The sequence below is a fragment of the Streptomyces sp. NBC_00028 genome, from assembly GCF_045041065.1.
Lineage (GTDB): Bacteria > Actinomycetota > Actinomycetes > Streptomycetales > Streptomycetaceae > Streptomyces.
Window position 1 is genome coordinate 4,409,741 of the sequence record NZ_CP108293.1, and the last position, 111,483, is coordinate 4,521,223.

Sequence of the window (111,483 nt, forward strand, 5' to 3'; positions counted from 1 at the left end):
ACGGTGTCCTCCGGGGTGAGTCTGAGCCGTAGCTCGAAGTCCCGGCCCGGGACTCTGCCGTGGGTGACGGCGTTGGCGGCGAGTTCGGCGACGACCTGTTGAGCGGTGTGGTTGACCTCGCAGTCGTAGGGATGCCCCCAGTCGTGGAGTTGCTGGGCGGTGAGACGTCGGGCAAGACGCGCACCGCGCGGGGTGGCGCTGAGGCGGGTGGAGATTTCGGCGTTCACGTGACTGAGCGTGGTGGGTTGTCCTTACGCTGGCCAGGTGCGACTCGGCGACTCTGGGTAGTTGTACGGGTGCGGTGCGTTCGGTGTACGAGGTGTCGGGTGGGAGGGGTGAGGTGGGTGAGTGAGCAGAGGGCGGAGACGCCCGCGGAGGCCGAGGGGGCGACGGGGTTGTTCGTCGCGCTCGGCAAGATGCTGAAGTTTCTGCGCGAGCGGAAAGGGCTGACGCAGACCGAGTTCGGGGAACTGGCGGGGTACGGCCCTGACGCGATCTCCGCGATGGAGCGGGGTGTGCGCAGGGTCCGGCCCGAGGTGCTGCTCAAGGCGGAGGAACTGCTGGATGCCGGGGGTCTGTTCAGGGAGGTCGTCCCCGAGGTCGAGGCGGCGCTGACGAAGGCGCGGACTCGGCATCCGGAGTGGTACCGGGATTATGCGGGGTTGGAGGCGGAGGCGGTTGAGCTGCACTTCTACGCCAACCAGGGGGTGCCCGGCCTACTCCAGACCGACACCTACGCGCGCGCGGTGTTCACGAAGCGGCGGCCGTTCCTGGACGAGGAGACGATCGAGAGGCGTGTTGCGGACCGACTCTCACGGCAGCAGGTCTTCGAGCGTCGGCCCGCGCCGATCGTGAGTTACGTGCTCGAAGAGATCGTGCTGGACCGGCCGATCGGTGGACGGCGCGTGCAGGCGGATCAGCTTCGCCGCCTGCTGGGCGTGGGGCAGATGCAGAACCTGGAGATCCAGGTGATGCCGAGCCAAGTAGAGGAACACCCCAACATGGACGGCGCGTTCAACCTACTGACGCCCAAGGGGCATGGGCAGGTGGCCTACACCGAGGTACAGGGGTACCCACGGCTGATCACCGACTCCGAAGAAGTCCGCAGGATCGTAGACCGCTATGGGATCATGCGGGCAATGGCACTCTCCCCTGCGGAGTCCCGGAAGTTGATCGAGCAGAAGCTGGAGGAGCTATGAACAACGAGCAGCTCACCTGGTTCAAGTCCAGCTACAGCGGCGGTGAGGGCGGCGAATGCCTGGAGGTCGCCATCACCCCCGCCACCATTCACCTCCGCGACTCCAAGCACCCCTCCGGCCCGCGCCTCACCCTCACCCCCGCCACCTGGTCGGCCTTCCTCTCAGGGGAGTTGGTCGGCGAGCGGCGCTAGCGCCTCCGCCGCTGCCAGCATGCGTGCGGCCTCCGTGCGTACGTCCTCGTCCTCGTCCGCCTCGGCCCGTTCCCGGAGCAGTGGGATCGTCGCCGGGTGGGCGGGCCAGCCGAAGGCCAGGGACTGAAGGGCGGCGATGCGCGGCCAGGGGTGGGGGTCGGCGGCGGTCCGGTCCCGGAGGAACGCGGCGCCGCTCTCGTCCGTTCGGTGCACGGCCCACCATTGCAGGACGACGCCCCGGATCCTGGGATCGAGATCATCCACGGCCCGAGCCCCGAGGGTCTCGCCAGTCGTCTCCTCGTCTCCGCCTGTCGTGACCAGCAGTGCGAGTGCCACTTCTCGCACCACCGGGCTGGGGTCCTCGGCCATACAGATACGGATCACGGTCCGAAGGTCGATGTCGCCTCGGTAGTACCTCGTCGCACGCAGTGCCTCCGCCCGGACACCCTCTTCCGGGTCGTTCACCAGCCGGTCGAACGCCAGCTGCCATGTAGTGGCCTCGTGGCTCCGATATCTGCACAAGTCAGCCAGGGCGGACTCGCGAACCTCGCGATCGGGGTCGTCGACAAGATGCTTGCGGACGCTCTGCCAGGTCTCCTCCCTGTCCTTCCCTGTCGTCACCAACCCGCCGAGCGCGGCGTCCCGTACTTGGCCACTGGCATCCTGGGCAAGGCGCTCACGCAGGAACTCCCAGGTGCCGGGGTGGGATTCCATCGTCTGCGCCATCACCGTGCACGCCACGCTGCGGACCCGTGGATACAGGTCCCTCAGGGCCCGCTGACGGAGGAAGCTCGACATGTCGGCGTCGACGCGGCGGAGGGTGCGCAACGCGAACAAGGCGTCCGTGCGGACGAACCAGTGGTTGTCCTCAAGTGCGGCTTTGCGGGCAAGTTCCCAGTCGCCCACCTGCTCAACCATCATCTGCATGGCCCTGTTGCGGACCATGTCGCTCGGATCATCGGTTGCCCGGCCTCGTACCAACGTCTGAATGCCCTCGTCGTCGAGCAGGCTCTCCAGACCCGCTACCGCACGCTGGCGGACATCTTCCTGGGAATCCTCGACGGCCAGCCGACACAGCAGAGCCCTGACCGCCGGATCCTGAATCCGGTACTCGACGAGCAGATCCACCGCTTCGGCACGCGCCCCCGTATCGTCCTCGGAGGCGACAAATTCGAGGATGGGCTCCCACAGGTCCTCAGCGTCGCCCCGCACCGACAGCGCGAATGCACGCACGACCAGCGAGCGGTCCCCAGTGGAGCGCTGCCTGATGAGCTCTCTGACGTCGGCCCCGTCGAGTTCGGACAGAGCCTCCAACGCCGCTTTGCGTACGTACTCGTCCGGTTCGGCCACCGCCCCCTCCCGGAGCAGCGCACGAACGTCCGGCTCCGCGCCCCAGCGCGCCGCCAACATCTCCAGCAAAGCCTTCCGCGCGTGCGTCACATCGGCCAGCACAGCCATGACCTGCGAACATGCCCGCGCTTGGTAGAGCGCGGCCGCGATCCTCCCGGGCTGAGGCCGATTCCGGAACTGGCCACGTAGATGGAACCAGCGCAGAAGCCTGGACCTCCCGCTCCAGTGCGGTGGAAACGTCCTGAGCGCGGAGGCGATGTCCTCGTCCCCCCTCAACAGGCCGAATCTCGAATCCGCCGCCTCCAAGGCCACGATGATCGCGTCCACGACGGCCCTGCTCTGCGTCGCCAGCGCCCCGGTCCTGCGGACCTCGGCCAGAGCCCTCACAGCCAGAGCCAGCAGCCCACCATCCCAGGTTGCACCCACCCGCCGCCGATGCAACTCCAGCAACCGATCAACCGCCGCCCCCGCCTCCCGCTCCCCCAACTGCCCGACCACCAGCAGCAACACCTCATGCCACGCCGGATCCTCCGCATGCCCCGCGAAGATCTCCTCGATAAACTCCTCCGGTGTCCACTCCCGTTCACGCGTGTAGCGATGGTCGATGTCCACGGCCGCCAGATACTCCAGGAAGGCCCGGTGGACGAAGCCGTACACCCCGCCCCCGTAGTGGCTGAGGATGAAGTTCCGGTCCCGGAACTGCCGCACCATCACCCGGGCCGCCGACACCGCCTGAGCCAGCGGGAGTTCGTACTGCTCACGCAGGTAGTCCCGGAACGTCTCCAGCAGTACGTCCTGATGGATGTGGTTGCCGGCGATGCCGCCCTCACCCTCCTGCATCCGCCGCGCGACGAGCCGCAGCAGCTCATGGCGGTCCTCGTCGCCCAGGTACGACAGGGCCTCGACGTCGTCCGGTGCGCGCAGGTGCTTGGCGTGTTCGTCCCAGTGGGCCACCAGGACCGCGACGGCGTGCCGGTAGACGCCGAGGCGGTCACGAGGGAGTTCCCGGCGTCGGCCGACGATGGCGAGGATCGTCAAAAGGAGGGGGTTTCCGGCGAGTTCGGCGACGGGGCGGGAGTGATCGACCGCATCGCTCAGGCGTCGGCAGAGACGGGCGGCGCGTTCCTCGTCGTGGGGATACGCGGTGGCGTACCACTGGCGGGCGAAGCGTTCGATCTGCCGGGTGCTCAGGTCCTGGACCATGTGGTGGGAGAACCCGGAGTGTTCGAGCACGCCTCGCCGGTAGCCGATGACGCGCGAGGTCACGACCACACGGACGCCGCCGGGACCGCCGTACCGGCCCGCGAAGTCCGCGACGCGGTGGCTCACCTGTTCCCGGGCGGCGGGGTCGAAGAGTTCGTCCAGGCCGTCGAAGACGACCACGGCTCGCCCCTCCGCCAGCAGCTGTTCCATGACCGCCGGTGGCGGTGCCATGCCCTTCGTACCGTGCAGGTAGGCGAGGAAGTCCTCGAACGTCCGCTCCCGCCACTCGCCCACCGCGTACTCACGGAGTTCCACGACCAGGGGTACCCGGCCGGCGAGCGGTGCCAGCGGGTCTGCCGCCTCAAGTGCTTCGCGCGTGAGGGTGAGCGCGAGATGCCGGGCGAGCGTCGACTTGCCCGCGCCGGGGTCGCCGAGCAGGACGAGGCGGGTCTCGCCAGGGTCGGCGAGCACGTCCAGGGCGTCGCGTGGCGGTCGTTCCGCGTAGGCCTTCCGGGCACGATTCAAGGCATCCCGCTCCAGGGCGGCCGGCAGATTCGTCGGCCACTCGCCCGCGTCCACCAACCGCTGCCGGATATCCCGCGGCAACTCCACCGGCGGCGGATCCGCCCGCACCGTAGGCGCCACGAACACCTCGTCCAGCCCGACCGGTGGATGCTCCCCCTCCTCGGTGGGGATCAGCACCTCCAGGTCCAGCCGCCCGTACGTCTCCCGGACGCGGCCCGCGTAGCGCCGTAACGCCTCGTCGGTCTCCGCTTCCGAGAGGACGGCCGGCTTCGGCGCCTGCTGCACGTACTGGTTCTCGATGATCGTCACGCTGTTGCCGTCACCGGTCACCGCGGCTTTGATGTCGCCCCCGGCCCCAACCGACCGCGCTCCACCCGCCGTGACCTGCTCCTCGTCCCGCCCCATGACAGGACGGTAGCGGTCGGGCGCCGAGGGCGAGCACCTCTCCGGCGAAGAAGCGAACAACGACGTATACGTCGACGTATACTCGCCTCATGTCCGATGCCATGATCCGGGTGCCCTCAGAGGTCCGGGACCGTCTCGCGGTGATCGCCGAGTCCCGCGGTACGTCGATCCGTTCTCTCGTTCAGGAATTCGCCGAGACCACCCTCACGGCCGAGGAGCGCCATGAACGTGCCGAGCGCACCCGCGCCTACCTCGCCGAGCACTTCGGTGTCGAGGTGACGGACGAGGAGAGCGCGGCCATGAGGCGGAAGCTTCGGGACGCCTTCGACAACCGGGCGGACGCCGCCGCGTGATCCAGCACCATCTCGTACTCGACACGCCCACGCTCCTCGCCCTGTCGGGCAACCGGCAGGTGTCCGCGCTCATCCACGGGGCGCACTACGAGCCCGAGATCCGGCTGTGGGCTCCCACGCTGTCAGTACTTGAGGCCGACGCGGAGCGCATGGGTCTCGCCGAGCACATCGGGCAGCTCGAAGTGCTCCACACACTCGACCTCGACTATCCGGCCGCGCTCGCTGTCACCCAGTTGCGCCGGGACGGGGTGCCGCCCGGCGTCGGGGCCGCCATCCACGCCGTACGGCAGCTGCCCGACTGGGGAGCGGACGCGCTGGTCGCGACCGTCGACGCCAAGGCGTACGAGGGACGCGGCGTCCCTGTCCTGGACCTCACCCGATAGCCGCCCTCGGCATCGTGCCCCTCCCCAGCCTCCTCGCCGTCTTCGCCCACCCCGATGACGAGTCCCTCTCCGCCGGTGGTGTCCTCGCCCAACACGCGGCCTCCGGTGCGCGGACCGCCGTGGTCACCGCTACCTGGGGTGAAGGGACGCAGCGGGCCGTGGAGTTGGCGGAGGCGTTGCGGATCCTCGGGGCCGGGAAGCCGCGGATGCTGGGTTACGCCGATGCGCGGGTGCCGGAGTCGGCGCCCGGTCGGCCTCGCCTCTGCGACGCGCCTCTCGACGACGTCGTACGGGAACTCGTTACCCATGTGCGGGAGTTCCGGCCCGATGTCGTCGTCACGCATGACGCCTACGGCGGGCTCACCGGGCATCCCGATCACCTCCACACTCATCGGGTGACCGCCCTCGCCGTCCAGGCCGCCGGCTGGCGGCACCTCTACCCCGAAGCCGGTGACCCCTGGCAGCCCGGCGCGCTGTATCTCGCCACCCATCCCGACTCCGCCGCACATGCGTTGGGCGGGCAACTGGTCCGGCCCGGGCGGGCGTTGTACAGCGTTCCTGACGACTGGGTCTCCGCCGTCATCGACGTACGTCCCTGGCTCGGCCAGAAGCTGCGCGCCATCGCCGCCCACCGAAGCGAGGTCGCACGCGGTGCCCTGCCCGGGCGGCTCGCCGCGCTGCCGGACGCCGAGCGGACGCGGCTCGTCGCCACGGAGTGGTACGTCCGGTACGGCGCCGTAAGCCCCACCGCGCCACGGACGACGCTGTGAGCCCTGGCCCCCAGCCCCCTCAGCGCTCGTACAACCCCTCGATCTCCCGCGCGAACTCCTTCATCACCGTCTCCCTCCGCAGCTTCATCGACGGAGTCAGATGTCCCTCCGCCTCCGTGAAGTCACGTGGCAGGACCTCGAAGCGGCGGATGGACTCGGGGCGGGAGACGAGTTTGTTCGCCTCGTCGATCGCGCGCTGCATGATGGCGTGCAACTCGGCGTCTCCGGCCAGGAGTTCGGCGGGTACCGGGTGTTTGCCGTTCATCTGGCGCCAGTGGGTGATGCCCTCCATGTCGAGGGTGATCAGGGCGGCGACGTAGGGGCGGCGGTCACCTACCACCATGCACTGGGAGATCAGGGGGTGCTGGCGGAGCCAGTTCTCCAGCGGGGCGGGGGCGACCGTCTTGCCGCCCGCCGTGATCAGGAGCTCCTTCTTTCTGCCGGTGATCGTCAGATAGCCCTCGTCGTCCAGGCTGCCGATGTCGCCCGTGGCGAACCAGCCGTCCGTTGAGGCCGGGGTGACGCCGCCCGCGTTCGGGTCCCAGTAGCCGCGGAACACCGGGCCGCCGGACAGGAGGATCTCGCCGTCCGCCGCTATGCGGACCTTCATGCCGGGGAGGGGCCAACCCACCGTGCCCAGGCGGGACTTCAGGGGCGGCGTCACCGTCGCCGCGCCCGTCGACTCCGTCAGGCCGTAGCCCTCGTAGATCTCCATGCCCGCCCCGGCGAAGAACGCGGCGATGTTGCGGCCGAGCGGTGAGCCGCCGGAGATGATGTGGCGGACCCGGCCGCCCATGGCGTTGCGGATGCGGCGGTAGACCAGGGGGTCGTAGAAGGTGCGGGCGGCCTTCAACGCCGTACTCGGGCCTCCGCCGGTGCCCGCCGCCTTCGCCTCCAGCGCCTCGCCGTAGCGGATCGCCACGTTCGCCGCGCGGTCGAAGGCGGAGACCCGGCCACCGGTCTCCGCCTTGGCGCGGGCGTTGTTGAAGACCTTCTCCAGCATGTAGGGGATGACGAGGAGGAAGGTGGGCCGGAAGCTGGCCAGGTCGCCGAGCAGGTCGTCCGACTTCAGGCTCGGCGCGTGGCCCAGGCGGACCCGGGCGCGGACGCACGCCACCGCCACCATGCGGCCGAACACATGGGACATGGGGAGGAAGAGGAGCGTCGCCAGCTCCTCGTCCGAGCGGGATCTGAAGACGGGGTGGAGGATCTCGATCGCGTTGTCGACCTCGGCGAGGAAGTTTCCGTGCGAGATCGCGCAGCCCTTGGGGCGGCCGGTGGTGCCGGAGGTGTAGATGACGGTGGCGAGGGTGTCGGGGACCAACATGCCCCGGCGTACGTCGACTTCGGCGTCGGGGACGTGCGTGCCGAGCTCCGCCAGGCGGTCGACGTGGCCCTTCTCCATGACCCACAGGTGGCGCAGGTCGGGCAGACGGTTCAACTCCGGTCCGAGAGCGGAGGCTTGGGAGACGGTCTCCGTCACCAGGGCCACCGCACCGGAGTCCTGGAGGATCCAGCGGGTCTGGAAGACGGAGGACGTGGGGTAGATGGGGACCGTGACCAGGCCGGCCGCCCAAGCGGCGAAGTCGAGGAGGGTCCACTCGTAGACGGTGCGGGCCATGACGGCGATCCGGTCGCCGGGAACGAGCCCCTCCGATATCAGGCCTTTCGCCAGCGCCAGCACCTGTGCGGCGAAGTCGGCCGCCGTCACATCGGACCAGCCCCCGTCCGCCGTACGACGGCTGAGCACCCGGTCCCCGGGCGCCGCCTCCGCGTTCTCGAACGGCAGGTCGGCCAGGGAGCCGTGCGTCACCGGCGGTACGACCGGCGGGACCGCGACCTCCCGGACCTCGCCGTCCAGCCGGCGTATCTCCGGTGCCACGAGCACGGGCGCGCCGTCGTAGTCGGTGGCAGCGGCATAGGGGAGGGACGACGACATGGGCAGCTCCTGGGGCGCGCAGCTGGATACCGCTCTGCTGCATAGGTACGCACCGGGCGTACCTGGACGTTCACCGGCGAGTGCGACTTGTGGGGTTACCGGCGGTCAGGGGGTCGTGGGGACCCGGCGATCCTAGGAGGCGCAGGTGGCGAGCTTGTGAGGGTTCAGGGAGCCTCTCGGGCCGGGTCTGTGCAACATCTGGCGCAAAGTGAGCCTTTGTCAGCTATGTGTGAACCAATGACCGGGTGCTCTCGGATCACGGCCGCTCCAGCACCGCCGTCACCCCCTGCCCGCCCGCCGCGCACACCGAGATCAGCCCGCGCCCCGAACCGCCGCGCTCCGCCAGCAGCTTGGCCAGCGTCGCCACGATCCGGGCGCCGGTCGCGGCGAAGGGATGCCCGGTGGCGAGGGACGAACCGGCCACGTTCAGGCGGGCCCGGTCCACCGGGGCCAGCCCCGCCTTCTCCCAGGCCGCCAGCGTCGCCAGCACCTGGGACGCGAACGCCTCGTGCACCTCGACGAGGTCGAAGTCGTCCATCCCGAGCCCGGCCCGCTCCAGCATGCGCGGCACGGCCCGCGCCGGGGCCATCAGCAGACCCTCCTCGGCGGGGTCGCCGGCGACGAAGTCCACGGCCGCCGTCTCGTACGCCGTCAGATACGCCAGCGGTTCCAGACCGCGCGCCGCCGCCCACTCCTCCGAGGCCAGCAGGACGACCGCCGCGCCGTCGGTGAGCGGCGTCGAATTGCCCGCTGTCATGGTCGGGTTGGGGCCGCCGGTGCCGAACACCGGTTTCAGGGTGGCCAGTTTCTCCACCGTCGAGCCCGGGCGCAGGTTCTGGTCCCGGTCGAGGCCCCGGAACGGCACCACCAGGTCCTGGAAGAAGTCCCGTTCGTACGCCGCCGCCAGCCGCTGGTGGCTCGTCGCCGCCAGCTCGTCCTGCGCCTCGCGCGAGACACCCCAGGCGTGTGCGGTGAGCGCCGCGTGCTCGCCCATCGACAGACCGGTGCGGGGCTCGGCGTTGCGCGGGATGTCGGGGACGAGGTGGCCGGGGCGGACCCGGGCGAGCGCCTTGAGGCGACCGCCGAGGGACTTCGCCCTGCGGGCCGCCAGCAGAATGCGCCGCAGGTCGTCGTTGACGCCGAGGGGTGCGTCGCTCGTGGTGTCCGCGCCGCCCGCGATCGCGGAGTCGGTCTGGCCGAGGGCGATCTTGTTGGCGGCGGCGATGACGGCCTGGAGCCCGGTGCCGCAGGCCTGCTGGATGTCGTACGCCGGGGTCGTCGGCGCCAGCTTCGAGCCGAGGACCGTCTCGCGGGCCAGGTTGAAGTCACGCGCGTGCTTGAGGACCGCACCGGCGACGAACTCGCCGACCGCGCCCGGCTGTCCGAGGTCGAAGCGGGTCACGAGGCCGTCCACCACCGCCGTCAGCATCTCCTGGTTGGAGGCGGTGGCGTAGGGGCCGTCGGAGCGGGCGAAGGGGACGCGGGTGCCGCCGACGATCGCGACCCGGCGTGCCGCCGGTGCCCGAAGAAGGCTCATCTCGACCTGCTCCTCATGCGTGACATGGGCGTGTGTGACATAGGCTTACCTCCGGTAACCTTACTCCAGAGTCAGCAAGAGAGCACCGAGTGGGGAGACGGCCATGGCCGACCGCTATCTGCGCTTCACCGGCACCGCGCCCGGCCGTTTCCTGACCCGCCGACTGGGGCTGCCGCAGCCGGCGGAACTCATCCGCTGGTCACCCGAGCGGACCTCCCTCGAAGGCGAGGTCCTCCACCTCACCGCGGGCGAGCCGGCGCCCACAGCTGTGGACCGCCCTTCCGCCGTCGTCCTCGACGCCACCGGCGTACAGGACGTCGAAGGCCTCGCCGGCGTCCACGCGGCCCTGCACCCCGTCGTCCGGTCCGTCGCCGCGAGCGGCCGGATCGTCGTCCTCGGCGCACCCCTCGACGCCGCCGACCATCACCAGGCGGCGGCCCAGCAGGCCCTGGAGGGCTTCACGCGCTCGCTCGGCAAGGAGATCGGCCGGGGCAGGACCGTCAATCTCGTACGGCTCACCGACCGGGCCGCCGCCGAGTCCACCCTGCGCTTCCTGCTCTCGCCCAAGTCGGCCTATGTGAGCGGGCAGGTGATCGAGGTGACGGAGGGGACCGGCCCCACCGACCTCGACGGGGAGCGGCCCCTCGCCGGTCGCACCGCCCTCGTCACCGGCGCCGCGCGCGGGATCGGCGCGGCCGTCGCCGAGACGCTGGCCAGGGACGGCGCCCATGTCGTCGTACTGGACGTGCCGCAGGCCGAGGCGGAGGCGCGGGAGCTCGCGCGTCGACTCGGCGGCAGCGCCCTCGCGCTCGACATCACCGCAGCGGACGCGGGCGAGCGGATCGCCGCGCAACTCCCCGACGGCATCGACGTGTTGGTCCACAACGCGGGGATCACCCGCGACCGGCGTCTGGTCAACATGTCCGCCGACCGATGGAGTTCGGTGCTGGATGTGAACCTGGCGAGCGTGCTGCGCACCACGGACGCGCTGTTCGCCGCCAAGGCGATCAACGAGAACGGCCGGATCATCGCCACCGCCTCCATCGCGGGGCTCGCGGGCAATGCCGGGCAGACCAACTACGGGGCCAGCAAGGCGGGTGTGGCCGGTCTGGTGCGCTCCCTCGCGCCGCGCGCCCTCGCCGAGCACGGGGTGACGGTCAACGCCGTGGCACCCGGGTTCATCGAGACGAAGATGACGGCCGCGGTGCCCCTCTTCATCCGGGAGGCGGGACGCCGGATGAACTCCCTCGCCCAGGGCGGCCTTCCGATCGACGTCGCCGAGACGACGGCGTGGCTCGCGCACCCGGCGTCGGGCGCGGTCAACGGGCAGGTCGTACGGGTCTGCGGCCAGAGCCTGCTGGGGGCGTGATGACGGACGTCACCCTGCGCCGCTCCCCCGCGCTCGCGCCGCTGCTCGCCCGGGGCGCGCTGCTGTCCCCCTTCAAACGCCCTCGGCCGGACGCCGACTTCCCCCGCACCCGCCTGGTCCTGCCCGGCCTCCGCGTCGACCTGGCACGGCTGGCGGCGTACGAGAGGGTGTGCGGGTTCGCCACGGGCGACGACGCGCTGCCGGTGACGTATCCGCATGTGCTCGGCTTCCCGCTGGCGATGCGACTCATGAGCGCCCGGGACTTCCCGCTGCCGCTCCTCGGCCTGGTCCACACGTCGATCGGGATCACCCGGCACCGGCCGCTGCCCGCGACCGGGGCGTACGAACTCACGGTGTACGTCGCCGGGTTGGCCCCGCACCGGCGGGGCACGGAGGCGACGGTCGTCACCGAGGTTCGGGTCGGCTCGGACGTCGTATGGGAGTCGAGCAGCACCTACCTGGCACGGCACCGCACCTCGGCCGCGCCCGAGCCGGCGGCCGAGCGCGCCGCCCAGACGCCCCTCCCCCCGCTCGCCGAGTGGCGGCTGGCCGGTGACATCGGCCGCCGGTACGCCGCCGCGTCCGGCGACCGCAACCCCATCCATCTGAGCCCGCTCACCGCCCGCCTCTTCGGTTTCCCACGCGCCATCGCCCACGGCATGTGGACGGTCGCCCGCTGCGTCGCCGCACACGGCAGCCCGCAGGTGGGTGAGGTGCGGGCGGAGTTCAGGGCGCCGGTACTACTGCCGGGGACGGTGACGTACGGGGCGGAGAGTGATCGCTTCGAACTGCGCGGCGGGGACCGTCTGCACGTCACGGGTGTGGTGAACGGCCGGGTCAGCGACGCACGTTGACCCCGCCGATGAGCCCCCAGGCGTCGATGCGGACGGTCGGCCCGCCGGGCGCGGCGGGACCGTCGTCCCGTACCCCGCCCAGCCGGACGCCGTGCACCTCGACCCGCACGTCCGGCCGCACCCTGAGGCTCACGCCCCCGATCAGGCTCAGCTTGGTGATGCGCAGTTCGGCGCCGTCCGGGATGTCGACGTCCGTGAGGTCGATGTCGGCGCCGCCGATGAGGGAGGCGGTGAGGGTGCGCTCGTGGAGGGTGGCGCCTTCGAGGCGGTGACCGCCGATGAGGCTCACCTTGATGTCGGTCTTTCGCGACTGCCGTTCCCCGCTGCTCTTCGTCATGGGAACGAAGGTACGGCCGGAGGATGACGCTCCCCCAGTGTCCCGTGTCCGCCTTACCGCATGACAGGTGTCATGCCGCCGGCGGAGCCCACGGCCGCCCCTCCATGAGTTCCCCCAGCCCGGCCCAGGCGAAGTTCATCAGCGTCGCCGCCGCCTGCCGCGCCGTGACACCCGGCGTGGCGTTGGCCCACGCGGCGAGTGACTCGGCGGCCCCCACCAGCGCCTCCGCCAGCCCGGCGACCTCCCGCTCGGGCAGATCGGGATCCCGGTGGGCCTCCCGCGCCGCGACGACGATCAGCTGCGTCACGAACGCGACGATCTCCTCCCGCATCGCCGTGACCTCCGCGGCGAACGCCTCACCGTGGATCCGGGCCTGCAGATGCAGCACCGACCAGCCGTCGGGGTTGCCCCCGGTGTGGGTGAAGAACGCCAGCAGCCCGTCCCAGAGCTGACGGTCGGCGGGCAGGTCGGTACGGACGCCGGAGCGCACGGCGTTGGTGAGCGCGAGCGCTTCACGGCGGATGCATGCCGTGAAGAGGTCGTCCTTCGAGTTCAGGTACAGATAGACCAACGGCTTGGAGACACCGGCGAGTTCGGCGATCTCGTCCATGGAGGCGGCCATGTACCCCCGGCGGCCGAAGGTCTGCACGGCGGCGTCCAGCATCTGCTGCTCACGGACCGCCCGCGGCATCCGCTTGGTCTTCACGGCACCCATGAGCCCAAGACTAAGACGTCCGCCGGGGCGAGAGGACTCCGTGAGCGACTAGGACGCCTGCCCCTGCGCCCGTGCCGCGTCGTCCGCGCCGTCCTCCTGGTTGCGGTTGGCCTCCAGGTTGGACTTCATACGGTCCACGCGCTCGGCGACCTGGATGGAGGCGCGGTCGCGCTCCTTGCGCAGGACGACGAAGCTGATCGGGGCCGAGATCACCAGGGAGAGAAGGACGACCCACATGCCGTTGGAGTCGCCGAGGCCGCGCGGGGCGACGCCGGAGTAGACGAGGCCCCAGACGACCCCGAGGCAGCCCACGAAGATCCCGAGGCGCATCAGTGTGTAGCGGAGCATCTCAATCCACTCTTCCGTTCCGGCTGAAAGTTCCCCTGAACATTCCCAAAGGGCACCTTCCAGTGAAGCACGCCCCCTCCCCGATCTTGCAGGGGGTCCGCTCACCCCAGGGCCCGGGCCGCCACCTTCAGATCAGAGACCAGGCCCTGGTACGCCGCCTCCCGGTCGTCCGACCTCAGCACGGAGGACGGATGCACGGTCGGCACCAGCCGCTCGGACCTCCCGTGGATCTCCTCCTCCAGCACGGTCCCCCGCACCTCCGTCACCCGGAACGACGACCCGAGCAACGCCTTCCCGGCGGTGGCCCCCAGCACGACGATCAACTCCGGCTCCACGACCGCCAGTTCCGCCGCCAGCCACGGCCCGCAGGCCGTCATCTCCCGCAGACTGGGCGCCTTGTGAATCCGCCGCTTACGGGGCTCGGCCTGCGTGAACTTGAAATGCTTCACGGCGTTGGTGACATACGCCTCGGCAGGGTTGATGCCGGCCTCGTCGAGCGCCCGGTCAAGCAGCTTCCCGGCGGGCCCGACAAAGGGTTTCCCTTGCCGATCCTCCTGATCCCCGGGCTGCTCACCCACGAGCATCACGCGCGCGTGAGCGTCTCCGGCCCCGAAGACGGTCTGAGTGGCGGCAAGGTGAAGCGGACAGCCCCGGCACCCGGCAGCGGCCCGCCGAAGGGCGGGAAGCCCACCCCGGTCAGGCAGAAAGGGCTCTGCGGTGTAGCCACCTTCGGGCGCCTCATCAGGCATACGCCCCGAGTACCCACCCAGGGGCGCGGGGAACTGCGCGACCAGCCCCCACACACCCGCACCCGAAGTCAGATACGCATCGGCTGAGGCGACTCCCGACGCCCCGCGTCAGGCCCGTCGTACTCCCGAATCACCTCGTACCGAGTGTTCCGCTCCACCGGCCGGAACCCCGCGTCCCGGATCAGGTCCAGCAGATCGTCCCGCGTCAGCTTGTTCGGCGTACCGAAGTTGTCCGCGTCGTGGGTGATCTTGTACTCGACGACCGACCCGTCCATGTCATCCGCGCCGTGCAGCAGCGCCAGCTGCGCGGTCTGCACACCGTGCATGACCCAGAAGACCTTGACGTGCGGAACGTTGTCGAAGAGCAGCCGCGACACCGCGAAGGTCTTCAGCGCCTCCGCGCCGGTCGCCATCTGGGTACGGGCCTGGAGCCGGTTGCGTACCTTCCCGTCCTTCATGTCGACGAAGTCGTGCTGGTAGCGCAGCGGGATGAAGACCTGGAAGCCGCCCGTCTCGTCCTGGAGCTCACGCAGCCGCAGCACGTGGTCGACCCGGTGGCGGTGCTCCTCGATGTGGCCGTAGAGCATGGTGGCCGGGGTCTTCAGCCCCTTCTCGTGCGCGAGCCGGTGGATGCGGGACCAGTCCTCCCAGTGGGTCTTGTGGTCCACGATGTGCTGCCGGACCTCCCAGTCGAAGATCTCCGCGCCACCACCGGTCAACGACTCCAGCCCGGCGTCGATCAGCTCATCGAGGATCTCGCTCGCGCTCAGCCCGGAGATCGTCTCGAAGTGATGGATCTCGGTCGCGGTGAACGCCTTCAGCGAGACATCCGGCAGCGCGGCCTTCAGCTCGCGCAGCGACCGCGGGTAGTAGCGCCACGGCAGGTTCGGGTGCAGGCCGTTGACGATGTGCAGCTCGGTGAGGTTCTCGCCCTCCATCGCCTTGGCGAGCTTCACCGCCTCCTCGATGCGCATCGTGTACGCGTCCTTCTCCCCCGGCTTGCGCTGGAAGGAGCAGTAGGCGCAGGAGGCGGTGCACACGTTGGTCATGTTGAGGTGCCGGTTGACGTTGAAGTGGACCACGTCACCGTTCTTGCGCGTGCGCACCTCGTGCGCGAGACCGCCCAGCCAGGCCAGGTCGTCCGACTCGTACAGCGCGATGCCGTCCTCGCGGGTCAGCCGCTCACCGGCCCTGACCTTCTGCTCCAGCTCACGCTTGAGCCCGACGTCCATGGGGGTCACACCCTTCTCCGACAACTCCGACGACTTCGACAACCGTACGGCTACGCCTCTTCGGGAAGCTCTCCGACCCGGTTCTCCCACTTCGTGGAGAGCACGATCGTGGTACGGGTCCGGGAGACACCCTTCGTCCCGCTGAGCCGCCGGATGATCTTCTCCAGGCCGTCGACGTCGCTCGCCCGCACCTTGAGCATGAACGAGTCGTCGCCCGCGATGAACCAGCAGTCCTCGATCTCCGGCAGGTCCTTCATCCGGCGGGCCACGTCCTCATGGTCGGCGGCGTCGGAGAGGGAGATGCCGATGAGGGCGGTGACACCGAGGCCGAGCGAGGCGGCGTCGACGGTGGCGCGGTAGCCGGTGATGACACCGGCCGCCTCAAGACGGTTGATGCGGTCGGTGACGCTGGGTCCCGACAGACCGACGAGGCGGCCCAGCTCCGCGTAGGAGGCCCGGCCGTTCTCCCTCAGGGCCTGGATGAGCTGCCTGTCCACCGCGTCCATGCGATCGAAGCCTTCCGCTGAAGAGGATCCCGAAAGTTCCCGAAGTGATGAGAGGTACTGCGACTTGCTCAGATGGCGCCTACGTCGTGCGGGTTCCGGACCCGCCGCCGAGTTCGCCCTTCCACCGCCGGTACAGCCGGTGCTCGACCCCGGCCGCGTCGAGGACCCGTCCGGCGACGAAGTCGACGAGGTCCTGGATGTGGGTGGCCCCGGCGTAGAAGGCGGGCGACGCCGGTACGACGGTCGCGCCGTGGTCGTCGAGGGCGACGAGGTGCCGCAGCGTCTGGCCGTTCAAGGGGGTCTCCCGTACGGCGACGACGAGCGTGCGGCGCTCCTTGAGGGTCACGCTCGCGGCGCGCTGGAGCAGGTCCTTGGAGAGCCCGAGGGCGACGCCCGCGACGCAGGCGGTGGACGCCGGCACGATCAGCATGCCCTTGCTGGGATACGACCCCGAGGACGGCCCGGCCGCGAGGTCACCGGCGTTCCAGTACCGCACACGGGCGATGTCGACGTCGAAGCTCCCCGGCTTCCCGTCGGCCCCCCTGGCCAGCCATTCCCGCAGGTCGTCCTGCCAGTGCGCGTCCCGGAAGGCGATCTGGGTCTCGTCGAGCAGCGTCAGCCGCGAGGCCCTGCTGACGACCAGGTCGACGTCCTCCCCCGCCTCCAGCAGCGCCCGCAGCACCGCAGCCGCGTACGGCGTCCCGGAAGCTCCGGACACCCCCACGATCCAAGGCACGCGCTGCGTTTCTCCTGCGTTCACCCTCCCGAGCCTACCGGTGGAGCGGATCCTCAGACGGTCAGGCCCCTGACCAGGAGATCCAGCAGCGCGCACACGAACAGGGCGATCCCGATGAAGCCGTTGACGCTGAAGAACGCCCTGTTCAGGCGGGTCAGGTCATGCGGGCGGACGATGTTGTGCTCGTAGACGAAGGCCGCCGCGACGATCATCAGACCGACCCAGAAGAACCCGCCCGCGTCGGTGGCGACGGCGTACCAGATGAGGAGGGTCATGGTCAGGGCATGGCAGACCCGGGCTCCCCAGATCGCCGCCGGGATGCCGAAGCGGGCCGGGACCGACAGGACGCCGATCTCGCGGTCGGTCTCGACGTCCTGGCAGGCGTAGATCAGGTCGAAGCCGCCGATCCAGATGCCGACGGCGAGCCCGAGGATCACCGCGTCCCAGGACCACTCTCCGGTGATGGCGAGCCAGCCGCCGACCGGGCCCATCGCCTGGGCGAGGCCGAGGATGGCCTGGGGGTAGTTCGTGAAGCGTTTGCCGTAGGGGTAGACGACCATCGGGATGACGGCGACCGGGGCGAGCGCCAGGCACAGCGGGTTGAGCAGGGCCGCCGAGCCCAGGAAGACCACCACCGCGACCAGCGCGCCCGTCCACGCGTGCTTGACCGACATCGCGCCGGTCACCAGCTCGCGGTGGGCGGTCCGGGGGTTCCGGGCGTCGATCTCGCGGTCGATGATCCGGTTGACCGCCATGGCGAAGGTGCGCAGGCCGACCATGCAGATGGTGACCAGCAGCAGCCGGCCCCAGTGGATGTTCTTGTCCCACTCGAACATCGCGGTGAGCGCCGCGATGTACGCGAAGGGCAGCGCGAACACCGAGTGCTCGATCATGACCAGGCGGAGGAATGCCTTGGTGCGTCCCGGCTGGGGGATCGCGGCAGACGCTGAACTCACAGTCCGTATTCCTTCCACCGGCGGTCCACCTTCGCCGCCGTCTCCGGGTCCGACACCACCATGTCGGGCCAGCCACCGTCGCGTGTGTAGCCCTCCTCGGGCCACTTCCGCGTCGCGTCGATCCCCGCCTTGCCGCCCCAGAACTGCTGGTAGGAGGCGTGGTCGAGATGGTCGACCGGTCCTTCGACGACCGACAGGTCACGCGCGTAGTCCGTGTTGCCCAGGGCCCGCCACGCCACCTCGTGGAGGTCGTGGACGTCGCAGTCCGAGTCGACGACCACGATCAGTTTCGTCAGGGACATCATGTGGGCGCCCCACACAGCGTGCATCACCTTTTGGGCGTGCTTGGGGTATTTCTTGTCGATCGAGATGATCGCGCAGTTGTGGAAGCCGCCCGCTTCGGGCAGGTGGTAGTCCACGATGTCCGGCACGATGATCTTCAGCAGGGGGAGGAAGAAGCGTTCGGTCGCCCGGCCCAGGGGTCCGTCCTCCGTCGGGGGGCGGCCTACGACGATCGACTGAAGCAGCGGCCGCTTCCGCATCGTCACGCAGTCGATCTTCAGCGCGGGGAAGGGTTCCTGCGGGGTGTAGAAGCCCGTGTGGTCGCCGAAGGGCCCTTCCGGCAGCATCTCGCCCGGCTCCAGCCAGCCCTCGATGACGACCTCGGCCTGCGCCGGCACCTGGAGCGGCACCGTCTTGCAGTCGACCATCTCGATCCGCTTGCCGGCGATGAACCCGGCGAACAGGTACTCGTCGATGTCACCGGGAAGCGGCGCGGTCGACGCGTACGTCACGGCCGGCGGGCAGCCGAAGGCGATCGCGACCGGCAGGCGCTCACCGCGCCGGGCCGCCACCTGGTAGTGGTTCCGGCTGTCCTTGTGGATCTGCCAGTGCATACCGATCGTGCGCTTGTCGTGGCGCTGGAGGCGGTACAGACCGAGGTTGCGGATGCCGCTCTCGGGGTCCTTGGTGTGGGTCAGGCCCAGGTTGAAGAAGGAGCCGCCGTCCTGCGGCCAGGTGAACAGCGCGGGCAGGTCGTCGAGATCGACGTCGTCGCCGGTGAGGACGACCTCCTGCACGGGCGCGTCCCCCGACTTCACCTTCTTCGGCGGTACGTGCGTCATCGCACCGAGCTTGCCGAACGCCTCCCGCACACCCACGAAGCCGTGCGGCAGCTCGGGCCGCAGCAGCCCGCCGATCTTGTCGGAGATGTCCTCGTACGACTTCAGTCCCAGCGACTTCAGCAGCCGCCGGTCGGTCCCGAAGACGTTCATCGCGAGGGGCATCGAGGAGCCCTTCACGTTCTCGAAGAGAAGCGCGGGGCCGCCTGCCTTGTTGACCCGGTCGACGATCTCCCCGACCTCCAGATACGGGTCGACCTCGGCCTTGACGCGCTTGAGGTCGCCCTCGCGTTCCAGGGCCCTGAGCAGCGAGCGAAGATCGTCGTAAGCCATGCGTTCCAGTATCCGGTACCGGCTACCCTGGCCCCGTCACCGGGGCCGTCCCACGCCCTGCCACCGTCTCCTGGGGGAACGCACCACTCATGCTCAGGTATCTGCCCTTCCTGCTGGTCCTGGCGCTGTGGATCTACGCCTTCATCGACTGCCTCAACACCCCCGAGGAGCAGGTCAAGGGGCTGCCGAAGGTGGTCTGGGTGATCATCGTGCTGCTCTTCGGCGAGGTCCTCGTCGGCCCGGTCGCCTGGCTGGTGGCCGGCAAGCAGCGCGGGCCCGCCACGGCGGGCGGCGCCCCGATGGGCGGCGGACGGTTCGTCGCCCCGGACGACAACCCCGAGTTCCTCAAGTCCCTCGCGGAAGACGCCGCGCCTTCCAAAAAGGACGAGGCCCTGCTCAAGGACTGGGAGGCCGACCTCCGTCGCCGCGAGGAAGAGCTCCGCAGGAAGGAACAGGGCGAGGACCCCAAGGACGCCTGATGGAGCTGCGGCTGCTGGTCACCTTCGAGAAGGTCGCGACCGTGCTCAGCTTCACCCGGGCCGCCGCCGAGCTGAGCTACGCCCAGTCCAGTGTCACCAGCCAGGTCCGCGCCCTGGAGGACTCCCTCGACGCCCAGCTCTTCGACCGGCTCGGCAGCCGGATCCGGCTGACGGAGGCCGGGGAGCGGCTGCTGCCGTACGCCCGCCGGATCATCGAGCTGAACGAGGAGGCGCGGGCGGCCGTCGCAGGGACCGAGGAGCCCTCGGGCACGCTCGCCGTCGGCACCATGGAGTCGCTGACCTCCTACCGGCTGCCCCCGCTCCTGGAGTTCTTCCACCACCGCTATCCGAAGGTACGGCTGTCGCTGCGCACGACCCTCGGTGACGAGACCCGGCAGGCGCTGCGGCAGGGCACGTACGACGTGGGCTTCCTGATGGAGGCCGAGACCGCGCACCCGGGCCTGGAGAGCGAGGTGCTCGCGGTGGAGCCGCTGGCACTGGTGGCGTCACCGGAACACCCGCTCAACGGAGGGGAGTTGGCGACCGCCGACCTCCTGGGCCAGTCGCTCCTCGCGACCGAACCCGGCTGCGCCTACCGGGACTTGTTCGAGCGGGAGCTCGTCTCCCTGGGCGGCCCGGCCGAGTTCATGGAGTTCGGGACGATCGAGGCCACCAAACGGGCGACGGCGGCCGGTCTCGGCATCGCGCTGCTGCCGGAGATCACGGTCGCCGCCGAACTCGCGGAGGGCACTCTCGTACGACTGGACTGGGAGCCGCCGTTCACGCTCCGGACGCAGCTCGCGTGGCGGTCCGGGAAGCGGCTGCCGGCGCATGCCCGGCTGTTTCTGGAGCAGGCGCGGAAGCTGGTGTCCGAGCAAGGGTGACCTTGAGGCTCGCCAGCACGATCAGCGGGACGCCCAGCGCCTGGACGAGGCCGATGTGGTGGCCGTACACCGCCCAGTCCATGCCCATCGCGACGGCCGGGTAGACGAAGGCCAGGACGGCGATCTTGGAGAGCGGCAGCTGGGCGTAGGCGGCGTACATCAGGACGTACATCAGGCCGGTGTGGATGAACCCGAGCCCGGCCAGCCAGCCCCAGTCGCCCGCGCTCGCGCCGCTCATCGCGCCGAAGTCGGCGAAGGGGAGCAACAGCGGGATGCCGACCAGGACTTGGACGAGTGCGATGAGGTGCGGGCGGACGCCGGTGATGCGCTTGGTGACCAGGGTGGACAGACCGTAGAGGAGCGCGGCGAGCAACGCCTGTCCGACGCCCAGGAGATAGGAGCCGCCGCCGGTGAAGTCCCCCGGCGTGACCCCGGAGACCAGGATCAGTCCCGCGAAGGCCAGGCCGATCCAGCCCGCCTTGGCGGCGGTGAGCCGCTCCCGGAAGAGGAGGGCGCCCAGCAGCACGACGTAGAACGGCTGGGTGTGGTAGACGACCGTGGCGACGGAGATCGAGGTGTTCTCGTACGACTCGAAGAGGAACACCCAGTTGAAGACGATGAACACACCTCCCAGGACGGCGAGTCCGAGGGTGCGCGGGGTGAAGCCGTGGTCGCGGAGCCAGCCGCGGGCCAGCACGTAGCCGCCCAGCGCCAGGGCGCCGAAGACGACGCGGAAGAAGACGACGTCGAAGGGGGAGGCGCCGGACTCGACGACGAAGACGCCGAGGGTGCCGGAGAGGATCATGGCGGTCGTGAGCTGGGCGATGCCCTTGCGGTCGGAGGTCATGTCCCTGACCGTAGGAGCGGGCATCCGTGCTGGTCCACGCGCCAGTGGGGCGTCCTGCCGATGGCCCCATCGGCAGCGCCGATGCGTGCAGGTTGTACGCCGGTGAGGCTTCCGATGCGGACATTGCGCCCCTGTGCCCGGACCGGCCGGAACCGGACACTTACCTCGCATGACGACTGCTCCCGCCGACTCCGCCGGCACTCTCGCCCCCGCGTACGGTGACAAGGTCATCGCCGTCGAGACGGCGGGCTCCGAGCCCATCCCGGACGCCGAACGCCATGGCTCGCCGCTCCAGCTGCTGTGGACCTGGGCCTCCCCGAACATCGAGTTCGCGACCGTCTTCATCGGCGTGATCTCAGTGCTGTTCTTCGGCCTGAGTTTCTGGGAGGCCACCGCGGCCATCGTCCTCGGCACCGCCCTCGGCGCGATCACCCAGGGCTTCCTCTCCCTGGACGGTCCGCGCTTCGGCGTCCCGCAGATGGTGATCGGCCGGTTCTCCTTCGGCTACTTCGGCAACATCCTGCCGTCCGCGGCCAACGGCCTGATCGCGGGCGTGGGCTGGTTCGCGGTGAACAGCGTGAGCGCGGCCTTCGCCCTGAACACGCTGACCGGGCTGCGTCCGCTGCCTTCCCTGCTGCTCGTGGTCGTGGCCGAAATCGTGATCGGCTTCATCGGCCACAACTTCGTCCACACCTTCGAGAAGTACGCGTTCCCCGCGCTCGCCGTGATCTTCCTTCTCGCCGGCGTGTGGACCTTCAAGGACGCGAACCTCGGCGGAGGCGGCACGGGCGGCGGCATCGGGGGGTTCCTGCTCGCGTTCAGCGCGGCCTGGGGCTACGCGGCCGGCTGGAACCCGTACGCCTCGGACTACTCGCGCTACCTGCCGCGCACCGCGAACAAGCTGAAGACGATCGTCTACCCGGCGGTCGGCCTGTTCGTGTCCGTCGCCCTCGTGGCGGTCATCGGCGCGGCCTCGGCGACCATCGTGGCTCCGAAGGACGCCACCCCGACGGCGGCCTTCACCGGTCATCTCCCGGGCTGGCTTGGTGACTTGGTGCTCGTCGCCATCATCCTCGGCGCCATCTCGGCGAACGCCCTCAACATCTACTCGGGCGCGATCTCCATCGCCTCCTTCGGCCTGAAGCTCCCGACGTGGCTGAGCCGTAGCGTGCTGGTCGTGGTGTCCGGTGTGGCCGGTACAGCGGCGGCGTGGGCCTCGCTCGACGACGCGGGGTCGGCGTACGAGGCGTTCCTGCTGGTGATCGCGTACTGGGTGGCACCGTGGCTGGGCGTCGTCCTGGTGGAGCGGTGGCTCCAGTCCCGCACGGCCACGGACGAGGAGCTGACCGCCCGCCTGAGCGACCGTTCCCTCACCAACTGGCCGGGGCTGACGGCCCTGTTGATCGGTGTCGCGGTGTCCGTGCCGCTCTTCTCCAACCAGGAGGACTTCGTCGGCTACGTCCCGAAGCACTGGCCCTCCTTCGGCGACATCACGCCGGTGATCGGGTTCGTGGTGAGCGCGGGGCTGTACGCCGTCCTGCGGAAGGCCGCCGGGCCGGCTCAGTCCTCGGCCGCGTAGGCCTGGTCGACGTACTCCACCCTGATGTACCGGGCGCCGAACGCCTTCTCGATGAGGGGGGTGGCCGTCCCGGGGTCGTCCACGCCCACATGCACGAACCCCCGCTCGTCGACGCCGACTTCTCGCATCTGGAAGGTGCCGTCCCAGCGGGTCATGTCCTCGCCGATCCGCTCGGCGAGGGCGTCGAGGGTCCTGCGGTCGACGTCGGCGGGGTGCAGCCGCAGCTTCACGCCCTTCTCGGCGGCGTCGCAGGCGGCCGTGTCGAAGTCGTGGTCGGGGATGCGCCAGACGTCGGCCGCGTGGGCGTCCTCGTCGACGCCCATGCCGGTGTAGACGTCGGCGTAATCGCCCGCGGCCAGCTTGTCGATGCGGTCGAGGGTCCGGTAGAGCGGGGTGTCCTCGGGGGCGTCGCCGTCCTCGGGGCTCGGCAGGGTGCCGACGCACCAGTCCTCGGCGGGCGGCGAGGGCGAGACGGTCGCCTCGACGTCGATGTACGCGTGCCCGGTGTCCAACTCGTCGATGTACAGGGCCGCCCCCACCACCACACCGGCGGTGGCCACGGCCGCCACGATCCAGCTGCGGTTCCTCATACGACTGTGACGCCGAAGGGGGCGAGCCGGTTCAGTCGCCCCTGAGGACCAGCTCCAGCAGCCCCGGGAAGCGGGCGTCGAACTCCTCCCGCCGCAGCCGGTTGACCCGCTTGGGCCCCTCGTCGCGCTGCTCGACGAGTCCGGCGGCGCGCAGGACCGCGAAGTGGTGGCTCTTGGCCGCCTTGCCGACGGGCACGTCGAAGGTGCCACAGCTGCGCGACCAGTCGGCGGAGGCGGCCAACTCCCGTACCAACTGGACCCGTACGGGGTCGGCGAGGGCGGCGAGCGCGGTGAGGACGGGGACGTCGTCGGGGTGGGTGTGCTCGGGGGCGGCACGGTGACTCGCCATGGTGTCCTCTCGACCCGCTTGCGGAGTGTTCGATGAAAACCATACAGTCATGAGTGTTCGCTTCTCATTGAACAGTCTGAGCGGTCCAGAACGGGGTGTGCGGCATGCGCGCGATCGAGTTCCAGGAGTACGGCGGTCCCGAGGTCCTCAAGACCGTCGAGGCGCAGGTCCCCGAGCCGGGCCCCGGGCAGGTGAGCGTCGACGTGGCGTACGCCGGGATCAACTTCGCCGACCTCAAGGCACGCGACTCGGGCTACCGGGTGCCGCGGCTGCCGTTCGTGCCCGGCCTGGAGGTCTCCGGGAGGGTCCGGGCGCTGGGCGAGGGGGTGACCGGCCTGACCGTCGGCCAGGAGGTCACCGCGCTGACCGAGGGCGGCGCCTACGCGGACGTGACCGTGGCGGACACGGCGACCGTCTTCCCCCTCCCGTCCGGCGTCGACCTGCGCACGGCCGCGACCTTGCCGACGGTGCTGCCGACGGCGTACGCGCTGGTCCACTCCGTGGGCCGGCTCCAGCCCGGCGAGACCGTGCTCGTGCAGGGCGCGGCGGGCGGCATCGGCACGGTCGTCGGACAGCTGGCCAAGGCGGCCGGCGGCACGGTGTACGGCGTGGTCTCCAGCGCCGCGAAGGCCGCGTACGCGCGCGAGTACGGGTACGACGAGGTCTTCGTCGGTGACTTCGAGGCGCCGGTGCGGGCGGCGACGGGCGGACGCGGGGTCGACCTCGTCCTCGACCCGGTCGGCGGCGACACCCTGCGCGCCGGCCTCGCCTCCCTCGCCGTCTTCGGCCGCCTGGTCTCCTTCGGCAACGCGAGCGGGGCGGAGGCGTGGAGCGTGGGCCAGCCGGAGCTGTATCCGTACGGCGTCACGGTCGGCGGCTTCTCCATCCTCACCCTGGCCCGGACCGCCCCGGCCGAGCTGCGGGCCCTGGCCGAGCGGGCGTTCGCGAAGGTCGCCGACGGGACCGTGACCCTGCCGGTCACCGCCGAGTTCGCCCTGGAGGAGGCCACGGAGGCACACCGCCTGATGGGGGCACGGACGAGCACGGGCAAGCTGCTGCTGCGGGTGGCCGGCTAGTACGCCACCGTGTCGCACCAGGTCTCCGCCCAGGCGGAGGCGCCGTACTTGTTGGCCGCGCGCACCGTCACGCAGACCTCGTCGCCCGAGTACGGGCCGGTGATCGTGTAGCTGGTGTTGCCGGTGGAGTAGACGGTGTCGACGTTCTTCTTGGTGAAGTTGCTGCCCTTGTTGGTGTAGTGGATGTCGTAGCGGGTCGCCCGGGAGACCGTCGACCAGCTCACCTTGATCGGCATGTCGCAGGCTCCGACGCAGGAGTTGACGTAGTCGAGCCGGTAGCTGGTCAGATTCGGCGGCGGGGAGCCGGTGGACGAACCGGACGACGACGAACCGGAGGAGGATGAACCGGACGACGACGAACCGGAGGAGGTCGAGGACGAGTCGTCCGAGCCGCTCCCGGTGTGGGAACTGCCGGAACCACTCCCCGTGTTGGAGTCTCCCGAGCCACCGTTCTCCCCGCGGTCCGACGCCTTCGACTTGCTGGGTGATGGCGACGGCTTGCCCTTGGGGCTCGTCGCAGACGCCGACGGGGACGGAGACGGAGACGGGGTGGCCGAGGATGACGCGGTGACCGAGGGGTTCGCCTGAGCCTCGTTCTGCGGTGCGGCGGACGTGTACGGCAGGTTCTGGAGGGCGAGCGTCGTGCCGGTCACCACCACGACCACCGGTACGACGGCGAGCGCGATGCGGGTACGCCGGCTGCGCTCGCGCCGCTCCGCAACACCCGGAGTGGCTGGAGTGGCTGGAGTGGCTGGAGTGGCGTCCGGCAGGGTCGGGGTGCGTACGGGCGGCAAGGCGATCTCCGGCACGTCCGCGGCGAACGCCGCCCGCTCGGCCAGCCGCTCGGCGACGGCCGCCGGCCACGACGACGCCACGGGCACCCCCTCGAACTGCCGCAGCAGTTCCGCGGCCGTCGGCCGTCCCTCCGGGTCCTTGTCGAGGCAGAGGGCGACGACCTCGGCGAGCTCCGGGTCCAGTGCGCGCAGCGGAGCCAGGTCCGGCTGCTCGTGCACGATCCGGTACAGCACCCCGTGCCCGGACTCCTCCCCGAAGGGCGGTCGCCCGCACGCCGCGTACGCGACGACCGAGCCGAGGGCGAAGATGTCGACCGCGCCGGTCAGCCTCCTTGCCCCGGAGGCCTGTTCGGGCGACATGTAGGCGGGGGTGCCGACGACGAGGCCGGTGCTGGTGAGCTGGCTCTGCTCGGCCGCGCGGGCCACGCCGAAGTCGATGAGGGTGAGGCCGTCGAGGGTCACCATGACGTTGGACGGCTTGAGGTCCCGGTGGACCATGTCCAGCGCGTGCACGGCCGCCAGCCCCTTCACCGCCTCCCGCAGCAGCAGCCACAGGGACTCGGCGGGCAGGGGACCGCCGTTCGCGTCGAGGGCCTCGCCGAGGGTGAGACCGGGGACGTACGCGGTGGCGAACCAGGGCGGCTGGGCGGTGGCGTCGCTCGCGAGCAGCGGGGTGGTGGCGCCGGCCGGCAGGGACGCCAGGTTGTCCAGCTCCTGGCCGAAGCGGCGCAGGAACTTCTTGTCCTCGCCGACGATCGAGGGCAGGACCTGTTTGACGGCGGCGTACCGGCCCTCGTGGACGCCGAGATAGACCCGGCCCATGCCACCGGCGCCGAGCCGCCCGACGAGCGGGATCGGCCCGATGACCCGCGGGTCGTCGTCGGTGAGCGGCTCCACGATGTCGTCGCTCTCGCCGGCCCCGTTGCTCTCTTCGCTCACCGGGCGTACGCCCCCAGGCCGACGAGGCAGTACACGTACTCGTTGATGGCCGTTCCGTTCATCGTGTAGCGGTACGAGAAGGCGTACTGCGTGCGGGGGTTGGCGTTGCACTGGCTCATGTCGGAGCTGAAGGGGATCGTCTGGATCACCTTGTAGTGCGCGTCCGACGCCGAGCAGTCGACCTCCTCGACGTCGTCGACCTCCTGCGCGGTGGTGGAGTCGGGGAGGGTGCCGTTGAGGCAGGTCCCGGAGGTGTAGGGGTCGGGGGCCTCGGTCTCCTCCGCGTACGGGTCGTCCGTGTAGGGGTCGTCCGTGTAGGGGTCGGCCGACGCGTACGGGTCCTCGGAGTACGGGGCGTCCGTGTACGGCTCGTACGTCCCCGAGTACGAGTACGACGGCGAGCTGTAGGACGAGCTGTACGGCGAGGCGTCGTCCGCGCTGTCGTCGTCTCCCCCGTTGGCGACGACAGCCACGAACACCACCAGGGCCGCGACCGCGAGGGCCCCCACCCACTTCGCCGCGCCGGTCCCGCCCGACGCGCCCGCGGTGACCCGGACGCGCAGCAGCACCTCCTGCTGCCCGACCCACAGCCGTACGAGGTCGCCGTCCCGGGTGGGAGGCACCCGGACGCGGACCGCGCCCGTCGGCAGCTGCACGGTGACGACGGCGCCGACAGCGGCCTGCTGCGGCGTCAGCGAAATGGAGGTCTCCTGTTGCGACACAGGGACGAGTGTGGAGCACCGGGCAGCCTGATTGGAGATCTTTTCTAGAAATTCACTTCAGAAAGCACGTGTTCTACTCTGGCCGCGATGAGCCCCAAGCAACAACGCGGCGAGGCCACGGTCGAGCAGCTCCTCGACGCCGCTCTGCGGGTGTACGCGGAGTCGGGCGAGCAGGGCCTGACCGTCACCGCGATCACCAAGGCCAGTGGCGTCAGCCTCGGCAGCCTCTACCACCACTTCGGCAGCATCAACGGACTGACGGACGCGTTGATGCACCGCTGGCTGGGCCGGCTGCTGGGCGAGCTGGCGACAGCCTTGCAGCAGACCCGCACCGCCCGCTCGGGCATCCGGGCGATCGTGCGGACGTATCTGGAGTTCGTCCGGGAGCACCATGACGCGGCCCTGCTGCTGCACTCCCCGCTCGCCGACCGGCGCGGCATGGCGCACGGCAAGGAGCTGCGCGACGCCCAGGAGGCGCGCCTCTCGCCGTTCGCGCTGTGGATCGAGCCGCGGGTGGCGTCGGGGGAGCTGGCCCCGCTGCCGCTCGGACTGATCGAGTCGCTGGTGCTCGGCCCGGTGATCGGGGTGGCGAGGCGCTGGCTGTCGGGCGTGGACGACGTGGACCTGGACGAGGCGACGCGGATCTTGCCGGAACGTATCTGGAGGTCGGTCGCGGGAGAGTGACCGGGGCGTGGCGGGGGCGCGATGGGGGCGCGACGGAGACGTGACGGGGACGTGACGGGGACCACTCCAGCACGGGGTTTGCATGACCATGCATCGCGATGCATAATCTTCCTATGTCCAAGGTCCTCACCTCCCTCCCCGTCGGCGAGCGCGTCGGCATCGCCTTCTCGGGCGGCCTCGACACCTCCGTCGCGGTCGCGTGGATGCGCGACAAGGGCAGCGTCCCCTGCACCTACACCGCCGACATCGGTCAGTACGACGAGCCCGACATCGCCTCGGTGCCCGGCCGCGCCAAGGCGTACGGCGCCGAGGTCGCGCGCCTGGTCGACTGCCGCGCGGCGCTGGTCGAGGAGGGCCTGGCCGCGCTGACGTGCGGCGCGTTCCACATCCGCTCCGGCGGGCGCGCGTACTTCAACACCACGCCGCTGGGCCGTGCCGTCACCGGCACGCTGCTGGTGCGGGCGATGCTGGAGGACGACGTCCAGATCTGGGGCGACGGCTCGACCTTCAAGGGCAACGACATCGAGCGGTTCTACCGCTACGGCCTGCTCGCCAACCCGCACCTCAGGATTTACAAGCCCTGGCTGGACGCGGACTTCGTCACGGAGCTCGGCGGCCGCAAGGAGATGTCGGAGTGGCTGGTCGCCCACGGCCTGCCCTACCGGGACTCGACCGAGAAGGCGTACTCCACCGACGCCAACATCTGGGGCGCCACGCACGAGGCGAAGACCCTGGAGCACCTGAACACCGGCCTGGAGACCGTCGACCCGATCATGGGCGTCAGGTTCTGGGACCCGTCGGTCGAGATCCCCACCGAGGACGTGACGATCGGCTTCGAGCAGGGCCGCCCGGTCACGATCAACGGCAAGGAGTTCGCCACGGCGGTCGACCTCGTCATGGAGGCCAACGCCATCGGCGGCCGCCACGGCCTGGGCATGTCCGACCAGATCGAGAACCGGATCATCGAGGCCAAGAGCCGCGGCATCTACGAGGCCCCGGGCATGGCCCTCCTCCACGCCGCGTACGAGCGTCTCGTCAACGCCGTCCACAACGAGGACACCCTCGCCCAGTACCACATCGAGGGCCGCCGCCTCGGCCGGCTGATGTACGAGGGCCGCTGGCTGGACCCGCAGGCGCTGATGATCCGCGAGTCGCTCCAGCGCTGGGTCGGCGCGGCGATCACCGGCGAGGTCACCCTGCGGCTGCGGCGCGGCGAGGACTACTCGATCCTCGACACGACCGGCCCGGCGTTCTCGTACCACCCGGACAAGCTCTCCATGGAGCGCACCGAGGACTCGGCCTTCGGCCCCGTCGACCGCATCGGCCAGCTGACCATGCGCAACCTCGACATCGCCGACTCCCGCGCCAAGCTGGAGCAGTACGTCGGCCTCGGCCTGATCGGCACCGGCAGCCCCACCATCGGCGCCTCCCAGGCCGCCGCGACGGGCCTCATCGGCACCATGCCGGAGCTGCCCGAGGGCGGCGCCGAGGCGATCGCCTCCCGCGGCGAGGTCTCCGAGGACGAGGCCCTGCTGGACCGCGCGGCGATGGAGTCCGGCACGGACTGACGGTCGTACGCGACACGGCCGTACGCGACAAGGCCGTACGCGGCAAGCACAAGGAAGGCCGGCCCCGGGATTCGGGGCCGGCCTTCCGGCGTCCGGGGAGCAGACCCGCGCTACAGACCCGCCCCGGCCCGGGAGCGGTCCCGCGGGCTGACGGTCATCCGCAGGGCGCGCGGTCGTACGGTGAGCCGGGCGACCTGGCGGACGACCTGGCCCTCGGCGAGTTCCAGTCGTACCGAGCGCAGCATCGTGGCGAGCGCCACGACCATCTCGGTGAGGGCCAGCCGGTCCCCCATGCACTTGTGCTTGCCGTCCCCGAAGGGCAGGAACGCGCCCGGCGGCAGCGTCTGCGCGCCGTCGAGCCAGCGGTCCGGGTGGAAGGCGAGCGGGTCGGAGAAGCGCGCCGGGTCACGGTGCAGGGCGTGCTGGCAGTAGGCCAGTTCGGTGCCCGCGGGCAGCGTCCACGCGCCGAGCCGGGTCTCCTCCATGGTGCGCCGGGTGACCAGCCAGCCGGGGTGGTGCAGCCGCAGGGTCTCGGTGATCACCCGGTTCAGATACGGCAGCCGCAGCACGTCGTCGAAGGTGACCGGCCGTTCGCCGAGGACCTCGTCCAGTTCGGCCAGGACCCGGGCCTCGACGCCGGGGTTGCGGGCGAGTTCGTACAGCAGCCAGGACAGCACCGACGCGGTGGTCTCGGTGCCCGCGACGGCCAGGGTGAAGATCTCTGAGCTGATCTGGTGCCCGGTCAGCGGCCGTCCGGTCTCCTCGTCGACGGCGCGCAGCAGCATGGAGAGCATGTCCCCGGTGTCGTGCCCGGAGGCCTGCAGTTCGTCGACGGCGGTGTTGATCGTGGCGCGCACTCCGGCGCGGGCCCGGTCGAAGCGGCGGTTGAAGGGCAGCGGCAGGCGTTCGGCCCAGTCGGGCAGCATCATGCGCACGCCGACGCCGTTCATCACCACCGACAGGTCGCTGCGCAGCCGCTGGAAGACGGCCTCGTCGAGGCTGCCGGCGAACACCGTCTTGGCCAGCATGTCGAGGCTGAGCCCGACCATCGCCTCACGCACGTCGAGGGGCCGCCCGCGTTCCCAGGCGGCGACGGTGGCCGTCACCTCGGCGCGCATGAGATCGACGTACCGGCTGATCTCGGTGTGGGCGAAGGCCGGTTGGAGCTGGCGGCGTTTGCGTACGTGGTTGCGGCCGGTGGCGGTGACGACGCTGTCGCCGAGCAGCTGGCCGAGCTTGTCGTAGAGCCGGCCCTTGTCGAGGCTGGGGCCGAGTGCCTTGAGCATCTGGTGGATCAGGGCCGGGTCCTGGACGACGATGGTGCGCGTCCCTGGCTGGAGGACGATCTCGACGAGGGGTTCCCGTGTCTCGCGCAGGGAGTCGATGAAGCCGAGGTTGTCGCGCATCTTCAGCGCGTGGCCGATGAGCGGAAACGATCCTGCGGCCCGGGGTATGGGGGGAGGCGCAGTGGACGTCACGGGTCATCCCTTCACGGCAGTCGTGGGCGCCCTATGACTTCCCTGACCTTTCCCCAATGCAATCCTGTCATGAACGTGTCCTGCGCCACGTGCAAGGGTCCGGCCGGCCTCAGGCCACCGTCCGCAGCCCGCCCCGCGCCTCGCCTCCGTTGCCCCGCACCACCCGGTGCGCACAGGCCGCCGCCAGCAACTCCCCCAGCAGATCCGGGTCGCCGATCTCCAGGCCCAGCAACGACTCGATCCGCTCCAGCCGTTGGTAGAGGGACTGGCGGCCGATGTGGAGCAGGGCCGCCGTGCGGGTCGGCGAGCAGCCGTTGCGCAGATGGATCTCCAACGTCCGTACCAGGTCGCTCGGATGGGCCGCCTCCCACTCCAACAGCGGGCCCAGCGCGTGCTGGACGAGTCCGGCGAGGCGCTCACGGTTGGCGTCCACACCGCCCCGGGTCAGCTCCCGTTCCAGGGCGAGGGCCCGCGAGGAGGTCACCAACGGGCCGTCGGGAGAGCCGGGTTCGGCGGCCGGCACGGTCAACGCCAGTTCCAGGGTCGTACGGGCCGCACGCAGCGTGTCGCTCCAGCGCAGCCAGCCGCTCCCCGCGGCGACGGCGTGCCCGACCGCCACGGTCAGACCTGGTGCGGCGGTGGCGCGGAAGGCGTCCTGCACCGACCGCACCGGGTCACCGCCGCGGGCCGCGGGCAGCGCCAGCAAGGCCAGGACATCCCCCGGGAACGCGGCCCGCAGCCCGCTCGCCCCGCCCAGCACCCGTACCGCCCGGTCGACCACCCCCGTCTCCCGCGTCCCGTGCACGGACACCCCGAGCAGCCGCACCCCCGGCCCCGGATGGAACCCGGCGAGCGCCGCCCGCGCCTCCACCTCGGGCTGGTTCAGCGCCGCCCGGTCGGCGAGGTCGGCGAGCAGGGCCGCCGTATGGTCGTCACCCCAGGGCCGTACGACACCACGCCCCGACAGCCCCCGCGCCACGATCGCCCGGTTGGCGGCCTCCGTGATCCGTACGAAGGGCACGACCCGGTGCAGCGCCAGCAGCGGCAGGGCGAGGCGGCGGGCCTCGTCGGTCACCTCGGCGGGCATGGCGGGCAACGACCGCCCGACCTCGACCGCGAGCCCGGCGGCGCCCCGGGCGGCCAGCTCCCGGACATACCGGCGGCGCACCTCCTCCTCGGCGTCCGTGAGCCCGAACCCGTTGGTGAGCAGCAGTTCGCCGCCGTCGAGGAAGTTGGCGCCCTCGTACACCTCACTCGAATGCACCCAGCGCACGGGCCGGTCCAGGCCCTCGGCGCCCGCGAGCAGCTCGGGCTCGGTGGCCCGGACGGGGTCGAGGGCCAGGATCTCGCGGAGGGTGAGTGCGGGCATGCGCGCCTCCCGACAGGTGTCCGGCTGTGGGCCGCCCGACAGTTCGTCCGGCTGTGGGCTGCCCGGAGAGTACTTTCCGCACGTTGCCCTGGTGTTTCGGTCACCGCAGAGTGGACGCATGGATCAGGTTCAGGCACATACCTGGCTGGCGACCGCCGTCGCCGAGGCCCGCGCGGGGCTCGCCGAGGGGGGCATCCCGATCGGCGCCGCGCTCTACGGCGCCGACGGCACGCTCCTCGGCCGCGGCCACAACCGGCGCGTCCAGGACGACGACCCGTCGACGCACGCGGAGACGGCCGCGTTCCGCGCGGCGGGCAGACAGCGCTCCTACCGGGGCACGACGATGGTCACGACCCTCTCCCCCTGCTGGTACTGCTCCGGCCTGGTCCGCCAGTTCGGTATCTCGCGGGTGGTGGTCGGCGAGGCGGCCACCTTCCACGGCGGGCACGACTGGCTGGCGGAGCACGGCGTGGAGATCGTGCTCCTGGACGACCCCGCCTGCGTGTCGATGATGCGCGACTTCATCGAGAAGAACCCGGCTCTGTGGAATGAGGACATCGGTGAGTGAGCCCCGTATCCCGACGATCGATCTGAAGCCCTGGACGCACGGCGACCCCGAGGCCCGGGCCGCCATCGCCCGTACCGTCGACGAGGCGCTCCAGACCGCCGGGTTCCTGCTGGTCACCGGCCATGGCGTGGACCCGGCCCTGCGCGCGGCCATCCGCGAGGCCGCCCGCACGTTCTTCCGGCTCCCCGCCGACGTCAAGCAGCCCTACGCCGTGAAGGTCGGCGGGCGGGGCTGGCTCGGCCCGGGCGCGGAGGCGAACGGCTACTCGGAGGGCACGGAGACTCCGCCCGACCTGAAGGAGTCCCTGTCCTTCGCGACGCACGAGCCGTTCGACGACCCGGTCGTCAACGCGGAGTGGTACGCGCCCAACGTCTGGCCCGGCGAAGTCCCGGAGCTGCGGGCGCTGGTGGAGGAGTACCTGGGGAGGATGGCCGACCTGGAGAAGGAGCTCCTGTCCCTCCTGGGCGAGGCGCTCGGCCTTGAACCCGACTTCTTCTCCCGCCACATGGACCATCCGACCTACGGCTTCAACATCAACTGGTACCCGGGCACCGAGGTCGTCGGCGAGCCGGAACCCGGCCAGTTCCGCATCGGCCCGCACACCGACTTCGGCACGGTGACGATCCTCGACCGGCAGGCGGGGAAGGGCGGGTTGCAGGTGTGGACGGACGCGGGCGGCTGGGAGGACGCGCCCTTCGATCCGGCCGCCTTCACCATCAACATCGGTGACCTGATGGCCCGTTGGACGGGAGACCGCTGGCGCTCCGGCCGCCACCGCGTCCTCCCGCCTCCCGCGGACGCCCCCGCCGAGGAGCTGATGTCCCTCGTCTACTTCGGCGAGTGCACGCCGGGGACACGGGTGGAATCCGTCCCGGCGCCGATCGGACGCGTGGCGTACGAGCCGGTCGACTCGCATGTGTACCTGCGCGGCCAGCTGGACTCGATCACCGTCACCTGAGGACGCGGACGAGCCGCTCGAAGCGCGCCCGCCACAGCGGCTCGATCACGCCCTCCCCGTGGAACTCATGGGTGAACCGCAGCGCGCTGCCGTCATCCCCGTCCCGCTCCAGAAGGAACCGGAGCCGCCCGCCCGCCACCGTGTACTCGGCGACCCGGTCCACGTCCCACGCGGTGATCTGCCCGTCCCCCAGCTCCCCGAGGCGGACGGCCCCGCCGAGCCGCGGTTCGAGGATCCCGGCATCGGTGAACCAGCCGCCGAGCCCCTCCCGCGTCGCCACCGCCGTCCAGACCTGCTCCATGGGCCGGGGCAACCGCACCAGGAAGTGGAGTATGCGCGTGTTCCCGTGCGTCTGGCCGGCGCCTTGTTCGACGGATCCACTCATGCCACCAGCGTGACGCGTGGCGCGACGATCTGCACGCCGTCCGCCACGCGTCCGCTTACGGGATCTAGACGCCCGCGTACGAGTGCTTGCCGGAGACGAAGATGTTGACTCCGTAGTAGTTGAACAGCCAGCAGCCGAAGGCGAGGAGGGCCAGGTAGGCGGCCTTGCGGCCCTTCCAGCCGGCCGTGGCGCGGGCGTGCAGGTAGCAGGCGTAGGCGACCCAGGTGATGAACGCCCAGGTCTCCTTGGGGTCCCAGCCCCAGTAGCGGCCCCACGCGTCGCCGGCCCAGATCGCGCCCGCGATGATCGTGAAGGTCCACAGCGGGAAGACCGCCGCGTTGACCCGGTAGGAGAACTTGTCGAGGGAGGAGGAGGCCGGCAGGCGCTCCAGGAAGGACGTGGCGAACTTGCCCGGCTTGCCGCCGCCCGCGAGCTTGCTCTCGTAGGAGTCCTTGAACAGGTACAGGATCGTGCTGACCGCGCCCACGTAGAAGACCGCACCGCACAGGATCGCCGTGGAGACGTGGATGTACAGCCAGTACGAGTGCAGGGCGGGAACCAACTGGTCACTGGCGGTGTACAAGACAGTGACGGCGATACCGAGATCGAGGAGGACCGAGGTGATGAGGAACAGGCCCATCCAGCGCACGTTCTTCTTCAGCGCCAGCAGCGAGAGGTACACGCCGACGGCCACCGTGGAGAAGGTGATGTTGAACTCGTACATGTTGCCCCAGGGCGCCCGCTCCACCGAGGCCGCGCGGGCGATGACGCCGGCGAGTTCGATGAGGAAGGCGAGCACCGTGAGGGACACGGCGATACGGCCGTAGAGGTCACCCTGCTCGTCCCCGCCGTGCGCCCCGGGCCCGTCCGGCACGTCGCGCTGCCCGGCGGCAGCCCGTACGACGACCTGCGGCCGTTCCAGTACGGCGGTGGAGCCGCCCTTCTTCACCGTGACCGCGGGCGCCTTGCGCTCCGCCGGGTCGGCTGTCAGCGCGGCGGCCGTGCGGCCGATCTTGCTGCGGCTGCCGAAGATCCATTCGGTGATGTAGGCGAAGAAGGCCAGCGTGTAGACGGCCATCGCGGAGTAGATCAGCGTGTTGCTGAGGTTCGCGAGATGTTCGTTGGTGGCGGCGGCCAGATCCGTCGCGGCGGCGAGAGTCACTTCCCGGGCCTTTCGGCAGGTACGACTTGGGGGTTGGGGGTTTCGGTGGAGTCTTCGTCGGGGTCAGGTGCCCCGGGAGCTTGGTCGTAGAGGGTGTCGGCGAGCGCCCCGAGCTCCTCGGGCACCTTCGCGGACTCGCTGCGGCCGAGCCCGGCCATCTCGACGACCGTGACGCCGTCGTCGCCCCGGACCGCCCGCACCCACACGCGGCGGCGCTGGATGAACAGGGAGCCGGCGAGCCCGAAGATCGCGGCGACGGCACCGGCCAGTGCCCAGCCGCTGCCGGGCTGGCGGGTCACCTGGAAGTTGGCCCACTCCTTGGTGGACTCATAGGTGATCGAGCCGGCGCCGTTGGGGAGCGTCATGGTCTGGCCGGGCCGCAGGTTCTTGCGCTGCTGCTCGCCCTTGGAGTCCTTGAACGCCTTCAGATGCGACTTGTCGAGCTGGTACACGCTCTGCGGGACACCGGCGTCGACGCCCAGGTCGCCGTAGTAGCCGGCCAGGTTCAGTACCGGGTTGCCCAGCGCGGGGAAGGTGGAGGACACCTCGTTGCCCGGGGTGTACGTCGGCAGGAAGAAGGCCTCGAAGCCCAGCTGCTGCCGCTCGCCCTTGGCGTCGCGGTAGCCGTCCATGACCTTGACGACACCGGAGGAGGTGATGTTGCTGTCCAGCGGCAGCAGTGGCACGGCGTCGCGGTAGACGACATCGCCCTTGCCGTCGCGGACCGTGATGACGGGCGCGTAGCCGTGGGCGGTCAGATAGACCTTCGAGTCGCCGATCTCCAGCGGCTCGTTGACCTTGACGATCGTCTTCCTGGCCTTGCCGTACGCGCCCACGCTGTAGGAGATGTCGGCCTGGAAGGTGCGCGCGGTGCCGCGGTTGGGGCCGGACTTCTCGTAGGTGCCCTGGAAGTCGTTCAGGTGGAAGCTGAACGGGTCCAGCTCGTCCTGGTCGAAGAGGCTGCCGGACTTGAAGTCGTCGTACTGGGTGAGGGTGTTGGAGAACCCGCCGCCCTCGACGATCAGCTTGTTGCCCTCCATCTTGAACAGCTGGCCCCAGGCGAAGGCGATCAGCATCACGATGAGGGCGATGTGGAAGGCGAGGTTGCCGACCTCGCGCAGATAGCCCTTCTCGGCGGCGACGGCGTCCCCGGTGAGGTGGGCGCGGAAGCGGCGCTTCTTGAGGAGGGCGAGGGCGGCCTCGCGGACCCGCTCGGGCTCGGTCTCGGTGCGCCAGGTGGTGTACGCGGGCAGCCGGTCCAGGCGCTTCGGGGCGCCCGGCGGACGGCCGCGCAGCTGGCCGACGAACTGCCAGGTGCGCGGGATGATGCAGCCGATGAGGGAGACGAACAGCAGGATGTAGATCGCGGAGAACCACACCGAGCTGTAGACGTGGAAGAGGCCGAGCTTGTCGTAGACGTCACCGAGGGTGGGGTTGTCCTTGCGGAACTGGGCCACCTTCGTCTCGTCGGTCCCGGACTGCGGGATCAGCGAGCCGGGGATCGCGCCGAGCGACAGCAGCAGGAGCAGCAGGAGCGCGACCCGCATCGAGGTGAGCTGCCGCCAGAACCAGCGGGCCCAGCCGATCACGCCGAGGGAGGGCACGTTCAGGGTGTCCTCGGGCGCGGTGGACAGCTGGGAGGCGGCGGCGCCGAGGTCCTCGTCGCCGGCGGGCGGGGTCGGGTCGGTTGTCGTCTTGCTCATCGATCAGATCCCCACAGTGAAGCCGTTGGACCAGGCCTGCATCTCCTGCACGATGCTGTCCCAGGCGCCGGTCAGCAGCAGGACACCGGTCAGGATCATCATGGTGCCGCCGATGCGCATCACCCAGACGTAGTGCCGCTTGACCCAGGCGAAGGCGCCGAGCGCCTTGCGGAAGGCTACGGCAGCGAGCACGAAGGGGACACCGAGGCCGAGGCAGTAGGCGACGGTCAGTATGGCGCCGCGCAGGGCGCTGCCGTCCTGCATGGCGAGCGTCTGCACCGAGGACAGCGTGGGTCCGATGCAGGGCGTCCAGCCGATGCCGAACAGGGCGCCCAGCAGCGGGGCGCCGGCCAGCCCGGTGGCGGGCCGGGTGTGGAAGCGGAACTCGCGCTGGGTGAGCCAGGGCATCATGCCCATGAAGAAGACGCCCATGAGGATCATGAGGACGCCGAGCACCTTGGACAGGACGTCCCGCTCCTCCTGGAGGGTCTGTCCGAAGTAGCCGAACAGCGCCCCGCCGGAGACGAAGACGACGGTGAAGCCGAGGACGAACAGGGACGCACCGGCGGCCATCCGGCCCCGCCGGGCCTCGGCGAGATCGGTGCCGCTGACGCCGGTGACGTACGACAGATAGCCGGGCACCAGCGGCAGGACGCAGGGGGAGAAGAAGGAGACGAGTCCGCCGAGCAGGGCGATCGGCAGGGCGAGCAGCAGGGCGCCGCTCATCACGGTGTCGTTCTGCCCCACCCCGGCGGCGAGCGTGGTCACTCCGGTGACGGCCGCGCTCACGTCACTTCTCCGCGAGGACGGGCTTGATCATGCCGAGCAGCGTGTCCTCGCTGAGCGCCTGGAGCGCGCGGGCGGCGAGCTTGCCGTCGCGGTCGATGACGAGCGTGGAGGGGATCAGCTGCGGGTTGAGGGTGCCCTTCTTGAACCGGAGCATCTGCTTGCCCGTCGGGTCGTAGATGCTCGGGTAGGTGATCCCGAACTCCTTCTCGAAGGACCTCGCGAGGGTGGTGCTGGCGTCCCGCGTGTTGAGGCCGACGAACTCGACGCCCTGGCCCTTGACCTTCTCGTAGACGCTCTGGAGGTTCTTCGCCTCGGCCCGGCAGGGCGAGCACCAGGAGCCCCACACATTGACGACGAGGACCTTGCCCTTGTAGTCGGCGGTGGACAGCTGCTTGCCGTCGATGGTCTCGCCGGACAGCTCGGGCGCCGCGGACCGCTTGCCCTCGGCGACGGTGTCGACGCCGTTGTTGCCGGTGATGAAGTTGGTGTCGCCACCGCCTCCCGACACTCCGCCGGAACTGCACGCGGTGAGGGTCAGCGCGGCGGCCGCGGCGGCTCCGGTGAGGAGAAGGGCCCGACGGCGGGTGCGCGTGGTGCGGTTCGGGCGCTGGGGGGCGCTGCTGGCGGCACTCATGTGAAAAGTTTCGCATGCCCGTTCTGGGGATCTTGCGCACCCCCCTTGCGGGCCGAAACCCGCATATCAGGCAGCGTTTACAGAGCTCTTGTTCGTGTCCTTCGTGTACGCGGCCCAGCCCCCGTCAGGCGCCTGCCCGACATCCAGCCCGCGCAGCTTCTCCAGCACCTCGGGCTGCTGTACGTCCATCCAGTCGACAAACTGCCGGAAGGAGACGAGGCGTACGTCCTCGCCCTTCTCCTTCTCGGCGGCGATGTGCTTCAGCGCCTGCTCCACGGCGTCCATGTAGATGCCGCCGTTCCAGTGCTCGAAGTGGTTACCGATGAAGAAGGGGGCGCGATTTGTCTCGTATGCCCGCTGGAAGCCGGAGATGTACGCGTCCGCGGACTGCTTGCGCCAGGCCGGGTAATTGTGGCTGGGCGCGTTGGTGGAGTTGATCGACTGGTTGGCGAGCATGTTGTAGTCCATCGAGAGGACCTCGAAGCTGCGCCCGGGGAACGGGATCTGCTGGAGCGGCAGATCCCACAGCCCGCCCTTCTTCTGCGGCCACACCTGCCGCCCGCCGGGCGAGGAGGCGTCGTACCGCCAGCCCAGGTCCTTGGCGGTGGGCAGCAGGTTGTCCTGCCCGAGCAGACAGGGCGTACGCCCGCCGACGAGCTCCTTGTCGTAGTCGAAGGGCAGGGCCGGCTCATCGGTCCAGCCGGTGTTGGTCCGCCACTCCTTCACGAAGGCCTTGGCCTGGTCGATCTCGCTGCGCCACTGCTGGGGCGTCCAGTTGCCGACGCTGCCGTAGCCGCCGCAGAAGTGGCCGTTGAAGTGGGTGCCGATCTCGTGCCCCTCCAGCCAGGCGCGGCGCACGTTGGTGAGGGTGGCCTTGACGTGCTCGTCGGTGAGATAGCCGATGTCGGAGGCGCCGACGGGGTTGTTGGGCGGGTCGTAGAGCCGCTTCTTCGACTCGGGAAGCAGATACAGCCCGGAGAGGAAGAAGGTCATGTGGACGCCGTGCTCCTTGGCGAGGTCCAGGAAGCGCGGAAAGAGTCCGTTGCCGACCTCGCCCGCCCCGTCCCAGGAGAAGACGACGAACTGCGGCGGGGTCTGGCCCGGCTCCAGGGGCTCGGGCTTGGCCGGCTGGCCGGGCTGCTTGCCGGTGTACGAGGTGGAGCCGTCGCCGATGGGGCGGGCGCTCGGGGTCTTCTTGCCGGGTTTTTCGCCGCCGGTGGTGGAACCCGAGGCCGGGCTCGGCCCGTCTGACGACGTGAGCGTGCCGCACCCCGCGAGTCCGACGGCGGCGGCACCCCCGACGCCGAGTCCTATCGCTCCCCTGCGGGTGAGAGTGCGCATGGCATCCCCGTTCGTCACGTTCTCTGGTGGTCACCCATTCAGAGGACGTGACGAACGGAGGCGTTCCGTCTGTATTTTCGCGATTGCGTAACAGAAGCCCCCAAGGGGAACTTACGCCCCGAAGGCCTTGTCCTTGCCCTTCACCGGCTTCGCACCCGCACGCAGATGGGCCGGTACGAGGTCGATCGCCGGCTCGGAGTAGCCCACGGACACGATCTTGTCGCCCTGGTACGTGAACGTCGTCAGCGAGGCGAGCGTGCACTGCCGCTTGCGCGGGTCGTGCCACAGCCGGCGCCGCTCGACGTACGACCGCACGATCCAGATCGGCAGCTGATGGCTGACCAGCACCGCCTCGTGCCCCCGCGCCGCGTCCTTCGCCGCGTCCAGCGCCCCCATCATGCGCACGACCTGGTCGACGTACGGCTCACCCCAGGACGGCTTGAAGGGGTTGACGAGGTGCTTCCAGTTGTCGGGGTTCTTCAGCGCCCCGTCGCCGACGCCGAAGGTCTTGCCCTGGAAGACGTTGTCGGCCTCGATGAGCCGCGCGTCGGTCGCGAGGTCGAGGCCGTGCGCCTTGGCGATCGGCGTGGCGGTCTCCTGCGCCCGCTCCAGCGGGGAGGCGCAGACGTAGGTCACGTCCCGCGAGGAGAGGTGCTCGGCGACCCGGTCGGCCATCTGCCGGCCCAGTTCGGAGAGGTGGTACCCGGCGAGGCGGCCGTAGAGGATGCCGTCCGGGTTGGCGACCTCGCCGTGCCGCATGACGTGGACGACGGTGATGTCAGTGTTGCCGGTCATGCTGCCGTGGCCTCCGCTGCCGCACGGGCCGCCGCCGGAAGGGCGTCGGCGATCTTCTGAACCGCCTGCTCGTCATGGGCGGTGGAGACGAACCACGACTCGAAGGAGGAGGGCGGAAGGTAGACGCCCTGCGCCAGCATCGAGTGGAAGAACGCGGTGAAGCGGAAGGACTCCTGCTTCTTGGCGTCCTCGTAGTCGCGCACCTCGCGGTCCGTGAAGAAGACGGAGAACATGTTGGAGGCGGTCTGCAACCGATGTGCGACGCCTTCCTTGGAGAGCGCCTCGGTGACGAGCGACTGGATGGTCGCCGACACGGAGTCGACCTTGTCGTACGCCGCCTCGTCGAGCAGGCGCAGCTGGGCGAGACCGGCGGCGGTGGCGACGGGGTTCCCGGACAGGGTGCCGGCCTGGTAGACGGGCCCGGCGGGCGCGAGGTGGGCCATGACGTCCGCGCGGCCACCGAAGGCGGCGGCCGGGAAGCCACCGCCCATGACCTTGCCGAACGTCATCAGGTCGGGGACAACCCCGTCGATCCCGTACCACCCGGCACGACTCGTCCGGAAGCCGGTCATGACCTCGTCGGAGATGTAGAGGGCGCCGTTCTTGGAGCAGGTGTCCTTGAGGCCCTGGTTGAAGCCGGGCCGCGGCGGGACCACGCCCATGTTGCCGGGCGAGGCCTCCGTGATGACACAGGCGATCTCGCCGGGGTGCCGGTGGAAGGCCTCCTGCACGGCTTCGAGGTCGTTGTACGGCAGCACGATGGTGTCGCCGGCCTGGGCACCGGTGACGCCGGGGGTGTCGGGCAGCGCGAACGTGGCCACCCCGCTGCCCGCGGCGGCGAGAAGCGAGTCCACGTGGCCGTGGTAGCAGCCGGCGAACTTGATGACCTTGGTACGCCGGGTGAAGCCGCGGGCGAGGCGGATGGCGGACATGGTCGCCTCGGTGCCGCTGGAGACGAGCCGCACCTGCTGGAGCGGCGCGATCCGCTCGACCATCTCCTCGGCGAGCGCGACCTCGCCCTCACCGGGCGTGCCGAAGGAGGTGCCGCGCGAGACGGCGTCCTGCACGGCGGCGATCACGTCCGGGTGGGAGTGCCCGAGGATCATGGGCCCCCAGGAGCAGACGAGGTCGACGTACTCACGCCCGTCGGCGTCGGTGAGATACGGACCACGCCCCGACACCATGAACCGGGGCGTGCCGCCCACGGCGCGGAAGGCGCGCACCGGGGAGTTCACGCCGCCCGGTGTGACAGTGGCCGCACGGTCGAACAGGGCCTGTGAGGCAGGCGCATCGTATGAATAGGGCGTTTCACTCATGACCTGCGACGTCTCCGACCTCTCGGACTCCGGTTGGCGGCTTTCCCACTCAGGGTAGGGCAGGGCCTGAAGCCACCCCGGCCGACCGCGGGCTGAGGTGCGGTGGCATCTGCGAAACTGGGACCTGATACACACAGCTCGTACGGCCCGTGGTGTTCGACAGGCCGCGAAGATCCTTGTGAGCGTCCTGCGGACAGGTGTTTCAACGCACGTTTCGGCGGGCGGCCGTGGGGGAGGTCACTGACACGATGATCGGGTTGCGCGGCGGGGGCCACGCGTCCTAGAAAAGCAGTCGGGTGGAGATATGCATCGCGGTGGCGGACTGGGCGAGGGGACCGATGACCTGGGTCCTCGACGTGCCCGGCGGGGAAAGCACCGACGCGACGCGGAGGAAGCCGCAGAGGCAGCACGTGTACCGGGTGAGTCAGAGGCGGACGATCGACGTATCGAACGTCGGATCGATCGGCTGAGGTCGGGGAGCAGGAATGGTGGTCGGGTGGGGGTGACGTACAAGTACTTCGGCGCGCCCGACGGCGCGACCGCGGCCCGCGTCCCGATCTCGATGCGCCCCGAGGAACTCGGCGGCGACGAGCTCGGGATGAACGGCATGTTCACCAAGATCAAGCCGGAGACGATGGCCGCGATGGTCCTCACCGGCATAGAAGGCGTCCCGCTGCACAAAGTCCCCCCGCTGGAACTGGTCGTCCTCCACCCCGACTACGCGGTGGTCAAGCTCCCCATGACGGTCGTGGACCCGCTGCGCGGGATAGGCGAGGAGGCGGTGGGCGCCGCGGCGTTCATCTGGTCGACGGTGCCGGACCGGGGTGGTCCGCGGGACGCGTTCAACGTGTACCAGCTGCTGCACGAGTGGCAGGACTTCAGCCATCGGTTGCATGAGGCGGGGCATCAGCCGTACTGTCTGGTGTGGCCCTGACCGGCTCTGAGCTGGGGTTTCTTGCGGATCGGGCGGGGTCTTCGGGCCTCGCCCTTTTTGGTGCCGGGAGGGGCCGTCAGGCGGCCAGGGCACATTGAGGGCACATTGGTTTTGCTGGGGGTGCTGATGTGCCCTGGGTGGCGGGTGGGTCGCCGTCGGCTTCCGCTTCCGCTTCCGCTTCCGCCTCGGCTTCCGTTTCCGTGAAGGCGTCGTCGATCGCCTTGCGGGTGCGGGTCTCGCTGGACGGCAGTAGGTGGGTGTACGTCCGCAGCGTGAAACCCGGGTCCGAGTGCCCGAGGTACTCGGAGAGCGCCTTGATGCTCTCCCCTGCGTCCAGGAGCACGGAGGCGTAGGCGTGCCGGAGGGCGTGCATACCGTCCTCGGGGGCCGCCTGGAGGTAGCGCGCGCCCCGCTCTCGGGGAGGGATCACGCCGGCGGCGGCGAGGGCGCGCTTCCAGTCGCCCATGTTGAAGACGCTGCGGTTGTACGCCCGCTCCTTCGCGTCGACGAAGAGGAGGCGGAAGGTCTTCGGCTCACCGTCCGGTTTGGTCCAGGGCAAGGTGACCGCGACCGGAAGGAACTCCTTCATGTGGGCCTTGAGGGCGGCGGCAAGCTGGGCCGGTAGGGGCACCGACCGGATCTTGTTGCCCTTGGGGAGGGCGAAGACGGGCTTCGTACCGACCAGCCGCACCTGGCGGTTTACGTGGATCCAGCCGCCCTTGAAGTCGATGTCCTCGACCGCGAAACCGAACACCTCGCCCTGGCGCAAGCCGCAGCCGAAGGCGAGCTTGCCGCCGGCCTGGAAGCGTTTCGGGAGTCCGGCGATGACCGCGCGGACCCGCTCCAGCGACCAAGGAATGATCTTCTTCTTGGTCGCCGTCGGCAACTTGACCGACTTCGCCTTGCAGGGGTTCTTCGGCAGCAGCCCATCCTCCACGGCCGCGCCGAGAATGCTGGAGAGGATGTCGAAGATGCCCTCGATCGTGGACACCTCCAGGCCGCCGTCCTGAAGCGTGCGGATCCAACCCTGAATGACCGAAGGCTGATTGAGGGACCGCAGCTCACGTCGGCCGAGGTGCTCGACGATGTGGTTGCGGACGGTCGCCTCGTAGCGGAGGGCGGTCGTCGGGCCCACGGAGTTCGCGTCGAGCCACTTCTGCGCGTAGGTGCCGAGCGTCTGCTTCGTCTCGGCGGGGACGACGTAGGAGCCGCGCCGAATCTCGACGTCGACTTCGGCGGCGCGGTTGTCGGCCGCGGCCTTCGTGTCGAAGTTCTCCTTGCGCTGTTGCCCGTCCAGGTCGCGGTAGCGGACCTGCCAGCGCTTGCCGATGCTGTGATCAGCGGTGGGGACCATCCGCTTCGTACGGCTCTTGTGGTCGCCGCACTCGGCTTCGGTGGGCTTGGGGTGGGACTTGTGCCAGCGGTCGTACACGTCAGCCAAGGAGGCCCCCCTGGAGGTAGTCGAGGGACCCGCCGGAGCGGGACACGGGACCGTGAGTGACCCACAGCGGCAGCAAGGCCGCCGGCGCGATGCCAAGAGCCGCGGCGATCGTGACGAGGTCGTCGATGTCGCAGCGGCGACGGGCGCGCTCGGTGCGGCTGAGGGCGGTGTTGGTCATCGGGCGGCCCATTGCGGTGCAGCGGGCGGCGAGCTGGTGCTGGGTCAGGCCGCGTGTGAGGCGTATGCACTCGATAGCGCGGGCGGAGTGGAGGCCGGCGGGGCCTATTTCGACAGGTCGGGATGCCATGACAGATATCTGTAACTTGCAGCCGGGCGTTATGGCAAGAGTTAGTTCTTAAACTCTCCAAAAGTCGTTCCGGCGCGAAGTGGTGTTCGTCTCATCGAATTCCGGTACATCGTCACCCCTCCCATTGGGAGAGCCGTGCTACTTTCCCTCCGCGTCCCAGAGATGGGCGATTTGGGCGGGTACCGGGCGTGATGCCTGGCGGATTGGCCGAGTCGCTTACGACGGCCACGAGGCGGCTCTGAGCTGCCGAGGTGCCGGATTCCGACACCTCCGCCGGTCGCTTCTCCGCAGAAAAATCGGCTTCCGTGAGAGCGATTTCGGCAACCGGGGATCCGCCCTTACTGTTTTGGAATCTTCGGTCACACAGAGAAGTGCTGGAGAGTTTTAGAACCAACTCTGGACTTTTCTCGCCGCGGTGTGGCTGTGTTGTCCAGGCCCAATGACCAAGACCGAAAAGGAGCCCTGTGCCGAATACCTCTCCCCGTAACACCAACGCCCCTGCCACCGCCGAGGCTGCCAGGCGCGGCCCGCTCGCCGGCCCACAGGAGGTCGCCGCCTACCTCGGCGTGCCGGTGAAGACCCTCTACCAGTGGAAGTACCGGGGCATCGGCCCCAATGTGCACAAGGTCGGCCGCCACCTGCGCTACCGCTGGTCCGAGGTGGACGCCTGGGTGAACGCCCAGTCCGCGTACGACCTCGCGGTCTGACGGCGCCATCGCGGGACAACGAAACGGCCCTCGGCGAGCCACCGCCGAGAGCCGCGGAGTCCCTGCCCCATCGCCCTTGAATGATCGATCCGGTGGGTCGGGCCTTGCCCGTCCGGCCCATCAAGGAGGAACGCCTGTGGACGAACCTACGTCTTCCACCACCCCATCCACGACGCCCGACTTGACACCCGTCGTCGCCGTCCCCGGCCAGCTGGCCATCCCCGCCGCACCTTCCGCAGACCGGGACCGGGACGACGCGTCCTCAGCAGGGCCGCGTCCCGAGGGCGCGCAGATCCTGGCGGACCTGCGGGCGCAGATCAAGCGGTACGTGGTGATGCCGAGCGAGGAGGCCCTGACCGCAGTCACGCTGTGGATCGCGGCGACGCACCTGCAGCGCGCGTGGCAGCACGCTCCGCGTCTGGCGATCGTGGCTCCGGAGAAGCGGTGCGGCAAGTCGCGGCTGCTGGACGTGGTGACCGAGACCGTGCGCAACCCGTTGATCACGGTCAACGCCAGCCCGGCGGCTATCTTCCGCTCAATCGACGACGAGGACCCACCGGCTCTCCTGGTCGACGAGGCCGACACCCTCTTCAGCACCGTCAAGGCGGCGGAGAAGAACGAGGAGGTGCGCGGCCTCATCAACGCCGGTCACCAGCGCAACCGGCCCACGCTCCGGGTGACCGGGCCCGAGCACAAGCCCACCGCGTTCCCCACGTTCGCCATGGCGGCGCTCGCCGGGATCGGTGACCTGCCCGACACGGTGATGGACCGGTCGGTGGTCATCCGGATGCGGCGCCGGGCGGGAGGCGAGAAGGTGGCGTACTTCCGCACCCACCGCGACACCCCCGCCCTGCACGCGATCCGCGACCGGCTCTCCGCCTGGCTCCAGCCGCTGTACCAGCGGGCGCTGGAGATGGAGCCGCCCATGCCGGTCGAGGACCGCGCGGCCGACACCTGGGAACCCCTGGTGGTCATCGCTGACCTCGCCGGAGGCGAATGGCCCGCACTCGCCCGCACCGCGTGCCGCGTCATGACCGACTACGAGGCCGGGCAGGACGAGGAAGGCGGCCTGCGCACCCGCCTCCTGGTCGGCATCCGCCGCGCCTTCGCCGCCGAGAACGACCCGGCCGTACGGGGCACGAAGCGCCTGCTGGAGGCCCTCAACGCGGACAAGGAAGCACCGTGGGCGGAGTACGGCGCCAACGGGCTGACCCCGCGCGGCCTGCAACTGCTGCTGCAGCCCTACGGCATCAGCTCGGCCAACCGTCGCTTCCCCGACGGCACCCAGGCCAAGGGCTTCGCCCGCAACCAATTCCTCGACACCTGGGCCCGCTACTGCCCCGAACCGACGCGGGCAGCCGAGCCCGCCCAACCGGCGGCCGAGCCCCTTCCCGGTACCGCGGCCTGACCCGCGCCGACTCGTCGCACTCGTCCCCGCCCAGGTCAGCGCGGGGACGAGTGAACGCCCCGCAACGAGTCGACTCGACATCACCAATCCACTCGTACCTGCTCTGACCAGGCATGCGACGAGTGGTACGAGACAGACACCTCTCACGGCGGCCACGCCTCGCTCTCCCCTGCTCCGAGGCCGCCGCCCCCGAGCCCGCCTGGAGTACCCCGCTTGCCTACCCGCAGCACCGCCACCGACGCGATTCGCGTCGGCATCGCCCTACTCGCCGTCTTCGCCTTCGCCCTCTCCTATGACGCCCTGCGGCAGACGGCCGTCGCCATCCACATCCGCGGGCTTCTCACCTACGTCTTCCCGCTCGTGATCGACGGGTTCATCGCCATCGGCGTAGGCACCCTCGTAATGCTGCGCACCGCCTCGGCATGGTCCCGCGCCTACGTATGGATACTCGTCGGCGCCGCAACGGTGACGAGCATCTGGGCCAACGCTCTGCACGCCGTCCGCCTCAACCAGCAGACCCGCCAAGGCGATGGCCTCCGCCTCGACGACTTCGCCGTCGGCGCCCTGTCCGCCATCGCCCCACTCGCCCTGGCCGGCGCGGTCCACCTCTATATCGTCGTCCACCGCCATCCCACGGCTCACGGTCCCGCCGATGTGGCGCGGGATGCTGCCGACGTGGCTCCTAGCACCACCGAAGTGGCTGAGGACCCACAGTCCTTCGCCGAATCACAGGATCACGAGGCCAGCGAAATCCCTCCCGTACGGCTCGCCCTCGCACGTACTGCGCCACTGGGACGCAATGGGCGTGCCTCACGCCGCCACATTGAAGCCACCTTCCGCAACAGGGACTTGACCATCGGCCGGACGGAGGCGGACAGGCTCAAGGACATCCTTCAGGCCGAACTCGACGAAGCCGCCTCCCAGCAGCAGAGGGACCTCGACGCGGCCCCCGGCGACGCCGCCTGACCCCTGCGTTCGCACCGCTGCCCTCCCGGGCTCATCCCGTGTCCCCAGCTCCCAGCACCAGCACCCCACGGAGAACGACCCATGCACGACCCGCATCACGAACTCCCCATCCCTCAGCAGGAGATGGACACCGGCCTGAACAGCGCAGCAAGTTGTACCGGGAGCAATGCTCCCGGAGTTCCCGCCCCAGGGGTGGCGGGAGCAGCCCGGTGCCAGGGGGCACCGGGTGGTCAGGCTGCGACCGAGGGCGGACCGCAGCAGGGAAGGGAACGGCAGGCGGAGTCCCTTGCGAAGAGACGTCAGCGCCCGCGTCAGCCGAAATCCCGCAAGCGCCTGTACCAGCCCAGCTGCCGCATGAACGACGCCGAGTTCCAGCGATTCACCGACGCCGCCGCCCACTGCCAGATGTCCAAGGCCGCCTTCCTCGCCTACGCCGTCGACAAAGCCGCCCGCGACCTGACCCGTACCGCCGCCGAGATCGCCACCGAACGGCAGGTTATCGACGAGCTGTTCGCCGCCCGTCGGCACCTGGGCCGCATTCACGGCCTGTTCAACCAGGTCGCCAAGGCCCTCAACTCCGGCGCTGACGCACCCCATCTGGACGCCATGGCCACGGCCGTCGGTAGCGCGGCCCGCCGCATGGAGGACGCCGCCGATGCCCTGCTCGCCCACCGCGACGGCGGTGCCGCTGAGTGATCCCCAGCATCCACGACCGCGGCAGCGAGACGATCGGCCTGATCCGCTACCTCTACGGCCCCGGTACCAAAGAGGAGCACATCGACCCGCACCTGGTGGCCGCCTTCGACCCACTCACCCCCGACCCCGGCCGCGACCCGAAGGCCACCTACGAACAGCTCCAGCACCTGCTCGACCAGCCCGTCACCGCGCTACCCGCCAGCAAGCGCCCCGAGAAGCACGTATGGCACCTGTCCGTGCGGGCCGCGCCGGAGGACCCGATCCTGTCCGACGAGGACTGGGCGGCCATCGCCCGCCGCACGGTCGCCGCCACCGGCATCGCTCCCGACGGCGACGAAGCCGCCTGCCGGTGGGCCGCCGTCCGCCACGCCGACGACCACATCCACATCATCGCCACCCTCGTACGCGACGACGGCCGCCGACCCCGCCTGCACAACGAGGCCCGCCGCGCCCAGGCCGAATGCCGCCGCATCGAAGCCGACTACAACCTGCGCCGCGTCCCGGCCGGGGACGGGACCGCCGCGAAGCGGCCGACCAGCGCCGAGCGTCACAAGGCCGAGCGTGAGGGGCGCGAGCAGTCGGCGCGCGAGAAGCTGCGGGAGACCGTACGGCGGGCGGTGGCGGGAGCCATGAGCGAGGAGGAGTTCTTCGACCGGATGGCCTCCGCCGGCCTGCTGATCCGTAAGCGCGTCGCGCCCTCCGGCGACCTCCTCGGCTACACGGTGGCCCTCCCCGACGACCGCAACGGCGACAAGGAGCCCGTGTTCTACGCGGGCTCCACCCTCTCCCCCGATCTCTCCCTGCCTCGTATCCGCAAGCGCTTCTCCAGCGGCTCCCCTGACCAGGACTCGGACACGCCTTCCGTCGAAGCCCCCAGCGGACCAGCGACGGCACGGCGGCAGGCAGCCTCGGCTACGTGGCAGGCGGTGCTGGTCATCGACCACGGTGAGGACGCTCAGGTGGCCGCGCACATCGCGGCGGCCGGGGAGGTGTTGGACGCGCTCGCCAAGACCTCCGCCGCCCATACCCGCAAACAACTGCGCGGGGCGGCCTTCGTGTTCGAGCGAGCCACCCGCTCCCACGTCCAGGCCGAACGCGGGCACGACCGCGCTCTTCGCCAGGCCGCCCGCGACCTCGTCCACAGCGGGCCCGCCCTCGGTCGTGGGGAAGACGGCGCCACCACCGCCATGGCCATCGACATGCTGTTCTTCCTCGTCACCGCCGCCGCCCACTGGCACGCCAAGAAGAACCACGCCCAGCAAGCGGCTGCCGCCCAAGAGGCCGCCGAGCATCTGCGCGCCGCCTACCGGGCCGCCGCCGACATCCCGTTGGGCGCGCTGTACCAACGGGGCCGACACCTGCCCCAACCGCTGCGCCAGAGACAGACTGCCTACCTCCGCCAGGCAGTGCCGGAGCTGGCGGAACGGGCTCTGGCCGAGCCGGGCTGGTTTGCGCTGGCCGCCACGCTCGCCGATGTCGAGGCCGCCGGTCACGACCCGGCCGGGCTCCTGGCCGAAGCGGCTGGACGGCGGGAGCTTACGACCGCGGACTCGGTCACCGACGTGCTGGTGTGGCGGCTGCGCCGCATGGCCAACCTGCCCGCCGACGCCACCGCGGTGCCCGAACGCGCCACCACCGCGGTCCCGGGCAACGGCCGCACTGCCCGGCCTTCAACGGGCCGAGGCGATCAACCTCGCAGGGCGCGATGATTCCGGACACACGCCGAGTCCCTCTGCCAAGGCCAAGGCCGGGGGGCAAGCGTTCGGTGGGCGATCACCGGAACCACTGGGCACGAGCGCGCAGCCCGTTCCGAAGGTGAGCTTCTCGTTGGGCAGCCACTTGGTTCGCGAGCTCATCGGGACCAATCGCGCTCAGAGCCCAAAGACTGCTGACACGACGGGCCCACTGCCAGAGCAGGTCATCCACAGGGGTGTGGAAGGGCAGCACGGGAATGCCCTGCGCGTCGAAGGGATCGGCGTCGAGGTACCGCAGGCCGCCGGTGCCGCACAGATAGTGGGTGCTGCCGGTGGCTGCGGCGAGATCCGCCAGGCGCTGGGAGCGACCTTGGCGGGTCGGGATCTCACTGCTGTCCCGCACGTCCCCTGACCAGCCGAGGACCGTGAGCAGGGCAATCGTCGATGTTCTCGCGAGGTCGGCCACGCGGTCCGAGGTGTCGAGCGTGTCCAAGACCGCGTCGAGAACGTCGAACACGGCTTTCCGGTGGGGGCTTCGGCCGTAGTACTGACGCACGAGCAGCTGGACCGTCCGGCGCGAGCGCTGGGGGTCAACGAGCCGTGCCTGACGGATCAACGTCGAACGCCCCTGGGGGAGATGCGTGGGGAGCGTGAGCCACTGCTGGCGTATGGGCTCGTCCAGATCGGCGAGACGGGCGCGATGCTGGTAGTCGCGCCGGGCGAACTGGACGTCGTCCAAGACGATCCACCGGTCGGCGGCATACAGCTTGGCCAGCGTGGCAAGTCTCGGGAAGAGGTTTGGCTGATGGATCGCGCACACCCCGCCGCGTGGCGGGTCAGGTGCCGATGAGGCGGCTGTCGAAGCCGGCCCGCAGAAGGCGCTCGTAGGCGTCATGCACATCCCCCGGTACGTCCTGCTCGACGGCGAAGCCGAGCTTCGGGTACTCGATCACCCGTTGCAGGTCGCCGACGAGCATGTCGACGACGAGCTTCTCGTCGCCGATGGACTTGATGTAGTCGTCCAGCTCCAGTGGCTCGGAGGCGCAGACAACCTCGGCCTCGGGCCACAACTTGCGGCACGTCGCGTACGAGCGGCGCTCCATGTACGGCTTGGAGATCAGCAGCAGCGAGTCGACTGCGACGCCGGCCTCGGCCAGCAGCTCCCGCGAGAGCGTGATGTTCTGACCGGTGTTGGCGGCCTTCGGCTCGACCAGGATCGCTTCGTCCGGCACGCCCAGGCCCAGGGCGTGCTCGCGGTAATGCACGGCCTCGCCTCGCGGGAAGCGGGCCCGAGTGGTGGGGCTGTTGCCGCCGCTGAACACCACGACTGGGAACAGCCCGGCGCGGTAGAGGTCGGCGGCTGCGGTCGCGACGCCCAGGTCGTGGCTGCCCAGGCCGATCGCCGCCGAACAGGGCCGCAGCTCGTGGCCCATCTGGTGGTAGTTCCAGATCAGCGTCGCGTCGTGGAACTGCTCGTCGGTGATCTGGCGCTGCTGGTGCTGCGGCACTGGCACTCCCTGGCTCATCCTTGCTGGCCCTTTCGGATGCCCTCGATGCTGCGCAGCTGATGGCTCAGCCCGAACTGCTGGGCCACCTGTGCCGCCTGGTCGAGGACGGACAGCCCATCATTGCGGGTCGCCGCATCCGACAGAAGGATGTGTCCGTAGGCGGTGTCCAACCGCACTCGCTGCATCGGGGAGTCGACCGTGCCGGTGGTGCGCGCGATATCGATGTAGTGCAGTGCCTGGTCCAGGTGGCCGGCGCCGCGGTGGGCCAGGGCCATCTTCTGGTGAGCCACGGACCAGTCCTCCGGCTCGCCGAGTTCCTCGAACTCGCAGGTTGCCGCCGCCATGACCTCGGTGGCGTAGTCGTTGTCGCCCTCCTTGCTCAGCGCCGTCCCCACCCACAAGCGGGCACGGGCCCGGTCCCGTCGGCTCAGGCGCTCGTCCCGGGCGAGCTGCTCATAGCGGCGGGCGGACACCTCCAGCTGGCCGGACATCTCCTGCACCACGGCGAGGGACAGCTCGATCTGGGCCACCCTGCGCGGGATGTCGAGCTCGCAGAACATGCCGCGGGCGGTCAGGTAGGACTGGCGGGCGGAGAGCGGGCCGAGGATCGCCCCTTGGTCGCGTTGCACATCGCCCAGTAGCACCAGTGAACGCCCGTACAGGTAAAGGCCCTTGTCATCGAGATCGTGCGGGTCGTGGCGCCCTAGCCAGCGGTTGAGCAGCGCCGAGGCAAAGGGGAAGTTCTGGCGGCTCACGCAGATCACAGCCCGCTCGATGTCCTCGGTCCACGTCTCGTAGTCCGCCGGTCGTGCACTCTTCCGCTCGGGAAACAGCAGCGCTTCGAAGCGGGCGTGGGCAGCGGAGTCGGCGCGGGCGAGCGCGGTGTCGAGGATGGCTTGGGTATCGGGCCGGGGCTGTGTTTCGGCGCCCAGGCTCTCCCACTTGGCCACTGTGCGCAGGGCCACGCCGAGGTGGTCGGCGAAGGTGCGGGTGCTCATGCGCAGCGCGGCACGCAGGGCGCTCGCCTCCCGACCGCTCCAGTGCTGCACGTTGATCACGGCTGACCTCCCTCCGTCACGTATGGAAGCACTCTCGGTGACGATGTGGGGCTCGAAGTGCAACGGAAGTACAACAGCAGGTCATTTCGAGGCCGTTCGCGACGACCGACGCTCTTGGTCATGGACGACGAAATCATCACCGAACTCCGGCCGGTCACCGGCCCGCTCGTCTTCGGCTACCTGCGCCAGATCACCGGCGGCGCGGCCCGGCATGCCGCGCTGACCGGCTGCCTCAGCGAGTACTGCCGCCGCCATGAACTGACCTTGTGCGGTGTCTTCACCGACCGCGAGCCGGCCGTCGCCCTCCGCTCCCCCGCCTTCGTCGGCCTACTCGACGCCCTCGGCCTCCCCGACACCTATGGCGTCGTGATCCCCGCACTCGGCCATCTCGGCCCCAAGCCCGTGGCCGCCGAGCGCAAGCGGCGGATAACGACAACCGGCGCCCGCCTGATCACGGTCCGCTCCACCAGGCAGGCGGCAGGCGGCGCGCCTCCCTTCCACCCCACCCAGCAGGGAGCCACCTGATGTCCGTACGAGACGCGCTGCGCCGGGCCCCCATGATCGGCGACATTTCCGGGCTGCGCATTCTGCGAGTCGGCGACGGCTGGGATCTCGTACGCACGCCCGCAGAGATCGGATTCCTGGCCCTCGCCCACCTCCGCGCCACCGACGCCCTCATCGGTCCAGTCCTCTACGACGGCCCCAACGAACGCCTCTACTACGCCATCCAGACCGGCACCTCCGACAGCGGCTGGGACGACCTGCCTGTCCGGCACCTCTCCAGCAATTCCTGGCTCGTGGCACCTGGCCTGGAGTTGATGGACGACTGGTTCGGCGGCTGGTGCGAGCTCCCCGACGACGACACCCTCACCGACCCCGGTGCTCTGCGTGCCGCGCTCCAGCACTCCTACGTCACGGCCGTCTGCCACGAAGCCTCATCCGACGCCCGCGTCTAGACCGCCCTCCGACCCGACCGCAAGGGGACACCCGTGACACCCAAACCCATCTCACCCAACACCGTCCTCGCCAACGCCCTCCTGCGCGCCGAAGACGTCCTGACCCCACGCATCCTGGCCACGCCGCCGGCGCGCATCGTGCTGGTCGTCGGCACCCAAATAAACGGCGCCCCGCACCTCGGCACCTCCCTCGTGCAGTCCCTGGCCTTCGCCATGGCCGCCCGCCTGTGCGACCGCTTCGGCATCCGCACCGAAGTCCTCTTCAGCGCCCTCGACAACGCCCCCTACCAACAGGCCACCGACCCGGTCAGCGGCCACCGCTACCAACGCGCCTACGCCCAGGCCGCCGACGAACAGGCCCTGACCGACCTCATCGGCGCCCTCTACCAGCCCCTGTTCACCGCCCTCTCCCGACGCCTGGGCATCCCGTACCACGTCGAGACCTACACCCAGCAGCAAGCCGGCGAGCACTTCCGCCGCACCTGGCTGCGGCTCCTGCCCCGCCTCGACGCCGCCCGCTGGTGGCTCGCCCCCTCCACCGGCACCCCGCACCTCCGGGTCCCCTGCCCCCAGCCCGGCTGCGGCTGGGCCGAGAAGCACGCCGAACGCACGCGTGTACACCTCACCGACCGCGACACCGCCACCGTCGCCGCCGTCTGTCTCCACCACGGCCCCTACCAGGCCACCATCACGCCCACCGCCGGCGCCTACCTCGACCTGGCCACTCTGTACCGCAACCTCGTCAAGGAACTCGCCCTGACCAACCCTCGCGAGGGCGGCACCCTGCACGTCATGGTCAAGGGCGGCGACTGGGTCTTCGGCTCACTCCTCATCGACGAAGCCCTTCAGGCCGTCGGCCTCAGCCGCGCCCAGCTCCCCGCGCGACTGTTCTGCCCCCAAGTCGTCACCGACACCGGCGCGAAACTCTCCAAGTCCCTCATCCGTGAAGGCCGCGCCACCTTGCCGACGGGCGCGGCGGACTGGATGCTCGACACCCGGAAATGGCCCGGCAGCGTCACCGAGTACGCCGACCAGCTGCTGGCCATGACCGAGACGATGCTTTCCGACCCGCGCCATTTCTTCCGCTCGTACTCCGCAGCCGAGATCGGCCGCCTGATCACCGCACCAGCACCCAGGAGCGTTCCCGCCCCATGACCGACACCACCGCCCGCGTTCGCGAACTCAACCTCTACCGCCAGTACTTCGACCTCGTCGCCTCCGGCACCAAGACCATCGAGGTACGGGTGAAGTACCCACATCTTGCCGACCTCGCCGCGGGCGAGACCATCCGCTTCCGGATCAAGGGCACCGACGAGACCTGCGAGGTCAAGGTCGTTCGCGTCACCGAGTACACCGACTTCGAGGCCCTGCTCCACGGCGAGGGACCGACCAACGTCAACCCGACCGCCACTCACGACCAGCAACTGGCCAACATCCGCGCCATCTACCCACCCGAGAAGGAAGCCCTGGGCGCCCTCGCCATCGAGATCGCTCTGCCCTAGCCCTCAGTTCTTGGGCATGACGCAGATGACGCGCGCCAGCTCCTCCGGTGACAGCGGCTGTCAACTACCCAGCGCGAGAAGGGCCGCCACGGCCGAGACCAGCGCGAGTACGGCGAACAGACCGGGATATCCGCCGAGCGGCCCGGCCAGCACGGCTCCCGCAAAGGGTGCCAGCGCGGAGGCGATGGTGGCCGGCGCAGCCAGGAGTCCGGAGAGGCGGCCGTAGTGGGTGGTGCCCCATCGGTCGGTGACGGCGGTGGCTTGGAGGAGGGTGAGGTTACCCCGCACCATGCCGGCCCCGATCGCGATGCCCACGAGGAGAGGGACAGGGCCGGAGACGATCGCGAAAGCGCCTGTCGTGGCCCCTCCGAGAGCGATCAGGGCGACGGTGCGGGTGATGACGCCGGTGCGGCGGGCAAGGTTCGCGTAGAGAGTCCGACCGAGGGTCTGTCCGGCGCCGCCCAACCCGAGAACCCAAGCGGCGGTGGTAGGGCTGGCTCCGCGTGCCATCAGCAGGGGAACGAGGGCGATGACGACGGCGTACATCGCAAAGCTGTTCAGTGTCAGCGCGGCGGCGAGCATCAGCAACGGTCGGCTGCGGGCCACCGCGCCGGAGTTGGTGTCCCGTTGGGGCGTTGGCGCCGAGGCCGGTGGCCACGGTCCTCGTAGCGCGAGAGCATGCGCGGGGATGGTCACGAGGGCCAGGATCGCCGCGAGGACGGCGTACGTCTCGCGCCAGCTCAGATGCTCGGCGAGCGTGGCGGTCAGCGGCGCGAAGGCGGTGGAGGCCAAGCCGCCGGCCAGGGTGACGATCGTGAGGGCTCGGACACGCTGTCCGCCCCACCAGCGGGTGAGGGCGGCGAAGGCGGGCTGATAGAAGGTGGTGGCCATGGCCACCCCGGCCAGCAGCCAACCGGCGGTGAAGGCCGCAACGCTTGGCGAGTACGTGATGGCCAGCACCGCGGCGACGCCCAGGACGGAGCCGGTGGTCATCACGGCGCGTGGGCCTCGGCGGTCGAGGATGCGGCCGACCGGGATGCCGACGACGGCGGAGACCAGCAGGGCCCCGGAGAAGGCGGCAGTGGTGGCGGTCGTCGACCAGCCGGTGTCGGCGGTGATCTGCGGGTTGAGGACGGGGAAGGCGTAGTAGACGATTCCCCAGCTGGTGATTTGAGTAGCGCACAGTGCGGGCAGGGCGGCGCGGGGCCGCGACCGGTCCCCCGTGCCGGTCGCGGCCCCGCTGGTGTGGAGGTGGGTCATCGGCGGATCAGCAGCAGCCGCCCGCGGCTGCGGGTTCCTTGGTCTCGGCGGCGGTCGTAGTCGTGTCGGTGCAGCAGGTGCTGCCCGACTGCTTGGCGAGGGTGTCGGCGTCGGCTTTGACGACGTACACCTCCCAGGGCTCCTGGCCGGGGCCGTGGACCCAGACCTTGTCCTGGAGGGCGTAGCAACAGGTGGTGTCGTTCTCCTCGGTGGTGGCCAGGCCGGCCTCGCTGAGGCGGGCGGTGGCGGCCTGCACGGTCTCTGTCGATTCGACCTCGACGCCGAGGTGGTCCAGGCGGGTTGTCTCTTCCGCCGTGCCTTCGATCAGGACGAGCTTGAGCGGGGGCTCGGCGATGGCGAAGTTGGCGTAGCCGTCGCGGAGTTTGGCGGGCTCGGTGCCGAACAGCTTGCTGTAGAAGGCGATGGAGGCGTTCAGGTCGGGGACACGGAGAGCGAGTTGTACACGGGACATGGTGAACCTCCTTGTGTGGGTACGGGGATCAGCAGCCGCCGGTCGTGGTTGCGGGGGCGGCGACACCGATCTGGAGCGTGTCCGGAGCGGCGCAGCAACCGCCGCCGTCACTGGCCTGAGAGGCATCGGGGTCGCCGTACAGGCCGGCGCCGCCGCATACTCCGGTCTCGGGCAGGGTCAGTTCGACGCGTTCGGCAGCTTCCTGGTCGCCGGCGAGGGCGGCGGTGATGGAGCGGACCTGCTCGTAGCCGGTCATCGCCAGGAACGTCGGGGCACGGCCGTAGGACTTCATGCCAACCAGGTAGACGCCCTGCTCCGGGTGGGAGAGCTCGCCCACGCCGTGCGGGTAGACGGTGCCGCAGGAGTGGACGTTCGGGTCAATGAGCGGGGCGAGCGCGGTCGGCGCCTGCAGGCGCTCGTCGAGGCCGAGCCGGACTTCAGAGAGGAAGGACAGGTCGGGGCGGAAGCCGGTCAGCACGATCACCTCGTCGACCGGATCCAGACGGCGGCCGTCCTCGGCGATGAGGACGAGCCGGTCACCGTCACGCTCCACAGCCTGTGTACGGAAGCCCGTGACGGCGCTGGCGTGGCCGTCCTCGACGGCGGCCTTGGCCCGCAGGCCCAAGGCGCCGCGAGCGGGAAGCTGGTCGGCCTCGCCGCCGCCGAAGGTACTCGTCCCGATCCCGCGGCGAAGAACCCAGGCCGCGTGCGTGCCCGGCTCCTCCTTTGCCAGGTCGGCGAGGTAGGCGAGGGCGGTGAAGGCGGAGGCGCCGGAGCCGATGACGGCGGTGCGCTTGCCCGCGTACCGGGCGCGGACGGCCGGGTCCTTGAGGTCAGGGACACGGTAGGAGATGCGGTCGCCCCCCGCCTTCTCGCCCAGGGCGGGCAGGCCGTCGGCACCGATGGGGCTCGGGATGGACCAGGTGCCCGAGGCGTCGATGACGGCGCGGGCGCTGATCCGCTCCTCGCGGCCGTCGGCCAGCTCGATGTGCACGGTGAAGGGCTGCTCGTCACGGTCGGCGTCGACGATCCGGTCGCGGCCGGCGCGGGCGACGCCGGTGACCGTGGCGCCGTAGCGGACCTTGTCGGCGAGGACGTCGGCGAGCGGCTGGAGGTAGTGCTCGGCCCAGTCGCCGCCGGTGGGGTAGGTGGCGCCGTCGGGGCGGGCCCAGCCGGTGGGGGCGAGGAGCTTCTCGGCGGCCGGGTCGGTGACCTCGGCCCACGGGGAGAAGAGGCGGACGTGCGCCCAGTCGCGTACCGCTGTGCCGGCGGACGGGCCGGCTTCCAGGACCAGCGGGTCGAGGCCGCGCTCGACCAGGTGGGCAGCGGCAGCCAGGCCGATGGGGCCGGCGCCGATGACTACGACGGGCAGCTGGTCGGTGGTGGGCGCGTTCACGAGATTCCCCTTTGTTTCGACGTTTGTCGATGTCCTTCGCCGCCAGGATGACACCTGTATCGACAAGCGTCAACATAGACATTCATCGAATCTGCGGCGGTCCCGCTTCCTGATTCGACATGTGTCAACATAGATGCATGTCGAACACCAAGGTGCTGCCGCTGATCGAGGCTGAGTCCGACGCCGTGGCGCCATGCTGCCCGCCGCTCACCGAGCGGCCGTTCTCCGCGGAGGAGGCCGAGACGGCCGCGCGGATGTTCAAGGCGCTCGGCGATCCGGTGCGGTTGCGGCTGTTCACGTCGGTCGCCTCGCACGAGGGTGGCGAGGCGTGCGTGTGCGACATCTCCGACGTCGGCGTATCCCAGCCGACCGTCTCCCACCACCTGAAGAAGCTCAAGGAGGCCGGCCTGCTCACCTCCGAGCGGCGCGGCACCTGGGTCTACTACCGCGTCGAGCCGTCCGTGCTGGCCGCGATGGGCAAGCTGCTGACGATCGCTCCGACCGCAGTCTGACCTCGGCCGGGAACTCAGGGGGTACGCCAGCGTGTCCAAGCCGACCAGCGTGACGATCGTGCCAATGGCCGCGTCGCATGCCGAAGAGGTCCTGGCGATCTACCAAGCAGGTATCGACGAGGGCAACGCCACCTTCGAGACGACAGCCCCGACCTGGGAGATCTTCGATTCCTCGAAGTTGCCGGAGCACCGCTTCGTCGCCCTCGACGAGAGGGATGCAGTGCTCGGTTGGGTCGCCGCCACCAGGGTCTCCGACCGCTGTGCGTACGCCGGGGTCGTCGAGCACTCCGTCTACGTCCATCCCGGCGCCCGGGGCCGCGGCGTGGCCGCCGCCTTGCTGAAGGCCCTGATCGACTCCACTGAGGCGGCCGGGATCTGGACCATCCAGTCCGGCATCTTCCCCGAGAACACCGCCAGCCTCGCCCTGCACCAACGAGCTGGCTTCCGGCCCATCGGCACCCGCGAACGCATCGGCCGTCACCACGGAATGTGGCGCGACGTCGTCCTGATCGAGCGCCGCAGCCCTGAGATCGACTGAGCACCGACTCAGAGCGAGGGCGTTGTCAGTGCGGTGCGGCACGATTGACGCCATGGGCATAGACATCACCTGGGCGCGCGACGAGTTGGCCCAGTTCCTCAAGCTCACCGAGCTGTACCGCCCCGCGGACCCGCCCGGCGTGATGACTGTCAGCTCGCACCTCTCCAATCGAGGATCCCCAGCCGAGATCGTGGCCAGTGCCCATGTGGTGGAGCAGATCCTCGACCGGGTCCTCCCGCGTTGGCGCACCGAAGTTCCCGGTGACAGGAACAAGACCGTCAACCGCTGGTGTCAGCACCGCGAAGCGGCTCAGCGAGCGGATGCGGCCATGCAGCGAGACGCCGAGGTGCGTGCCCGCCTCGGCGATGACGCTCCACAGCTGAGCGCAGGGTTCATGCACCCGTGGGCATGGGACGGAGCGAAGGCACTCTGGCGGAGTGGGCATTTCCGCGAGGCGGTCACCGCGGCGGCCCGCAAGGTGAACGCAGAGACCCAGAACAAGGTCGGGCGCCGGGACCTGAGCGAAACGAAGCTCTTCCAGAGCGTCTTCTCGCAGAACTCGCCCAAGGCCGGCGAGCCCCGTCTGCGACTGATGGTCGACGACGGCGGAGACACCTTCCGAAGCGTCCACCGTGGCGCGATGGCCTTCGCGGAGGGCTGCTACGCCGGGATACGCAACCCCAACAGCCATGAGGACGGTCTCCCCGAGCTGCCCGAGCACGAGGCGTTGGAGCAGTTGGCGGCTTTCAGCGTCCTTGCGCGCTGGGTGGAGAGCGCGGCGGTGGAGACGGCGTAAGCCCGTGGTCGACGACGTTCAGCCGACCTGCGCCGCTATCTCCCGACGCAGGTGGTAACCGGCGGCGCGCCCCGACAGGTCGCCGCCGAGGACCTCCACCTGGGCGGTGTGCCTCACTCGCTGGCTTCCCGGCCGGGCATGAAGATGAGGGCCACCAACGCCAATCCGACCACCGCGCCGACGAGCTGCATGCCGATGAACCCCGCCACCGACCCCGGCGCGATGCCGGCGAAGGTGTCGGTGAAGGCGCGGCCGATGGTCACCGCCGGGTTGGCGAAGGACGTCGACGAGGTGAACCAGTAGGCGGCGCCGATGTAGGAGGCGACGGCCACGGGGGCGAAACGGAGCCGGTCGGTGCGGGCCAGGCCGAAGATCAGCAGGATCAGCCCGGCCGTCGCGACGACCTCGCCGAGCAACAGGTGCCCGGCTGACCGGTCGTGCGTGGACCACTTGACCAGCGGCTCGCCGAACATCGCGTCGGCCAGGACGGCGCCCAGGATCGCACCGACGATCTGTGCGGGGACGTAGGCGGCCGCTTCCCGTACGGTGACGCCGACGCCGCTTCGGCGAGCGGTCCACCACTCAGCGAGCGTGACGGCGGGGTTGAAGTGCGCGCCGGAGACCGGCCCGAGCAGGAGGATCAGGACGCCGAGGCCGAAGACGGTGGCCGTGGAGTTGGCCAGGAGCTGGAGGCCGACGTCCTTGGTTAGTTCGGTGGCCTGGATGCCGGAGCCGACCACGACCGCGACGAGCGCCGCGGTGCCGACCAGTTCGGCGGCGGCCTTGGCGAGCAGCGGAGGTGCCTGGGGCGGGGTGGCGCCCGGGGCGGGCTGAGGCTCAGCGGCCGGGGCTATGGCGGACTGCCCGGTTCCGTCGTGCTCGGTGGCCTCGGTGGCGGTCAAGTGGACTCCTCGGTGCGGGTCGCCGTCAGGCGGGGTGATCAGGGGCAGGACCGCTTGACGTTGTTCTCGGCGGTGGCGCGCGCGGTCTCCGCGAGGTCGGCGAACTGGCCGGCGAGCGAGGCGATGACGTCGGGCCTGAGTCGGTAGTAGGTGAACCGGCCGCATGGCTCCGTCTCCACGACCCCTGCCTCGCGCAGCACCTTCAGATGGTTGGAGAGGTTGGTCTGCTTGGCCCCCGTCTCCTCGATCAGGTGCGTGGTGCAGAGTGTCTCCTTGGCCAGCAAGGTGACGATCTGGAGGCGGAGCGGGTCGGAGAGAACCCGCATCAGATCAGTGTCGACTGACGTCAGCATGGGCTGATACTTTCACATCACTCCAGGCTGATACCAGCTTGGGCTGATCTCACCGAACGCCGGCCTCCCCGCCGAGAGCTGGAACCCGACTCCCGCGCAGCCCTCTTGATCCACTCCCGAAGGAAGAACCGATGTCCTCCAGCCCGCTCGCCTCCGTCCTGTTCATCTGCGTCCACAACGCCGGGCGTTCGCAGATGGCCGCCGGATTCCTCAGCCACCTCGCGGGCGACCGGATCGAGGTCCGCTCCGCCGGCTCCATCCCGGGCGACCAGGTCAACCCCTCCGCGGTCGAGGCCATGAAGGAGGTCGGCATCGACATCGCCGACCAGAAGCCCAAGATCCTCACCACCGAGGCCGTCCAAGCGTCCGACTACGTCATCACCATGGGCTGCGGCGACGCCTGCCCGATCTTCCCCGGCAAGAAGTACCTCGACTGGGCCCTGGAGGACCCGGCGGGCAAGGGCGTCGAGGCCGTCCGCCCCATCCGGGACGAGATCAAGACGCGCATCGAGGCCCTGATCGCCGAGATCGACGCCAAGCAGGAGGCGTGACCCCCGTGACCGACGGAACCGACAGACCCGATAGCGACGGCATACGCGACGTCATCGTCATCGGCTCCGGCCCCGCCGGATACACCGCCGCCCTCTACACCGCCCGCGCCGAGCTCAAGCCTCTCGTGTTCGGCGGCGCGATCTTCGTCGGCGGTGCGCTGACCACGACCCCCGAGGTCGAGAACTTCCCCGGCTTCCCCGAGGGCGTCGACGGCCCGGTTCTGATGGAGAACATGCGGGCCCAGGCGATGCGCTTCGGTGCCGAGATGGTCGACGACGACATCGTCGAGGTCGACCTGACCGGCGACATCAACACCGTCACGGACACGTCGGGCACCGTGCACCGCGCGAAGACGGTGATCGTGGCGACCGGCTCCGGCTACCGCAAGCTCGGCCTGCCGCGCGAGGACGAGCTGTCCGGCCGCGGTGTGTCCTGGTGCGCCACCTGCGACGGCTTCTTCTTCTTCCGCGACCGCGACATCGTGGTCGTCGGGGGCGGCGACACAGCCATGGAGGAGGCCACCTTCCTCACCCGCTTCGCCCGCTCCGTCACCGTTGTCCACCGCCGCTCCACCCTGCGCGCCTCCCAGGTCATGCAGAACCGCGCCTTCGCCGACGACAAGATCTCCTTCGCCTTCGACAGCGAGATCGCGGAGATCAAGGAAGCGGGCGGCAAGCTCGCCGGAGTCGTCCTGCGCGACGTCTTCACCGGCACGACCCGCGACCTCGACGTGACCGGCCTGTTCATCGCCATCGGCCACAACCCGCGCACCGAACTCTTCACAGGACAGCTGGAGTTGGACAGCACCGGCTACCTGAAGGTGCAGTCGCCGTCGACCCGTACGAACATCCCGGGCGTTTTCGGCGCCGGAGACGTCGTCGACCACACCTACCGGCAGGCCATCACCGCTGCGGCCAGCGGCTGCGCGGCCGCGCTTGACGCCGAGCGGTACCTCGCCGCCCTCGCGGACGGCGAAGACCTGGCTGTACGCGAAGAGTCGCTCGCTGGCTGATCACCCACGAGATCGTTCACAGCAGGTTCCAGAACAGCTTCGAGAGGTGTTCGCACAGGTCAGGAAGCTAGCCGAGTAGTTGGGCCTGCCGAGCCTGTCCCTAAGGGCCCGGCAGTACGACGACGTCGAGCAAGCATCCGCTCCTTGCGTTGCCCCAATGTTGGCGCCTCCCACTTATGCCACCCAACCGGCAGCTTCCAGCGTTGCATGTGCTCACGCTCATCCACTCCACACCAGCGGCATCCGCTGGGGGAAGGAAAGAGCAGGTCAGAGCCCTCGCCTGGTATGGACATCGTCCCTCCCTCGCTTACCCCCCATTCTTCCCCCACCCACTGACATCAGCCCTCGTTCGACGGCCAAATCGGGCGCCCCGCACTCCCGGCCTCTGCATACTGCCTGCCCTGGTCAGCCCCCGCGGCAGCATGCGATCCCTGGACCTGCTGGCCGGACTATCTCTCGGCCTCATCAGCTCGCCGGTCGGATCCGTCGAGATGGGACTGGTAGAGGGGCAGCGCGCTCTCCCTCTTCACCAACGGCCCAGTCGAGGCGGCTGGGCCACGGCTCGGACGGCCTCACTCTGTACACGAGGCGCTCAGCTGCCCGCCCGAAGCGATGCTCTGCGTATGAACTGGGCGGCAACGCCGCGTGCAGTGTCAGCCACGTCATCTGGGACGAACCCGTACCAGCGCAGCACCCCGGATGGGATCCTCTGACTTCTTAGGGATCAACCCCAGGAGGCTCCCAGTGGCAACAGCAGTTCTGGCTCCCAGCTTGCAGGCCAGCGTTGACCGATTCGCTCGGTCGTTGATTGTCCCGTCGCGGCTCCTGGCGCTTCATCCACGAAAGCGCGGTGGGGCAGGGAACGCTGCGGCGCTTGCCCCGGCTATCACCCTGGGGATCCTGTCTGCTTTTGAGGGCTTTGCGGAGGATTTCTTCGCAACGGTTCTCTATGGCCAGGGTCAGAGCTTCGCCCAGATCGTCAGAAAGATGAACCTGACAAATCCTGATATCGAGGAGTTCGAGAAGCTCATCGTCAAGGAGTTTCCGACCTTGGCCAAGGGCCTCAAGACGGGCTTCTCTGTCGACGTGTGGGCCCCGCCAGCGATTGGGGCCTCCTTCTGGAAGCCGGCCACCTTGACCTGGGACCAGGCCAAGGTCACAGCCCAAGGGTGGATGCAGGTGCGCCATTGTCTGTCCCACGGGATGGCCAGTGGCTGGCGGAGCGAAGTGTGGCCCGGCCCGGTGAAGAACAACGTAGTACCCGCGTCGTCGGTCCTACGTCCCATGAAGGGCGGGAAACACTCCCTTGCCTTGCATGGGGCTATCTCGTGTGCCCGAACCTACCGAGGAGGCGCCGAGCATCTGGCTAGCATCGTGGCGAACCACCTTGGGGAGACCCTGTCCTGGGCAGGGCTGCCAGATTTCCCTCTGCAGGCTGCTCCCACCGAGTAGCCGATGCGCCTAGCCAAGCATTCATGGCGTCGAGGCGGATCTTAGAGGGCGGGACTGCCAGTCACAGGGCGACAGGATCCGTCGTGGCAGCCCAATGCTGAACGGCACGCGCGCCAGCGACGTTCGCCCGTGGAGAGAGCCTCACGCCAAACGACAACTCGACCCTCACGCTTCGGTTGTTTCGCAGCGGACTGGCTGCAATCGCAGGCCGACCTTCTCTTCAGGCGAACGTCACGCATCGGCCTTCGACCCCAACACCCCCTTCACAGAACACCTGTTCGACGTGAAGGATGGGGGTGATCGCGTGTCAGTTCGGCACGTCGCTCGTTAGGCAGCGCAGTCGAAGCGCCGGGTGGGAAAGCGCTGATGACCAGCGTCCACCCGCTACGGGAGGGGACCCATGGGCGATCGCAGCACAATCGAGTGGACCGAGGCGACCTGGAATCCCACCACAGGATGCGACCGGATCTCCCCCGGGTGTGACAACTGCTACGCCTTGACGTTATCCAGGCGGCTCAAGGCCATGGGTGTTGCCAAGTACCAGACGGACGGGGATCCCAGGACGTCCGGCCCGGGCTTCGGCCTCGCCCCTCACCCTGACGCACTGGCCATTCCCCACCAGTGGAAGGCCCCACGGATGGTCTTCGTCAATTCCATGAGCGACCTATTCCACGCCAAGGTCCCCCTGGACTTCGTCCGGCAGGTCTTCCAGGTGATTGCCGAGACTCCCCAGCACACCTACCAGCTACTGACCAAGAGAGCCCGCAGGTTGCGACGTGTGGCCGGCGAACTCGACTGGCCCTCCAACCTGTGGATGGGCGTCTCCGTCGAAGACGCAGAGCACCTGGATCGTGTCGACGACCTTCGCCAAGTTCCCGCTGCCGTGCGCTTCCTGTCCTGTGAGCCGCTGCTCGGTCCGCTTACCGGTCTACAGCTGGAAGGCATCGGCTGGGTTATTGCCGGCGGGGAGTCCGGGCCCCACCATCGGCCCGTGAAGGAGGAGTGGCTGTTGGCCATCCGCGACGCCTGCAACCACGCCGAAGTGCCCTTCTTCTTCAAGCAATGGGGTGGCCGCAGCCCGAAGTCAGGGGGCCGCGAACTCGATGGGGCGACATGGGACGAGATGCCGCCTCGCCTGCCCGTCGCAGCCCATTAACGGCCAAAGTCCAGCAGACGCCGTACGCACTCTGGTGGCATATGGCAACGGTGTGTGACCCTCTCCCCAGCGGGGCCGACGGGAGTAGGGGGAGCGATCGTGGCCGTACCGAAGGATGCCGTGTGGGAACGCGATCCGCACACGGCGGCCAAACACGACTTATTGAAGCGGTACTTGGAAGCCTGGGCGCCGATTCTGTTGTCACGGCTCGACGTGATCAGTTACGCCGAAGGCTTCGCGGGTGCCGGCGTCTACAAGCAGGGCGAGCCCGGCTCCCCGGTCATCGCTTACGAAGTCTTCGCCGAGGCACTGCAGAGGTTCCCGAAACGTATGCGCGTGATCCTCATGGAGGAGGACGCCCGGCGCGTCAAGGAGTTACAGCGCCAGATGGAGCTCGTCCGCTCCAGGCAAACGGACGACATCACCAAACGAATAGCGGTCGACATACGTCACGGAGATTTCCACCCGGCCCTCCTGCAGAAGCTGCGGGGCATCGGCGCATTGGGGAAGCCTCTCTTTGTCCTGCTGGACAGCTTCGGCGGACCCGACATCCCCTTCTCGCTCCTCCAGGAGCTGGGGCGCCATCCCAGCACTGAAGTGATGGTGACCTTCGAGCCCAGCTTCCTCACCCGGTTCGCCGAGAAGCACGACGGCCACCGTCAGCTCGGCGACGAAGCCTTCGGAGGCCAGGAGTGGCAAGGCGTCTTCCAGCAGCCGCCCTCAGGCAAGTTCACGTTCCTGCGGGAGCAGTACCGGAACACGCTGCGCCACGCCGGCTTCACGCACACGCTGTACTTCGAGATGGTCGACGAGGGCGGCAGGGTCCTCTACCTGATCTTCGGCACCCAGCACGAGCTGGGGCTGGAGAAGATGAAGGACGCCATGTGGAAGGTGGACCCTTCCTATGGCGTCCGCTACCGCGACCCCAGGGACACTCAACAGCAGATGCTTGATCTCGTATTCGAACCGGATACGGCTCCGCTGCGACGGATCCTGCACGACTTCATCTCCGAAGCGCCCGACGGGCGAACCATCCCGGAGCTCAAGCGGTACACCCTCTTGGAGACCGTCTACCGGCCGGCCCAAGTGATCGAGGCCGTCCGGCAGCTGCGTGAGGCGGGCGCCGTGACGACAGAACCTCGTGCCATCAATGCCAAGACGCGAGTGAGCCTGGCGACGACACCGCCCACCACCCGTCCCTCAGCCGAGCAAGGCGCCCTCTGGTGAGACCGCGAGGGCACATCCAGGGCACATGAGCCTGGGAAACGGCGTTGACCCGTGAGAACTACCGAGAGGAGTTTTCCCAGGTCAACGCACATTCCCCTGCGAAACCGCAGGTCAGCGCCCTCCCGCCCCCAATCGCTGCATGAGTGGCAGGACTTCAGCCACCGTCTCCATGAGGCGGGGCATCAGCCGTACTGCCTGGTGTGGCCGTGAGCTGAGGCTTCATGGTCTGCGGGCGGGGTTCTCGGACCCCGCCCTTTCTCATGTCCCGCGGCGGCCGGCTCAGGCTCTGAGACGCCCCTCCAGCGGGGTGCGGAAGCTCGGGCGGATGCGGATGTCGCCGAAGAACGCGGTCAGGCGGGCGGCCTCGGCGGTGACGGCGGTGCGGGCGTCGCGGGTGAGGCGGATGCCGGGAAGCGCGGCGGTGACGATCTCGCCGTCGGGGCGTTGGGTCCAGGCGCCGACGATCCGGCCGTTCCACCACACCGTGGGGCCGATGTTGCCGTTGGTGTCGAAGAGTTCGGTGGTGTGGGCGGGGTCGAGGTACCAGTCGCGGCCCCGCCAGCCCATCGGGGTGGGGTCGAGGGCGGGGAGCAGGGCCGCCCAGGGCCCCGGGTCGGCGGGCGCCGCCAGGTGCTCGGGCAGGGCGTGCCCCTGGCCCTGCGCGAGGTCGACGTCCACGGCCTCCGTGCCGGCCAGGGCCTTGCGGGTGGCGGTGAGGGTCCAGCCGGTCCACCACTTGACGTCCTCGGTGGTGGCGGGGCCGAAGGCGGCCAGATAGTGGCGGGCGAGGTCGGCTCGCGCCGCGTCGGCGGGCAACTCGGGGTGGGGTTCGGCCACCGTCCAGCGGAACTGCGAGGAGGCCCAGCTGCCCAGCGGCCGGCCCCGGCGGATCCTGCCCTCGGCGGCCAGCACCCCGAGGACACGGCTGGTGATGCGCGGCCTCGCCTCGTAGGCCTTGCCCGGCGCCATGACGATCTTCTGCTGCAACTCGGGCACCGCCTCCCCGAGTTGGGCCGCCGTCGCCTCCCCGAGGCCGGCCAGCGCGACGAGCACCTCCTGCTCCAGGGCGGCCAGGCGGTGCTCGTCGTAGCCGAGTTGCTCGCCGAGGGTCTTGAGCAGCCCGGTCCGCTCACGGGCGGCCACGGCGCGGGCCGTCGAGGCGTCGACGACCGGGGCGAGGGAACGCGGGACGACGAACATGGTGCGGCGCATGCACAGCATCCGGATCAGCGTGTGGTCCGTGTACAGGGCGCGTTCCAGGTCGGCCGTCGAAGGGGCCGCCATGCGCGCGGCCACCGTCAGGTACACGCTGGCCGGGTCCGTGGCATGCAGTCCCAGTACGGCGTCGGCGACCTGCTCGGAGGTGGTCGCGCGGGTGGCGGGGGTCAGGAGGTGGCGGGTGGCGAGGAGGGCTCGGCGGTGGTCGTCGGTGATCCTGGGGCGGGCGGTGGTGTGGGTCATGGCGAGTCGGCGGCCCGGTGAGTCCGCCGTGAACCGTCCTTTCACGTTCGCTCCGGCTTGCGAACCCGACGCTACGAGGGAATGCGGCCAGGTGCCGTCCTAAACGGGCAACCGCCCTTCCCCGCCGGACGCGCAGTCACCGCCCCCGCCCCGCCGGCCCCACGACCGCGCCCTCGCCGTCCACCGCCGTGCTCCACCTCCCGCACGACCGCCGCCTCCACCATCCCTCCGCCCGTCCGGCGACGCCCGCCTCGACTTCCACCGTCGGACGCCGCCCGCAGCACGACCACCTCACCCTCCGCCGCCGTGCTCCACCTCCCGCACGACCGCCTCCGCCACCCAGCCCCTGCCGCCGGACGCGCAGTCCACTCCACGACTCCGCCCCCGCCGGACAGTCACCGCCCCCGCCCCGCCCTGCGCCGGCTACCTCACCCCGCCTCCTGCCTCGCGGTCGCCGGTGGGCCGCCTGTGGTCGGGGGTGTCGGGGACGGGCCGGAGGGGGCGGAGGCGGTGGTCGTGGGGGCTGGGCTCACCGCTCCGGCGGCGGGCTCGAGCAGGGTCAGTCGGACCGCGGCCGTCTTGAACAGGGGCTGTTTGGAGACCGGGTCCCAGTCGGTGACCGTCGTCTCGTTCGCCGCCCGGCCGCCGTCCTTGCCGGGACGATCGCCCTCGGGGGTGTCCCAGTAGCCATAGTGGAAGGGCAGGAACAGCATGCCGTCGCGGATGCCAGTGATCCGCAGGCGGCCGCGCAGCGAGCCCCGGCGGCTGGTGACCTCGACCAGGTCGCCCTCCGCCACACCGTGCCGCCGCGCCTCCCCGGCGGAGATCTCCACCCACACCTCCGGCGCGGCGGCGTTGAGCTGCGGGGTGCGGCCGGTCTTGGTGCGGGTGTGGAAGTGGTAGATCGTGCGGCCGGTGTTCAGCTGCAACGGGTAGGTGGGGTCCGGGAGTTCGTCCGGGGGTACGTAGTCCGCCGGCTTCAGCACGGCCTTGCCGTCCGGGTTCAGCGCCCGGTAGTCCGACTCCGTCATCGAGTCGCCGGTCATCACGTCCTTGCCGTACGTCTCGCAGATCTGCGGCGCGGCCCAGGTGATGCCGTCGGTGTAGAGGCGTTCGGTGCCCTCGCGCGAGGCGCTGGTGCAGGGCCACTGGATGCCGCCCGCCTCGCGCAGCCGGTCGTAGGACAGGCCGGTGTAGTCGCACGGGCGGCCCCGGCTGCACTCCTGCCAGGCCCGGAACGCCGACTCGGGGTCGTGCCAGGAGATCAGCGGCCCGTCGTCCCGGTCTCGGAAGTCCATGCGGCGGGCGTAGTCGAGCAGGATGTCGAGGTCGGGGCGGGCCTCGCCGGGCGGTTCGACGGCCTTGTCGGAGAGGTGCACCGTGCGGTCGGCGTTGGTGAACGTGCCGGTCTTCTCGCCCCAGGTCGCGGCGGGCAGCACGACGTCCGCGAACTGCGCGGTCTCGGTCAGATACAGGTCCTGGACGACCGTGAACAGGCTGTCGCGGCGCAGGATGCCGCGGATGCGGTGCAGTTCCGGCAGGGACACCGCAGGGTTGGTGCCGGAGATCCACAGCAGCCGGATGTCGCCCTGCTCGGCCTTGGCGAAGATCTCCATCGCCGGGGTGGGCGGCGCGTCGTGCGGGATACGGGACGGCTCCACGTTCCAGACCCGGGCGAGGTCGGCGACATGGTCGTCGTTCTGCCAGTTGCGGAAGCCGGGCAGGTCGCCGTCGGCGCCGCACTCACGGGTGTTCTGGGCGGTGGGCTGGCCGTTCATCTGGAGCACCCCGCAGCCGGGGCGGCCGAGCATGCCGCGCAGCAGCTGGAGGTTGTTGACCTGGCAGGCGGCGGCCGTGGCCTGGTGGGACTGGTAGACGCCCTGGAGCACGGTGGACAGCAACCGCTCGGCGCCGCCCAGCAGTTCGGCCGCCTCGGTGATCCTCGCGGCCGGTACGTCACAGATGCCGGCGGCCCAGGCGGGGGTGCAGTCGGCGACGCGGGCGGCGAGGTCGTCGTAGCCGACGGTGTGGGCCTCGACGTAGGCGTGGTCGACCCGGTCGGCGCGGATGATCTCGTGCAGGAGGGCGTTCAGCAGGGCCACGTTCGTGCCGGAGCGCGGGGCGAGGTGGACGGTGGCGTGACGGGCGACCTGCGTGGGGCGCGGGTCGACGCACAGCAGTCGCGGCGGATCCCCGCCCGCCAGCCGGTCCAGCACCCGCATCCACAGCACCGGCTGGGTCTCGGCCATGTTGTGCCCGAACAGGGCGATGACATCGGCGTGGTCGACGTCCGTGTACGAGGCGGGCTGGCCGTCGCAGCCGAAGGTCTCCTTCAGCGCCTCGGCGGCGGTCGCCGTGCACAGCCGGGTGTTGCCGTCGAGGTGGTTGGTGCCCAGACCGGCGCGGGCGATCACCGCGAGGGTGTAGTACTCCTCCAGGAACAGCTGACCGCTGGTGTAGAAGCCGAGCGCGTCGGCGCCCCGCTCGGCCAGCAGCCGCCGGGTGCGGTCGACGATCCGCTCCATGGCGGTGTCCCAGTCACAGGGGACGAGATGGCCGCCCTCCCGGACCAGCGGAGTGGTCAGCCGGTCCGGGGAGTGGTTCGCCTGCCAGCCGAACAGGTCCTTCGGCCCCAGTCGGCCGTGGTTGACCCGGTCGCGGGACCGGCCGCGTACGCCGACGATCCGGCCGTCGGCGACGGCGATGTCCATCGCGTCGCCGTTGGAGTGCAGCAGCGATGCCGTCGGCACCCACCGCTGCACCTCCTCCGCGGTGACACCGGACGCCAGATAGGAGTCGACGCGCACGGGCCACGTACCGTCACGGTCGTAAGGGGTGCGCTCGCCCCAGGGCTGCGCGATCCGGTCCACCTCGGGCTGCACGACGCTCACGACCTCTCGACTGGGGTGACAGACCTCTCGGCCGAGGTCAGCGAGACCTCACGGCTCGGATCACCGGCCTCTCGGCCGGATCAGAGGGACGTCATGCCCGGGTCCTCGGGGCGGATCCGTCCGCGCCAGCCACCGCTGTCGCCGCTGCTCTCGACGTAGTCCTTGAAGCGGCGCAGGTCGCCGGAGACCCGGCGGTCGATCATGCCGAGCGCGTCCGCACTGCGTTCGGCGACGCCGCTGGGCTCGACGTCCATGGTCAGCTCGACCTTGGTGTGCATGTCGTCCACCCGTTCGAAGCGGACCGAGCCGCGCTGCTGGGTGTCGCCGCCGACGGAACGCCAGGTGATCCGGTCGTCGGGCAGCTGGTCGACGATCTCGGTGTCGAACTCGCGCCGGACGCCACCGATGCTGGTGGTCCAGTGGTTGTGCCGGTCGTCGAGCTGCGTCACCTCGTCGACGCCCTCCATGAACTTCGGGAACTCCTCGAACTGGGTCCACTGGTTGTACGCCCGGTGCAGCGGCACCTCCACCTCGACCGCCTTCTTGACCGTGCTCATGAGTTCCTCCCTCATCGCTTGCTTGTGTGCACCGCGCCGAGTACCCGGGAGGCGTCACCTCACCCCGGCGGGGAACCCGGCCGGTGACGAAAGAGGTGCCGATCGTGAACGACCGCAGCGACCCCGACGACGTGGTGCTCTCCCCGCACGAGCGGCTGGCGCTGCGCCGTATCGAGGCGGAACTGAGCGGCGACCGCCGCCTGACCCGCCGTATGCACCGGCTCCTGCACCAGCCCGCCTACCGCCAGCACCACCGCGCCGGCCGCCCGCACCACCGCGCCGGCCGCCCGGCCCCCCGTCGCGCGCTGCCGCTGTCCACGGCCGCCCTGCTGAGCGCCTCGGTGTTCCTCGTCGTCATGGGCGTCCGCACCTCCGACCCCGTCCTGCTGTGGTGCTTCGCCGCGCTGTGGCCGCTGACCCTGCTCCAGGCGTTCCGGCTGCTGTGCCGCGTCACCGAGGCCGGGCCCGAGGCGAGGACCAGGTCCGGGGAGCACGGCACTCCGTGGCGGTGAACCCCGCGCGGGGGCAGAACCCGAGGAACCCCAGCGCAGAGGCGCCGCAACCACAGAACAGGAGACGGCCATGGACGCCGACGCAGGACTGAAGGGACTGAAGGGGTCGTACTGGCTCGAGACGGCCCCGCCGGGCACCCCCGCCCCGCCGCCGACCGCCGATCTCACCGTCGACGTCGCCGTCATCGGCGGCGGCATGGCCGGGCTGAGCACCGCCTGGGAACTGGTCCGGGAGGGCCGCGAGGTGGCCGTGCTGGAGGCGGGGCGGCTCGCGGCCGGGGTGACCGGGCGGACCACGGCCAAGCTGACCGCCCTGCACACCCTCGTCTACGACCGGCTGCGCCGCACCCGAGGGGCCGAGGGGGCGCGGCTGTACGCCCGCTCGCAGACGGACGCGATCCGGCACGCGGCGGACATCGTGGCGGAGCTGGGCGTGGACTGCGACTGGGAGGAGGCGGCGGCGTTCACCTACGCCGAGGAGGCCGAGGGTGTCGCCGAGCTGAGGGCCGAGGTGGAGGCGGCACGGGAGGCGGGCCTCGCGGCCTCCTTCGTCACCGCGACCGACCTGCCGTTCCCGGTGGCGGGCGCGGTCAAGGTGGTGCGGCAGGCCCAGTTCCATCCCCGCAAGTACCTGCTGGCGCTCGCCGACGACCTGCGTCGGCGCGGCGGCACGGTGTACGAGGACACGCGGGTCGTCGCCCTCACCGAGGGCGAGCCGTGCGTCCTGACGACCGAGGCCGGGGTGACGGTACGGGCGAACGACGTCGTCGTCGCCACCCACTACCCGGTGTTCGACCGGGCCCTCCTCTTCACCCGGCTCTCCCCGCGCCGCGAGCTGGTCGTGGCCGGCCCGCTCGACGCCGACCGGGCCCCGCGGGACATGTACATCACGCCGGAGCAGAACACCCGCTCGGTGCGCAGCGCGCCCTACGGAGACGACACCGGCGTACGGCTGCTCATCGTCACCGGCGAGCACTTCACTCCGGGCACCGCCGACGTCGACAAACGCTTCGCCCGGCTGTCCGACTGGGCCGAGAACCGCTTCCCCGGCCTGACCCTCACCCACCGCTGGGCGACCCAGGACAACGACTCCACCGACTCCGTGCCCCTGGTCGGCCCGCTCCACCCCGGCGCCCGGCACACCTACGTGGCCACCGGCTTCGGCGGCTGGGGGCTGAGCGGCGGCATCATGGCGGGCCGTCTGATCAGCGAGCTGATGGCGGGCCGCGAGGTCGAGTGGGCCGGGCTGTACGACCCGCGGCGCCTGGGCTCCGTGGTCCGCGAGGGCGTGTCCTTCCTCAAGCACCAGACGCAGGTCGCCCGGCACTTCGTCGGCGACCGGCTGCCGCCCCTGTCGGGGCCGGCGCCGGAGGACCTCGCGCCGGGCGACGGTGCCGTGATGCGGGTGGGCGGCCACCGCTGCGCCGTGCACCGGGACGCGGGCGGCGGGCTGCACGCGGTGTCGGCGAACTGCACCCACCTCGGCTGTGTCGTGGCCTTCAACCACGCGGAACAAGCCTGGGAATGCCCCTGCCACGGCTCCCGCTTCGCCCCGGACGGCAGCGTCCTCCAGGGGCCCGCGGTACGCCCGCTGGAGCGGCGTGACATCTGACTCCGACCGTTTCCGCACAGCCCCCGAGGGAACTCGGTCGCCATCTCGAAAAGACAGCTCGACACCTCAGGAAGAAGCTGAACCGCCGTGACCGCGCCCACCGTCAACAACAAACCCACCGACGCCCTGCGGGTGGCCAGGACGGGCTGGAGGAAGGCCCGCATCGTCCGCGAGAAGGGCCTGCGCACCTGCATCTCCCCCGTCGAGGACGGCAGTTGCCCGCTCGTCACGGACACGGGCGGCGAAGCCAACATCGTCCGCGGCGACGACTGACCCGAGACCGACCGAGGGCTTCCCCCATCCCGGAGGAACCGTGAAGGCACTCGTCATCAACTCACGCTCAAGAAGTCCCCCGACCCCTCCAACACCGAGGCACTGGCCGAGGTGGTCACCGCGAGGCTGTCCGGGTACGGCGTCCAGGTCTCCTCCGTCCGGGCCGTCGACCTCGACATCGCGCCCGGGGTGGTCACCGACGCCGGCGACGGCGACGAGTGGCCCGGCGTCCACGAGCGGCTCCTGGAGTCGGAGATCCTCGTCGTCGCGTCCCCCACCTGGCTGGGCCGGCCCTCCTCGGTCGCGCAGCGCGTCCTGGAACGCATGGACGCGATGATGACCGAGACGGACGACGAGGAGCGCCCCGTCGCCTACAACCGCGTGGCCGGCGTCGTCGTCACCGGCAACGAGGACGGTGCCCACCACGTCATCAGCGAGATCTCCGGAGCACTGGCGGACATCGGCTACACGATCCCCGGCCAGGCCTGGACGTACTGGCACCTGGGCCCGGGCCCGGGCCCCGACTACCTCGACGAGGAGAAGGGCCGCGACTGGGCGCACAGCACCGGCCGCACGATGGCCGACAACCTCCACGGCGTGGCGAGCGCCCTGTCCGCCCGGCCGCTGAAGGCCCCCGGCTGACGAGACCGGGCCCGCGCCCGCAGGCGCACACCCCTCACTCATGTGACCGCAGCGCCCTGGCACCCCCCTCGGCCCGGAGAGACCTCAGGAGCCCCATGACCCCCACCACCGTCGGCTGCCCCACCCCCGCCGACCCACGCCGCTGCTGGGTCCCGCGGGGCGTGTACGCGCCGCAGACCGACACCCGGCTGCTCGGGCGGGCCCTGCGCCGCGAACCGATCACCGACCGGACGGACGTGCTGGACCTGGGCACCGGCAGCGGGGCGCTCGCGGTCGAGGCAGCGCGGCTCGGCGGTCGGGTGACCGCGGTCGACATCTCCTGGCGGGCGGTCGCGGCGGCCTGGTTCAACGCCGTGCTCAACGGCCAGAACCTGCGCGTGCGCCACGGCGACCTGGCCGCGGCGGTACCCGGCCGCCGCTTCGACCTGGTGCTCGCCAACCCGCCCTACGTCCCCGCGCCCGACGCTTCCGCGCCCCGCGGGCCCGCCCGCGCCTGGGACGCCGGACCGGACGGCCGGCTGCTGGTCGACCGGGTCTGCGACTCCGCGCCGACGGTCCTCCAGCCGACGGGCACCCTGCTGCTCGTCCACTCGCATCTGTGCGGCGTCGACGCCACGCTGGACCGTCTCACCGGGGCCGGTCTGCGCGCGGAGGTCGTCGACCGCACCCGGCTGCCCTTCGGCCCGGTCCTGCGCTCCCGCCTCGGCTGGCTGCGCGACCGGGGTCTGGTGAACGGCGACTCGACAGAGGAGTTGGTGGTGATCCGTGGCCGCCGCGTCTGACCGCCCCCGCCGCATCCGTGTCCAGCGTGACGGGCCCCTGCTGATCGAGGGGCCGGTCGAAGTGGTCGACGAGAACGGCGAGGTGACGGTGTCCGACCGATTCGAGGTGGCGGTCTGCACCTGCCGCCGCAGCCGTCTGTTCCCGTGGTGCGACACGAGCCACCGCCGCCGTGAGCGGCGCACCGGCCCGTCGGACGAAGGGGGCTCCGCGTGACCACCGCCTCCCGGCACCGCCCCCCGCCCCTGCCGACCCCCCGCGGCCCCCTCTCCGCGGCGGTGGCGGCGGCCCTGCAAGGCGCGTCGGCCCCTGACGGCCTTCCCGACTCCCCCGTTTACGGCGACGACCTCCAACTGGCCCTCTACACCCTCTACGAACTGCACTACCGGGGCTTCGAGGACGTCCCCGACGACCTGGAGTGGGACAGCGCCCTGCTCGCCTTCCGCGCCGCGCTCGAAGACCGCTTCCTGACCGCGCTGCGCGAGGACGTACCGACCACCGACACCACCGCCACCGCCGCCCTGGACGCGCTCCAGGTCGAACCGACCGCCGACCCCGACGGCACGAGCGTCTCGTTCTTCCTGCGCGACGAGGGCACCCTCGACCAGCTGCGCGAGTACGCGGCGCTGCGCTCGCTCTACCACCTCAAGGAGGCCGACCCGCACGCCTGGGTCATCCCGCGACTGCACGGGCGGGCCAAGGCCGGGATGGTGGCGGTGGAGTTCGACGAGTTCGGCGCGGGCCGCCCGGACGAGATCCACGCGGAGCTGTTCGCCGACCTGATGACGGACCTGAAGCTGGAGACGGCGTACGGCCACTATGTCGACGCGGCCCCGGCGGAGGCGCTCGCCACCGTGAACCTGATGTCCCTGTTCGGCCTGCACCGGGCGCTGCGCGGCGCGCTCGTCGGCCACTTCGCCGCCGTCGAGGTGACCTCGTCCCCCGGCTCCCGCCGCCTCGCCGAGGCGCTGCGCCGGGTGGGCGCGGGCCCGGCGGCCGTACGGTTCTACACCGAGCACGTCGAGGCCGACGCCGTGCACGAACAGGTCGTACGGCGGGACGTCGTCGACGGTCTGCTGGAGAGCGAGCCGGGTCTGGAAGCGGACGTGGTGTTCGGCGTCCGCGCGACCGCGCACCTGGAGGACCGCCTGGCCGCCAGGCTGCTGGAAGCCTGGCGGCAGGGGACCACCGCGCTGCGCTGACGGATCAGTCGGTCATGGCGTCGCGGACGAGGGCGGTGTCGACGAACTGCTCGAAGCGGACGATGAGTCCACCCCGCACGACGAAGGCGTGGGCCACGCGGACGTCGATCGCCTTGCCGGTGGCCTTGTTGACGGCGCTGTAGCGGGCCAGGACGACGACGTTCTCGCCGTCGACGACGTAGGTGTCGTCGTGGGCGGTCCAGCCGTCCCAGTCCTGGCCCAGCTTCTCCATCACGTTGGCGGTGACACCCTCCGGGGTGCGATACGTGCCGGCGAGGGGGAAGCCCGCCATCTCCGTCCACTCCACGTCGGGGGCGAGGGTGGCGCGCAGGGCGTCGAGGTCACCGGCGGCGGAGGCCAGGTACTGGCGGCGTACGACGTCGGCGGGGGCGGGGGAGGTCGCGAACTCGGTCATGGTCAGCCCCACTTCATCTCGCCCTTGGCGACCTTCGCGCCGATCTGCGCGGCGATCAGCATGCCGTTGTCGGGGTAGCGGGCCACGAGCGCCTCGGTGAGCGCCGGACCGTCGGCGGCCTTGCCGAGCTCCTCCTCGAAGGCCACGAGGTAGTCGCGGGTGGCGGTGATGGCGGAGGCGTCGGCGGCGGTACCGGGCAGCCGGTGACCGGGTACGACCAACTGCGGCTCCAGCGCGGCCATCTCGTCCAGGAGCTTGATCCAGGCGGCGCGGGACTCGGGGGTGGCGGTGTCGGCGACCCAGACGTGCTCCTGCTGGAAGAGCAGGACACCACCGAGGAGGGCGCGGTGCCCGGCCTGCCACAGGTAGTGGCGGTCGGGCAGTTCGGGGGTGCCGCCCCGTAGTTCGAAGCGGTGGCCTTCGAGGGTGAGGTCGCCGCTCAGCGGCTCCAGCTCGACCAGGCGGGTGGGCAGGTTGGGGCCGAGCGCGGCCCAGGCCTTGAGCTTGCCCTCGTAGGAGCGCTGGATGTGCTCGATGACGATCGGCGTCGCGACGAACTTCGCCTCGGAAAAGGCGTCGGCGACGACCTCGGCGCCGAAGTAGAAGTCGGGGTCGGCGTGGCTGACGAACACGGTGGTGAGCGTCTTGCCGGAGTCGAGGATCTCGGCGACCAGGCGGTGGCCGTCGGCGCGGGTGAACGCGGCGTCGACGAGGAGGGCCTCGCTCTCACCGGTGACGAGCGTGGCGGTCTTGTTCTTGCTGCCGGCCGGGAAGTCGAGGTCGAGGACCTTGAAGTCGAGCGTGCTCATCGAGGACTCCTTCAGGAGAGGGGACGGGGTGGGGACGGGGAGCGGGGTCAGTGGATGCGGAGGGACGCCAGGCGCCGGTCCACGTCGTCGGCGGTGGCGTGGCCGTGCGCGAGGACGGTGACGAGGTCGCCGTCGATGCCGAGGAGGGTGGGGAAGCCGGTGACGCCGAGTGCGGCGGAACGGCGGAAGTCGGCCTCGGCCGCGTCCTGCGTTTCGGGCGCCTCGAAGGCGGCGACGACGGCGTCGGCGTCCAGACCCGCGGCCTCGGCGACCTTCCGGTAGGTGGCGGGGTCGGAGAGGCTCAGGCCGTCGACGTAGAAGGCCCGCTGGAGGGCGACGGCGAGGTCGGCGGCCCGGTCGGGGGCGGCCTGGCGCAGGGCGGCGACGCCGCGGGCGGCGGCCTCGGAGTCCATCACGAAGGTGCCGTCGGCGATCAGCCGGTCGTAGGCGGCCCCGAACTCGGCGCCGGTCAGCTCGGCGATCTGGGCGTTGGCGCCCTGGACGTACCCGAACTCACGGATCGGCACCCGGCGCGACCCGGTGAACAGGCCGCCCGAGACGACCTCGACAGGCAGCCCGGGGTGGCGGGAGACGACCTCGCGCAGGGTCCCGGAGAACCCGTGCGACCAACCGCAGTAAGCATCGAAGACGTAGACGAGCTTCATCGAGGACCTCGGCAAAGGGTGTGGGGCGCCCGCCGGAAGCGAGCATTTCACCTGACACAACAGTAACTGATTAGTCAGGTATTTCCCCGGCGAGATGACCGGCGATGTGACAGCCGCCACACCGGAGCGCCGTTAGCCAGTGAACCAGCGCCACCCACCACCCGCAGGTCGACGAAGCCGACCGGCCGATGCCCGGCCTCAGGGCAGCCGAGGCAGCACATCCCGCGCGGAGTGGCTCAGGATGCGCAGATCCTCGGCGAACCGGTCATGGTCCTCGGCCGGCAGCGGCGCCAGGAAGTACCGCCGGATGTTCTCCACGTGCACCCGCGAGGCCCGGACCGCGGTCCGCTCCCCCAGCTCGGTCAGCCGCACCAGCCGCCCCCGCCGGTCGCCCGGGTCCTCGGCGCGCTCGACGAGCCCGGCCGCCTCCATCCGGTCGACCAGCCGGGTGGCGCCGCCGGTCGTCAGCACCTGCTCCTGGGCGACGGCCCGCATGGACAGCCCGGCTCCCTCGGCCCGCCCGAGGATGAGCAGCACCTCGAACATCAGATGGCTGATCCCGCACTCCTCTTCCAGGGCCCGGCCCAGGAGGTACTCCAGCCGGTTGGCCGCCCCCTGGAGCCGCCCGAAGGCCAGCACCAGCGGATTGTCGGCGGCCTCCTTCGCCGTAGAGATCTCAGCCCGCTCGTCCACGTCCCGCCGCCCTTCCCGTTCACCCACGTGCGATCCACAGATCATGCCGTGCGCACGGATCCGCGCGCCGCCCCGCCTTCCTACGCGGGACCGAACACCGACGGCCGCACATCGCCCCCGGCGGGACCGACGTCGCCCTCCTCCCAGGCGGGGTCGTAGGCGCAGGGCACACTCGCACCCCCCATGAAGTACTCACGGTCCGGGAACCAGGTGAAGGACATCCGCTCGTCGCCGTCGTCCCGCCGCACGAACAGGCTCCAGTCCTGCCCGTCCTTACCCTCCCGATACGACGTGACCTCCCAGCCGTCGTCGATCAGCCGCTCGTGCAGCCGCCGCAGCCCGGGCACGGCCTGGCTCGCCGGCACATCGTCCAGGGCCCAGTCGTGGCTCATGGTGTAGGCGCCGTCGACGGTCCTGTCGTCCAGGCCCAGCAGCCCCCCGTCGTAGCAGAAGCCGGAGTCGAAGGTGTTCTCCGTACTGACGCCGACCTTCTCGACGCCCGGCCGCACGGTCCGGGTGAACCCCAGGACGCCGTACGCCTCCTGGGACCGTTCGAAGGCCCGCTCCGCCATCTCCTCGGGCGCGACGCGAGGATGGTCCGCCGCCCCCGCCGAACCCCAGGTGAGCTGGACGAACACCAGGACGAGAACGCCGAGCAGGACCACGAGCACGGCACAGCCACAGCCGAGGGCACCGGCGCCGGTGGGGTGGGTCGGACGGGCGGGGGAATCGTTCGAGGACATACGAGGAAGCCAAGCCGCCTCCGGGGCACGGCGGATGGGCGCGATCACTCACTCAACCCTGGTTCAGCTACTCATCCTCCTCATCCGCCACCACCGTGAAGTGCCGCTCCCCGCCCGGGTTCTCCAGTTCGTCGAGAACGGCGACGGCCAGATCCTCGGCACTGATCCACGACCGCCCACCGGCATCGATGAGCAGCGTGTCGGTACCGCGCCGATAGCGCCCGGTCCGCACACCGGGCTCCAGCAGCCCGGGCGGGCTCAGATAGACCCACTCGGCACCCACGTGCCCCTCACACGCTCGGAGTTGGGCGACGCCTGCCTCGGCCACGGCCCGCAGCTCGGCAGGCACATACGCGGGGTCGTGCGCCACCAGCAGCTCCCCCTCGCCCGGACTGCGCAGCGCCCCGGCACCCCCGACCACAAGAACCCGCACACCGAGCCGAGCACCGACATCCATCACGGCACGGGTCGCCCCCACAAGAAACTCCTCGTCGGCAGGATGACTCCGCACGGCAAGAACAAGGACGTCAGCCCCGCTCCCCACCAGAACCTCGGCAAGGGCAGCCGAGTCACCGACATCGACCGCGGCCCGCGTGAAGCCCTCCCCCTCCTCCCTCTCCGCCTTCCGGGACAACGCGAGCACCCGATGCCCCCGTGCCCCGGCCTCCCCGACAACACGACGGCCGACCATCCCGGTGGCACCGAGCACGGCAATGGTCATGTCGTTCCTCATCAACGACGTCCTCTCCCTCGATATGTGGCCCAAGTCGGGGCGTCCAGCTGCGCCGCGACCATCGCGGTCAGCGCCAGTACGAACCCGAGGGTCTGCGACAGACTCAGCGACTCACCCAGCACGACGACGCCCACCAAGGCGGCGACCAGCGGGGACAACAGCACCAGCGGAGCCGACGCCCCCACCGGCAGCCTGCCGATCCCGCGGGACCACAGCATGTGGGCGATGAGCCCACCCATGCTGCCGAGCCACAGATAACCGGCGACGGCCCCGGCGTCGATCGACTCGGGCACCCCCTCACCGACGACGACAAGCGGCACCAACACCACTCCCCCAACGGAGAGTTGCCAGCTCGCCAAGGTCAGCGGCCCGGCCCCCGGCGGTCGCCCCCACCGCTTCAGCAGCACGATCCCGGCGGCCATGGACGCCGTACCGCCGAGCCCCGCCACCACACCCACCCCGTCCAGCCGCGCCCCCGGCCCGAGCACGACGAGCCCGACCCCGACCACACCGGCCACACCCCAGGCCCAGCGCCACAAGGTCGGCCGGTCATGCAGCACGGCGGCGGCGAGCCCGGCGACCAGCAGGGGCTGGGTGGCGCCGAGGGTGGCGGCGACTCCGCCGGGGAGACGTTCGGCGGCGAGGAACAACAGGGGATACAAGGCACCGATGTTGAGCACGCCGAGCACCGCGGCCTTCCACCACCACGCCCCGCGCGGCAGCACCCGCGTGAGAACGAGCCCGACCAGCCCGGCGGGCAGGGCACGCAGCAGCCCGGAGAACAACGGGTGCCCGGACGGCAGCAGTTCGGTGGTCACGGCGTACGTGGTGCCCCAGGCCGCCGGGGCGAGCGCGGTCAGCGCGACGGTGGCGACCCGCGAGGCCCCCGGCGCCCGTTCGATCAAGACACTCATGCATCGAATATCAACGCGAACAACAATGAATCCAAAGCATGATTGTCATGGCACCCATGCACTACGCCCATGCATCATGCGGGACATGGACCTCCAGCAGATGCGCTACGTCGTGGCCGTCGCCGAAACCCGCAACTTCACCCGCGCCGCAGAGAGCTGCGGCGTCGTCCAGTCCTCGCTCAGCCACCGCATAGCGGGCCTGGAAGGGGAGTTGGGAGTAAAGCTCTTCGCCCGCACCAGCCGCCGCGTAGAACTGACCAGCGCGGGCGAGGCGTTCATCACCGCGGCACGCGAATGCCTGTCCGCAGCCGACCGCGCGGCGGCCGACGCCGCGGCGGCAACCGGGGCGGTACGGGGCCGGCTCGCCGTGGGCGTGATCGTGACGACGGCCGCGGTGGACGTACCGGAGCTGCTCCAGCGTTACCGCACTCACCACCCCCAGGTCCGGATCGCCCTGCGCTCGGGCCGCAGCGACGACCTGGCGGCAGCCGTCCGCCAAGGCGAGCTGGACATAGCCTTCCTGGGCCTGCCGCCGAGCCAACCCCCTGCCGGAGTCGAGGCCCTGGCCCTGGACCACGACGAGCACGCCCTCCTCGTACCGGCCGGCCACCCCTTGGCGGGCACCCCCCAGGTCGCCCTCCACGAGATCGCCGACGAGACCTTCGTGGACTTCGTCTCCGGCACCCCCGCCCGGGCCCAGTCCGACCAGGCGTTCGCCGCGGCCGGTCTGGTCCGAGACGTCGCCTACGAGGCAGGAGTGGTCGAGCTGATCACCCGCCTGGTCGCCCGGGGACTGGGCGTGGCGCTCCTCCCATCGGCCTTCATCGCCCCACTCGCCACGGCCGACCCCGCCCTGGCCCTGGTCCCGGTGTCAGACGGCCCCCGCCGCATCGAATACCTGGTCTGGAGCCGCTTCAACCCGAGCCCGGCGGCAAGGGCGATGCTCAAGGTGCTCGGCGTACCGGACTGACCACCCTCACCTCACCCCGACACTCCGCAGCACAGCCAGCGCCAACGTCCGCGCCACACCCACCACTTCCCCCACCGCAACAGACTCCCGCGCACTGTGCGCGACCTCGATGTCCCCCGGCCCGTACTGCAAGGCAGGCACCCCGGCCCCCGCGTACAACCGCAGATCGCTCCCATAGGTGGCCCCCCGCTCCCGCAACGACCCACCACCCCCCGCATCCCGATACGCCTCCCGCAACACCCCGGGCAGCGGATGCCCCTCCGGCAACCGCCCACTGGCGAACTGTCCCCCAGGCCAGCTCACCCCCACGGGATGCTCCCGCAGCCAAGGATCACGACCGCACACCTCCGCCACCCACCGCTCGAACTCCTGCCGAGCGGCAGCCGGTTCCTCCCCCAGCCGCACCCCCAGCCGCCCCTCCGCCACCAGCACATCGGGCACGCTGCTGGCCCAGTCCCCGGCCCGCACGGTCCCCACCGACAGCGCGTACGGGATCGGATACCCGGCGAGCAACGGATGCGGCTCCCGGTTACGCAGCGCCTCCAGCTCCCCCAAGGCCCGATGCACCCCCATGTACGCATCGATGGCACTGACCCCCTTCTCCCGCGAACTGGCGTGCGCGGCAAGCCCGTTGACGGTCAGCCGAAAGGTGAGCGCCCCCGCGTTGGCGGTGACCAGCGTCTCCGCGGTCGGCTCCCCGATGACGCACACATCACCCCCGTACCCCCGCTGCAAGGTGCCGAAGGCGCCGAGCCCCCCGTCCTCCTCCCCCACGACGAAATGCACACCGACCCGCCCCCGCAGCCGTACCCCAGCCGCCCGCAGAGCCCCCAGCACAGCCAACTGCGCGGCCAGCCCGCCCTTCATGTCACAGGCCCCCCGCCCATGCACAACGTCCCCCACCACCCGAGGCACGAAGGGATCCCCCACCCAGGCCCCCGGATCCCCACCCGGCACCACGTCAACATGCCCCTGCAAGACAAAAAGGGGCCCGTCCCCACCGTCACCCAGGTGCCCGACCAGCCCCCAGGCCTCCTCACGAGGAGCCTCACTGCCGGGAAACTCCGGATGCGCGCGCAACGCGTCCAGATCCATGCGCCACAGATCCACATCAAGCCCGAGAAGCTCCAGCCGCCGCCCCAACAGCTGCTGAATCTCCGCCTCGGCCGCACTCCCGGTGACACTCGGCACGGCGATGAGCTCCATCAACGTACGAGCGACCGTGGCCTCATCGATGGCATCGAGCACGGCAGCTTCATGATCAAGCAACACAGTGAGCCTCCCCGGCAGTTGGATCCACAGGGACGCTACGACGTACAGCCCCAGGACGGGACCGGCACCCCCGCGGAGCCGCAGCGCGCAACGGCGGCAAGGGGTCGTGTCGGGGGGTGTCCGCCCGCAGCGGTTGGCGCGTCAACACGGCCGCCCTTTATAGGTGACCGATTCCGCGCCGTTCCGAGGACGGACACCCCCCGGCGCGGCCCCGACCCCCAACGCACTCGCACCGCACCGCCCCGCACCGCCCCGCACCCGCACCGCACCGCACCCACACCGCACCGCACCCACACCGCACCCGCACCGCCCCCGGCGGCTCAGCCACCCCCCACCGTGAACCCGATGACGACCCCACCCCCGTCCCGCCGAACGGCGAACGGCGCACCCCCATGGGCCAGCGCCACCTCCCGCACGATCGACAGTCCCAGCCCGGACCCCGGCAACGACCGAGCATCCGCAGCCCGATAGAACCGGTCGAACACCCGCACAAGCTCCTCGTCCCCGATCCCGGGCCCCCGGTCCAGCACCTCCACCCGCACCACCCCCGCACGAGCAGGCCCGGCCACCCGGATCTCGACGGGCCCCCGCCCCTCCCGGTCGAACTTCACCGCGTTCTCCACGAGGTTGGACACCGCCCGGGTCAGCATCCCCGGCCGCCCGTCCGTCGACGTGTCCCCACTGGCCCGCACCAGGATCTCCCGCCCGGTACGCCGCCGAGCCACCCCGGCCACGTCCTCCGCGATATCGGCGAGATCGACCCGCTGCGGCGGCTCGGTGTCGGACTGCCCGGCCGCCAGCTCGACCAACTCGTTGACCAGATCGGTGAGTTCCCGAGCCTCCTGCCCAAGGTCGGCGACCAGCTCCTCCCGGGTCTCCGGAGGCAGCTCGTCGATCCGCCGCAGCAGCGAGATATTGGTCCGCAACGAGGTCAACGGCGTCCGCAGCTCATGCCCCGCGTCCTGCACCAGCCGCCGCTGATCCTCCTCCGACTGCGCGAGCCGCCCGAGCATCCGGTCGAAGGCCCGCCCGAGCCGCCCCACCTCGTCATAGCCGGTCACCGGCACCTGAACACCCAACCGCCGCGTACGAGCGACGTCCTCCGCAGCACCCGTGAGAACAACCAGCCGCCGAGTGATCCGCCGAGCAAGCCACCACCCGAACAGCCCGGCACCCACCACCACGGCCGCCATGAGAATGAGCGTCCGCTGCTGGAGCGCCTGGAGCAGATCCTCGGTGTCACTGAACTCCTGGGCGACCTGCACGGCCCCCCGCCCACCCCCGAGCGCCACGGTGGCGACGCGATACACATCGCTGCCGACATTGACGTCCTTGTGCTCGGCGACCTCCCCCGCCGCCGAGGCCCCCGCGACACCCCGATCCGCATCCGTCACAGGCAGCCCAGGACTACCAGGATCGACCACCGACCCATCGGCCCCCAGCACCTGCACATCCGTGCGAGCCGGCCGCACCAGATCGTGCCCGGGCGCCGACGACGAGAAGTCCTCCGGCGCCATCCGGTGCTGCCGCACCTCGTCCCGCAGATCCTGTACGACCTCGTCGAACACGGACTGCTGGTCGACCCGCACCAGCCGGGCCGCCGCGCTGTAGGACAGGATGCCGACGACCACGGTGACGGCGGCGGTGACGGCCGCGAAGGACACGGCGAACGTGGTCGCGAGGGACACCAGCCCGGGCCGCCGCCGACGCAGCAGCCGCGCGAGGCGCCCCACTCAGTCCTCCCGCAGCACGTACCCCACGCCGCGCACGGTGTGGATCAGCTGCGGCGCCCCCGGTTCGTCGAGCTTGCGCCGCAGATAACCGACGTAGACGGCGAGGTTCTTCGACCCGGGTCCGAAGTCGTAGCCCCAGATCCGGTCGTAGATGGTCGAGTGGTCGAGCACGATCCCCGCGTTGCGGACCAGCAGCTCCAGCAGCTCGAACTCGGTACGGGTCAGCTCCAGCTCCCGCCCGTCCCGCCAGGCCCGCCGCGCCTGCGGATCCATCCGGATCCCGGCGGCTTCGAGATACCGCTCGGGTACGACCTTCTGCGCGATGTCGGCGCCCCCCGACCCCGCACCGGCACCAGCCCCCGAACCGGCACCCGTACCGCCGCCCCCGCCACCGCTCCCGGTCCCGCCGCCCCCACCCCCGGTGCGCCGCAACAGCGCCCGCAGCCGGGCGAAGACCTCTTCGACGTCGAACGGCTTCAGCACATAGTCGTCGGCGCCCGCGTCCAGGCCGGCGATCCGGTCCTGGGTCTCCACGAGCGCCGTCAGCATCAGGATCGGTGTCCGGTCGCCCTCGGCCCGCAGCACCCGGCACACCTGGAGCCCGTCGATCCCGGGCATCATCACGTCCAGGACGAGCACGTCGGGCGGGGTGCGGTGCGCCTGCGCGAGCGCCTCGACCCCATCGGCGACCGCGGTGACCCGGTAGCCCTCCAGGGTGAGGGCGCGCTCCAGCGCATGACGGATGGCGCGGTCGTCTTCGGCGAGCAGCACGGTCTGAGGCACGCCTCCATACTGCCAAGGCATCCGCCGGTTCAGCCGGGTGAGCGACCCGACGATCAGCCTTTTTACCCGCCTCTCACCGTCACAGAGGCAACCGCGCCCCGTCCCCCTACCGCCCTCTCACCGCCGCGGCGACAACGCGGCGAGCTGCTCCGCGAAGGGCACGACCTCGAAGCCACCCTCACCACCCCGAGCAGCCGACAACGACGCACCCGCACCCGCAGCACCCGCACCCGAATCCGCACCGGCATCCGCATCGAAATCCGAACCCGAACCCGGACCCGAACCCACCGCCAACCTCCCCGGCAGCCCAGCCACCAGCCCGGCCAGCCCGGTCATCAACCCGGCCAGCTCCCCCGCGGCCCGCTCGATCCGCCCCTCAAGCCCCTCCGCACCCCAGTCCTCGGACGCGGCATAGACGGCGGTCGGCACGACGACGGCCCGCAGATAGGCGAACAGCGGCCGCAGCGCGTGCTCCAGCACCAGCGAGTGCCGCGCACTGCCACCGGTCGCCGCGACGAGCACCGGCTTCCCGACGAGCACGTCCTTGTCTAGGACGTCGAAGAACGACTTGAACAGCCCGCTGTACGAGGCGGAGAACACCGGCGTGACGACGATCAGCCCGTCGGCCCCGGCCACCGCCTCCTGCGCGGCGGCCAGCGCCTTGCCGGGGAACCCGTTGGTGAAGAAGTGCGCGATCTCCACGGCGAGCTCACGCAACTCGACGACCTGGACGTCCACCGGCGTCTGCCGCCCCACGGCCGCGGAGAGCCGGTCGGCGAGCAACCGCGTGGACGAGGGCACACTCAGCCCCGCCGAGACGACGACAAGCTTCATGACACGGTCTCCTTCTTCACGTCATTCTTCGCGGCGGCCACCAGCGAGGCGTGGGTCGGCGCCTCCGGCACATCGTCCGGCCGCCCCTTCGCGAACTCCTCGCGCAGCACCGGAACGACCTGCTCGCCGAGCATGTCGAGCTGCTCCAGGACCGTCTTCAGCGGCAGCCCGGCATGGTCCAGCAGGAACAACTGCCGCTGGTAGTCACCGGCGTACTCGCGGAAGCTCAGCGTCTTCTCGATGACCTGCTGCGGGGAGCCCACGGTCAGCGGCGTCTGGTCGGTGAAGTCCTCCAGCGAGGGTCCGTGCCCGTACACCGGCGCGTTGTCGAAGTACGGCCGGAACTCCCGCACCGCGTCCTGCGACCTGGCCCGCATGAACACCTGTCCGCCGAGTCCGACGATGGCCTGCTCGGGGGTCCCGTGCCCGTAGTGGGCGTAGCGCGAGCGGTACAGCTCGATCATCTTCTTCGTGTGGTCGGCCGGCCAGAAGATGTTGTTGTGGAAGAAGCCGTCGCCGTAGTACGCGGCCTGCTCGGCGATCTCGGGCGACCGGATGGACCCGTGCCACACGAAGGGGGCGACCCCGTCGAGCGGCCGCGGGGTGGAGGTGAACCCCTGGAGGGGCGTACGGAACTTCCCCTCCCAGTCCACGACGTCCTCGCGCCACAGCCGCCGCAGCAGGGCGTAGTTCTCGACGGCGAGGTTGATGCCCTGCCGGATGTCCTGCCCGAACCACGGATACACCGGGCCGGTGTTGCCGCGCCCCATCATCAGGTCGACGCGCCCGTCGGCCAGGTGCTGGAGCATCGCGAAGTCCTCGGCGATCTTCACCGGGTCGTTGGTGGTGATGAGGGTCGTGGAGGTGGAGAGCACGATCCGCTCGGTCTGCGCGGCGATGTAGCCGAGCATGGTGGTCGGCGAGGACGGCACGAACGGCGGGTTGTGGTGCTCGCCGGTCGCGAAGACGTCGAGCCCGACCTCTTCGGCCTTCAGCGCGATGGCGACCATGGCCTTGATGCGCTCGCGCTCGGTCGGCGTCCGCCCTGTCGTGGGGTCCGGCGTGACGTCACCGACGCTGAAGATCCCGAACTGCATGGCCGATCACCCTCCAAGTTGTTGACCGTTCAACTATACCCCTGAACGACCACCCCGCTCCCGGTATTCCACGCGCGGCGAAAGCCGGTTGACACCCGACGAGCCACCCCACATATTTATCTGCGTGACGCAGACACTTCACGACGCAAGCAAATCCGAGGCCGCTCTCCCCGCCCGCGCCCGCTGGGCGATCCTGGCCGTGATCCTCGCCGCCGACATCCTCGACCTCCTCGACGCGACGATCACCAACATCGCCGCCCCGACCATCACGGCCGACCTCGGCGGCGGCCCCGGCCTGGTCCAGTGGCTGGGCGCCGCCTACGCCCTCGCCCTCGGCGTCCTGCTCGTCCCCGGCGGGCGCCTGGGCGACAAGTACGGCCGCCGCAGACTGTTCCTGACCGGCCTCGCCGGTTTCGTCGCCGCCTCACTGGCCTGCGGCCTGGCCCCCACCCCCGCGACCCTGGTCGCCGCCCGCCTCGTCCAGGGCGCCTTCGGAGCCCTCGTCATCCCCCAGGGCTTCGGCATCCTCGGCGCCACCTGGCCCCGCGACCAGATCGGCAAGGCCTTCGCCCTGTTCGGCCCCGCGATGGGCCTCTCCGCCGTCGGCGGCCCGGTCCTCGCCGGCTTCCTGGTCGACGCCGACCTCGCGGGCCTCGGCTGGCGCCCCATGTTCCTGATCAACCTGCTCCTGGGCGGCGCCGCGCTGCTGGCCGCCGCCCGCCTGCTCCCCCGGGACACCGGCGACAGGTCCGTCCGCGTGGACGGCCCCGGCTCCGCCCTCCTCGCGGGCGCGATGCTCGGCCTGCTGGGCGGCCTGATCGACGGCTCGGCCGGAGCCTGGACGGCCCGCCCCCTGCTCCTCCTTCTCCTCGGCGTCGCCGCCTTCGCCGCGTTCTGCCACCGCCAGCGCACCGCGGCCCACCCCCTCATCGAGCCGTCGCTCCTGCGCAACCGGGGCTTCGCGGCGGGCCTCACCCTCGGCGTGGCCGCCTTCGCCGCGACGTCCGGCCTCCTCTACGTCATCTCCCTCTTCCTCCAGCAGGACCTGGGCCGCACCCCCGCGGACACCGCGCTGGGCCTGATCCCCCTGACCCTCGGCATCGTGATCGCCTCGATCGCCTGCCACGGCCTGATCCACACGTACGGCCGCCGCCTGGCGGTAACCGGCCTGCTGATCCTCCTGGCGGGCTGCGTCTGGCTCCTGCTCCAGATCCACCACACCGGCACCCACACCACCACCTGGCAGCTGCTCGCCCCCCTCGTGATCCTCGGCATCGGAATGGGCACCTGCTTCGGCACGATCTACGACCTCACGATCGGCGACATCGCCCCGTCCGAGGCGGGAAGCGCGAGCGGCTCCCTGAACGCGGTCCAGCAACTCGCCAACGCGATGGGCGCGGCGACGGTGACGACGGTGTACTTCCACAGCAGCGGCACGTGGAGCCTGCTGGCGGTGGCAGCGGCACTGACGGCCTGCCTGCCCTTGGCAGCGCTACTGCCGCGCAGCCCTCAAAAGGAAGGCCACCACTGACCCACCCAGGGGCGCGGGGAACTGCGCGACCAGCCCCCACGCACCCGCACACGCCACACAACAGCCCACCCCGAGCCCTTAGGCACCCGGCACCAGCACAACCCGCCCCCGAACCCCACCGCCGGCCAGCAGCGCATGAGCCTTCCCGGCATCCTCCAACGAGAAGGTCTCGGCAACCCGCAGGCTCAACGCCCCGGAATCCACGAGCCCCACCAACTCCGCCAGCCGAGCCCCATCCGCACCGACCTCGACGGCCCCCGCCCGAACCCCCCGCACACCCTCAGGAGCGGCCTGCGGGATAACCCCCACATAGGCGCCACCATCCCGCACCCACTCCAGGGCCGGCGCTCCCAGAACGGCCGCATCCAACACCGCGTCGAACGCCCCCGCCCGCCCCTCCGTGACGAAGTCGTCCGCTCCCAGCGACCGCACCAGCTCCTCGTCCCCCGCCCGAGCCAACCCGGTCACCACAACCCCGGCCCGCGCGGCAAGCTGCACCGCAAACCCCCCGACGGCGCCCGCGGCCCCGGTCACCAGCAGCGAAGACCCCGCCGAAAGCGACAGCAGATCCAGCGCCTGCGCAGCCGTCAGCCCGTTCAACGGCAACGTCGCCGCCTCCACCGCCCCCACCGTCCGAGGCGCCAGCGCCACCGCGTCCGTGGGCACGACGACGTACTCCGCATGAGTACCGAGCGGCTTCACCATCCCGTAGTCGAGGGCGACGACCTCGTCTCCCACGCTCCACGCACTGGCGACACCCACCGCGTCCACGGTCCCGGCCACGTCCCAGCCCAGCCCGATCCGCTTGCCCGCACCCCCGAAAACACCCTGCCGCACCCCCGCGTCGACGGGGTTGACCGTGGCCGCCGCCACCTTGATCCGCACCTCGCGCGCCCCCGGCTCGGGCACCTCGGCCTCCACGACCTCGACGACCTCGGGCCCACCGAACGCGTTCACGACCGCAGCACGCATGACTGCCAACTCCCTTGAGTAAACCGGCTGTCGGCGACCGCCGAAGATCTCGGCGACCGCGCTCCATCTGCCGGCAACCCTAGGAAGAGCTACTATCTCCTGGTAAGTAGTTACCTGAGAGTGCGTATGTCCCCCAGAGGTGAGCCATGGCGACCATGACGGCGGCCCAGCGACGCGAACAGGCCCGCATCGAGTACGACGCGTTCATCAAGGGCTGCCCCACCAACCAGCTCCTGGACCGGCTCAGCGACAAGTGGGTCAGCCTCGTCGTCTCCGCCCTCGCCGGCGGCACCATGCGCTACAGCGACCTCGGCCGGAAGATCGCGGGCGTGAGCCCCAAGATGCTGACGCAGACCCTGCGTTCACTGGAACGCGACGGCATCCTGGCCCGCTCGGTCACCCCGTCCGTCCCGGTCCGCGTCGACTACGAACTCACCCCGCTCGGCCACAGCCTGGCCCTGCTCCTGACGGCCGTGAAGGACTGGGCGGAGACCCACATCGACGAGGTCCACGAGGCCCGCGACCGCTACGACACCCAGGACGAACAGGTCGCCTAGGCCTGTCTCAGACGTCCCCGGCCCGCAACCGTTCGACCTGCCGCGCGCTGAACTCCGTCGTACGCCTCATGTGCTCGATGAGCAGCGCCAGTTGGTCGTCACCGAGGTCGTCGAAGAGCGCCACCCAGCCGCCCCCCAGCCTGTCCCACACGCGCCCGAACTCCGCGACCTTCTCCGGCACGGTCGTCACGAGCACCCGCCGCCGGTCGGCCGCGTCCCGCTGCCGCACGACATAACCCGCCCGCTCCAGCCGGTCCACGAGCCGGGTCGCCGACCCGGTCGTCAGCCCCGTCAGCTCGGCGACCCGGCCGGTCGTCACCGGAGCGCCCTCCAGCGTCAGCAGGTTCAGACACTGGAGATCGGTGGGGTGCAGGCCGACATGGTCGGCGACGGCCTGGTTGAAGAGGGCGTACGAGGCCATGTAGCGCCGGGAGACCACGGACAGCTCGTCCAGCATCCGCTCACGTGACGTACCGCCACCCATGCCCGCCACCCTTCGTCTGCGTCGTGCAGAAATCGTACGACGCACACACTCGCCCGCCGAAGAAGGCCCGGCGTCGGTCAGAAGTAGTACGTGTCCCCCGTGTCCAGCACCAGCACCCGCTGCCGGTCGTTGGCCCGGTTCCGGTCCACCACCCCGCCGCTCCACACCGTGTCGATGTCCACCAGCACCTCCGACGGCTCCCCGCGCAACCGCAGCCGCAGCTCGATCTGCTCCCCCAGCCCGTCCGCGTCCAGCGCCCCCACCCGGCACAGCACCACCCGCGCACCCGAGCGCGCGCACCCGTCCGGCAGCTGCTGCCGGTTGGCCAGCGGCTCCGACCAGCGCAGCCGTACGGTCGCGTCCGGGACCGCCGACGGCCCGTGGTTGCGCGGCGTGAACCGCACATCGACCTGGCCGGAGGCCATGGCGGCGGCCCCGTGATAGGCGAGGTCGGCCTCGGGGGCGGGGTCGAACCACCCGCCACCGGACCCGTCGGACCCGTCGCCCGCGACCGCGGCCGGAGCCGCACCGCCGACCGCCAGCACAGCCGCGACGCACACACCAAGAACCCGCATACCGCCCACTCCTCAGAGGAGACTCCACCGTGGTCGTACGGATGTATCCCACGCGGAGCGCCGGGCAGGCGCCGTCCATCAGGTGAAGCCGCTGTGCCACCCTTCCGGCATGCACGTCCTGCGCTCCGCCGCCCTCTTCGTCGTCGCCGCCCTCTTCGAGATCGGCGGTGCCTGGCTGGTGTGGCAGGGCGTACGGGAGCACCGCGGCCTGCTCTGGATCGGCGGCGGCGTCCTCGCCCTCGGCGCCTACGGTTTCGTCGCCACCCTCCAGCCGGACGCGCACTTCGGCCGGATCCTGGCCGCGTACGGCGGGGTCTTCGTCGCCGGTTCGATCCTGTGGGGCATGGCCGCGGACGGCTACCGCCCCGACCGCTGGGACATCGCGGGCGCACTGATCTGCCTCGCGGGCATGGCGGTCATCATGTACGCCCCGCGAGGACAGTGACCCCTGCCCCGCGTCAAGGCGTCTCGTCGGGCAGCAGCCCCAGCTGGCCCAGGAACTCCATCTCGTCGAAGTAGAGCCGGTACTCCGTGATCCGGCCGTCCTTCACGGTGGCGAGGTCCACCCCGCGGATGCTGACCTCCTTGCCGGTGGCGGGCAGGGTGCCGCCGTCGGGCAGATACAGCGGGCCGGTGTTGTGGCCGCGGTAGACGCCCTCGTCGATGGCGGTGTCGCCGACCTCGTAGGAGTGCAGCGGCTCGAACCTGCCGTCCGGGACCGACTCCGTCATCTGCCGCCAGTACTCCACGATGTGGTCGCGCCCGTGGATCTCGCCCTCGTCGGGGGTGTAGGCGACGGCGTCCTCCGCGTACAGCTCGCCGAGGACCTTCAGGTCCGGGTGCGCGGTCACCGCGTCGGTGAGCCGGTCCATGACCTCACGCGCTTCTCCCATGATCCACCTCCGTCTTCCAGGGGATCACCCCCCTCATTTTCTCACCGGCCCGCGATACGGACCGCCCGGAAGGGAGCACGGGAGCCCGCCTATCCTGGGGAAGGTCACCGAAGGCCGTCGAAGGCCGACCGGAGGCCACCCGAAAGCCCCCTGATCGCCGACCCGAGGAGCTCCCGCCCATGCCCAGCGCAGCGTCCCGCATCGCCGTCGTCACCGGTGCGAGCAGCGGAATCGGCGCCGCCACGGCCCGCGGGCTGGCCGCCGCCGGCTACCGCGTCGTCCTCACCGCCCGCCGCAAGGACCGGATCGAGGCGCTGGCGGAGGAGATCAACGCGGCCGGCCACCAGGCCACCGCCTACCAGCTGGACGTCACCGACCGCGCCGCGGTCGACGAGTTCGCCAGTGCCTTCAGGACGATCGGCGTCCTGGTCAACAACGCCGGCGGCGCGCTCGGCGCCGACCCCGTCGCGACCGGCGACCCGGCCGACTGGCGCACGATGTACGAGACGAACGTCATCGGCACCCTCAACCTCACCCAGGCCCTGCTCCCCAAGCTGATCGCGAGCGGCGACGGCACGGTCGTCGTCGTCTCCTCGACCGCGGGCCACGGCACCTACGAGGGCGGCGGCGGTTACGTGGCCGCCAAGCACGGCAGCCACGTCCTCGCCGAGACCCTCCGTCTGGAGATCGTCGGGCAGCCGGTCCGGGTGATCGAGATCGCGCCCGGCATGGTGAAGACGGACGAGTTCGCCCTCACCCGCTTCGGCGGCGACGAGGAGAAGGCGGCGAAGGTCTACCAGGGCGTCGCCGAGCCCCTCACGGCCGACGACGTGGCCGACACGATCACCTGGGCCGTCACCCGCCCCGCCCATGTCAACGTCGACCTCCTGGTCCTGCGCCCGCGCGCCCAGGCGTCGAACACGAAGGTGCACAGGGAACTGTGATGACCGGGGCCGACGATTCCGAGGCGGAACAGCGCCGCCTGGCACTGGAGAAGAAGCGCGAACGCATCGTCTGGTACTACCTCGGTTACTTCCTCTTCGGCATCCACATCGTGGCGTTCGTGATGATCTACGCGGTCACGCACGCGAAATAGGGCAGCGCGAGAGCGAAACCGCACCATAGGGTCACCGCCTGTGGACAGACACGTGCCTTTCGACGCCCTGCACAACTTCCGCGACCTGGGCGGATACCGGACGGCAGACGGCCGCCGCATCCGCCCGGGCGTGCTGTACCGCTCCGATTCCCTGGGCAAGTTGACGCCCGGTACCCCCGACTGGTCCCGCTTCCTGTCCCTCGGCATCCGCACGGTCATCGACCTGCGCTACCCGTGGGAGATCGAACGCCAGGGCCGCATCCCGGCGGCCGACTCCCACGACCACGCCTACGACTACATCAACCTCAGCATCGAGCACCGCCCGTACAACCAGGCGGCGTTGCCCCCGGAGGTGGACCCCGGCCCCTACCTGGCCGAGCGCTACCTCCAGGTGGCGGAGGACGGCAGGAAGGAGATCCGCGAGGCCCTGGAACGCATCGCGGAAGCCGCCTCCCCCGCCACCCCCCTCGTCTTCCACTGCGCCTCCGGCAAGGACCGCACCGGCGAACTGGCGGCGCTGGTCCTGACGTTGCTGGGCGTCGACGAACGCACGATCATCGAGGACTTCACCCTCACCGAACTGGCGGCCCCGGCCCTCCTGGCCGACTGGCAGGCCCGCAACAACGGCCAGTCCCCCACCTGGCTGGGCTTCGGCAGAGCCCCGGCCTCGGTGATGCGCGGCTTCCTCGGGCTGTTGAAGGAGCGATACGGCTCGGTGGAGGGATACGTGACCCAGGCGCTCGGCATGGACACGGAGTCCCTCTCGGCGAAGCTGGCGGCGAACCTCCTGGAACCGGCCCCCACCACACACCCACCCCTGACCTACCGCCGGGCCGAACCGCAGGACGCCGAACTCCTCGTCCGCCTCCGCGACTCGGTGGCCCTGTGGATGCTCGCCCGGAACATCGACCAGTGGAAACCCTCCGAGAAGGACGCGACCCACTTCCGCACCCGCATGACCGAGGGCGAGGTCTGGCTGGCGTACGCCGACGGCCACCTGGCCGGCGCGTACGAACTCTGGTGGTCGGACGAGGCGGCGTGGGGCCCCCGCCCCACGGACGCGGGTTACATCCACCGCCTGATGACGACCCCACACCTGGCCCCGCCCAACACAGGCGGCGCCCTCCTGACCCACGCGGAGTCCCGCATCACGTCCACGGGCCGCCCGTACGCCCGCCTGGACTGCCTGTCCACCAACCCCCGCCTGCGCACGTACTACGAGACGGCGGGCTACACGGTCGTAGGCGAACAGCCCGCGAAGGACGGCGGCCTGGGCAGCCCGTACGCGGTGACGCTGCTGGAGAAGCGGCTGCGATAAGACAGGTAGGCCCCGGCCGGAGCCGGGGCCTACTCGTCGTCAGCCCTTCACGCAGACGACCTGCTTCAGCTTCGCGACGACCTCCACGAGGTCCCTCTGCTGATCGATGACCTGCTCGATCGGCTTGTAGGCGCCCGGGATCTCGTCCACGACACCGGAGTCCTTACGGCACTCCACGCCCCGCGTCTGCTCCTCCAGGTCCTTCGTCGAGAAGCGCCGCTTGGCCGCGTTACGGCTCATGCGCCGACCGGCGCCGTGCGAGGCCGAGTTGAAGGCCTTCTCGTTGCCGAGACCCTTCACGATGTACGAACCCGTACCCATCGAGCCCGGGATGATCCCGTACTCGCCGGAGCCGGCCCGGATCGCGCCCTTGCGGGTGACGAGCAGGTCCATGCCCTCGTAGCGCTCGCGGCTCACATAGTTGTGATGGCAACTGATCTCAGGCTCGAAGGTCGGCCTGGCCTTCTTGAACTCCTTGCGGATCACGTCCTTGAGGAGCGCCATCATGATCGTGCGGTTGTACTTGGCGTACTCCTGAGCCCAGTAGAGGTCGTTCTGGTACGCCGCCATCTGCGGGGTGTCCGCCACGAAGACGGCGAGGTCGCGGTCGATCAGGCCCTGGTTGTGCGGGAGCTTCTGGGCGATGCCGATGTGGTGCTCGGCCAGTTCCTTGCCGATGTTGCGGGAACCGGAATGCAGCATGAGCCACACCGAACCGGACACATCTATGCATACTTCGCAGAAGTGATTACCCGACCCGAGCGTCCCCATCTGCTTCGCAGCCCGCTCCTCCCGGAACTTCACCGCCTCCGCGACCCCGTCGAACCGCCCCCAGAAGTCGTCCCACCCACTGGTGGCCAGCCCATGGAACCGACCCGGCTCCACGGGACTGTCATGCATCCCCCGCCCCACCGGAATGGCCTGCTCGATCTTCGACCGCAGCCGTGACAGATCCCCCGGCAGGTCATTGGCCGTCAGGGACGTCTTCACCGCCGACATCCCGCACCCGATGTCCACCCCCACCGCGGCCGGGCACACCGCCCCCTGCATCGCGATGACGGACCCGACCGTCGCACCCTTCCCGTAGTGGACGTCCGGCATGACCGCCAGGCCCTTGATCCAGGGCAGGGTCGCGACATTCCGCAGCTGCTGGAGCGCGCCCTCCTCCACCGACGCCGGGTCGGCCCACATACGGATGGGAACCTTCGCGCCCGGCATTTCCACGTACGACATATCGTCCTCATTCCCCCGGAACCCAGTACAAAGTCTCAAATCGCAAAACCGGCGCCAAGGTCAAGGAAAGGGACAACGGACCGGCGTCCACGGCTGTGCGTGCGATACACATGGTGCGCAGGGGGCACCCCCGCCCGGCAAACGAATAACCAGCAGCCATCAGCGCAGCTACCAGCAGCATCGAGAGGAGCCGACCGTGCAGCGGAAGGCGTACGTACCCGGCGTCGCGGCCCTCCTCGTGGCGCTGTTCGCCGCCGGCTGCACCAGCGGTTCGGACACCGGCGGCACGGACGACAACTCCAACCCGGGCAACGCCGGCACCGCCTCCGCCGTGGCCGAGCCCGGCCGGTACCGCACGCTTCCCGAGCCCTGCGGCGCGGTCGCCCAGGACACCCTCGACATCCTCCTCCCCGGCATCCAGCAGCTCACGAACGAGGACCAGCAGGCGAAGGCGTACGAGGGCACCCCGACGACCACCTTCGACACGGACCGCAAGGTCGGCTGCCAGTGGAAGGTGGAGTCGACCGACGCCACCGACCATCTCCTCGTCGACCTGGAGCGTGTCGTGTCGTACGACAACTCCGTCAGCGACGACAGCCAGGCGCAGGCGCTGTTCGCGGAGCAGCAGACGGCGGCGCATCTCCCGGAGCCGTCCGAGTCGGCGACGTCGGACGTGAGTTCCTCGGCGACGCCGGGCGACGACGCCTCCGCCTCCCCTTCCTCGTCCTCCTCTTCCCCCACCTCCTCTTCCTCCTCCTCCGCCTCGGACGGGTCCGCGCTCGCCGATCTCCAGCCCCGCGTTCTCGACGACCTGGGCGACGAGGCGTTCCTGAACGACGTGGTGAGCAGTTCGGGTTCGACGGCCCAGCAGCGCACGGTGACTGTGGTGTTCCGCACGTCCAACGTCATCGTGACGGTCGAGTACGAGGAGCAGCCGACGACGGTCGGGACCGCGCCGGACAGCAAGGAAATGCAGGACAGGGCAAGGAATCTGGCCTCCGAGCTGGCGGACGCGCTGGCGGGCTGAAGCCTCTCGGTGACGTTCCGCGATGCCGGTGAACCGAACCGCACAGCTGTCTCACCGCGTACCGTGGCCCCTCGGACCCGATCCGACCGCAGGAGCACGAGCAGCGTCATGAGTGAAGGAACCATGCAGCGAGCAGCAGCACAGAGCGACCAGCGTGACCCGCGAAGGAAGCGCGCCCACCGGGTGCTTCTCGGCGCAGCCGCCGTCCCCCTGATGCTGGTGGCCACGGCCTGCTCCTCGGACTCCGGCTCGTCGTCGGACGACAACGCCGCCGCCAGCGGCAGCAGCGGCTCCGAGACCTCCGCGTCGGTCAGCGCCTCGCCGACCGTGCAGGCGGCGGCGTACAAGTCGCTTCCGGACGCGTGCGACACCCTGTCGAAGGGCACGCTCGGCGACCTGGTCCCGAAGGCGTCCAAGTCCGGCAAGCAGGGCAAGTCTGACGATATCGCCACGCGGGGCAGCTGCTCCTGGTCGAGCCTCGACAACAACGGCGTCAAGGGCTCCCAGTTCCGCTGGCTGAACGTCTCCCTCCTCCGCTTCGACTCCGACGCCACGCGCGGCGAGGGCGACAAGCTGGCGCAGGAGTACTTCGACAAGCAGGTCCAGGACGCCCAGGCGGTGGACGGCGCGAAGAACGCGAAGGCGGAGCCGGTGACGGGCACGGGCGACCAGGCCACGCTGGTCCGTTACGACCTGAAGAAGAAGGAAGGCGCCTTCAAGCAGCAGACGCTGGTTACACGCGTCGAGAACGTCGTCGTCACCCTCGACTACAACGGGGCGGGCCTGGCCGGTGAGAAGACGCCGAGCGCCGACTCCCTCGCGAAGCTGGTGAAGTCGGCCGCGAAGGAGGCGGTGGCGTCGGTGACGAAGGCGAACACGGCCGGCGGCGGCAACGGCGGCGGCAAGACCAGCCCCTCCCCGTCGGCTTCGAAGTCCGCCTCGAAGTCGGCGTCCAAGTCCGCCTCTCCCTCCGCATCTCCGTCCAAGTCGGCCGCGAAGAAGAGCTGACAAAGCGCTCAGGCGGGGCTGACGACCCCTACCGGCCACCCGTGCGCCGCACACATGTGCCACTCTGTTGCGCGCAACAACACGCAAGGGGAGGGGAGTACGGGTGGCCGCGCCTATGCAGCTGACTCGGATGCACCGCATTCTCATCGGCGTGGTCGTGTTCGGCGCTGTGATCATCGCCGGCATCGGCTTCGCTGGTTCGTACGCCGCAGTCCGTGAACTCGCCATCAAAAAGGGCTTCGGGAACTTCAGTTACGTCTTCCCGATCGGCATCGACGCGGGCATCTGCGTCCTGCTGGCCCTGGATCTGCTCCTGACCTGGATCCGCATCCCGTTCCCGCTGCTCCGCCAGACGGCGTGGCTCCTGACGGCCGCCACGATCGCCTTCAACGGCGCGGCTGCCTGGCCGGACCCGCTGGGCGTGGGCATGCACGCGGTGATCCCGGTCCTCTTCGTGGTCGCGGTCGAGGCGGCCCGCCACGCGATCGGCCGTATCGCCGACATCACGGCGGACAAGCACATGGAGGGCGTCCGCCTCACGCGCTGGCTGCTCTCCCCGATCCCCACGTTCCTCCTGTGGCGCCGTATGAAGCTGTGGGAGCTGCGCTCCTACGAGCAGGTCATCAAGCTGGAGCAGGACCGCCTCGTCTACCAGGCCCGCCTCCACTCCCGCTTCGGCCGCGCCTGGCGTCGCAAGGCCCCGGTGGAGTCCCTGATGCCGCTGCGCCTGGCCCGCTACGGCGTCCCGCTGGCGGAAACGGCCCCGGCGGGCCTGGCGGCGGCGGGCATCGAACCGGTACTGCTCCCCCCTGCACCCCAGACAGACACCGCTGGGGCGGCACAGGTGGGCGCAGCGGTACCCCGCGGCGGGCAGCGCCTGGAACTGGACAGCACCCCCCAGCCACCGCAACCCGCCCCCGAACCGGCTCTCGAACCGGCTCCGGACGAGAGCCCCTGGTTCAACGTCCCCCAGCAGATCGAGTACCAGGGCGGCTACGACCCCACCTATGACCCCGCCTACGACCCGCAGCAGCAGTACGAGCAGTGGTACGAGGAACAGCTCCAGGCCGAGCAGTACCAGCAACAGCAGCAGCCGGTCTACGACGAGCCGTCCCCGGAGGAGACCGGCAGCTTCCCCATCCCGGTGACTCCCCAGCGCACCCGTGAACTCGGCGAGGGCGGCGGCAGTCCGGAGCCGGACGAGGAGTCGTACTACCAGGTCTTCAAGAAGTCGATAGGCGGCACCGGCTACCCGACCCCGCGTGAGTTCAGCGAGAACGTCGAGGCCGAGTTCAGCCTCACGCTCCCGCCGGACGAGGCCAAGCGCATGGTCAACCGCTTCACGAACCGCTACAACGCGGAGCTGGAAGAGGACCACATCGCCTGACGGCGCCGCACGGCATGTGCGGCCACCTCGCCGCCCCGCCGAACGAGGTACCTCCTTGCTGACGTCCCTGCGCAAGCACCACGGCCTCTGTTGCTCGGCGGCGCCCTGCGCTGGGCGGCATGGCAGCGGCGGCGGCCGCGGGAGGACCGACCCCCGAGCCCGGTCGGCATCCCGGTCGAGGGCCGCTGGCCGGCCCTCAACGGCCCCACCACTACCCGGCGTTCGGCGCCCCGGTCCTGGCCCCCGGCGACGGCGTGGTCGTGGCCACCGGTGACAGCCGCCGCGACCATCTCACCCGCACGTCCGTCCCCGGATACGCCCACCTCAGGCGCGGTTCGCTCCGCGTGGCCGTCGGCGACCGGGTCACCGTCGGCGAACAGCTCGCGAAGTGCGGCAACTCATGACCGGCCCCGACTCCCCACTTCACCGCAGCATGAACAAATGAGCGGGGCCCCGTGCGCACACGGGGCCCCTCCTTGACTCTGCTTACTCGCCGAGCAGGCTCCGCACCCGCTCCTGCCCCACCGCCAGCAGCAGCGTGGGCAGCCGCGGACCCGTGTCACGGCCCACCAGCAGGTGGTACAGCAGCGCGAAGAACGTCCGCTGGGCCGTCTTGATCTCGGCCGGCAGCTCCTTGGGCGTGGCGTCGGCGGCGAACCCGGCCTGCACCTTCGGCACCCCGTACACCAGGTGCGTCAGCCCGTCGAGCGACCAGTTCTCCGCGAGGCCCGCCAGGAGCAGCCGCAGGGATTCCCGGGACGCCTCGTCGAGGGACTTCAGCAGCTCGGCGTCGGGCTCGTCGCGCACGATGGTCCGCTGGTCGGCGGGGACGTGCGTGTTGATCCAGGCCTCGGCCTTGTCGTACCGGGGCCGGACCTCGTCCAGGGACGCGGGCGGGTCCGACGGATCCAGCTCGCTCAGGATCCGCAGCGCCTGGTCCGCGTGCCCGGCGGTGATGTCGGCGACGGACGCGAGCGTCCGGTACGGCAGCGGACGCGCCGTCCGCGGCAGCTCGCCGCCCGCGGTCCGCACCGCACGCGAGTGCGCGGCGACGTCGGCGGGGAGGGCGGCACCCTCCGCCACCTTGGCGTCGAGCTTGTCCCACTCGTCGTAGAGCCGCTGGATCTCCTGGTCGAAGGCGATCTTGAAGGACTGGTTGGGACGGCGGCGGGCGTAGAGCCAGCGCAGGATCTGCGGCTCCATGATCTGGAGCGCGTCACCGGGCGTCGGGACCCCGCCCCGCGACGACGACATCTTCGCCATCCCGGAGATCCCCACGAACGCGTACATCGGCCCGATGGGCTGCTTGCCGCCGAAGATCCCGACGATCTGCCCACCGACCTGGAAGGAGGACCCCGGAGACGAGTGGTCGACGCCGCTCGGCTCGAAGACAACGCCCTCGTACGCCCACCGCATCGGCCAGTCGACCTTCCAGACCAGCTTGCCGCGGTTGAACTCGTTGAGCCGCACGGTCTCGGCGAAGCCGCACTCGTTGCAGGTGTACGACAGCTCGGTGGTGGCGTCGTCGTACGAGGTGACCGTCGTCAGGTCCTTCTCGCAGTTGCCGCAGAACGGCTTGTACGGGAAGTACCCGCCGGCGCCGGAGGACCCGTCGTCCTCACCGGCCGCCCCCGACCCCTCGGCGGCCTCCAGCTCGGCCTCGTCGAGAGGCTTCTGCTGCTGCTTCTTGGCGGGCGCCTTCTTCGTCCGGTACTGGGCGAGGATCGCGTCGATGTCCGCGCGGTGCTTCATGGCGTGCAGGATCTGCTCGCGATACGTCCCCGCGGTGTACTGCGCGGTCTGGCTGATGCCGTCGAACTCGACGCCCAGCTCGGCGAGCGCGGCGACCATGGCGGCCTTGAAGTGCTCGGCCCAGTTCGGGTACGACGAGCCCTTCGGCGCCGGCACGGAGGTCAGCGGCTTGCCGATGTGCTCGGCCCAGGACTCGTCGACCCCGGCGATACCGGCCGGCACCTTGCGGTACCGGTCGTAGTCGTCCCACGAGATCAGATGCCGAACCTGGAGCCCGCGCCGCCGGATCTCGTCGGCGACGAGATGTGGGGTCATGACCTCACGCAGGTTCCCCAGGTGGATCGGCCCCGAGGGTGACAGCCCGGACGCGACGACGACCGGTTTGCCCGGGGCCCGACGCTCCGACTCCTCGATGACCTCATCCGCGAAACGGGAGACCCAGTCGGTGGTCTCGGTGCTCTGAGCCACGGGGCACGTCCTTCTTTCTCCTGAAGCAGCCGGTACGGTCTACGGCTGGCGTTGCCATTGTCCCAGACCCGATAAGCGGCGCAGCCGCTTATCGGGGGCGCGGGGAACTGCGCGACCAGCCCCCACAGGCCCGCACCCGGCAACGAGACGGAAAAACCCCTTTGCGGCCCCGTGGGATACTGACCGGGTCTATCAATCCCACGAGGAGAACGGCTCCCACCCCATGGCCCCGGTCACCCCGCTCAGCACCTCCGTCGAAGCACAGCTCACGTCCGCGATCTCCGCCACCCTGCCGGAGACCACCGACGTGGACCCACTGCTCCGACGCAGCGACCGGGCCGACTACCAGGCGAACGGCATCCTCGCCCTCGCCAAGAAGGCCAAGGCCAACCCCCGGGAGCTGGCCACCCAGGTCGTCGCGCACATCACCACCGGCGACCTGATCAAGGACGTCGAGGTCTCCGGCCCCGGCTTCCTCAACATCACGATCTCCGACCAGGCGATCACGCGGACCCTCGCGGCCCGTGCCGCCGACGGCGACCGTCTCGGCGTCCCCCTCAAGGACCAGCCCGGAATCTCGGTCATCGACTACGCCCAGCCGAACGTGGCCAAGGAGATGCACGTCGGCCACCTGCGCTCCGCGGTGATCGGCGACGCCCTGCGCGGCATGCTCGACTTCACCGGCGAGCAGACGATCGGCCGGCACCACATCGGCGACTGGGGCACCCAGTTCGGCATGCTCATCCAGTACCTGATCGAGAACCCGGCAGAACTCGCCGCGGAGACCGACACGGACGGCGAGCAGGCCATGTCGAACCTGAACCGGGTCTACAAGGCGTCCCGCGCGGTCTTCGACACGGACGAGGCCTTCAAGGAGCGGGCCCGCAAGAGGGTCGTCGCCCTCCAGTCCGGCGACAAGGAGACGCTCGACCTCTGGCAGCGGTTCGTGGACGAGTCGAAGGTCTACTTCTACTCCGTCTTCGAGAAGCTCGACATGGAGATCCGGGACGACGAGATCGTCGGTGAGTCGGCGTACAACGACGGCATGCCGGAGACCGCCCGCCTCCTGGAGGAGATGGGCGTCGCGGTCCGCTCCGAGGGCGCGCTCGTCGTGTTCTTCGACGAGATCCGCGGCAAGGACGACAAGCCGGTCCCGCTGATCGTGCAGAAGGCGGACGGCGGCTTCGGCTACGCGGCCTCCGACCTGACGGCGATCCGCAACCGGGTCCAGGACCTGCACGCCACGTCCCTGATCTACGTCGTGGACGTACGTCAGTCGCTCCACTTCAAGATGGTCTTCGAGGCGGCCCGCCGCGCGGGCTGGCTGACCGACGAGGTCACCGCGCACAACATGGGCTACGGCACCGTACTGGGCGCGGACGGCAAGCCGTTCAAGACACGTGAGGGCGAGACGGTCAAGCTGGAGGACCTGCTGGACGAGGCGGCACAGCGGGCCGCCGAGGTGGTCCGGGAGAAGGCGCTGGACCTCAGCGAGGCCGAGATCCAGGAGCGGGCGGCACAGGTCGGCATCGGTGCGGTGAAGTACGCGGACCTGTCGACGTCGGCGAACCGGGACTACAAGTTCGACCTGGACCAGATGGTGTCGCTCAACGGCGACACGTCGGTGTACATCCAGTACGCGTACGCCCGTATCCAGTCGATCCTGCGCAAGGCGGACGCCGTGGCGCCCGCAGCGCACCCGGAGCTCGAACTGCACGCGGCGGAGCGGGCGTTGGGCCTGCACCTGGACGCGTTCGGTGACACGGTCTTCGAGGCGGCGGCGGAGTACGCCCCGCACAAGCTGGCGGCCTACCTCTACCAGCTGGCATCGCTGTACACGTCGTTCTACGACAAGTGCCCGGTGCTGAAGGCCGACACGGAGGAGCAGAAGCAGAACCGCCTCTTCCTCTGCGACCTCACCGCCCGCACCCTCCACCAGGGCATGGCCCTCCTGGGCATCCGCACCCCCGAGCGCCTCTGACCGCCTGATGGCAAGCCTGCCCAACCCGCTGCCCACGCTGGACTCCCTCGAACTCGGGCTGCCGCCGGGGGCGTTGCTCGGCACCACACTGTGGCTCGCGGACGCCCCCGCGCAGCCCGGTGACTGGACGACGTACCAGCAGGCGCCGCGCGCGGTCGGTCTTCTCCCCGTCCTCATCGACGTCGGCGCGGGCCACGGCGGGCCGGGGGAATGGGAGTTGGAGCCCGAGGAGATGTCGTACCCCGGGGATCACGACCCCGAGGAGATCCTGTCGGACTTCTGGGAGGAGTGCTGCGCGGGCGAGGCCGGCGACTGGCCCGGTCTGGCGGCCCCGCTCGCGGCGCAGGGCGCCCCCGATGCGGTGGCCGCCGACGTCGTCGACTCTCTGTCGGTCGGCACTGGCCCCCTCAAGGACCCCCGTCTCGCCCTGGTCCCGGCACGCCGCAGCGCGGACATCCCGACCGCGCTCGGCTGGATGGGACCGACGAACCACGCCGACGACACGGCCCTCCTCAGCGCGATCCTCCGCTCCTGGGAGGACCGCTTCGGCATCCGGGTCGTAGCGCTCGGCTTCGACCAGCTGCTGGTCTCCGTCGCCGCCCCGCCCACGACCCTCGACGACGCACTCGCCGTGGCCGCCGAGCACTTCGCGTTCTGCCCGGACAACATCTGGCAGGGCGCCGGCACCCTTCATGCCTACGCCGAGCAGCAGTTGCTCAACCAACCCACGTGGCACTTCTGGTGGGACTGACCGACTGACCCTCAGCCCCTGAGCCCCTCCCCCAACCGCCGCAGCCCCTCCCCGATCCGCTCCGGCGTCTCGGTCACGAAGCACAGCCGCAGGGTGGCCCGGTCCGGCTCGCCGGCATAGAACGGCGCACCCGGCACATACGCGACGTCATGCCGCACCACCCCGGGCAACAGGGCCGTGGTGTCGTACGACGAAGGCAGCCGCGCCCACAGGAACATGCCGCCCTCGGGCCGCTTCCAGGTCGAGCCCTCGGGCAGGGCCTCCGCCAGCCCGGCGAGCATCGCGTCCCGCCGCTCGCCGTAGACGGCCGCGACCCGCGCCACATGCGCGTCGAGGTCCCGGTCCGCCAAGTACCGTGCGGCGGCCAGCTGGTTGACGGTCGGGGTGTGCAGATCGGCGGCCTGCTTGGCGACGACACAGGCCCGCCGCAGCGCCGCCGGCGCCCGCAGCCATCCCAGCCGCAGCCCCGGCGCCATGACCTTGGAGAAGGAACCGAGCAGCACGGTCCGGTCGGCGGCCTCCGCGTGCGCGGCGATCCACGGCACCCGCTCCCCCTCGAAGCGCAGCTCGCCGTACGGGTCGTCCTCGACGATCCACAGCCCGTGCCGCGCGGCGACGGAGGCGACCGCGGCCCGCCGCTCCGCGGAGACGGTCCGGCCGGTGGGGTTCTGGAAGGTGGGCACGGTGTAGAGCAGCTTCGGCCGTTCGCGTACGACGAGTTCGGCGAGCGCCACCGGGTCCGGGCCGTCCGCGTCCCCGGGCACCCCGAGGACCCGCGCCCCGGCGAACCCGAACACCTGAAGTGCCGCCAGATAGCAGGGCTCTTCGACCAGGACCGTGTCGCCGGGCTCCACGAGGGCGGTCGCGAGCAGGGACAGGGCCTGCTGGGAGCCGGTGGTGACCAACACGTCGTCGGCGTCGGTGGGCAGCCCGCGCACCGACATCCGCCCGGCGAGCGCGGCCCGCAGTGTCGGCTCTCCCTCGGTCGTGGAGTACTGCAGGGCCTGCGCGGGCGCCTCCTCCAGGACGGCCCGGAAGGCGGCGTCGACACCGGCGGCGTCGAAGAGTTCGGGGGCCGGGAGCCCGCCCGCGAAGTTGATGACCTCGGGCCGTGCGGTGACGGCGAGGATGTCCCGTACCGGAGAACCACCGATCGACCGGGCCCGCGCGGCGAGCGGCGGCACGGGAGCGAGGACGTCTGTGGATGCTGCGGGAGCGCTCGTAAGGGTCATGCGGAGCACCCTAGACAATTACCTGCCCTCTACAAGCAGATTTCCAGGATCCGGTACCGTCCCGTGCCACCCACCTGGGACGCAACGAAACCGCAGGTCAGCGCCCGTCCCACCACTCTGACGTCCCGAATCCCCCGCCACCCCTGGCCTCGGCCCCGCGCGGCCCCACAAGCTGGGCCCTGCCGAACTGCCGAACTCCCCCACCCGAAAGGGCCGCGCCATGCCCAGGTCCGCACCCACCGCCCGCCCCGCCCGGCTGCTCGCCGCGCTGACGGTCGTGGTCGCCGCGTTCACCCTGACGGCGTGTGAGGACGGCGAGGGCCTGCGCGACGAGGGCCCGTCCTCGTCGACCTCCCTGACCTACGACGACCCGTCGCCGGCCTCCCAGGCCTCCCCGCCGAGCGGGAACTCGTAGGCGGGCCGCCCGTTGTTGCCACTGGTCCGGAAGGGCTCGCCCCCGTCGTCGATCCGCAGCGTGCCGCTGCGCGAACCGCTGGACCAGTCCAGCTCCAGATACCAACTGACGTCGTACGCGGAGGCGTCGGCCCGGATGTAGTAGACCTCGGGGTCCGACTCGCTCACCTTGAACGGGAAGTCCCGGTGCCCCGACTCGGGCACGACCGCGGGCCGTGTCGCGTCGAGGGCCACGGTGAAGGACCGGGTCGGCACATTGCCGCCGCAGCCGACGCCCGGATATCCCATCGCGTAGTCGTTCCAGGCGACCGGCGACCGCTTGCCGGCCATGTGCACGGTCAGATCCTTGACGACCACCGTCTCCGCACCGGTGCCCTGCACGGTGAGCGTCACATACTGCTCCCCCGAAGACACCGCCCCGGTGGCCGCCACCCACGCCGCCGCGTCCTGCTCGATCGGCGGCGGAGGCACCTCGCCGGGCGGCTTGTCGATGAGATAACGCTGGGCGCAGGGGCTCTCCCAGGAGTAGGGGGCGACCGAGACGGTCACCGGAGTGCCGGTGGCGGAATCGGCGCCGGAGGAGACGGAAGGCACCGAACTCGCCCGCGAACCGGCGCTCGCTTCCTTCCCCTTGTCCTTCGCGGTGGCCGTGGGCGAGACGGACGGCGAGGCCTTCGAGGCCGAAGGCGACGCGGACCCGCCCTTCCCCGCCCCGTCGTCACCGGCCACGGACACGGACCCGGCGGGCCGCTCACCCGGGTCGTCGTCCCCACCCGAGGGCAACCCCAGGGCAAGCCCGACGGCACCGAGCACACCGGCGACGGCGATGGCGGCGACGAGGGCGGTACGGCGGCGCCGACGAGGGCGCGCCTCGGACGCGCCGGACACCTCGGACACGTCAAGCTCGTCAGGCGCCTGCGCCACCTCAGGCACAACTGCCGCTACGGCCTCCGCCGTTGGCGCCGGCGCTGGAGCCGCCCCCTTCTTCCCTCTCCCCGCATCCGCCAGCACCCACCGCCGATGCAGCTCGACGAGCTCGTCGGGCGAGGCCTTGCACAGCCGCGCCAGCCGCTCGACCGGCGCGTAGTCGGTCGGTACGGCATCGCCGTTGCAGTAGCGGTGCAGCGTCGACGAACTCATGTGAAGCCGTTTGGCGAGCACGCCGTAGCTGAGCCCGGAGCGGTCCTTCAACTCCCGCAGGAACTCGGCGAAAGCATCCGCGGCAGAGCCGTCGGTCACCGTTCTCCACCCCCGTGTCGTCCCGTTCCCATTTACCAGAAACGGACTGTTCTTCCAGGTCGGAACACCGTGTCAGAGCATCCGCGCGGCCTCGACCGCCCAGTAGGTGAGGATGTTCTGCGCCCCGGCGCGCTTGATACCCGTGAGGGTCTCGAGAATGGCCCGCTCCCGGTCGATCCACCCCTTCTCGGCGGCGGCCTCGATCATCGAGTACTCGCCGGAGATCTGGTAGGCGGCGACGGGAACGTCCACGGACTCCGCGACCTTGGCCAGGATGTCGAGGTAGGGCCCGGCCGGCTTGACCATCACCATGTCGGCCCCTTCCTCCAGATCGAGGGCCAACTCCCGCAAGGACTCCCGGGCATTGGCGGGATCCTGCTGATAGGTCTTCCGATCCCCCTTCAGCGAAGACCCGACAGCCTCCCGGAACGGCCCGTAGAAGGCGGAGGCGTACTTGGCGGTGTACGCCAGGATCGCCACGTCCTCCCGCCCGATCTGATCAAGGGCATCCCGGATGACCCCGATCTGCCCATCCATCATCCCGCTGGGCCCGACCACATGCGCCCCGGCATCGGCCTGCACCTGAGCCATCTCGGCGTACCGCTCCAGGGTGGCGTCATTGTCGACACGCCCTTCCCCGTCCAGCACCCCGCAATGCCCGTGATCGATCGTCTCGTCGAGACACACGTCGGACATCACCAGCAGCTCATCACCGACCTCGGCCCGCACATCGCGCAGCGCGACCTGCAGAATCCCGTCAGGATCGGTCCCCGGCGTCCCCAGAGCGTCCTTCTTGCTCTCCTCCGGCACCCCGAACAGCATGATCCCGGAGATCCCGGCGGCAACAGCCTCCGCGGCGGCCTTCTTCAGACTGTCCCGGGTGTGCTGCACAACGCCCGGCATGGCAGAAATAGGCACCGGCTCACTGACCCCCTCCCGCACGAAGGCGGGAAGAATGAAGTCAGCAGGATGCAGCCGAGTCTCGGCAACCATCCGCCGCATGACGGGCGAGGTCCGCAACCGCCGCGGCCGACTACCAGGAAACGATCCGTACTTCGACATACCCCTAAGCTACGCCCGCCCCACACCCCCCGTTACCGACGCCTCGTCGGCGCCGCACGGCCAGGCAGCGGACGTACGCCCCGCGGCGCGGCACCCGCGTTCGGACGTGAGGGGACGTGCCGGGGGGTGTCCGCCCGCAGCGGTTGGCGCGTCAACACGGCCGCCCCTTATAGGCGACCGATTCCGCGCCGTTCCGAGGACGGACACCCCCCGGCGCGGCCCCGCCCCACAACGCACCCGAACCGCACAACGCAAGCCCCCACACAACGGAACCGCGCACAACGCAAGCGCCCCCACGCAACCGAACCGCGCACAGCACAAGCCCCCACGCACCAGAACGGGCCGCCGCAGGCATCCAGCCCACGACGGCCCGCACCAGCAGACAGAACAGAACGCGTCAGGTGGTCGTACGCCTCCGCCGCGCCCCAGGCCGCCGCTCACTCGGCCGCGTCACCGGATCCCCGGCCTCGACCGCCGCGGCACGCCGCTTCAGCCCGAAGTCGGCCAGCGCCTCGGCGAGCTTGTGCACGGACGGCTCAGGAGCCATCACATCCACCCGCAGCCCGTGCTCCTCGGCAGTCTTGGCCGTCGCAGGCCCGATACAGGCAATCACCGTCACGTTGTGCGGCTTACCGGCGATACCCACCAGGTTCCGCACAGTGGAGGACGACGTGAAGAGAACGGCGTCGAAGCCACCCCCCTTGATCGCCTCCCGCGTCTCGGCCGGCGGCGGCGAGGCCCGCACGGTCCGGTAGGCGGTGACGTCGTCGACCTCCCACCCGAGCTCGATGAGCCCGGCGACCAGCGTCTCGGTGGCGATGTCGGCGCGCGGCAGGAAGACCCGGTCGATCGGATCAAACACAGGGTCGTACGGCGGCCAGTCCTCAAGCAGCCCCGCGGCCGACTGTTCCCCACTGGGCACCAGATCCGGCTTCACACCAAAGGCGACCAGCGCCTTCGCAGTCTGCTCACCCACCGCCGCGACCTTGATCCCGGCGAAGGCACGCGCATCGAGCCCGTACTCCTCGAACTTCTCCCGCACCGCCTTCACCGCGTTGACCGACGTGAAGGCGATCCACTCGTACCGCCCCGTCACCAGCCCCTTCACGGCCCGCTCCATCTGCTGGGGCGTGCGCGGCGGCTCGACGGCGATGGTCGGCACCTCGTGCGGCACGGCGCCGTACGACCGCAGCTGGTCGGAGAGCGAGGCCGCCTGCTCCTTCGTGCGCGGCACGAGCACCCGCCACCCGAACAGGGGCTTGTTCTCGAACCACGACAGCTGGTCGCGCTGGGCGGCGGCGGAACGCTCACCGACCACGGCTATCACCGGCCGGCCACCCTCCGGGGAGGGCAGCACCTTGGCCTGCTTGAGCGTCTGGGCGATGGTGCCCAGGGTCGCCGTCCACGTCCGCTGACGCGTGGTCGTACCGGCGACCGTGACCGACATCGGGGTGTCGGGCTTACGGCCCGCGGCCACCAGCTCACCGGCCGCGGCGCCGACGGAGTCGAGAGTCGTCGACACGACGACCGTGCCGTCCGAGGCCCCCACCTCCGTCCAGCACCGGTCGGAAGCGGTCCGGGCGTCCACGAAGCGCACGTCCGCGCCCTGGGCGTCCCGCAGCGGCACACCGGCGTAGGCGGGCACGCCGACCGCGGCCGCGACCCCGGGAACCACCTCGAAAGGCACCCCGGCGCGGGCGCACGCCAGCATCTCCTCGGCGGCGTACGTGTCGAGCCCGGGGTCCCCGGACACCGCACGCACGACCCGCCTGCCGCCCCGCGCGGCCTCCATGACAAGATGTGCGGCATCCCTCACGGCAGGGACACCCGCGGTTGCTGACGAACCGTCAACAACCGTCAGCTGAGGCGCGCCTGTGCCCGGAAGCGGGTCCGCGGAGGACCCCGGTTCCGTGTTCACGACGGCGACGCCCGAACGGGCGTGGACGCGTACGACGTCGAGCACCTCGTGCTCGGCGACGAGAACGTC

General features: G+C 70.3%; 116 protein-coding genes and 1 pseudogene (2 of these 117 only partly in view). 54 read left to right on the top strand and 63 right to left on the bottom strand.

All coding sequences use genetic code 11. The annotated features are described in order from the left end of the window. Positions 1-227: the 5' portion of an ATP-binding protein gene (locus tag OG885_RS19560; protein ID WP_405733160.1), read on the bottom strand. 241 nt of this gene lie to the left of the window's left edge; only the first 227 of its 468 coding nucleotides appear in the window; its start codon is at positions 225-227; its stop codon lies off the left edge, out of view. A 117-nt stretch (positions 228-344) separates the two neighbouring features. Between OG885_RS19560 and OG885_RS19565 the strand changes: the two genes are divergently transcribed. Both OG885_RS19565 and OG885_RS19570 read left to right on the top strand, forming a co-directional pair. Continuing rightward, positions 345-1,199, top strand: coding sequence for a helix-turn-helix domain-containing protein (locus OG885_RS19565; protein ID WP_405733163.1), 855 nt, complete (start codon positions 345-347; stop codon positions 1,197-1,199). Further along, on the top strand, positions 1,196-1,390 hold the full coding sequence (locus OG885_RS19570; protein ID WP_405733166.1) for a DUF397 domain-containing protein: 195 nt from the start codon (positions 1,196-1,198) through the stop codon (positions 1,388-1,390). The genes OG885_RS19565 and OG885_RS19570 overlap by 4 nt, the downstream gene beginning before the upstream one ends. Here OG885_RS19570 and OG885_RS19575 read toward each other — a convergent pair. Next, positions 1,361-4,873 (bottom strand): HEAT repeat domain-containing protein, encoded by a 3,513-nt coding sequence (locus OG885_RS19575; RefSeq protein ID WP_405733169.1) that lies wholly within the window; start codon positions 4,871-4,873, stop codon positions 1,361-1,363. The genes OG885_RS19570 and OG885_RS19575 overlap by 30 nt on opposite strands. A gap of 89 nt (positions 4,874-4,962) precedes the next feature. Here OG885_RS19575 and OG885_RS19580 point away from each other — a divergent pair, with 89 nt between their 5' ends. Genes OG885_RS19580 through OG885_RS19590 form a run of 3 tightly spaced genes read left to right on the top strand, consistent with a single transcriptional unit; the run spans position 4,963 to position 6,379 of the window. Continuing rightward, the gene (locus tag OG885_RS19580; protein ID WP_405733172.1) at positions 4,963-5,226 is read left to right on the top strand and encodes a hypothetical protein; all 264 of its coding nucleotides are present in this window, start codon (positions 4,963-4,965) and stop codon (positions 5,224-5,226) included. Continuing rightward, a complete protein-coding gene (locus tag OG885_RS19585; protein WP_405733175.1) occupies positions 5,223-5,609 on the top strand; it encodes a hypothetical protein in 387 nt (128 codons plus the stop codon). The genes OG885_RS19580 and OG885_RS19585 overlap by 4 nt, the downstream gene beginning before the upstream one ends. 14 nt (positions 5,610-5,623) lie before the next feature. After that, positions 5,624-6,379, top strand: coding sequence for a PIG-L deacetylase family protein (locus tag OG885_RS19590; RefSeq protein WP_405733178.1), 756 nt, complete (start codon positions 5,624-5,626; stop codon positions 6,377-6,379). Between the two features lie 19 nt (positions 6,380-6,398). On the opposite strand, the gene OG885_RS19595 is transcribed toward OG885_RS19590, so the two are convergent. Continuing rightward, a complete protein-coding gene (locus tag OG885_RS19595; RefSeq protein WP_405733181.1) occupies positions 6,399-8,318 on the bottom strand; it encodes an AMP-dependent synthetase/ligase in 1,920 nt (639 codons plus the stop codon). 256 nt (positions 8,319-8,574) lie between these two features. After that, positions 8,575-9,855 carry an acetyl-CoA C-acetyltransferase gene (locus tag OG885_RS19600; protein WP_405733184.1) on the bottom strand — a complete coding sequence of 427 codons (1,281 nt, stop codon included), beginning with the start codon at positions 9,853-9,855 and terminating at the stop codon, positions 8,575-8,577. A 103-nt stretch (positions 9,856-9,958) separates the two neighbouring features. On the opposite strand from OG885_RS19600, the gene OG885_RS19605 reads away from it, so the two are divergent. Next, positions 9,959-11,224, top strand: a complete 1,266-nt coding sequence (locus tag OG885_RS19605) for a 3-oxoacyl-ACP reductase (RefSeq protein WP_405733187.1) — start codon at positions 9,959-9,961, stop codon at positions 11,222-11,224. Next, entirely contained in the window at positions 11,224-12,078 is an 855-nt protein-coding gene (locus OG885_RS19610; protein WP_405733190.1) for a MaoC/PaaZ C-terminal domain-containing protein, read from the top strand. The genes OG885_RS19605 and OG885_RS19610 overlap by 1 nt, the downstream gene beginning before the upstream one ends. On the opposite strand, the gene OG885_RS19615 is transcribed toward OG885_RS19610, so the two are convergent. The 9 genes from OG885_RS19615 to OG885_RS19655 form a co-directional block, all read right to left on the bottom strand. Continuing rightward, the gene (locus OG885_RS19615) at positions 12,062-12,415 is read right to left on the bottom strand and encodes a hypothetical protein (protein WP_405733193.1); all 354 of its coding nucleotides are present in this window, start codon (positions 12,413-12,415) and stop codon (positions 12,062-12,064) included. The genes OG885_RS19610 and OG885_RS19615 overlap by 17 nt on opposite strands. A gap of 70 nt (positions 12,416-12,485) precedes the next feature. Next, positions 12,486-13,130 carry a TetR/AcrR family transcriptional regulator gene (locus OG885_RS19620; protein WP_405733196.1) on the bottom strand — a complete coding sequence of 215 codons (645 nt, stop codon included), beginning with the start codon at positions 13,128-13,130 and terminating at the stop codon, positions 12,486-12,488. A 48-nt stretch (positions 13,131-13,178) separates the two neighbouring features. Beyond that, positions 13,179-13,478: a DUF4229 domain-containing protein gene (locus OG885_RS19625; protein ID WP_405733199.1), complete on the bottom strand. Its 300-nt coding sequence runs from the start codon at positions 13,476-13,478 to the stop codon at positions 13,179-13,181. A gap of 101 nt (positions 13,479-13,579) precedes the next feature. Beyond that, on the bottom strand, positions 13,580-14,227 hold the full coding sequence (locus OG885_RS19630) for a UdgX family uracil-DNA binding protein (protein WP_405733202.1): 648 nt from the start codon (positions 14,225-14,227) through the stop codon (positions 13,580-13,582). A 68-nt stretch (positions 14,228-14,295) separates the two neighbouring features. Continuing rightward, positions 14,296-15,459 carry an aminofutalosine synthase MqnE gene (gene mqnE, locus OG885_RS19635; RefSeq protein ID WP_405733205.1) on the bottom strand — a complete coding sequence of 388 codons (1,164 nt, stop codon included), beginning with the start codon at positions 15,457-15,459 and terminating at the stop codon, positions 14,296-14,298. Between the two features lie 50 nt (positions 15,460-15,509). Then, positions 15,510-15,965 carry an Lrp/AsnC family transcriptional regulator gene (locus OG885_RS19640; protein WP_079306730.1) on the bottom strand — a complete coding sequence of 152 codons (456 nt, stop codon included), beginning with the start codon at positions 15,963-15,965 and terminating at the stop codon, positions 15,510-15,512. A 79-nt stretch (positions 15,966-16,044) separates the two neighbouring features. Continuing rightward, complete coding sequence (locus OG885_RS19645) at positions 16,045-16,701, bottom strand: UbiX family flavin prenyltransferase (RefSeq protein WP_405733209.1); 657 nt, start codon at positions 16,699-16,701, stop codon at positions 16,045-16,047. A 53-nt stretch (positions 16,702-16,754) separates the two neighbouring features. Next, the gene (mqnP, locus tag OG885_RS19650) at positions 16,755-17,657 is read right to left on the bottom strand and encodes a menaquinone biosynthesis prenyltransferase MqnP (protein ID WP_405733212.1); all 903 of its coding nucleotides are present in this window, start codon (positions 17,655-17,657) and stop codon (positions 16,755-16,757) included. Next, complete coding sequence (locus tag OG885_RS19655) at positions 17,654-19,111, bottom strand: menaquinone biosynthesis decarboxylase (RefSeq protein ID WP_405733215.1); 1,458 nt, start codon at positions 19,109-19,111, stop codon at positions 17,654-17,656. The genes mqnP and OG885_RS19655 overlap by 4 nt, the downstream gene beginning before the upstream one ends. Positions 19,112-19,200: 89 nt before the next feature. On the opposite strand from OG885_RS19655, the gene OG885_RS19660 reads away from it, so the two are divergent. Together OG885_RS19660 and OG885_RS19665 are read left to right on the top strand one after the other, a co-directional pair. Further along, on the top strand, positions 19,201-19,590 hold the full coding sequence (locus OG885_RS19660) for a PLD nuclease N-terminal domain-containing protein (protein ID WP_405733218.1): 390 nt from the start codon (positions 19,201-19,203) through the stop codon (positions 19,588-19,590). Beyond that, complete coding sequence (locus tag OG885_RS19665) at positions 19,590-20,474, top strand: LysR family transcriptional regulator (protein WP_405733221.1); 885 nt, start codon at positions 19,590-19,592, stop codon at positions 20,472-20,474. Before OG885_RS19660 ends, OG885_RS19665 begins: the two co-directional genes overlap by 1 nt. Here the strand turns inward: OG885_RS19665 and OG885_RS19670 are convergent. Continuing rightward, complete coding sequence (locus tag OG885_RS19670; RefSeq protein WP_399949822.1) at positions 20,371-21,321, bottom strand: DMT family transporter; 951 nt, start codon at positions 21,319-21,321, stop codon at positions 20,371-20,373. The genes OG885_RS19665 and OG885_RS19670 overlap by 104 nt on opposite strands. 169 nt (positions 21,322-21,490) lie before the next feature. Here OG885_RS19670 and OG885_RS19675 point away from each other — a divergent pair, with 169 nt between their 5' ends. Further along, complete coding sequence (locus OG885_RS19675) at positions 21,491-22,900, top strand: purine-cytosine permease family protein (protein ID WP_405733225.1); 1,410 nt, start codon at positions 21,491-21,493, stop codon at positions 22,898-22,900. On the opposite strand, the gene OG885_RS19680 is transcribed toward OG885_RS19675, so the two are convergent. Together OG885_RS19680 and OG885_RS19685 are read right to left on the bottom strand one after the other, a co-directional pair. Further along, positions 22,882-23,490: a hypothetical protein gene (locus tag OG885_RS19680; protein WP_405733228.1), complete on the bottom strand. Its 609-nt coding sequence runs from the start codon at positions 23,488-23,490 to the stop codon at positions 22,882-22,884. The two genes, OG885_RS19675 and OG885_RS19680, sit on opposite strands and share 19 nt — an antisense overlap. Before the next feature lie 31 nt (positions 23,491-23,521). Beyond that, entirely contained in the window at positions 23,522-23,839 is a 318-nt protein-coding gene (locus OG885_RS19685) for an ArsR/SmtB family transcription factor (RefSeq protein ID WP_405733231.1), read from the bottom strand. Positions 23,840-23,943: 104 nt separating this feature from the next. Between OG885_RS19685 and OG885_RS19690 the strand changes: the two genes are divergently transcribed. Beyond that, positions 23,944-24,915 (top strand): zinc-binding alcohol dehydrogenase family protein, encoded by a 972-nt coding sequence (locus OG885_RS19690; RefSeq protein WP_405733234.1) that lies wholly within the window; start codon positions 23,944-23,946, stop codon positions 24,913-24,915. Here the strand turns inward: OG885_RS19690 and OG885_RS19695 are convergent. Further along, positions 24,912-26,648: a protein kinase domain-containing protein gene (locus tag OG885_RS19695; RefSeq protein WP_405733237.1), complete on the bottom strand. Its 1,737-nt coding sequence runs from the start codon at positions 26,646-26,648 to the stop codon at positions 24,912-24,914. The two genes, OG885_RS19690 and OG885_RS19695, sit on opposite strands and share 4 nt — an antisense overlap. Next, positions 26,645-27,370: a hypothetical protein gene (locus OG885_RS19700; protein WP_405733240.1), complete on the bottom strand. Its 726-nt coding sequence runs from the start codon at positions 27,368-27,370 to the stop codon at positions 26,645-26,647. Before OG885_RS19700 ends, OG885_RS19695 begins: the two co-directional genes overlap by 4 nt. Positions 27,371-27,457: 87 nt before the next feature. Between OG885_RS19700 and OG885_RS19705 the strand changes: the two genes are divergently transcribed. After that, positions 27,458-28,054, top strand: a complete 597-nt coding sequence (locus tag OG885_RS19705; protein WP_399949839.1) for a TetR/AcrR family transcriptional regulator — start codon at positions 27,458-27,460, stop codon at positions 28,052-28,054. A gap of 113 nt (positions 28,055-28,167) precedes the next feature. Continuing rightward, positions 28,168-29,622 carry an argininosuccinate synthase gene (gene argG, locus OG885_RS19710; protein WP_399949842.1) on the top strand — a complete coding sequence of 485 codons (1,455 nt, stop codon included), beginning with the start codon at positions 28,168-28,170 and terminating at the stop codon, positions 29,620-29,622. A gap of 110 nt (positions 29,623-29,732) precedes the next feature. On the opposite strand, the gene OG885_RS19715 is transcribed toward argG, so the two are convergent. Then, the gene (locus OG885_RS19715; protein ID WP_405733245.1) at positions 29,733-31,100 is read right to left on the bottom strand and encodes a cytochrome P450; all 1,368 of its coding nucleotides are present in this window, start codon (positions 31,098-31,100) and stop codon (positions 29,733-29,735) included. Between the two features lie 109 nt (positions 31,101-31,209). After that, positions 31,210-32,469, bottom strand: a complete 1,260-nt coding sequence (locus OG885_RS19720) for a PucR family transcriptional regulator (RefSeq protein ID WP_405733248.1) — start codon at positions 32,467-32,469, stop codon at positions 31,210-31,212. Positions 32,470-32,587: 118 nt separating this feature from the next. On the opposite strand from OG885_RS19720, the gene OG885_RS19725 reads away from it, so the two are divergent. Further along, positions 32,588-33,037: a nucleoside deaminase gene (locus OG885_RS19725; protein WP_329336152.1), complete on the top strand. Its 450-nt coding sequence runs from the start codon at positions 32,588-32,590 to the stop codon at positions 33,035-33,037. Next, positions 33,018-33,995, top strand: coding sequence for an isopenicillin N synthase family dioxygenase (locus OG885_RS19730; protein WP_405733252.1), 978 nt, complete (start codon positions 33,018-33,020; stop codon positions 33,993-33,995). The genes OG885_RS19725 and OG885_RS19730 overlap by 20 nt, the downstream gene beginning before the upstream one ends. On the opposite strand, the gene OG885_RS19735 is transcribed toward OG885_RS19730, so the two are convergent. The 8 genes from OG885_RS19735 to hemL all read right to left on the bottom strand — a co-directional run bounded on the left by OG885_RS19735 (position 33,988) and on the right by hemL (position 42,120). Next, positions 33,988-34,380, bottom strand: coding sequence for a hypothetical protein (locus tag OG885_RS19735; protein ID WP_405733255.1), 393 nt, complete (start codon positions 34,378-34,380; stop codon positions 33,988-33,990). The genes OG885_RS19730 and OG885_RS19735 overlap by 8 nt on opposite strands. Positions 34,381-34,444: 64 nt before the next feature. Continuing rightward, a complete protein-coding gene (gene ccsB, locus OG885_RS19740) occupies positions 34,445-35,542 on the bottom strand; it encodes a c-type cytochrome biogenesis protein CcsB (protein ID WP_405733258.1) in 1,098 nt (365 codons plus the stop codon). Further along, entirely contained in the window at positions 35,539-37,245 is a 1,707-nt protein-coding gene (locus OG885_RS19745) for a cytochrome c biogenesis protein ResB (RefSeq protein WP_405733261.1), read from the bottom strand. The genes ccsB and OG885_RS19745 overlap by 4 nt, the downstream gene beginning before the upstream one ends. Positions 37,246-37,248: 3 nt before the next feature. Beyond that, positions 37,249-37,971: a cytochrome c biogenesis CcdA family protein gene (locus tag OG885_RS19750; protein WP_399950077.1), complete on the bottom strand. Its 723-nt coding sequence runs from the start codon at positions 37,969-37,971 to the stop codon at positions 37,249-37,251. Between the two features lie 64 nt (positions 37,972-38,035). Further along, positions 38,036-38,668 (bottom strand): TlpA family protein disulfide reductase, encoded by a 633-nt coding sequence (locus tag OG885_RS19755; protein ID WP_405733264.1) that lies wholly within the window; start codon positions 38,666-38,668, stop codon positions 38,036-38,038. Between the two features lie 66 nt (positions 38,669-38,734). Beyond that, positions 38,735-40,009 carry a hypothetical protein gene (locus OG885_RS19760; RefSeq protein WP_405733267.1) on the bottom strand — a complete coding sequence of 425 codons (1,275 nt, stop codon included), beginning with the start codon at positions 40,007-40,009 and terminating at the stop codon, positions 38,735-38,737. 111 nt (positions 40,010-40,120) lie between these two features. Further along, positions 40,121-40,804: a histidine phosphatase family protein gene (locus OG885_RS19765; RefSeq protein ID WP_399949871.1), complete on the bottom strand. Its 684-nt coding sequence runs from the start codon at positions 40,802-40,804 to the stop codon at positions 40,121-40,123. Next, positions 40,801-42,120, bottom strand: a complete 1,320-nt coding sequence (gene hemL / locus OG885_RS19770) for a glutamate-1-semialdehyde 2,1-aminomutase (protein WP_405733270.1) — start codon at positions 42,118-42,120, stop codon at positions 40,801-40,803. Before hemL ends, OG885_RS19765 begins: the two co-directional genes overlap by 4 nt. A 496-nt stretch (positions 42,121-42,616) precedes the next feature. Between hemL and OG885_RS19775 the strand changes: the two genes are divergently transcribed. After that, entirely contained in the window at positions 42,617-43,054 is a 438-nt protein-coding gene (locus tag OG885_RS19775; protein ID WP_003974483.1) for a hypothetical protein, read from the top strand. Between the two features lie 76 nt (positions 43,055-43,130). Here the strand turns inward: OG885_RS19775 and OG885_RS19780 are convergent, their stop codons facing one another. Both OG885_RS19780 and OG885_RS19785 read right to left on the bottom strand, forming a co-directional pair. Continuing rightward, on the bottom strand, positions 43,131-44,486 hold the full coding sequence (locus OG885_RS19780; protein WP_405742789.1) for a tyrosine-type recombinase/integrase: 1,356 nt from the start codon (positions 44,484-44,486) through the stop codon (positions 43,131-43,133). Between the two features lies 1 nt (position 44,487). Beyond that, positions 44,488-44,802: a helix-turn-helix domain-containing protein gene (locus tag OG885_RS19785; protein WP_405733273.1), complete on the bottom strand. Its 315-nt coding sequence runs from the start codon at positions 44,800-44,802 to the stop codon at positions 44,488-44,490. Positions 44,803-45,266: 464 nt separating this feature from the next. Here OG885_RS19785 and OG885_RS19790 point away from each other — a divergent pair, with 464 nt between their 5' ends. The 5 genes from OG885_RS19790 (at position 45,267) to OG885_RS19810 (ending at position 50,288) form a co-directional block, all read left to right on the top strand. Further along, positions 45,267-45,509, top strand: a complete 243-nt coding sequence (locus tag OG885_RS19790) for a helix-turn-helix transcriptional regulator (RefSeq protein ID WP_405733275.1) — start codon at positions 45,267-45,269, stop codon at positions 45,507-45,509. 136 nt (positions 45,510-45,645) lie between these two features. Further along, entirely contained in the window at positions 45,646-46,917 is a 1,272-nt protein-coding gene (locus tag OG885_RS19795; RefSeq protein WP_405733278.1) for a DUF3631 domain-containing protein, read from the top strand. 213 nt (positions 46,918-47,130) lie between these two features. After that, on the top strand, positions 47,131-47,883 hold the full coding sequence (locus OG885_RS19800; RefSeq protein ID WP_405733281.1) for a DUF2637 domain-containing protein: 753 nt from the start codon (positions 47,131-47,133) through the stop codon (positions 47,881-47,883). Between the two features lie 354 nt (positions 47,884-48,237). Next, complete coding sequence (locus OG885_RS19805) at positions 48,238-48,579, top strand: plasmid mobilization relaxosome protein MobC (protein ID WP_405733284.1); 342 nt, start codon at positions 48,238-48,240, stop codon at positions 48,577-48,579. Further along, entirely contained in the window at positions 48,576-50,288 is a 1,713-nt protein-coding gene (locus OG885_RS19810) for a relaxase/mobilization nuclease domain-containing protein (RefSeq protein WP_405733287.1), read from the top strand. The genes OG885_RS19805 and OG885_RS19810 overlap by 4 nt, the downstream gene beginning before the upstream one ends. Before the next feature lie 64 nt (positions 50,289-50,352). Here the strand turns inward: OG885_RS19810 and OG885_RS19815 are convergent, their stop codons facing one another. Genes OG885_RS19815 through OG885_RS19825 form a run of 3 tightly spaced genes read right to left on the bottom strand, consistent with a single transcriptional unit; the run spans position 50,353 to position 52,839 of the window. Then, positions 50,353-51,093 carry a WbqC family protein gene (locus tag OG885_RS19815; protein ID WP_405742791.1) on the bottom strand — a complete coding sequence of 247 codons (741 nt, stop codon included), beginning with the start codon at positions 51,091-51,093 and terminating at the stop codon, positions 50,353-50,355. A 16-nt stretch (positions 51,094-51,109) separates the two neighbouring features. Further along, entirely contained in the window at positions 51,110-51,799 is a 690-nt protein-coding gene (locus OG885_RS19820; RefSeq protein WP_405733290.1) for a YdcF family protein, read from the bottom strand. Next, positions 51,796-52,839 carry a helix-turn-helix domain-containing protein gene (locus tag OG885_RS19825; protein ID WP_405733293.1) on the bottom strand — a complete coding sequence of 348 codons (1,044 nt, stop codon included), beginning with the start codon at positions 52,837-52,839 and terminating at the stop codon, positions 51,796-51,798. Before OG885_RS19825 ends, OG885_RS19820 begins: the two co-directional genes overlap by 4 nt. Positions 52,840-52,959: 120 nt before the next feature. On the opposite strand from OG885_RS19825, the gene OG885_RS19830 reads away from it, so the two are divergent. Genes OG885_RS19830 through OG885_RS19845 form a run of 4 tightly spaced genes read left to right on the top strand, consistent with a single transcriptional unit; the run spans position 52,960 to position 55,297 of the window. Continuing rightward, positions 52,960-53,364: a hypothetical protein gene (locus OG885_RS19830; RefSeq protein WP_405733296.1), complete on the top strand. Its 405-nt coding sequence runs from the start codon at positions 52,960-52,962 to the stop codon at positions 53,362-53,364. Further along, complete coding sequence (locus OG885_RS19835; RefSeq protein ID WP_405733299.1) at positions 53,364-53,795, top strand: hypothetical protein; 432 nt, start codon at positions 53,364-53,366, stop codon at positions 53,793-53,795. Before OG885_RS19830 ends, OG885_RS19835 begins: the two co-directional genes overlap by 1 nt. Positions 53,796-53,828: 33 nt before the next feature. Beyond that, positions 53,829-54,950, top strand: coding sequence for a hypothetical protein (locus tag OG885_RS19840; protein ID WP_405733302.1), 1,122 nt, complete (start codon positions 53,829-53,831; stop codon positions 54,948-54,950). Next, entirely contained in the window at positions 54,947-55,297 is a 351-nt protein-coding gene (locus OG885_RS19845; protein WP_405733305.1) for an ASCH domain-containing protein, read from the top strand. The genes OG885_RS19840 and OG885_RS19845 overlap by 4 nt, the downstream gene beginning before the upstream one ends. A 60-nt stretch (positions 55,298-55,357) precedes the next feature. Here OG885_RS19845 and OG885_RS19850 read toward each other — a convergent pair whose 3' ends face one another. From OG885_RS19850 to OG885_RS19860, 3 genes are read right to left on the bottom strand one after another with little or no spacing between them, the layout of a single operon-like run. After that, on the bottom strand, positions 55,358-56,557 hold the full coding sequence (locus tag OG885_RS19850; RefSeq protein ID WP_405733308.1) for an MFS transporter: 1,200 nt from the start codon (positions 56,555-56,557) through the stop codon (positions 55,358-55,360). 7 nt (positions 56,558-56,564) lie between these two features. Further along, the gene (locus OG885_RS19855) at positions 56,565-57,029 is read right to left on the bottom strand and encodes an ArsI/CadI family heavy metal resistance metalloenzyme (protein WP_405733311.1); all 465 of its coding nucleotides are present in this window, start codon (positions 57,027-57,029) and stop codon (positions 56,565-56,567) included. A gap of 28 nt (positions 57,030-57,057) precedes the next feature. Further along, on the bottom strand, positions 57,058-58,425 hold the full coding sequence (locus OG885_RS19860) for an FAD-dependent oxidoreductase (protein ID WP_405733314.1): 1,368 nt from the start codon (positions 58,423-58,425) through the stop codon (positions 57,058-57,060). A gap of 137 nt (positions 58,426-58,562) precedes the next feature. Here OG885_RS19860 and OG885_RS19865 point away from each other — a divergent pair, with 137 nt between their 5' ends. The 3 genes from OG885_RS19865 (at position 58,563) to OG885_RS19875 (ending at position 60,271) form a co-directional block, all read left to right on the top strand. Continuing rightward, positions 58,563-58,937, top strand: coding sequence for an ArsR/SmtB family transcription factor (locus OG885_RS19865; protein WP_405733316.1), 375 nt, complete (start codon positions 58,563-58,565; stop codon positions 58,935-58,937). 64 nt (positions 58,938-59,001) lie between these two features. Continuing rightward, on the top strand, positions 59,002-59,475 hold the full coding sequence (locus OG885_RS19870) for a GNAT family N-acetyltransferase (RefSeq protein ID WP_405733319.1): 474 nt from the start codon (positions 59,002-59,004) through the stop codon (positions 59,473-59,475). A 52-nt stretch (positions 59,476-59,527) separates the two neighbouring features. Further along, on the top strand, positions 59,528-60,271 hold the full coding sequence (locus OG885_RS19875; RefSeq protein WP_405733322.1) for a TIGR02391 family protein: 744 nt from the start codon (positions 59,528-59,530) through the stop codon (positions 60,269-60,271). Positions 60,272-60,384: 113 nt separating this feature from the next. On the opposite strand, the gene OG885_RS19880 is transcribed toward OG885_RS19875, so the two are convergent. Both OG885_RS19880 and OG885_RS19885 read right to left on the bottom strand, forming a co-directional pair. Further along, a complete protein-coding gene (locus OG885_RS19880; protein ID WP_405733325.1) occupies positions 60,385-61,173 on the bottom strand; it encodes an aquaporin in 789 nt (262 codons plus the stop codon). 38 nt (positions 61,174-61,211) lie between these two features. Then, positions 61,212-61,526 (bottom strand): ArsR/SmtB family transcription factor, encoded by a 315-nt coding sequence (locus tag OG885_RS19885; RefSeq protein ID WP_405733328.1) that lies wholly within the window; start codon positions 61,524-61,526, stop codon positions 61,212-61,214. Positions 61,527-61,657: 131 nt separating this feature from the next. On the opposite strand from OG885_RS19885, the gene OG885_RS19890 reads away from it, so the two are divergent. The 5 genes from OG885_RS19890 to OG885_RS19910 all read left to right on the top strand — a co-directional run bounded on the left by OG885_RS19890 (position 61,658) and on the right by OG885_RS19910 (position 66,925). Next, a complete protein-coding gene (locus OG885_RS19890; RefSeq protein WP_405733331.1) occupies positions 61,658-62,077 on the top strand; it encodes an arsenate reductase ArsC in 420 nt (139 codons plus the stop codon). 5 nt (positions 62,078-62,082) lie between these two features. After that, entirely contained in the window at positions 62,083-63,090 is a 1,008-nt protein-coding gene (trxB, locus tag OG885_RS19895; protein ID WP_405733334.1) for a thioredoxin-disulfide reductase, read from the top strand. A 744-nt stretch (positions 63,091-63,834) separates the two neighbouring features. Continuing rightward, positions 63,835-64,542 carry a hypothetical protein gene (locus OG885_RS19900; RefSeq protein WP_405733337.1) on the top strand — a complete coding sequence of 236 codons (708 nt, stop codon included), beginning with the start codon at positions 63,835-63,837 and terminating at the stop codon, positions 64,540-64,542. A 400-nt stretch (positions 64,543-64,942) separates the two neighbouring features. Continuing rightward, a complete protein-coding gene (locus OG885_RS19905) occupies positions 64,943-65,698 on the top strand; it encodes a DUF5131 family protein (protein WP_405733340.1) in 756 nt (251 codons plus the stop codon). Between the two features lie 99 nt (positions 65,699-65,797). Further along, positions 65,798-66,925, top strand: coding sequence for a three-Cys-motif partner protein TcmP (locus tag OG885_RS19910; protein ID WP_405733343.1), 1,128 nt, complete (start codon positions 65,798-65,800; stop codon positions 66,923-66,925). A gap of 279 nt (positions 66,926-67,204) precedes the next feature. Here the strand turns inward: OG885_RS19910 and OG885_RS19915 are convergent, their stop codons facing one another. The 3 genes from OG885_RS19915 to OG885_RS19925 form a co-directional block, all read right to left on the bottom strand. Further along, positions 67,205-68,386 (bottom strand): winged helix DNA-binding domain-containing protein, encoded by a 1,182-nt coding sequence (locus OG885_RS19915; RefSeq protein ID WP_405742793.1) that lies wholly within the window; start codon positions 68,384-68,386, stop codon positions 67,205-67,207. Positions 68,387-68,814: 428 nt separating this feature from the next. Continuing rightward, the gene (locus OG885_RS19920; RefSeq protein ID WP_405742795.1) at positions 68,815-71,268 is read right to left on the bottom strand and encodes a molybdopterin oxidoreductase family protein; all 2,454 of its coding nucleotides are present in this window, start codon (positions 71,266-71,268) and stop codon (positions 68,815-68,817) included. A gap of 89 nt (positions 71,269-71,357) precedes the next feature. Beyond that, positions 71,358-71,834 carry an SRPBCC family protein gene (locus OG885_RS19925; RefSeq protein ID WP_399949882.1) on the bottom strand — a complete coding sequence of 159 codons (477 nt, stop codon included), beginning with the start codon at positions 71,832-71,834 and terminating at the stop codon, positions 71,358-71,360. Between the two features lie 104 nt (positions 71,835-71,938). Between OG885_RS19925 and OG885_RS19930 the strand changes: the two genes are divergently transcribed. The 7 genes and pseudogenes from OG885_RS19930 to OG885_RS19960 all read left to right on the top strand — a co-directional run bounded on the left by OG885_RS19930 (position 71,939) and on the right by OG885_RS19960 (position 76,855). After that, positions 71,939-72,346 (top strand): DUF3040 domain-containing protein, encoded by a 408-nt coding sequence (locus OG885_RS19930; RefSeq protein ID WP_405733347.1) that lies wholly within the window; start codon positions 71,939-71,941, stop codon positions 72,344-72,346. A gap of 70 nt (positions 72,347-72,416) precedes the next feature. After that, complete coding sequence (locus OG885_RS19935; RefSeq protein ID WP_405733350.1) at positions 72,417-73,958, top strand: FAD-dependent oxidoreductase; 1,542 nt, start codon at positions 72,417-72,419, stop codon at positions 73,956-73,958. An 87-nt stretch (positions 73,959-74,045) separates the two neighbouring features. After that, positions 74,046-74,231: a hypothetical protein gene (locus OG885_RS19940; protein WP_405733353.1), complete on the top strand. Its 186-nt coding sequence runs from the start codon at positions 74,046-74,048 to the stop codon at positions 74,229-74,231. Positions 74,232-74,271: 40 nt separating this feature from the next. Further along, a pseudogene (locus OG885_RS19945) lies at positions 74,272-74,873 on the top strand (flavodoxin family protein). 95 nt (positions 74,874-74,968) lie between these two features. Next, positions 74,969-75,655: a HemK2/MTQ2 family protein methyltransferase gene (locus tag OG885_RS19950; protein WP_405733356.1), complete on the top strand. Its 687-nt coding sequence runs from the start codon at positions 74,969-74,971 to the stop codon at positions 75,653-75,655. Beyond that, positions 75,639-75,869 (top strand): CDGSH iron-sulfur domain-containing protein, encoded by a 231-nt coding sequence (locus OG885_RS19955; RefSeq protein ID WP_405733359.1) that lies wholly within the window; start codon positions 75,639-75,641, stop codon positions 75,867-75,869. Before OG885_RS19950 ends, OG885_RS19955 begins: the two co-directional genes overlap by 17 nt. After that, positions 75,866-76,855 carry an iron-containing redox enzyme family protein gene (locus tag OG885_RS19960; RefSeq protein WP_405733362.1) on the top strand — a complete coding sequence of 330 codons (990 nt, stop codon included), beginning with the start codon at positions 75,866-75,868 and terminating at the stop codon, positions 76,853-76,855. Before OG885_RS19955 ends, OG885_RS19960 begins: the two co-directional genes overlap by 4 nt. A 4-nt stretch (positions 76,856-76,859) precedes the next feature. On the opposite strand, the gene OG885_RS19965 is transcribed toward OG885_RS19960, so the two are convergent. The 7 genes from OG885_RS19965 to OG885_RS19995 all read right to left on the bottom strand — a co-directional run bounded on the left by OG885_RS19965 (position 76,860) and on the right by OG885_RS19995 (position 81,827). After that, positions 76,860-77,270 carry a nuclear transport factor 2 family protein gene (locus tag OG885_RS19965; RefSeq protein WP_405733365.1) on the bottom strand — a complete coding sequence of 137 codons (411 nt, stop codon included), beginning with the start codon at positions 77,268-77,270 and terminating at the stop codon, positions 76,860-76,862. Positions 77,271-77,272: 2 nt separating this feature from the next. Then, positions 77,273-78,079 (bottom strand): MBL fold metallo-hydrolase, encoded by an 807-nt coding sequence (locus tag OG885_RS19970; protein ID WP_405733368.1) that lies wholly within the window; start codon positions 78,077-78,079, stop codon positions 77,273-77,275. 47 nt (positions 78,080-78,126) lie between these two features. Beyond that, positions 78,127-78,744, bottom strand: coding sequence for a DsbA family protein (locus tag OG885_RS19975; protein ID WP_405733371.1), 618 nt, complete (start codon positions 78,742-78,744; stop codon positions 78,127-78,129). A 198-nt stretch (positions 78,745-78,942) separates the two neighbouring features. Next, a complete protein-coding gene (locus OG885_RS19980) occupies positions 78,943-79,437 on the bottom strand; it encodes a MarR family winged helix-turn-helix transcriptional regulator (protein WP_399950082.1) in 495 nt (164 codons plus the stop codon). A gap of 80 nt (positions 79,438-79,517) precedes the next feature. Further along, a complete protein-coding gene (locus OG885_RS19985) occupies positions 79,518-80,180 on the bottom strand; it encodes a hypothetical protein (protein WP_405733374.1) in 663 nt (220 codons plus the stop codon). 67 nt (positions 80,181-80,247) lie between these two features. Next, entirely contained in the window at positions 80,248-80,901 is a 654-nt protein-coding gene (locus OG885_RS19990; RefSeq protein ID WP_405733377.1) for an NAD(P)-dependent oxidoreductase, read from the bottom strand. Between the two features lie 11 nt (positions 80,902-80,912). Continuing rightward, positions 80,913-81,827, bottom strand: coding sequence for an EamA family transporter (locus tag OG885_RS19995; RefSeq protein WP_405733380.1), 915 nt, complete (start codon positions 81,825-81,827; stop codon positions 80,913-80,915). Positions 81,828-81,912: 85 nt separating this feature from the next. On the opposite strand from OG885_RS19995, the gene OG885_RS20000 reads away from it, so the two are divergent. Then, positions 81,913-82,797, top strand: coding sequence for a LysR family transcriptional regulator (locus OG885_RS20000; RefSeq protein ID WP_405733383.1), 885 nt, complete (start codon positions 81,913-81,915; stop codon positions 82,795-82,797). 6 nt (positions 82,798-82,803) lie between these two features. Here OG885_RS20000 and OG885_RS20005 read toward each other — a convergent pair whose 3' ends face one another. The 5 genes from OG885_RS20005 to OG885_RS20025 form a co-directional block, all read right to left on the bottom strand. Next, entirely contained in the window at positions 82,804-84,003 is a 1,200-nt protein-coding gene (locus OG885_RS20005; RefSeq protein WP_405742797.1) for an ArgE/DapE family deacylase, read from the bottom strand. Positions 84,004-84,389: 386 nt separating this feature from the next. Beyond that, positions 84,390-85,802, bottom strand: a complete 1,413-nt coding sequence (locus OG885_RS20010; protein WP_405733386.1) for an ATP-binding protein — start codon at positions 85,800-85,802, stop codon at positions 84,390-84,392. Next, a complete protein-coding gene (locus tag OG885_RS20015) occupies positions 85,803-86,585 on the bottom strand; it encodes a response regulator transcription factor (RefSeq protein ID WP_405733389.1) in 783 nt (260 codons plus the stop codon). 117 nt (positions 86,586-86,702) lie between these two features. Then, the gene (locus OG885_RS20020) at positions 86,703-87,419 is read right to left on the bottom strand and encodes a CE1759 family FMN reductase (RefSeq protein WP_405733392.1); all 717 of its coding nucleotides are present in this window, start codon (positions 87,417-87,419) and stop codon (positions 86,703-86,705) included. Then, positions 87,416-88,516 (bottom strand): LLM class flavin-dependent oxidoreductase, encoded by a 1,101-nt coding sequence (locus OG885_RS20025; RefSeq protein ID WP_405733395.1) that lies wholly within the window; start codon positions 88,514-88,516, stop codon positions 87,416-87,418. The genes OG885_RS20020 and OG885_RS20025 overlap by 4 nt, the downstream gene beginning before the upstream one ends. 124 nt (positions 88,517-88,640) lie before the next feature. Here OG885_RS20025 and OG885_RS20030 point away from each other — a divergent pair, with 124 nt between their 5' ends. Beyond that, positions 88,641-90,047, top strand: coding sequence for an MFS transporter (locus tag OG885_RS20030; protein ID WP_405733398.1), 1,407 nt, complete (start codon positions 88,641-88,643; stop codon positions 90,045-90,047). A gap of 78 nt (positions 90,048-90,125) precedes the next feature. Here OG885_RS20030 and OG885_RS20035 read toward each other — a convergent pair whose 3' ends face one another. Next, the gene (locus tag OG885_RS20035; RefSeq protein WP_405733400.1) at positions 90,126-91,019 is read right to left on the bottom strand and encodes an NADP-dependent oxidoreductase; all 894 of its coding nucleotides are present in this window, start codon (positions 91,017-91,019) and stop codon (positions 90,126-90,128) included. A 146-nt stretch (positions 91,020-91,165) separates the two neighbouring features. Between OG885_RS20035 and OG885_RS20040 the strand changes: the two genes are divergently transcribed. Then, positions 91,166-91,576: a winged helix-turn-helix transcriptional regulator gene (locus OG885_RS20040; protein WP_405733403.1), complete on the top strand. Its 411-nt coding sequence runs from the start codon at positions 91,166-91,168 to the stop codon at positions 91,574-91,576. A gap of 7 nt (positions 91,577-91,583) precedes the next feature. Here the strand turns inward: OG885_RS20040 and OG885_RS20045 are convergent, their stop codons facing one another. Then, positions 91,584-92,060 (bottom strand): MarR family winged helix-turn-helix transcriptional regulator, encoded by a 477-nt coding sequence (locus OG885_RS20045; protein WP_399949935.1) that lies wholly within the window; start codon positions 92,058-92,060, stop codon positions 91,584-91,586. Positions 92,061-92,137: 77 nt separating this feature from the next. Further along, positions 92,138-92,635, bottom strand: coding sequence for a hypothetical protein (locus OG885_RS20050; RefSeq protein ID WP_405733407.1), 498 nt, complete (start codon positions 92,633-92,635; stop codon positions 92,138-92,140). Positions 92,636-92,744: 109 nt separating this feature from the next. Here OG885_RS20050 and OG885_RS20055 point away from each other — a divergent pair, with 109 nt between their 5' ends. Next, on the top strand, positions 92,745-93,080 hold the full coding sequence (locus OG885_RS20055; RefSeq protein WP_405733410.1) for a YnfA family protein: 336 nt from the start codon (positions 92,745-92,747) through the stop codon (positions 93,078-93,080). A gap of 13 nt (positions 93,081-93,093) precedes the next feature. On the opposite strand, the gene OG885_RS20060 is transcribed toward OG885_RS20055, so the two are convergent. Continuing rightward, on the bottom strand, positions 93,094-93,528 hold the full coding sequence (locus OG885_RS20060) for an ester cyclase (protein ID WP_405733413.1): 435 nt from the start codon (positions 93,526-93,528) through the stop codon (positions 93,094-93,096). A gap of 179 nt (positions 93,529-93,707) precedes the next feature. On the opposite strand from OG885_RS20060, the gene OG885_RS20065 reads away from it, so the two are divergent. The 3 genes from OG885_RS20065 to OG885_RS20075 are packed head-to-tail and all read left to right on the top strand — an operon-like array spanning position 93,708 to position 95,942. Then, positions 93,708-94,472, top strand: coding sequence for an SDR family NAD(P)-dependent oxidoreductase (locus OG885_RS20065; RefSeq protein ID WP_405733416.1), 765 nt, complete (start codon positions 93,708-93,710; stop codon positions 94,470-94,472). Further along, a complete protein-coding gene (locus tag OG885_RS20070; protein WP_405733419.1) occupies positions 94,472-94,624 on the top strand; it encodes a hypothetical protein in 153 nt (50 codons plus the stop codon). The genes OG885_RS20065 and OG885_RS20070 overlap by 1 nt, the downstream gene beginning before the upstream one ends. A gap of 40 nt (positions 94,625-94,664) precedes the next feature. After that, positions 94,665-95,942, top strand: a complete 1,278-nt coding sequence (locus tag OG885_RS20075) for a tyrosine-protein phosphatase (protein WP_405733422.1) — start codon at positions 94,665-94,667, stop codon at positions 95,940-95,942. A 39-nt stretch (positions 95,943-95,981) separates the two neighbouring features. Here OG885_RS20075 and OG885_RS20080 read toward each other — a convergent pair whose 3' ends face one another. Further along, positions 95,982-97,175, bottom strand: a complete 1,194-nt coding sequence (locus OG885_RS20080) for an RtcB family protein (protein WP_405733424.1) — start codon at positions 97,173-97,175, stop codon at positions 95,982-95,984. 196 nt (positions 97,176-97,371) lie between these two features. Between OG885_RS20080 and OG885_RS20085 the strand changes: the two genes are divergently transcribed. The 4 genes from OG885_RS20085 to OG885_RS20100 all read left to right on the top strand — a co-directional run bounded on the left by OG885_RS20085 (position 97,372) and on the right by OG885_RS20100 (position 101,001). Beyond that, complete coding sequence (locus OG885_RS20085; RefSeq protein WP_405733427.1) at positions 97,372-98,202, top strand: DUF3558 domain-containing protein; 831 nt, start codon at positions 97,372-97,374, stop codon at positions 98,200-98,202. 108 nt (positions 98,203-98,310) lie between these two features. Continuing rightward, positions 98,311-99,210: a DUF3558 domain-containing protein gene (locus OG885_RS20090; protein WP_405733430.1), complete on the top strand. Its 900-nt coding sequence runs from the start codon at positions 98,311-98,313 to the stop codon at positions 99,208-99,210. 130 nt (positions 99,211-99,340) lie between these two features. Continuing rightward, complete coding sequence (locus OG885_RS20095) at positions 99,341-100,597, top strand: DUF2637 domain-containing protein (RefSeq protein ID WP_405733433.1); 1,257 nt, start codon at positions 99,341-99,343, stop codon at positions 100,595-100,597. A 119-nt stretch (positions 100,598-100,716) separates the two neighbouring features. Next, the gene (locus OG885_RS20100; RefSeq protein ID WP_405733436.1) at positions 100,717-101,001 is read left to right on the top strand and encodes a M23 family metallopeptidase; all 285 of its coding nucleotides are present in this window, start codon (positions 100,717-100,719) and stop codon (positions 100,999-101,001) included. A gap of 82 nt (positions 101,002-101,083) precedes the next feature. Here the strand turns inward: OG885_RS20100 and lysS are convergent, their stop codons facing one another. Then, positions 101,084-102,817 carry a lysine--tRNA ligase gene (lysS, locus tag OG885_RS20105; protein WP_405733438.1) on the bottom strand — a complete coding sequence of 578 codons (1,734 nt, stop codon included), beginning with the start codon at positions 102,815-102,817 and terminating at the stop codon, positions 101,084-101,086. Positions 102,818-103,040: 223 nt separating this feature from the next. Here lysS and argS point away from each other — a divergent pair, with 223 nt between their 5' ends. Together argS and OG885_RS20115 are read left to right on the top strand one after the other, a co-directional pair. Continuing rightward, positions 103,041-104,798, top strand: coding sequence for an arginine--tRNA ligase (gene argS / locus OG885_RS20110; protein ID WP_405733441.1), 1,758 nt, complete (start codon positions 103,041-103,043; stop codon positions 104,796-104,798). A 7-nt stretch (positions 104,799-104,805) separates the two neighbouring features. Then, positions 104,806-105,549 carry a DUF4253 domain-containing protein gene (locus tag OG885_RS20115; RefSeq protein WP_405733444.1) on the top strand — a complete coding sequence of 248 codons (744 nt, stop codon included), beginning with the start codon at positions 104,806-104,808 and terminating at the stop codon, positions 105,547-105,549. 11 nt (positions 105,550-105,560) lie between these two features. Here the strand turns inward: OG885_RS20115 and OG885_RS20120 are convergent, their stop codons facing one another. After that, complete coding sequence (locus OG885_RS20120; protein ID WP_405733446.1) at positions 105,561-106,781, bottom strand: PLP-dependent aminotransferase family protein; 1,221 nt, start codon at positions 106,779-106,781, stop codon at positions 105,561-105,563. Positions 106,782-107,001: 220 nt separating this feature from the next. Here OG885_RS20120 and OG885_RS20125 point away from each other — a divergent pair, with 220 nt between their 5' ends. Beyond that, positions 107,002-107,196, top strand: a complete 195-nt coding sequence (locus tag OG885_RS20125; RefSeq protein ID WP_405733449.1) for a hypothetical protein — start codon at positions 107,002-107,004, stop codon at positions 107,194-107,196. On the opposite strand, the gene OG885_RS20130 is transcribed toward OG885_RS20125, so the two are convergent. The 3 genes from OG885_RS20130 to OG885_RS20140 all read right to left on the bottom strand — a co-directional run. After that, positions 107,142-108,434 (bottom strand): helix-turn-helix domain-containing protein, encoded by a 1,293-nt coding sequence (locus tag OG885_RS20130; protein ID WP_405733452.1) that lies wholly within the window; start codon positions 108,432-108,434, stop codon positions 107,142-107,144. The genes OG885_RS20125 and OG885_RS20130 overlap by 55 nt on opposite strands. A 72-nt stretch (positions 108,435-108,506) precedes the next feature. After that, a complete protein-coding gene (gene hemB, locus OG885_RS20135; RefSeq protein WP_405733455.1) occupies positions 108,507-109,496 on the bottom strand; it encodes a porphobilinogen synthase in 990 nt (329 codons plus the stop codon). Positions 109,497-109,893: 397 nt separating this feature from the next. Next, on the bottom strand, positions 109,894-111,483 hold the 3' portion of the coding sequence (locus OG885_RS20140) for a uroporphyrinogen-III synthase (protein ID WP_399966880.1). The gene runs 120 nt beyond the window's last position; 1,590 of the gene's 1,710 nt are visible here — the last part of the coding sequence; the start codon falls outside the window, past its right edge — the gene reads right to left on this strand; its stop codon occupies positions 109,894-109,896.

Excerpts from the sequence above, each read along its gene's own strand:
- OG885_RS20020 (WP_405733392.1), bottom strand. The coding sequence starts at position 87,419 with ATGAAGCTTGTCGTCGTCTCGGCGGGGCTGAGTGTGCCCTCGTCCACG.
- OG885_RS20120 (WP_405733446.1), bottom strand. The coding sequence starts at position 106,781 with ATGACCCTTACGAGCGCTCCCGCAGCATCCACAGACGTCCTCGCTCCC.
- OG885_RS19950 (WP_405733356.1), top strand. The coding sequence starts at position 74,969 with ATGACCCCCACCACCGTCGGCTGCCCCACCCCCGCCGACCCACGCCGC.
- OG885_RS19830 (WP_405733296.1), top strand. The coding sequence starts at position 52,960 with ATGGACGACGAAATCATCACCGAACTCCGGCCGGTCACCGGCCCGCTC.
- OG885_RS19805 (WP_405733284.1), top strand. The coding sequence starts at position 48,238 with ATGAACGACGCCGAGTTCCAGCGATTCACCGACGCCGCCGCCCACTGC.
- OG885_RS19705 (WP_399949839.1), top strand. The coding sequence starts at position 27,458 with ATGAGCCCCAAGCAACAACGCGGCGAGGCCACGGTCGAGCAGCTCCTC.
- OG885_RS19675 (WP_405733225.1), top strand. The coding sequence starts at position 21,491 with ATGACGACTGCTCCCGCCGACTCCGCCGGCACTCTCGCCCCCGCGTAC.
- OG885_RS19680 (WP_405733228.1), bottom strand. The coding sequence starts at position 23,490 with ATGAGGAACCGCAGCTGGATCGTGGCGGCCGTGGCCACCGCCGGTGTG.
- OG885_RS19580 (WP_405733172.1), top strand. The coding sequence starts at position 4,963 with ATGTCCGATGCCATGATCCGGGTGCCCTCAGAGGTCCGGGACCGTCTC.
- OG885_RS19670 (WP_399949822.1), bottom strand. The coding sequence starts at position 21,321 with ATGACCTCCGACCGCAAGGGCATCGCCCAGCTCACGACCGCCATGATC.
- OG885_RS20100 (WP_405733436.1), top strand. The coding sequence starts at position 100,717 with ATGGCAGCGGCGGCGGCCGCGGGAGGACCGACCCCCGAGCCCGGTCGG.
- hemL (WP_405733270.1), bottom strand. The coding sequence starts at position 42,120 with ATGAGTGAAACGCCCTATTCATACGATGCGCCTGCCTCACAGGCCCTG.
- mqnE (WP_405733205.1), bottom strand. The coding sequence starts at position 15,459 with ATGGACGTCGGGCTCAAGCGTGAGCTGGAGCAGAAGGTCAGGGCCGGT.
- OG885_RS19935 (WP_405733350.1), top strand. The coding sequence starts at position 72,417 with ATGGACGCCGACGCAGGACTGAAGGGACTGAAGGGGTCGTACTGGCTC.
- OG885_RS19985 (WP_405733374.1), bottom strand. The coding sequence starts at position 80,180 with ATGTCCTCGAACGATTCCCCCGCCCGTCCGACCCACCCCACCGGCGCC.
- OG885_RS19755 (WP_405733264.1), bottom strand. The coding sequence starts at position 38,668 with ATGAGTGCCGCCAGCAGCGCCCCCCAGCGCCCGAACCGCACCACGCGC.
- OG885_RS19625 (WP_405733199.1), bottom strand. The coding sequence starts at position 13,478 with ATGCTCCGCTACACACTGATGCGCCTCGGGATCTTCGTGGGCTGCCTC.
- OG885_RS19850 (WP_405733308.1), bottom strand. The coding sequence starts at position 56,557 with ATGACCCACCTCCACACCAGCGGGGCCGCGACCGGCACGGGGGACCGG.
- OG885_RS19855 (WP_405733311.1), bottom strand. The coding sequence starts at position 57,029 with ATGTCCCGTGTACAACTCGCTCTCCGTGTCCCCGACCTGAACGCCTCC.
- OG885_RS19660 (WP_405733218.1), top strand. The coding sequence starts at position 19,201 with ATGCTCAGGTATCTGCCCTTCCTGCTGGTCCTGGCGCTGTGGATCTAC.
- OG885_RS19600 (WP_405733184.1), bottom strand. The coding sequence starts at position 9,855 with ATGAGCCTTCTTCGGGCACCGGCGGCACGCCGGGTCGCGATCGTCGGC.
- OG885_RS19725 (WP_329336152.1), top strand. The coding sequence starts at position 32,588 with ATGGATCAGGTTCAGGCACATACCTGGCTGGCGACCGCCGTCGCCGAG.
- OG885_RS19990 (WP_405733377.1), bottom strand. The coding sequence starts at position 80,901 with ATGACCATTGCCGTGCTCGGTGCCACCGGGATGGTCGGCCGTCGTGTT.
- OG885_RS20040 (WP_405733403.1), top strand. The coding sequence starts at position 91,166 with ATGGCGACCATGACGGCGGCCCAGCGACGCGAACAGGCCCGCATCGAG.
- OG885_RS19765 (WP_399949871.1), bottom strand. The coding sequence starts at position 40,804 with ATGACCGGCAACACTGACATCACCGTCGTCCACGTCATGCGGCACGGC.
- OG885_RS19745 (WP_405733261.1), bottom strand. The coding sequence starts at position 37,245 with ATGAGCAAGACGACAACCGACCCGACCCCGCCCGCCGGCGACGAGGAC.
- OG885_RS19620 (WP_405733196.1), bottom strand. The coding sequence starts at position 13,130 with ATGGGTGCCGTGAAGACCAAGCGGATGCCGCGGGCGGTCCGTGAGCAG.
- OG885_RS19975 (WP_405733371.1), bottom strand. The coding sequence starts at position 78,744 with ATGAAGCTCGTCTACGTCTTCGATGCTTACTGCGGTTGGTCGCACGGG.
- OG885_RS19845 (WP_405733305.1), top strand. The coding sequence starts at position 54,947 with ATGACCGACACCACCGCCCGCGTTCGCGAACTCAACCTCTACCGCCAG.
- OG885_RS19735 (WP_405733255.1), bottom strand. The coding sequence starts at position 34,380 with ATGAGTGGATCCGTCGAACAAGGCGCCGGCCAGACGCACGGGAACACG.
- OG885_RS19685 (WP_405733231.1), bottom strand. The coding sequence starts at position 23,839 with ATGGCGAGTCACCGTGCCGCCCCCGAGCACACCCACCCCGACGACGTC.
- OG885_RS20080 (WP_405733424.1), bottom strand. The coding sequence starts at position 97,175 with ATGTCGTACGTGGAAATGCCGGGCGCGAAGGTTCCCATCCGTATGTGG.
- OG885_RS20005 (WP_405742797.1), bottom strand. The coding sequence starts at position 84,003 with ATGGAGCTCATCGCCGTGCCGAGTGTCACCGGGAGTGCGGCCGAGGCG.
- OG885_RS20055 (WP_405733410.1), top strand. The coding sequence starts at position 92,745 with ATGCACGTCCTGCGCTCCGCCGCCCTCTTCGTCGTCGCCGCCCTCTTC.
- OG885_RS19970 (WP_405733368.1), bottom strand. The coding sequence starts at position 78,079 with ATGAGCACGCTCGACTTCAAGGTCCTCGACCTCGACTTCCCGGCCGGC.
- OG885_RS19905 (WP_405733340.1), top strand. The coding sequence starts at position 64,943 with ATGGGCGATCGCAGCACAATCGAGTGGACCGAGGCGACCTGGAATCCC.
- OG885_RS19820 (WP_405733290.1), bottom strand. The coding sequence starts at position 51,799 with ATGAGCCAGGGAGTGCCAGTGCCGCAGCACCAGCAGCGCCAGATCACC.
- OG885_RS20035 (WP_405733400.1), bottom strand. The coding sequence starts at position 91,019 with ATGCGTGCTGCGGTCGTGAACGCGTTCGGTGGGCCCGAGGTCGTCGAG.
- OG885_RS19655 (WP_405733215.1), bottom strand. The coding sequence starts at position 19,111 with ATGGCTTACGACGATCTTCGCTCGCTGCTCAGGGCCCTGGAACGCGAG.
- OG885_RS20060 (WP_405733413.1), bottom strand. The coding sequence starts at position 93,528 with ATGGGAGAAGCGCGTGAGGTCATGGACCGGCTCACCGACGCGGTGACC.
- OG885_RS19575 (WP_405733169.1), bottom strand. The coding sequence starts at position 4,873 with ATGGGGCGGGACGAGGAGCAGGTCACGGCGGGTGGAGCGCGGTCGGTT.
- OG885_RS20000 (WP_405733383.1), top strand. The coding sequence starts at position 81,913 with ATGGACCTCCAGCAGATGCGCTACGTCGTGGCCGTCGCCGAAACCCGC.
- OG885_RS19915 (WP_405742793.1), bottom strand. The coding sequence starts at position 68,386 with ATGACCCACACCACCGCCCGCCCCAGGATCACCGACGACCACCGCCGA.
- OG885_RS19610 (WP_405733190.1), top strand. The coding sequence starts at position 11,224 with ATGACGGACGTCACCCTGCGCCGCTCCCCCGCGCTCGCGCCGCTGCTC.
- OG885_RS19630 (WP_405733202.1), bottom strand. The coding sequence starts at position 14,227 with ATGCCTGATGAGGCGCCCGAAGGTGGCTACACCGCAGAGCCCTTTCTG.
- OG885_RS20090 (WP_405733430.1), top strand. The coding sequence starts at position 98,311 with ATGAGTGAAGGAACCATGCAGCGAGCAGCAGCACAGAGCGACCAGCGT.
- OG885_RS19760 (WP_405733267.1), bottom strand. The coding sequence starts at position 40,009 with ATGCGCACTCTCACCCGCAGGGGAGCGATAGGACTCGGCGTCGGGGGT.
- OG885_RS19875 (WP_405733322.1), top strand. The coding sequence starts at position 59,528 with ATGGGCATAGACATCACCTGGGCGCGCGACGAGTTGGCCCAGTTCCTC.
- OG885_RS20065 (WP_405733416.1), top strand. The coding sequence starts at position 93,708 with ATGCCCAGCGCAGCGTCCCGCATCGCCGTCGTCACCGGTGCGAGCAGC.
- OG885_RS19570 (WP_405733166.1), top strand. The coding sequence starts at position 1,196 with ATGAACAACGAGCAGCTCACCTGGTTCAAGTCCAGCTACAGCGGCGGT.
- OG885_RS19870 (WP_405733319.1), top strand. The coding sequence starts at position 59,002 with ATGGCCGCGTCGCATGCCGAAGAGGTCCTGGCGATCTACCAAGCAGGT.
- OG885_RS19690 (WP_405733234.1), top strand. The coding sequence starts at position 23,944 with ATGCGCGCGATCGAGTTCCAGGAGTACGGCGGTCCCGAGGTCCTCAAG.
- OG885_RS20050 (WP_405733407.1), bottom strand. The coding sequence starts at position 92,635 with ATGCGGGTTCTTGGTGTGTGCGTCGCGGCTGTGCTGGCGGTCGGCGGT.
- OG885_RS19730 (WP_405733252.1), top strand. The coding sequence starts at position 33,018 with ATGAGGACATCGGTGAGTGAGCCCCGTATCCCGACGATCGATCTGAAG.
- OG885_RS19640 (WP_079306730.1), bottom strand. The coding sequence starts at position 15,965 with ATGGACGCGGTGGACAGGCAGCTCATCCAGGCCCTGAGGGAGAACGGC.
- OG885_RS20025 (WP_405733395.1), bottom strand. The coding sequence starts at position 88,516 with ATGCAGTTCGGGATCTTCAGCGTCGGTGACGTCACGCCGGACCCCACG.
- OG885_RS19995 (WP_405733380.1), bottom strand. The coding sequence starts at position 81,827 with ATGAGTGTCTTGATCGAACGGGCGCCGGGGGCCTCGCGGGTCGCCACC.
- OG885_RS19605 (WP_405733187.1), top strand. The coding sequence starts at position 9,959 with ATGGCCGACCGCTATCTGCGCTTCACCGGCACCGCGCCCGGCCGTTTC.
- OG885_RS19720 (WP_405733248.1), bottom strand. The coding sequence starts at position 32,469 with ATGCCCGCACTCACCCTCCGCGAGATCCTGGCCCTCGACCCCGTCCGG.
- OG885_RS20095 (WP_405733433.1), top strand. The coding sequence starts at position 99,341 with ATGCACCGCATTCTCATCGGCGTGGTCGTGTTCGGCGCTGTGATCATC.
- OG885_RS20115 (WP_405733444.1), top strand. The coding sequence starts at position 104,806 with ATGGCAAGCCTGCCCAACCCGCTGCCCACGCTGGACTCCCTCGAACTC.
- OG885_RS19785 (WP_405733273.1), bottom strand. The coding sequence starts at position 44,802 with ATGGCATCCCGACCTGTCGAAATAGGCCCCGCCGGCCTCCACTCCGCC.
- OG885_RS19965 (WP_405733365.1), bottom strand. The coding sequence starts at position 77,270 with ATGACCGAGTTCGCGACCTCCCCCGCCCCCGCCGACGTCGTACGCCGC.
- OG885_RS20070 (WP_405733419.1), top strand. The coding sequence starts at position 94,472 with ATGACCGGGGCCGACGATTCCGAGGCGGAACAGCGCCGCCTGGCACTG.
- OG885_RS19885 (WP_405733328.1), bottom strand. The coding sequence starts at position 61,526 with ATGCTGACGTCAGTCGACACTGATCTGATGCGGGTTCTCTCCGACCCG.
- argG (WP_399949842.1), top strand. The coding sequence starts at position 28,168 with ATGTCCAAGGTCCTCACCTCCCTCCCCGTCGGCGAGCGCGTCGGCATC.
- OG885_RS20125 (WP_405733449.1), top strand. The coding sequence starts at position 107,002 with ATGCCCAGGTCCGCACCCACCGCCCGCCCCGCCCGGCTGCTCGCCGCG.
- argS (WP_405733441.1), top strand. The coding sequence starts at position 103,041 with ATGGCCCCGGTCACCCCGCTCAGCACCTCCGTCGAAGCACAGCTCACG.
- OG885_RS19925 (WP_399949882.1), bottom strand. The coding sequence starts at position 71,834 with ATGAGCACGGTCAAGAAGGCGGTCGAGGTGGAGGTGCCGCTGCACCGG.
- OG885_RS20045 (WP_399949935.1), bottom strand. The coding sequence starts at position 92,060 with ATGGGTGGCGGTACGTCACGTGAGCGGATGCTGGACGAGCTGTCCGTG.
- OG885_RS19890 (WP_405733331.1), top strand. The coding sequence starts at position 61,658 with ATGTCCTCCAGCCCGCTCGCCTCCGTCCTGTTCATCTGCGTCCACAAC.
- OG885_RS19665 (WP_405733221.1), top strand. The coding sequence starts at position 19,590 with ATGGAGCTGCGGCTGCTGGTCACCTTCGAGAAGGTCGCGACCGTGCTC.
- OG885_RS19865 (WP_405733316.1), top strand. The coding sequence starts at position 58,563 with ATGTCGAACACCAAGGTGCTGCCGCTGATCGAGGCTGAGTCCGACGCC.
- OG885_RS19595 (WP_405733181.1), bottom strand. The coding sequence starts at position 8,318 with ATGTCGTCGTCCCTCCCCTATGCCGCTGCCACCGACTACGACGGCGCG.
- hemB (WP_405733455.1), bottom strand. The coding sequence starts at position 109,496 with ATGTCGAAGTACGGATCGTTTCCTGGTAGTCGGCCGCGGCGGTTGCGG.
- OG885_RS19835 (WP_405733299.1), top strand. The coding sequence starts at position 53,364 with ATGTCCGTACGAGACGCGCTGCGCCGGGCCCCCATGATCGGCGACATT.
- OG885_RS19615 (WP_405733193.1), bottom strand. The coding sequence starts at position 12,415 with ATGACGAAGAGCAGCGGGGAACGGCAGTCGCGAAAGACCGACATCAAG.
- OG885_RS19750 (WP_399950077.1), bottom strand. The coding sequence starts at position 37,971 with ATGAGCGGCGCCCTGCTGCTCGCCCTGCCGATCGCCCTGCTCGGCGGA.